We start from the raw sequence: 115,343 nt of genomic DNA, 5'->3' as shown, positions 1-115,343 counted from the left end.
CGCGCTGGTGGATCTGAGTGTTGCGCGTGATCTGCTGAACGATTAAGCGCTGCCTGTCACCATGACGTATCGCATTCGCACCGAGGCTGCCCGCTGGTTTACCCGCATGAAAGATGCGGAGGTGGACGACCCTGATCGTGCCCGGTTTGAGGCATGGCTTTTGTCCAGCCAGGCGCATGCGGATGCTTATCTTGCCATTGCCGATACCTGGCAGGACTTTGATACCCCGCATAAAGTCAAGGCGCTGGCCGATGCCGTCGAGCGCAAGAAAACCCAGGAGCTGCAGAATAGCGGGCGCCGCACGCAATTGGTGGGGCGGGTTGCAGCGGCCATCGCCACCCTGGCGATCAGTTGTGTACTTTATTTTGGGGTGCGCGACTGGTATGAGCAGCCGGTGGAGCAACTGGTGCGTACCACGGCCATTGGCCAAATCATGACGCAAAAAACCACCGATGGCAGCGAGATCGTATTGAATGCGGATACCTCGCTCGACATTACGTACTATCGTGATCGCCGGCTTGTCCGGCTGGATCGCGGGCATGCGATTTTCACGGTGTCGCGGGATGAAAAACGCCCCTTTGTGGTGGACTCGGGCATTGCCCGCATCACCGTGCTGGGTACGCGCTTCTCTGTGAATCGCATCCAGGGCAAAGTCATCGTCAGTGTCGATCATGGTCGGGTCAAGGTGGAGGAGCTGAACCCTGGCACGGACATGGCGCTTGATGCGGTCATACTGGTCAATGGTGAGGTGGCACAAGTTCAGACAGAGCAAAAACCGCAGCGTCTGGCGGTGAATGCCATGGATGCATTTGCCTTTACGCGCGGCCAGCTCGTGTTTGAAAAAGCCTCGCTCGATGAAATTGCAGAAACCTTTACCCGGTATCGCCGAACGCCCGTGCATGTGGCGCATGGCGCCGGGGCATCCCCCAAAATCACGGCGGTGGTCAAAATCAATGACATCGAGTCCTTTTTGAACGCCATGCCGAAAATAGCCCCTGTCACGGTCAAGCATCTTGCTGGTGAAACCGTGCTGGGCGCGAAATAAAAACCGCCCCCTACATCAGGGTTTTTGCATGTCACCGGTCAAGTCAGTATGAAGGTACTGATACGAAATAGCATGGGTGTGCAAAGACGCTGGTGGATAGCCATGGCATGGGGGGCCTTGAGCCTGCCCGCATGGGCAGAGCCGGTAAAGCTTAATCTGCCCGCACAGCCGCTCGAATCATCGCTCAAGCAATTTGCCGGTCAGGCTGGGCTGACGCTGGCGTTTGACAGTGCCTTGCTGAACGGCCTGAATGCACAGCCACTGCAGGGCAGCTATGAAGCCGATGCCGCTCTCAAACGCATGCTGAGCGGCACGGGGCTGGTGGCTTCCCGCGAAGGCAACATTCTCTATATCAAGCGCAGTAGCGACTTCCCCTCGCCGGACAATGTAAAAAAAAAGTCGTCACTGCCAGACCTTGAGCTCAATCTCAACACCATCAACGTCACCGCCAAGCGCTTCAAGGACATCGGCCCATTGCCCGGGCTCAACCTGACCAAGGAGCAGATCCCTGGCAACGTGCAGAGCGTGACCGCCGAAGAAATCAAGGCCACCAACTCGCTCAGCATTACCGATCTCTTGAACAGCAAGCTGCAGTCGGTCAACGTCAACGACTACCAGGGCAACCCCTTCCAGATGGACCTGACCTACCGCGGCTTTACCGCCGGTCCGCAGATCGGTTCACAGCAGGGCTTGTCGGTGTTCTTTGACGGCATCCGCGTCAATGAACCGTTTGGTGACGTGGTGAACTGGGACATGATCCCCATGAATGCGATCGCCGGGCTGGATGTTTTCCCCGGTTCCAATCCATTGTTCGGACTGAACACCCTGGGCGGTGCCATTTCCATCAAGACCAAGAGCGGTTTTGATTCGCCCGGCATGTCCGCGCAGATACTCAAAGGCTCCTACGGCCGCGAGCAGCTGCAAGCCTCGGCCGGCTGGAACAACGGCAGCAGCGTGGCCGCCTTTGCCGCCGTGAACCTCTTCATGGAAGACGGCTGGCGTGACAACTCGCCGAGCAAGGTCAACCAGGCCTTTGGCAAGATCGAATGGCAGGGCGAGCGTGCCTCGCTGGCCTTCTCCACGCTGGCGGTGGTGAACAAACTGGTGGGCAATGGCACCGTCCCCACCGAACTCTACAAGCAAGACCCCACTGCGGTGTTTACCTCACCCGACGTCACGCGCAACCGCCTGCTGCAGATGCAGATCAGCGGTGCCTTTGAGATCAACGACACCATGAACCTGACCGGCATGGTGTATGACCGCAGCAGCAAGCGCACCTCCAACACGGGCGACATTATTGATATTGATACTTTTCGTGAACTGGGCTATGCCACGCGGCGCGCCAATGCCGGGGAGCAGATCAGCTGTGCCTATCTGGATGCCGATGGGGATGGGTTCCCGAATTATTACCTGGACAAATTGACCGAGGATGCCAATGGCAATCTGACCAGTGCGTTTATTCAGGATATACGGGCGCATTATCAGGAAGTTGCTACAGGGACTTATAGTCCAGATTATTCACTGATTGGAGCGATGAATAGTGGAACCATTCCTCAGAGTTTTTTGCAGAAAGCCATAGCACTTATTAAGACCGGCGATGCTGCATCTTTTGATGTTACGGATAGTCTTGGTCAAACCCAGCGGTTCTCGGCTGGATCCTATGCTTATTTTACTGATGAAGTGAGCACCGTTCTGGAGGCAGCAAATGGTGCGAGTTATAGTTTTGCTGCATTTACGGTAAAAAATGTGGACGGGAGCTATACCCACTACAACATCATACCGGCTCCTGCAGCAGATCAGGGTTGTTATAGCGTAGCAAGGAGCGGCGATGGCACAAAGCTCTATGCACTGGATGCTAATGGCGATCGTGTAGGTTATCGTGACGGGGCTATCAGTGGCCGTGCTGGGGCAGAGGGAACCGGAACAGGCTATATACAGGGCACGCCGACGGCCGTGATTACCAACTCGGTCATTGACCAGACTGGCCAGGGCTTCAGTGGCCAATTCAACTGGAATCTGGATACGCATAAATTCATGGTGGGTGTCTCACTGGACAAGGCCGGTGCCAAGTATTTTGCCTCGCAGCGCTTTGGCTTGCTGGATAGCCAGCGCAATGTCTACAGCGACCCCGCCAATATTGGGGAAGAATATTATGCTGCCAGCCATGATGTGCCGGTGAATGATTTTGATGGCGACAAGACCACCAAAAGCATTTACTTCAGCGAAACCTGGTCGCCCACACAAACCTTCAACCTGGCGTTCTCCGCACGCTACAACGCCACTCATATCCGGAATACCCTGGCGCCCAAGGCCAAATATACGGACCTGACGGATCCCAGGTTGATGAATCATTTTCTGGAGTACGTCGTCTGCAGTGGCACCAGCGTCAGCGATTGCAGTTACGACCCCAGCAAGATGGTACCCGCCGATGAGTGGTTACGTTTGCAGGGCAGAGGATATTCGTATCTGGGTGATCCGATTACCGAGAAATTCAATTATTACTCCTTGAATCCGGCGATTGGTGCAACCTGGCAGGCCACGCCGCGACTCAATATGTATTTCAACTGGAACCAGGGCACACGTACGCCGTCGGTCATCGAGCTGGGCTGTGCCTACGATGCCACTATTGTGCCCCTGACCGATATCAACGGAAATCCTGTATCTAACATTACGGGTCCCCGCAGTCTGATTGATGGCCGCAGCTGCAGCCTGCCATCGGTGTTGTCAGGCGACCCCTATCTGCCGCAGGTGCGGGCGCAGACCTATGAAGTCGGGGTGCGTGGCAAATTCAAGGACCTGCTGGACTGGAATGTCACGGCCTACCGCACCATGCTGCGGGATGATCTCTACATGGTGGCCGCCAACTCGCAGCTGAGCTTTTTTCAAGACATAGGTGATACCCGACGTCAGGGCATCGAATTTGGCTTGCAGGGGGCGTATGGTCGCCATGAGTTCCGTGCCAATTATTCCCTCACCGAAGCTACCTTTCAATCGTTGTTCCGCATGCTGAGTGCCAACAATAGCGCGATTGTCGGGCGTGATAGCACGGATGGGAGCTCCTACAACATGATTCAGGTAGAGCCGGGGGATCGCATGCCGGGTGTTCCTCTCAATAATTTCAACTTCAGCTGGATGTACAAGCTGACACCTGAGTTCAAGGTTGGCCTCACCATGGTGGCGCATAGCGATGCCTTTGTGCGGGGCAATGAAAACAATGAACATACGCCCGGCCCCAATCCTGGCGTCTACAAATATGTCTATAACGAAGATTTGGGCACCAGTGCAAAAACTTGGGTGGCAGCCCCTGATTACACCAGCTCAGGCAAGACAGCGGGCTATGCCGTCTTCAACTTGCGGGCCAGCTATGACCTGGGTAAGGGCTGGACGGCAGGCATGCTGATCAACAACCTGCTGGACAAAACCTATTACAGCGCCGGGCGTCTGGGGTTGACACCTTTTGCGCCTTCCACCTATGGAGCGATTGGCAGCAGCGGCTTCAACTACAACTCTTCCGAATGGCTGTCGACGCAATTTATTTCGGCGGGTGCACCGCGCGGGGTGTGGTTCAGCATCAGCTACGATTTTGATGCCAGCAAGAAATTTGAACCGCCCAAATCCAGCAGCGACATCATGACCGACCCTGACCGTACGCTGGCACCCGTGCAAAAGCCGCTATCAGCGGAAGAGCAGGCCTTGTTGCAGGCGCTGGACAATGCAGAAACAGTGCCTGTATTGAAACGGGATCTGAAAAAATCCAGACAAATGCTGGCCAAAGTTAAGGAGGATGTGCGTGCGGCCCTGGATGCGTGGCAGCGGGCGATGAATCAGGGCAATGTTGAAGCGTATTTGAGTTACTACAGCGCGCGTTTCAAACCCCAGGATATGTCGCGGGAGGCATGGCTTGAGCAGCGCAAGCTGCAATTGCTGACGGGCCATCCCTCCCATTGGCAGATCGGGGATGTCGTTGTGGCTCCGCATAACAAGGGGGTGAGTGTGCTGATTACCAGGCAGGTGGCTGATGGCAGTGGTCTCAAGCCTGTACGCATCTCGCTTGATATGGCGCAGGAGGGCGGGCAGTGGCGCATTATGGATGAGCTTGAGTCCATGGCACCTATCGTGACTTCGCAAATACCCGCTCACGAAAACAGAGTGCCGGTACGGATTCTCAGCCTGAGCAAGGATGCCAAACCATGATATGTATGTCACCCAAGCATTGGCGTGCGCTGCTGGCCATCAGCTTTTTCAGTCTGCCCGCTGCCGGGTACGCGGCCTGCACCGACAATGGCGATGGGACGTTCAGCTGCAGCGGGACTTCAGAAAACACGGGCAATCAGGTCGGCCTGACCGTGCTGGACAATAGCACGGCCGATGTGGTGCTGAATAATACCAGCGTGGACAAGGCGGTGGAGACCTTGATCAGCAATGACCCAACTCTGGCGAATACCGGGCCCAGCCATACGGTGAGCCTGACGGGGGGCAGTGGGGAAGCCACCATCAACAATACCGGTGTCATCCAGAGCGCCCGCGGCTATTACACCACGACCGAAGACTTTGGCAGTTTTTCCGTGACCTACACGGAGCAAAACCCGACCAGTATCCTCTTCACCGCAGCGGCGGATGGAACCTTGCTTAACAACGGCAGTACAGCCGGCGTGGATGCCGCCATCTATGGGGATGCGGGCACCAGCAAACTCACTATCAATAACACCTATCTTTATGATGGCATGACCGGAGTAAACCCGCGCAGAGGCGTGATAGAGGGGCGCGGCGAGTTTTCTGCGGCCATTTACGGCAGCATGCAACAATTGGTCATCAATAATTACAACGATATCAGCAATGCCTCCTCCCCGATTTTTACCGGGGCCGCTGACGAAAGTTATACGGCGGGTCACTGGGCGATTGCCAGTTATGGGGGTGCCACCTATACCGCCCCTTCGGTGCTGGACGGCACGCAATATGCCACCGTGACTTCGGCGGGCATGACGGTAATCAATAACCACGGCATGATCACCGGCAGTCTGCTGGTGGTGGACAGCGACCCCTTGCTCAAGGCCGCGCAAGCGCTGGATAGCAGCCTGGTGCTGGCCTACAGCGCCAGTGATGTCGGGCCGCGCGATAGCGTGATCAATAATCTTGGGAGCATATACGGCAATATTTACCTGGGCTCAGGCAACCATGTGCTCAACAATGGACAAATCCTGGTTGAGGATGGTGCGGCCACAATGTACAGCAATATCTACGTGGACCAGAGCGCCACTGCAGTGACCAGTGTCAGCGGTGGGGTCTCCACTACTGAATATCTGATCGCTGGTGGCCGGACGTTTACCTTTAACCAGATGGGGCAGTTTGGAGGCAGCATCACCATCAACGATGTGGCCGAGTCGGTCAATACCATCAATGCTTATGCCGGATATACTACAGGCCCATCGAGCGGAACCAGTGACCCCAATTTCGACATCACGACTAACGGTCTGGGCAGCAATGTTTTCAATATCTATTGTGGTGCTAACGAATCAGGCTGCACGGCCAGCGGCAACTGGATCGGGCTGAGTGAACTTAACGCCTACGGCACGACCTGGAATTTTTCTGATTCTAGCCAGGTGATTGATGTCAGCGGCGGCACCATTACCCTGGCTTCCAATCGGGTGATTTTTGGTGGCAGCATGATCGCCGATGAGGTGATCGTGAATGGTGAGCTGAGGGGCATACTGGCTTCGGGCACGGACGTCGTTAACCAGGACAGCATAGGCACGATCACGGGTCACCTGGTGAACAACGGCAGTATTGTGATCAGGGATGCGACGCTGACCGTAAACGGCGATGCCACCTTCAACAGCGGCTCGGTGCTGAATCTGCGTATCAACAGCGCCGGTAACGGCGGGCTGAGTATCAGTGGTCAAGGCACCTTTGCCAGTGACAGCACCGTGGTGGTCTCTGCCAAGGACTATTACTTCCGCACTGGCGATACCTTCACCATTGCCACCAACAGCAGCGGTGACCCCATCATCATTGGCCCTGGCGCCATCGTCAACCTCAGCAGCAGCGACAGCACTGGTGACATTATCCTCACCGCCCGCGTCGGTATACCCGATTACCTCAATGTCACGACGGCCGGCAATAACGCCGTCAACGTGCTGATGAACTACAGCGGGAGTGATAGTGGTCTGGTGGCCTTGCAGCAGGAGATTCAGGCCTTGGGCGCAGAAGACCTCAAACGGGCTGCCGAACGGCTGCGCCCGGAGGTTAACAACAGCCTGGTGCGCATGACGCTGCAACATAGCGACCGCGTGCTGGGGCTAGTCGAAAGCCACCTGTTCGACACCTACCTTGCCCAGGTCAAGGGCGAACCCCGCGTGCCGGTCGACGGCAAGCTACCCAGCGGCGCGGGCATCTGGTTCCAGGGCTTTGGCGGTATTGGTACCCAGGACACCCGCAACAACGTCGATGGCTACACTGGCACCTCCACCGGCATGGCCGCCGGCATGGACCGCCTGGTCGGTAGCAGCGACACCCTGCGCGCAGGCTTCGCGGGTGCGTACGCCTACGGCAACATCGACAACCGCGGCTACACCGATGCGCACCGCACCAACGTCAACAGCTACATGGGCCTGGTCTACGGCGCCTGGAATGCCGATCCCTGGTATGTGAACGGTGCACTGGGCCTGGCCCGCAACACCTACGCCACCGAGCGTATTGCGCTGGGGCAGAGCGCTGAAGCCAACCACGAAAGCTGGCAGTTCAGCGCCAAGGTCGATGCCGGCTGGCCCTTGATGGTGAATGACCTCCTGACCGTCGTCCCCATTGGTATGCTCAGCTACAACCGGATCAATGAAGATGGCTATACCGAGAAAGGCCGCGATTACGATGTGAGTGGGGCGACTTATTACACTCCGGGGGAAATGACCAGTACCGACAGCGCCATCAACCTGCGCATAGGCCGCAAGACTTACGACTCTTACCGGGCAGGCTTTGGCGGCAAGGTCCTGCTCAATATCCAGCAGCCGGACTACAACGCCGGGGTGGAACTGCGTGCCCAGTTCGTGCGGGAATTTGGCGACCTCACCAACAACAGCGTGGCGCAGTTCACGCATGGCGGCCCGGTGTTCTACAGCCCCGGCATTCGCCCCGCCCGTGACACGCTGGTGCTGGGCAGCAGCGTGCGGCTCACCGGCAGTGATGCCAATGACCAGCTGACCCTGCTGGCGAGCCTGGATGCCGAGCTGCGTGAACAATACTTCGGACAGGCCATGACCCTGATGCTGCGCTACGACTTTGACCAGGGGCCCAGTTACGAGAAGAAAGCCAGCTACCGCAAGGCAGCTGCCCTGGTGCGGCAACAGGCCACCCGTGCGGTGCAGGCCACCGACCGTGACATTGCCCGACTCAGCCAGGCAATGACAGCGAAGAACACCGACCTGATGGACGAGCTGCTGGCAGCCGACCTCAAGAGCACGGACCCTGCGGTACGGGCGGATGCGGAGAAGCGGCAAGCGGTGAAGGTGGCGATTGATAACTGGATCAACGCCATGCTGAATGGCAACAGCCAGGTGTATTTCAACAGCTATGCGGCGGACTATGTGAACGAAGAGGGACTGACGCGCAGCCAGTGGGAGCAGAAGCGCCGCCGCGAGCTGAAGGAGGGCGCCAATACCGCCATGCATATTGCGGATTTGACCATCGAGGTAGAGAACAACAAGGTGTATGGAATTTTTACGCAGACGCAGATGGTGGCCAGCCAGCCGCAGACGGTGCGCAAGGCCGTTGCCTTGCAGGAGCGTAATGGACGCTGGCTGATAGTCAGCGAGGAGCGCATTGCCATGTCCCGCTAGCTGTTTTTTATTCCCGAAAATCTCTCCTTTTGCCGGGTATTTCACCCGGAATCATAAAAAACCTTGGTGGCGACATCAGGGTTTTTTTTCTGTAGCAGTCACGTAGGTATGGGGATGTTTTTTTGACCCTTTTGCAGAACGGGCTTGCCCATTTCATTTGAATGATTACCTCAGGCTCACCCGGGAATGACTGCGTGAACTGCTAACAGAAGAAGCCGCATGACGATGGCATGGTTACTTGGTTATCTCAGGAGCTTACCGGCCATTCTGGCAGGTGTGAAAAGCACTTTGCTGGGCGGACTTGTACGACTGGCTGTTTTGCTTTGGGTGCTGATATGTGTGATCGAGGTTATTCAGATGATTGTGCTTTGCATGAAATGGATTACGCCAGAAAGCTGACATTCTCGCTGCCAGCAGCCGAGCATGGCCGAATGGAAATTTTTCGCTTACCAGTATCAGGAGATTAACAATGGCAATAACCCGCACAGCGTTTAAAGACATCGTCGATACCATCTATGGAGGCACGGGAGCTGAAGCTGCCGTGTATGCCGAGCAAACCCTGCTCAGCTACCTGGAGGAAGGCGATGATCTGATCGACGATAGCGCCACGCTGGCGAATGCCGTGATCTACGACAACGGCACCCGCAAGGTGGCTGTATCCTCCAAGGCCATCGTGATGGATGGCAGCTACAACGATGCAGTGTTGAATGCGGCCGCCAAAACGGCCTCTATTACGGCAGATGCGCAGGACAACATTTTGCTGGGCAATCTGTTTGCCAACAAGATTGATGCAGGCGCGGGCAATGACACGGTATTCAGCGGTGGTGGCAACGACAGCATTCTGGGTGGTGCGGGTGCAGATAGCATCACTGCGCTGACCGGTAACAACACCATTGTTGGCGGCCTGGGTGATGACATCATCAGTGCAGGTAGCGGTAACAACACCATTTATGGTGGCGATAACAAGACGACCAGCCTGACGACGGATGAAGGTAACAACACCATCACGGTGGGCGATGGCAAGAACACCATTTACGGTGAAGCGGGTGTGGACACGGTAGTGATTGGTGCGGGTGCCAACAAGCTGTATCTGGGGGCGGGTGATGATAGTGTTTCTTTGGATTCATCGGCGGAAACGTTTGCCGGGAATTATGTTGATCTGGGCGATGGCGATGACACTATTTCACTTGGCAATGGTAATGATACGGTCTTGGGGGGGGCGGGGGATGACGAAATATATGCTGATGAAGGTAACAACTCTGTAGATGGCGGTGAAGGTAACGACACGATTTCTTCGGCGCGTAATAATGACCTTATCCGTGGGGGGGAGGGGGATGACTCGATATCTTCCGGCTTTGGTAGTGACACACTTTACGGCGGCGCAGGGGATGATTACCTCTATGCGCGGGGATATGAGACCAATTCAAACGGCGCCAATAATGCCAAGGTCACGGTATACGGCGGCGCAGGTTCAGACACGATAAAAGTTGGCATGACTGGCACGACAGGTAACAGTGCTTGGCGGGTAGCCTCAGCTGTCATTTATGCAGATGATGCTAAAGACACAACAACCTATGGCGATGATTATGTTCGCCTGGGTCGAAATGTGGATAGTATCCCGTCCGGGAGCTATACCGTTTACACCTACCGTGGCAACGACACCATTGTGGGTGTTCAAGGCACCTACAAGCTTTACACCGGGTATGGTGATGACTCCATAACAGCCACGGATGGTAACAATACCATCGTCACCGACGAGTCGAATGACACGCTCGGCGGCGCCGACACCGTTTCGGTGGGCTCGGGTAACAACACCATCACCACCTATCGCGGCAACGACAGCGTCACGGCGGGGGATGGTGCCAACAAGATTTACACGGGCTATGGCGACGACACCATCACCGTTGGCGCTGGCAACAACACCATTGTGACGGACGAAACCAAGGATACGGTTGGCGGTGCCGACCAGGTGACCACCGGTGATGGTAACAACACCATCACGCTGGGCGCAGGCAATGACACTGTAACGGCCGGGGCTGGTGCTGACACCATCAATGCCGGTACGGGCGATGACAGCGTCAGCGCCGGAGACGGCAATGACTCCATTTTGGGCGATGCCGGCAACGACACCATTGATGCGGGTGCTGGCAATGACAAGGTATTTGGCGGAGCTGGAGACGACTCCATCGTCGCGGGCGACGGCAACGACAGTGTCGATGGCGGCGTTGGCGCAGACTCCATCGCCGGTGGCAGTGGTAGCGATACCCTGCTCGGTGGTGACGGCAACGACACCATTCTGGGCGGCGCCGGTAACGACCAGCTGACGGGCGGCAAGGGCAATGACCTGTTCCTGATTGGCGATGACGGCGTTGGCTTTGACATCATCACCGACTTCTCCACCACCTCCACCAAAACCGCTGGCGTTGTCACGGTGACGAGTGATCGCCTGCAGATCACCGGGCATTTTGGGGAAGACGATGCGGATACCGCAGATGTGGATGAGTCGACCACCTTTGACACCAGTGATTTTGAAGTGGGCAGCTTCCCCGACAGCAGTCTGAAGGGGGTGCTGATCAGTTTTGCCGATGGTGGCAATGTGCTGCTCAAGAACATCAGCATTGATGACCTGGTGTTTGATAGTGACTCAGGCAGCTTCTCGATTCTGAAGGGGCAGGGCGGTGTTTACTCCGGTGGTACGTATGTCGATGGGGTATACACGGATGGCACCCGTGAGGGGGACTTTAGTTGAGCAGTTACCAGCGGAATTGCCTGGCAATTACCAACGCTGCGGACGCGACAACCAGACCCGCCGTGGTGACACGATAAAACGCACGAAAGGATGAGAGAGATGGCAATAACACGGCCCGAGTTTCAAGGGATTATAGATACGATTTATGGAGGTACAGGCGCTGAGGCCGCCGTGTATGCCGAGCAGACGCTGCTCAGCTATCTGGAGGATGGCGAAGATCTGATCGACGACAGCGCCTCGCTGGCGAATGCCGTGATCTATGACAACGGCACGCGCAAGGTGGCGGTGTCCTCCAAGGCGATTGTGATGGATAGCAGCTACAACGATGCGGTGTTGAATGCGGCCGCCAAAACGGCCTCCATCACGGCGGATGATGAGGCCAACATCCTGCTGGGCAATCTGTTTGCCAACAAGATTGATGCAGGCGGCGGTGACGATACGGTATTCAGCGGTGGTGGCAACGACAGCATTCTGGGTGGCGAAGGCGCGGATAGCATTACCGCACTCACCGGTAACAACACCATTGTTGGCGGTCTGGGTGATGACACCATCAGTGCAGGCAGTGGCAACAACACCATTTATGGTGGCGATAACAAAACCACCAGTCTGACGACGGATGAAGGTAACAACACGATTACCGTGGGCGATGGCAAGAACATCATTTACGGTGAGGCTGGCGTGGATACGGTAGTGGTCGGTGCGGGTGCCAACAAGCTGTATCTGGGGGCAGGCAATGACAGTGTTTCTCTGGATTCATCGGCAGAAACCTATTCCGGTAATTATGTGGATGCGGGAGATGGCGATGACACTATTTCACTTGGCAATGGGAATGATACGATTTTAGGTGGATTGGGTAGTGATAGGATTATTGCCGGTGCAGGAAACAACTCTGTCGATGGTGGTGATGGGAATGACACAATAACGTCCTCTAGTGGAAACGATTTGATCCGTGGCGGAGACGGGAATGACTCGATATCTTCTCATGCTGGAAGTGACACTCTATATGGTGGAGCTGGAGACGATTACCTTTATGCGCGTGGTTATGGAACTTACGGAAGTGGTCCGAATAATGCCAAGGTCACTGTATACGGCGGCTCAGGTTCAGATACCATCAAAGTGGGCATGTCCGGTACAAGTGGAACCTCTGTTTCGAACGTAGTTTCCGCTGTGATCTACGCCGACGACGCAAAAGATACAACAACCTATGGCGATGATTATGTTCGCCTGGGTCGAAATGTGGATAGTATCCCGTCCGGGAGCTATACCGTTTACACCTACCGCGGCAACGACACCATTGTGGGTAGTGACGGAACCTACAAGCTCTACACGGGCTATGGGGATGACTCGATCACTGCGGAAGATGGTAATAACACCATCGTCACCGACGAGGCAGGTGACACCCTGGGCGGCGCCGACACTGTCGAGGTGGGCGACGGTAACAACACCATCACCACCTACCGTGGCAACGACAGCGTCACGGCGGGGGATGGTGCCAACAAGATTTACACGGGCTATGGCGACGACACCATCACCGTTGGCGCTGGCAACAACACCATTGTGACGGACGAAACCAAGGATACGGTTGGCGGTGCCGACCAGGTGACCACAGGCGATGGCAATAACACCATCACGCTGGGCGCAGGCAATGACACTGTGACCGCCGGGGCTGGTGCTGACACCATCAATGCCGGTATGGGCGATGACAGCGTCAGCGCCGGAGACGGCAATGACTCCATTTTGGGCGATGCCGGCAACGACACCATTGATGCGGGTGCTGGCAACGACAAGGTATTTGGCGGAGCTGGAGACGACTCCATCGTCGCGGGCGACGGCAACGACAGTGTCGATGGCGGTGTTGGCGCAGACTCCATCGCTGGTGGCAGTGGCAGCGATACCCTGCTGGGTGGTGACGGCAACGACACCATTCTGGGCGGCGCCGGTAACGACCAGCTGACCGGCGGCAAGGGCAATGACCTGTTCCTGATTGGCGATGACGGCGTTGGCTTTGACATCATCACCGACTTCTCCACCACCTCCACCAAAACCGCTGGCGTTGTCACGGTGACGAGCGATCGTTTGCAGATCACAGGGCATTTTGGGGAAGACGATGCGGATACCGCGGATGTGGATGAGTCGACCACCTTTGACACCAGTGATTTTGAAGTGGGCAGCTTCCCCGACAGCAGCCTGAAGGGCGTGCTGATCAGCTTTGCCGATGGTGGCAATGTCTTGCTGAAGAACATCAGCCTGGATGATCTGGTGTTTGACAGTGACTCAGGCAGTTTCTCGATTCTGAAGGGGCAGGGCGGTGTTTACTCCGGTGGTACGTATGTCGATGGGGTATACACGGATGGCACCCGTGATGGGGACTTTGCCAGCTAGACGGCTATCTTGTTTCAGGGGTAGTATCCTGCGGTCAGTTATTGCGCGTTGCGCAATCGCTGGCCGTTTTTTTGCCTCTGGGCGACTGAATGAAAACATATAACGCCAAGCCATTTGCCAGGCATCGAATCAAAGGGGTGGTGATGAAAAAGAAGGCAAATTCAATAATGGCTTGCCTCCGCTGTGCATTATGGCTGGGGGTGTTTGTGCCGTCGCAGGTGGTGAGGGCTGAAGATGCGCCTGTGTCGCCAATGAAATTTCTGGAGACGCCCAATCTTGATCTTGATGATTTTCCAGAACTTAAGTTTGCCACGCTCCCTGGGAAAGTTGTCGTGCTTGTAACGGTGGATGCTGCTGGAAATGTGATTGCAGCAGAGGTGGAGAAATCATCACACCCGGTTTTTGAGCAATCTGCATTGAATGCAGTGAAGCGGTACCGCCTAAGTCCAGCAAATGAGGGTGACCCGGCAGAACGTAAGGCTCTGATGCCAATTGTGTTTAACAAAGGCTTTGATGAGATGGCAAAAAATGTGAAGCTCATCAAGCCTGCTTACCCGAAGGCGCTGAGCAAGTATGGAAATGTCGGGACGGTCAAGACTTCCTTTGTTATCAGGAAGGATGGCACCGTAAAGGATATCCAGGTACTTTCTTCTGCGCACCCTTTGCTTGAAGCGGCTGCGGTAAGCGCTATTCTCAAAAGTCTCTGGGAGCCCGCAAAACTCAGGGGTAAGCCTGTTGAAGTGCGAGCGGTCCAGCCTCTATCGTTTTCTCTCGAGAACCCCCCTGGCAGTTTGTTGGCGTTTGAGGGGGTATTGCCTTTCAAGATTCCTGCGAAGCCGAGTGAAAAACTTCAGCCTGCGTTTCAATATGACCAGCCGCCAGTGGTGAAGGTGGCGGGCGCATCGGTTTATCCCTATGAGCTGTTGAAACAGAGAGTAAAGGGCAAGGCGACCATTTTTTTTATGATTGATCCTGATGGGCGGGTCCGTCAAACCGAGGTAGTAAGTGCGACCCATGCGGACTTTGGCGCAGCAACACAGGCCATGATGCAATCGTGGAAATTTGAGCCAGCGATGCGTCAGGGGCAGCCGATTTACAGCGTTTTCAAGATGGAGCATGTGTTTGATGAGGATGAGCGGGATTCCTGGATAGATGATGATGCGCTGCGCCTGCTGCGCGCTAGTGAAAAGAATCCTTCGCTTCTGGTGAAGTTGTCGGACCTCGATGCCTTGCCAGTGCCGCTTTACAAGCCCATGCCTGCTTACCCGTTCAATCTCAAAAAAGAGAATAAATCGGGCTTGGCCATCATTGAGTTTGTGCTGGATGAGAAGGGGGCAGTGCATTTCCCTCGTATCGTAGAGGCGGACCAAGCCGAATTTGGCTGGGCAGCAGCCACGGCTGTTGTGCGCTGGCGTTTTACCCCGCCCTTGCAAAAGGGCAAGCCAGTGCAAGCCCGACTACGGTTGCCGATGCGATTTACTGCGCAAGACGAGCCTGCGCCTGTTCCCGGACAAGTGGAGTCCCAGATAACGGAAATGGCGCCTCTTTGAGCTGTGCATATCTGGCGGGCATCATGATTTTACTGAGTGCAGTTTCATGATCATTACCGCTGTGCAGTTCAGCGGATGGCCCTATGATGGGAACCGTGCAGTACCCAATCAATATTCAAGGAGAGCATCATGTGGACCAAACCAGAAGCTACTGAAATGCGTTTCGGCTTTGAAGTCACCATGTACGTTTGCAATCGCTAAACGCAGGTGACTGGCTGTCATCATCACGATGACGGCGATGCAATAAAAAACGGGAGCTTAGGCTCCCGTTTTTTATGTCCAGTTTGGCAGATGTTGCTATGCCGGGCGTGTTCCCATCAAATCTTAGGCAGTGTGACGCCTACCTGGCCTTGATACTTCCCACCACGATCCTTATACGAGGTCTCGCAGATTTCATCGGATTCAAAGAACAGCACCTGGGCGCAGCCTTCGCCAGCGTAAATCTTGGCGGGGAGCGGGGTGGTGTTGCTGAATTCCAGGGTCACGTAGCCTTCCCACTCAGGCTCAAAAGGCGTGACGTTGACGATGATGCCGCAACGGGCGTAGGTGGATTTGCCCAGGCAGACGGTGAGTACGCTGCGGGGGATGCGGAAGTACTCTACGGTGCGGGCGAGGGCGAAGGAGTTGGGGGGGATGACGCAGTAGCCTTTGCCGGAGACTTCGACGAAGGATTGCGGGTCGAAATTCTTGGGGTCGACGATGGTGCTGTTGATGTTGGTGAATACGCGGAATTCGTCGGCGCAGCGGATATCGTAGCCGTAGCTGGAGGTGCCGAAGGAGACGATTTTTTCACCGTTGAGTTCGCGGACCAGCTGGGGCTCGAAGGGCTCGATCATGCCGTGCTGTTCGGCCATGCGACGTATCCATTTATCGGATTTGATGCTCATAGGGTTCTCTTGAATATGTGAAAAGCGGAGCCGGGGCTCCGCTTTGTGCCGTTATAGGGATTAATGTGCGTCGCCGCCCAGCTGGATGGAGTAGCGCCAGAATTGGTCTTCGTGCTCGAAGATGAGCTTGGAGGCTTCTGGGTCGCGGCTGCCAGCCGGGTATTGGTGCACAGGCTTGCGGTCCTTGGCCCAGGCTTCGATCACGGGGTCTACCAGGCGCCATTGAGCTTCTACTTCGCTGATGTGCAGGTATTGCGAGTTGTCGCCTTCCATCAGGTTGAGCAGCAGGGCCTCGTAGGCGTCGACGGTTTCGTCGCCGTCCTGGCGGTTGGCGGCGTCGAGCTCAATGGTGCGGGTGTTGATGTCCAGGCCGGGAATCTTGGATTCGATTTCGAGCTTGATGCATTCGCGTGGCTGAATACCGATGATGAGCCAGTTTTGATGCTGGCCATTGCCGATTTGCAGTGGGGCTTTTTTGAAGCGGATGCAGATGCGGGTGTCGGCTTCGTGCAGGCGCTTGGCGGTGCGGATGTAGAACGGCACACCTTTCCAGCGTGGATTGTCGATAAACAGCTTGAGCGCGGCGTAGGTTTCGACCACGCTGCTGCTGTCGCCCAGCTCTTCCAGATAGCCGGGGACTTTTTCGCCGTTGATTTCGCCTGCGGCGTATTGGGCGCGGAAGGCGTGGTGCTCAATGTCATTGACCGGAATCGGGCGGATGGCTTCGAGTACCTTGATCTTCTCGGCGCGCACGGCGTCGGGGCTCAGGTCTTTGGGCTGCTCCATGGTGGTCAGCGCCAGGGTTTGCAGCACGTGGCTCTGAATCATGTCGCGCAGGGCGCCGGTGGCATCGTAAAACTGGGTGCGGTCGCCCACGCCCAGCATTTCGGTGTTGGTGATCTGCACGTGGTCGATGTATTCGCTGTTCCAGATTGGCTCGAGCACGGTGTTGGCAAAGCGCTGCAGCAGGATGTTTTGCAGGGCAGATTTGCCGAGGTAGTGGTCGATACGGTAGATCTGGCTTTCCTTGAGGTGCTTGCTGATGGAGGCTTGCAGCTCCTTGGCGGATGGCAGGTTGGTGCCAAATGGCTTCTCGATCACTACACGGCGCCAGTATTTGTCTTCATTGGTGAGGCCGACTTCGGCCAGCTGGTCTACCACTTGCGCAAAGTCAGATGGGCGCACCGACAGGAAGAACGCGAGGTTCTGCGGGAAGGTGGCTTCGTCCGACAGCTTGTCCTTCATTTTGGCGAAGGCATTGGGGTCGGTCGGTGGGTTGGCGTGGTAGAAGTTACGGGCGATGAAACGTTCGAAGACCTTCTGGTCATAGCCCTTTTTGAATTTGGCATCTAGCATGCCCTTGATGTCGGCACGCCAGGCTTCGAGGCTGACTTCGCTGCGGCCAACGGAGAGAATCGCCATTTTTTCAGGCAGGCGGCCGAGGGCGTCGAGGCGGAAAAGGCCGGGCATGAGTTTGACACGGGACAGATTGCCGCTGGCACCAAACAGAACCAGGGTACAAGGATCGATTTGTTTCATGTGTTCAAAGCTTCCGTTGATAGCAAATTAATGAATTAGCGTGATTTTACCGTGATTGAGGCGGATTTGTCCCGACTGCGAACGGGATGCTGCAAAAAAACGAAAAGGGCACCGCTTGTGGCGGATGCCCTTTTGTTCTGCTGGTTAAACCCGATTACTTGGTTTTAACAGCGTGGCCGCCAAATGCATTACGCATCAGGGACAGCAGTTTGTAGCTATAGCCCTTGGAGTCCTGGCTTCTGAAGCGTGCTTGCAGTGCCACGGTCAATACCGGGGCGGCTACGCCTTGCTCGACCGCTTCTACCACGGTCCAGCGGCCTTCGCCGGAGTCAGCCACGTAAGGGGCAATGTTTTCCAGGGTCTGGTCAACCTTCAGGGATTCAGCGGTCAGGTCCAAGAGCCAGCTGCGGACGACGGAACCATGACGCCACAGTTCGGTGATTTGTGCCAGGTCCAGGTTGAACTCTTCTTTGCCTTTCAGCAGGTCCAGGCCTTCAGCCATGGCTTGCATCATGCCGTATTCAATACCGTTGTGCAGCATCTTGGTGAAGTGGCCAGAGCCGACAGGGCCTACGTGTGCCCAGCCACGGTCTTCGTGCGCCAGGGCTTTCATCACAGGCTCCAGTACCTTGGCAACTTCAGGGGTGGCGCCGGTCATCAGGCAGTAGCCGTTTTCCAGGCCCCAGATGCCGCCGGAGGTACCACAGTCCATGAAGCCTATGCCTTGTTCAGCCAGCCAGGCACCGCGGCGCTGACTGTGCTTGTAATTCGAATTGCCGCCGTCGACGATGATGTCGCCTTTGTTCAGCAGGGGGACGAGGTCCTTGATCTGATTTTCAGTAGGGTCGCCGCTTGGCAGCATGAGCCATACGATTTTAGGGGATTCACCATCCAGTTTGGCAACGGCGTCTGCTACCGAGGTAGAAGGGATCATGCCATTGACTGAGGCAATCTGATTGACGGTTTCCTGGCTGAAGTCAAAGCCCACAACTTGAATACCGCTCTTCAGAAGACGACGTGTCATGTTGCCGCCCATTTTGCCCAAACCTAGCATTGCAATTTTCATTTGATTTTCCTTGATCGGGATGATGTGTCATCATCTCTTGTTGAGATATGTTACTTACATACGAGCGCTTTATGAGCTCTTGTATGTGGCCATTATTGTATAGCAAAGGTTTCAGGTATGACGAAAAACTCCACCCAAAGTTTAGTGTTAAATGGACAAATCAGTCGTTGGCACACATTTACATCACAACAGGCGATTAATGAAGCAACCCTGCAGCAGATTTTAGCGCTGGCAGAAGAATCAATAGCTGCACGCGGGGCGTTTACCATCGTGCTGGCGGGCGGTAATACTCCAAAACAAGTGTATGAGTTGCTGCGTCATGCCAAGGCTGACTGGAGCAAGTGGCATGTTTTTCATAATGATGACCGCTGCCTGCCTGTGGATCACCCGGAGCGCAACAGCCTGATGGCGCGCCAGGCATGGCTGGATCATGTGGCGATTCCTGCGGATCAGATACACGATATTCCCGCTGAGCGTGGCCCCGTGGAAGGTGCTGCTGAGTATGCCAACACCTTGCACGGCGTGGGCGAGTTTGACCTGGTGCTGCTGGGTCTGGGCGAAGATGGCCATACGGCGAGCCTGTTTCCCGGCCATGTGTGGGACGACAGCGTGGATGCGTTCCCCGTCTACAATTCGCCCAAGCCACCTGCGGAGCGCGTTTCCATCAGTGCGCGTCGCTTGAGTCATACACGGGCGGTGATTTTTCTGGTGACGGGCGCTGGCAAGCAGGAAGCCGTGAATAACTGGCGCAGTGGCGTGGCGATTCCTGCCACAGTGATCAAGCCAGCGAATGGCGTGGATGTGTATGTGTTTGGGGTTGCGCTGGATTAGCCGCGCTGAGCTGATGCAGCAGATAGGGGCGTAAGCCCGCAAGTAAAAAAAGCTCCTGAAACAGGAGCTTTTTTTTATGGCTTGCTACAGCTCACACGCTATTGCAATGGCATGGCCTGACGTGTCGCCAGAATCAGGTGTTCTGAATGACGATGCTGGGGAATTTGCTGCTGTGATCCAGCCCCAGCTGGGCGATCTTGATGGCCGTGGTGCGCGCGATACTGCGATAGGTGGCCGCAATCTTGCTGTCGGGGTCGGCCACCACGGTGGGTGTGCCGCCGTCTGCTTGTTCGCGGATGCGGATATCCAGCGGCAGGCTGCCGAGCAGGTCGACGTTGTAATCCTTGCCCATGGCCGCGCCACCGCCAGCGCCGAAAATATGCTCCTCGTGACCGCAGTTTGAGCAAATGTGCGTGCTCATGTTTTCTACAATGCCTAGGATAGGGATGCCGACTTTTTCAAACATCTTGAGTCCCTTGCGAGCATCCAGCAGGGCGATGTCTTGCGGGGTGGTCACGATAATAGCGCCGGTGACCGGGACTTTTTGCGAGAGCGTGAGCTGAATATCGCCCGTGCCAGGCGGCAGGTCGATGACCAGGTAATCCAGATCTTTCCAGCGGGTGTCGCGCAGCAGTTGCTCCAGTGCGCCCGTGACCATAGGGCCGCGCCAGACCATGGGCGTATCCACATCCACCAGAAAACCAATCGACATGGCTTGTATGCCATGGCTTTGCATGGGTTCTATGCTCTTGCCATCGGCGCTGTCCGGACGGCCGCTGATGCCCAGCATTTGCGGTTGCGATGGGCCGTAGATATCGGCATCCAGTATCCCCACGCTGGCACCTTCGGCAGCCAGTGCCAGAGCCAGATTGACGGCGGTGGTGGATTTGCCTACGCCGCCCTTGCCGGAGGCGACGGCGATGATGTTCTTGACGCCAGGCAGCAGTTGCACGCCGCGCTGAACACTATGCGAGACGATGCGGCTGCCCACATTGACGGTGACACTGCCGATGCCGGGGATATGCTCCAGCGCGCTTTTTACCTGGGTTTGAATCTCGCTGATCACGCTCTTGGCTGGGTAGCCCAGCACGATGTCCAGTGACAGGTCATTGCCCTTGAGCTGGATATTGCGTGCGGATTTGCTGCTGACGTAATCCTTGCCGGTATTGGGGTCGGTGATGGTTTTCAGGACATTCTGGATATCGGATTCGGTCAAGGCCATGGCGAAGCTTCCTGCGGGTGGGCATCTGAAAGAACAAATTTTAACGCATGCGCCAAGTTAACGCATGTGAAAGCCGGGCCGATTTGTTAAAATGCAGGTCTATTCAAGCATTCAGGCCGATTACAAAAACACTATGTCCGCATCATCCCGCAAAATCCTGGTTACTTCCGCCTTGCCGTATGCCAACGGCAGCATTCACCTCGGGCATCTGGTTGAGTATATCCAGACCGATATCTGGGTGCGTTTCCAGAAAATGCAGGGCCATACCGTGCATTATGTCTGTGCCGATGATACGCATGGCACCCCCATCATGCTGCGCGCTGAAAAAGAGGGCATTACGCCTGAGCAGCTGATTGCCAAGGTGCATACCGAACACTATGCGGATTTCTCGGGTTTTCTGGTGGAGTTTGATAACTACTACTCGACCAATGCCCCGGAAAACCGCGAGCTTGCCAGCAGTATCTACCTGGAGCTCAAGAAAAACGGCAAGATTGCCACCAAGACCATTGAGCAGTTTTTTGACCCGGTCAAACAGATGTTCTTGCCGGATCGCTTTATCAAGGGCGAATGTCCCAAATGCCATGCCAAGGATCAGTATGGCGATTCCTGCGAAGTCTGCGGCACGACGTACAGCCCGACTGAGCTGATCAATCCATACTCTGCCGTGTCTGGCGCGGCGCCGGTGCGCAAGGAAACCGAGCACTATTTCTTCAAGCTTTCTGAATGCGGCGAGTTTTTGCAGCAGTGGACCCGCTCTGGCACCTTGCAGGCTGAAGCCGCCAACAAAATGGGCGAGTGGTTCGCGTCGGGCTTGTCCGATTGGGATATTTCGCGCGATGCGCCATATTTCGGCTTTGAGATTCCCGATGCGCCTGGCAAGTATTTTTACGTCTGGCTGGATGCACCTATCGGCTACATGGCCAGCTTCAAGAATCTGTGCAGCCGCTTGGGGCTGGATTTTGACGAATACTGGAAAGCCGACAGCAAGACCGAGCTTTACCATTTCATCGGCAAGGACATCCTGTATTTCCATGCGTTGTTCTGGCCTGCGACCCTGAAGTATTCTGGTCATCGCCAGCCGACGCAGATTTTCGCGCACGGCTTTTTGACGGTGAATGGCGAGAAAATGTCCAAGTCACGCGGCACCTTCATCACTGCTGGCAGTTATCTGCAGCATGTGAAAAACCCGGAATACCTGCGCTATTACTACGCCGCCAAACTGAATGGCTCGATGGAAGATATCGATCTCAATCTGGATGATTTCACGGCACGTGTGAACAGCGATCTGGTCGGCAAATACATCAATATCGCGAGCCGCACCGCAGGCTTTATCAGCAAGCGCTTTGACGGCAAGCTGGCTGCGCTGGCGGATAATGCTGTCATCACGGAGTTGCGCCAGGCGGCAAGCAGTATTGCCGAATGCTATAACACACGCGATTATGGCCGTGCCTTGCGCGAAATCATGGCGCTGGCTGATAAAGCCAATGGCTATGTTGCCGAGCACGCGCCGTGGGATATGGCGAAGCAGGCTGGCCGTGAAGCGGAGCTGCATCAGGTCTGTACCGCTGCGCTGGAAATGTTCCGCCTGCTCACACTTTACCTCAAGCCCGTATTACCCAAGCTGGCAGGTCAGATTGAAGCCTTCCTGAATATTGCCGTGCTGGATTGGACACAAGTGGACAATGCCTTGCCAGCAGGCCATGCGATTGCCGCTTACCAGCATCTGATTACCCGTATTGACCCCAAACAGATAGAAGCCATGATAGAAGCCAATAAAGAATCCCTGCAGGCAACGCCTGCTGCTGCCCCTGCCGCCGCGGCCCCCGTTGCAGCCAGCGCGCCTGCTGAAGCTGAATACATCAGTATTGATGACTTTGCCAAGGTGGATCTGCGGATTGCCCGTATTGTGACGGCGGAGCATGTGGAAGGCGCTGAGAAACTGCTGCGTCTTGAGCTGGATATTGGCGAAGAAAAACCACGCCAAGTGTTTGCTGGCATCAAATCAGCTTATGACCCAGCCACCTTGCAAGGCCGCTTGACGGTGATGGTGGCCAATCTTGCGCCACGCAAGATGAAGTTCGGCATGTCGGAAGGCATGGTGCTGGCGGCGTCTGATGAGCGTGGCGGGCCTTATATTCTGAGTCCGGATAGTGGTGCCGCGCCAGGCATGCGCGTCAAGTAAGCCTGAGGTGAAACCGACGCTGCTTGGTTTTCAAACCGAAGGCTGATGTCTCGCACAATAAAAAAAGCCCCGCAAGTTCGGGGCTTTTTTATGGATGGGATGGATGTTTAAGGGCTGGTTTTTTCTTTGGTCGAAACAGTGCCAGCAGCAGATTTACCCACGACAGAGACTTGTCCCTTGAGTTTTGCCAGCGACTTGTCACCAAAGCCAGGCACATTGTTCAAATCTTCCACTGTCTTGAAGTTACCGTTTTTCTTGCGGTAATCAATGATGGCCTGGGCCTTTGAGGGGCCGATACCTTTGACGGTTTCAAGCTCTTCTTTGGTGGCAGTATTGATGTTGACCGCAGCATGCGCACTCAACGCAAAGCAAAGGGTGGCCAGTGCGATAAGCAAACTTTTTTTCATTACCTAACTCCCATGATGATGTTGAAAATCCGGTCACATGCTTTTGTGACCTCATGGGATATTACTCTGGCGCTGAAAAAAGCCTTTTTAAATCAAACTGATCTCGTGATTTATGTCACGAAGGGCTTGCAGCGGATCCGCCGCGCGCGTGATGGGGCGACCAATCACCAGGTAGCTTGAGCCTTGACGCAATGCATCGGCCGGAGTGACGACACGGGATTGATCATCCAGACTGGCGTTGCGTGGGCGTATGCCGGGGGTGACGAGGCAGAAGTTTTCGCCCAGGGCGTTACGTAAAACGGGCGCCTCCTGCGCTGAGCACACCACGCCATCCAGGCCTGCGGCTTGCGTGAGGTGGGTAAGACGTAATACCTGATCCTGCAACGTGCCTGGAATGCCCAGGCTCTGCATGACGCTCTGATCCATGCTGGTGAGGATGGTGACGGCGATCAGCAAAGGCTGATGTCCGCTTTTGGCCACTCCTTCTTTGGCAGCTTCCATCATGGGCTGTCCACCCGAGGCATGCACATTCAGCATCCACACGCCGAGTTTGGCAGCGGCCTCGCAAGCCTTGGCCACGGTGTTGGGGATATCGTGGAATTTCAGGTCAAGAAAGACGCCATAGCCTTTATCAACCAGCGTTTCCACCAGCTGAGGACCTGCCGCGGTAAAGAGCTCTTTGCCGACCTTGAGGCGGCATTGGCTCGGGTCAAGCTGGTTTGCCAGCGCGAGCGCACTTGGGGCGTCGGCGTAATCAAGGGCAACTACGATCTTGGGGTCGTGCGTGGTCATTTAGAGTGCTTCGGTCGGTTCGGAGGGGAGCGATTCCCAGGCATTGCATGCCGGGCATTGCCAGTGGTAGTTTTTGGCCTTGAAGCCGCACTGGTCGCAGCAATACACATTGCGATTGCCTATGGCGCGACGGATGGTCTGCTGCATCAACAGGGTCTCTTGCTGATCCTGAGGTTCCAGCGCGATTCTTGCCTGTAACAGCTGATCCAGTGTTTGCAGGCTGGGCTTTCTGGCCAATTCGGTGCGTGCCAGCTTGGCGGCAGGCTCCGGGCCTTTTTCTGCCATGGTGGCTTCATATACCACGGTTTGCAGGGTCGGCAGCTTGTAGCTTTCCAGGTAGCTCGCGAGCAGATTCAGGCCTTCCTCACTCTGGCCCAGGGCACGGTAGCTCTTCAGGAGTTTGGCTGCCACCAGGCTGATGCGCTCTGCATCCTGGTATTCAATGCGCTTCCAGATGGCAATGGCGGCTTTGTGATCTCCCGCGGCGGCTTCCATGTCGCCCAGCATGATGGTGGCTCGCACGCACGCCTTGTTGGCATCCAGTGCCATATCCAGCTCGTAGCGCGCAGTGTGGGCGTCGTTGTTGAGTATGGATTTAACCGCCATTTCACAGTAGTACTGGGCGATTTCCTTGCGGAAAGGGATGCCAGAGATGCGTTCCAGTTCGGTCGCGCATTTGATCGCACGTTCCCACTCGCGTTCGCGTACATAAATTTCCAGCAGTGAGCGCAAGGCTGGCTGTTTGTAGCGGCTGCCATCGAGGGATTTGAAGAGTTCTTCGGCACGATCCAGCAGACCTGCCTTGAGGTAGTCCTGAGCCAGCTCTGCCATCACGGCGAGTTTCTGCTGTTCGGGCAACTCTTTGCGATCCAGCAGATTGAGGTGCAAGTGAATCGCCCGATCCACTTCGCCACGTCGACGGAACAAGCTGCCCAACGCGAAATGCAGTTCCAGGGAGTCTGCATTGGCTTCCACCGCCTCGACAAAGGCTTCTATCGCTTTGTCGTGCTGGTCGGTGATCAGGAAGTTCAGACCCTTGAAATAGGCGGCCGGGAGGGTGGTTGATTCAGAAAGCAGCTGGTTGATATCGACTCGGGCGGCTACCCAGCCCAACGCAAAAAACAGGGGCAGGGCCAATAGCCACCAATATTCAAATTCCATCATTAATTCAAGGTTCCTGCTGAGTGCTTTTGTTAAGTGTTTTAAGTTCTTTACGCAGGCTCATGACCTGGCGCTTTTGTTTGATCATCACGCCGACGCAGGCAAGAATGCCGGCAAGCACACCTATTGAGAAAGTGATCAGCAGCATGAGGGAGAGTGGAGCCTGCCAAATCAGGCCGAGATAGTAGTGCAACTCGGCGGGCTGGGAATTCTTGAGGGCAAACCCCAGCAACATGATGAAGAGCAGGGTGCCTAAAGGGATGTATATATAGCGCATGATAATGATTTTACCTAAGCCGCTCTGATGTGGCGAATTTAAATCATATAACAGAGAGTAAGCCGATCATTAAGATTAACTACATAAAAAAAGCAGCATCCGAAGATGCTGCTTTTTGTACTGCTAGTGACGTCAAGTTTTACTCAACGAGGTCTACGCGTTCACGCAATTCCTTACCGGCCTTGAAGTGAGGTACGTATTTTTCAGGTACCTGCACTTTTGAGCCAGTCTTGGGGTTGCGTCCGAGACGAGGAGGGCGATAGTTCAGGCTGAAGCTACCGAACCCTCTAATCTCGATGCGCTCTCCACTGGCCAGGTTATCCGCCATGGAGTCAATGATGGCCTTCACAGAAAGCTCGGCATCTTTGACCACCAGTTGCGGAAAACGCGCAGCCAGATTGGCAATCAGCTCAGATTTGGTCATGGCGTGACTGCCTTACTCGTTGTTTTTGCCGTCAAGTTTCGCTTTAAGCAATGCGCCCAGGTTGGTGGTGCCTGCAGCGCCAGCATCGTTGCTGTACTTCTGCATGGCATCCGCTTCTTCAGCGATATCCTTAGCCTTGATAGACAGGTTGATGGAGCGGTTCTTGCGATCAATGTTCAGAATGCGAGCTTCCACTTCCTGGCCTTCTTTCAGTGCGGTGGTGGCGTCTTCGATCTTCTCGCGAGCAATTTCAGATGCACGCAGATAACCTTCAACTTCACCGTCCAGGGTAATAACAGCACCCTTGGCATCCACAGACTTCACGGTGCCGGTTACGATGGCGCCCTTGTCATTGGTGGTGGTGTAGGCGCTGAATGGATCGTTGTCCAGTTGCTTAACGCCGAGAGAGATACGCTCTTTTTCAACGTCGATAGCCAGAACAACAGCAGCGACTTCGTCACCCTTCTTGAAGTTGCGAATAGCTTCTTCGCCAGTTTGATTCCAGGACAGATCGGACAGGTGAACCAGGCCGTCGATGCCACCAGGCAAGCCGATGAATACGCCGAAGTCAGTGATGGACTTGATCTGACCGCTAACCTTGTCACCCTTCTTGTGGGTGGCAGCAAATTCATCCCATGGATTAACCTGGCATTGCTTCATGCCCAGGGACAGACGGCGACGGTCTTCGTCGATTTCCAGAATCATGACTTCTACTTCGTCACCCAGTTGGGCGATCTTGGCAGGATGTACGTTCTTGTTGGTCCAGTCCATTTCGGAAACGTGTACCAGACCTTCAATGCCTGGCTCGATTTCAACGAATGCGCCGTAGTCGGTCAGGTTGGTTACCTTGCCGAACAGGCGGGTGCCTACTGGGTAGCGGCGGGTCAGAGCAACCCATGGGTCGTCGCCCAGTTGCTTGATGCCCAGCGATACACGGTTCTTTTCTTGATCGAACTTCAGGATCTTGGCTTCAACTTCTTCGCCTACAGTCAGCACTTCGGATGGGTGCTTAACACGACGCCATGCCAGATCGGTGATGTGCAGCAGGCCGTCAATGCCGCCCAGGTCAACGAATGCGCCGTAATCGGTAATGTTCTTGACGATACCCTTAACAACTGCGCCTTCTTTCAGTGAACCCAGCAGCGCTTCGCGATCGGCACCCATGCTCTCTTCGAGAACAGCGCGGCGCGATACCACAACGTTGTTGCGCTTGCGATCCAGCTTGATAACCTTGAAGTCCCACTCTTTGCCTTCGAAAGGCGTGGTGTCTTTAACAGGGCGCAAATCAACCAGGGAGCCTGGCAGGAAGGCGCGGATGCTGTTAACCATAACAGTCAAACCACCCTTGACGCGACCATTGATCATGCCCTTGATGATGCGGGATTCGTTCATGGCGTTTTCCAGATCCAGCCATGCAGCAAGACGTTTCGCCTTTTCACGGGAGAGCTTGGTGGAACCGTAGCCGTCTTCCAGGGTTTCGATAGCAACTTGCACGAAGTCGCCAACAGCCACTTCGAGTTCGCCGCGGTCGTTACGGAATTCGCTGGTTGCGATGACGCTTTCCGACTTGAGGCCGGCGTTGACGATAACAAAGTCATCGTCGATGGAAACTACTTCTGCAGTAATCACTTCACCGGAGCGCATTTCCTGGCGAGCCAGGCTTTCTTCGAAAAGAGCTGCAAAGCTTTCGGTAAAGGTAGGGGTGGAAAGGTTAGCCATTAATAAAATTACCTGATTAAACCCGCCGGGCAGCGGGGTAAAGTTAAAAAAGCCATGAACCACGAGGCTCATAGCACGGGTGCTGCATAATTAAAGGTGTTGCTTTTACGCTTGTGGCGCCAGGTGTTGCGACGCCTGTCGATAATGCTGGAGAACTTTTTCAACCGCCTGGTCTATGGAGAGCTGATCAGTGACTAAAAGCATGGCATCATCTGTCTTTTGCAGGGGCGCTGTAGCGCGTTGCTGGTCGCGAGTGTCGCGGTTTTGCAAATCCTGTAAAATATCCTGCAGATTAGCATGGATTTCTTTTTCCATCAACTGCTTATACCTTCTCTCTGCACGTACCTCAGCACTGGCGGTTAAATAGACTTTGGCAATGGCATCGGGGAAAACCACGGTGGCCATGTCACGTCCATCCGCCACCAGGCCAGGGGCTTGCCGGAAGCTGTGCTGCAAGGCCAGCAGGGCCGTGCGCACAGCCGGATGCACGGCGACTTCAGACGCACCGCGACTGATTTCTTCAGACCTTACTTCTTCAGTAATGATGTTGCCATTCAGGTAAATCTGGCCGTCTTCAAAGCGGATTTCAAGTTTTGCTGCCATGTCGGCCAGTGTTTCACCTTGATTCCAGGCAATGTTGTATTGCCTGCCTGCGTAGGCCACGATGCGATACAGTGCGCCAGAGTCGAGATAATGGAAGCCTAGTTTATCTGCAACGCGCTGGGCTACGGTGCCTTTGCCAGAAGCGGAGGGCCCATCAATGGCAATTACGGGGATAGTCATATTTAATTAATTTATCAACGTGGTTTCTATAATCAATTGGATTGATTCAATACCTTGCGCGATGATGCCGTAACACCATTATCAGCCCAAGGGGATTGCATCATGACCAAAACATTTACCTTTGCCGTTATTCACTTCACGGTTGCTTTTTCCGTAGGTTACGCTTTGACCGGCAGCTGGGCGCTGGGCAGTGCGATTGCGCTTGTTGAGCCTGCCTGCAATACGGTGGCTTTCTTTTTCCATGAAAAAGTCTGGCAGCGTATTGAGCGTAACAATGGCCCCGAAATCGAGCTTTATAACGCTTATTAGTTTAAACGGCGCTGGCGGGATGTTCAGGCGCCGGCGCTCGTGATGTCGGCAAATCGTTCAAAGTAATCCGGGAATGTCTTGGCGACGCACCCGGGGTCATTGATCGTTACCGGGGTTTGGCCTAGGGCAACCAGCGAAAAGCACATCGCCATGCGGTGGTCATCATAGGTATCAATCGTCGCGTTTGGCGTCAGGCTGGCGGGCGGCGTAATGCAAATATAGTCCTGCCCTTCCTCCACGGTTGCGCCTACTTTGCGCAGTTCAGTCGCCATGGCATGCAAGCGATCCGTTTCCTTGACGCGCCAGCTGGCAATATTGCGCAAGCGGGTAGTGCCATCGGCAAACAGCGCGGCGGTTGCCAGCGTCATGGCGGCATCCGGAATATGGTTGCAATCCATATCCAGCGCCTTCAGCTTGCCCGAGGCCGGAGCGGAAGCACTGATCCAGTTATCCCCGTGTTCAATCACGGCCCCCATCTCACGCAAGGCATCAATAAAACGTACATCGCCCTGAATGCTGTCAAGGCCAATCCCATGCACCTTCACCGGGCCACCGGCAATCGCGCCAGCTGCCAGGAAGTAGGACGCCGATGAAGCATCGCCTTCCACATACAATTCGCCAGGGCTGCTGTACTGACTGGCCGCGGGCACGGTAAATGCCTGCCAGCCTTCGCGTTCAACCTTGACGCCAAATTTGGCCATCAGATTCAGCGTGATTTCGATATAAGGTTTTGAGATCAACTCCCCGACAACTTCAATTCGTGTTTGCTCGTTGAGCAGTGGCAAAGCCATCAGCAACGCAGTCAGGAACTGGCTGGAGACATTGCCGCGTATTTGCAGGGTGTGCTGTCCGGTGATGCGTGCGGGAAGAATGTGCAAGGGGGGAAAGCCCGTATTGCCTTCGTAGTGAATATCGGCCCCGGCTTGCCTGAGCGCATCCACCAGATCAGCAATCGGCCGCTCATGCATGCGGGGCACGCCTGACAGGCGGTATTCGCCTTGGGAGAATGCGAGCGCGGCCGTCAGGGGACGGAATGCCGTACCGGCATTGCCCAGGAAAAGATCGGCTTGTCGCACTGGCCATTGCCCACGACACCCCGTAATGCGCCAGTCATGCGCCGCCAGCTGATCCATTTCAACCCCTAGCGCTTGCAGGGCTTCCAGCATGCGAGCGGTGTCATCCGAGTCCAGCAGGTCACGAATGTCGGTGGTGCCATCGGCAAGGGCAGCCAGCAGCAGGCAACGGTTGGAAATACTTTTTGAGCCTGGCAATACGATGTCGCCATGGGCATGGTGGATGGGAGCAAGGTCCAGGGTGTGCATTACGATAGCCTCAATATTTTTTATGACGTGCCCAGGCATTGCGGGCTTGGCTGGCGCGCTCAAACAACCGCTGCAAGCCTGCGCCATCCTGCTGTTGCAACAGCTCGCGCACATGGCTGAGTTGCGCCTGGTAGGCATCAATTTCATCAAGCAGGGCAGTCTGGTTCGCGAGGCTGATGTCGCGCCACATTTCAGGGTGGCTACCCGCGATACGGCTGAAATCGCGGAATCCGCTGGCAGCAAAATCAAACAGCTGATCCGCATTGGGGCGGCTGGCCAGCTCATTGACCAGGGCAAATGCCAGCAGATGCGGCAGATGGCTCACCGCAGCGAAAATACGGTCATGCTCGGTGGCCGTCATCTGGATGACATGGGCGCCACAGGCTTCCCACATGGCTTGCACTTTGGCGATATTCGAGGCTGGCGTGGACTTGAATGGCGTGAGAACGACATTTTTTTGGCTGAAAAGATCGGCGCGCGCGGCGGTGACGCCACTTTTCTCAGCGCCGGCAATCGGGTGTCCGGGCACAAACTGATGGTGGCGATCGCCCAGCGCGGTTTCGGCGTAAGCGACGATATCGGACTTGGTGCTACCAGCGTCGGTGACGATAGTGTCAGGCGGCAAATGCGCTGCAATGGCCTGCAGGATGGGAAATGTCTGGGCGACAGGCGCTGCAATCAATACCACATCTGCCTGATCCAGCGCGTGCGCGAGGCTGGTTTGTGCCTCATCAATCACGCCAAGCTCCAGGGCGGTTTGCAGCTGATCGCCGTCGCGGCCGATACCCACAATGTGCTTGACGGCTTGTGCCTGTTTGAGGGCCAGCGCGACAGAGCCGCCGATCAGGCCAACACCGAAAATAACCAGCTTGTTCAAGGGGGAATGCCGAAGTTTATTAAAGCGCGCATTGTAACATGCGGCATGAAGCGGGGGCCTGAATGCAAAAACGACATCCCGACATAAGGCTCAATTCATGTGGGATGCCGCTTGCGATGGAGATGACATTGAATAAGAGCGAGGGCTATGCAAAAAGTTCAGAGGCCGCAGAATTTAAATGCATTACTCAAAATGCATGTCCTGCCATTCGCCATTGATCAGGGCTTGCTGCGGGGCAAAATTCTGTTTGTAGGCCATTTTCGGGCTTTGCTTGATCCAGTAACCAAGGTAGAGATACGGCAGTTCTAGCGAATGACACCAGGCACTGAGCCAGATCACATTGAAGGTACCGTAGCTGCTGCCTTTTTCGCTGGCATCATAAAAGGTATATACCGCAGAAATACCATCATGGACGATATCCACCACACTGACCATCTTGAGGACGCCATCTTGCCGAAACTCAATGAGTCGGCTGTTGACGTTGCTTTGTACCAGGAAATTACGGTACTGGTCCTGCGTTTCCGTCTCCGTTTCGCCATCCTGCTGGCCGCTGTGGCGGGCTATCTGATAGGCCTGGTATAGATGGAAATGCTCTTCGCTGAAATGCAGATCCTGGATGGTGACTTGCAGGGAAAAATGCTGTTTGAATGCGCGCTTCTGACTGCGGTTGGGCTTGAATTTCTCGACCAGCAGTCGTACTGGGATGCAGGCCTGACACTCGCCACATTGGGGGCGGTAGGCAAACTTGCCGCTACGCCTGAACCCCAGCTGGATGAGGCCGCTATAGATATTGGCATTAATCAGATGGTGCGGTGCCGCAATCAGCGATTGCGCCGATCTGTTTTCCAGATAACCACATGGATAGGGCGTGGTCGTGTAGAACTGGATGTTTTGCAGCGGAATGTCATTAGGCAAGGTCATGAGGCGATGAGTCCAGTCAAGCGTGACAAAAATTCCGCACGGGGAATCTCGCGGGCGCCTAGCGAGGCCAAATGGGCGGTTTTCATCTGGCAGTCTATCATCCTTACTCCCCGCCGTTGCAAGTCCCGTACCAGATGCACAAAGGCTATTTTGGAGGCATCTGTTCTGGCATGAAACATGGATTCGCCATAAAACATGGATCCCAGCCGCACGCCATATAATCCACCTACCAGCTCGCCCTCCATCCAGGTTTCCGCGCTCACGGCATGCCCCATCTGATGCAAGGCATGGTAGCCCGCCACAATTTGCTCGGTAATCCATGTGCCGTCCTGGTGCGCGCGCGGAATTTCTGCACAGCGGCGCATCACCTCCAGAAAGCGGGTGTTGTAGCGCACTTCATAGTCTGGCTTGCGCAAGCGTTTTTCCAGTGAACGCGATACTTTTAATTCCTCAGGGAAAAGCACCATGCGCGGATCCGGGCTCCACCACAGCACGGGTTCCCCTTCGCTGAACCACGGGAAAATGCCTTGCCGGTAAGCACTCAGCAGACGCTCTGGCGACAAGTCGCCGCCAATCGCCAGCAGCCCGTTGGGCTCGCTCAGCGCGAATTCAGGAGCAGGGAAGGGGGAATCAATATCCAGCGCCGCCACACGGCCACCGGGAAGCTGGTAATAAGCGTAACTCATGTTGATGGGTCAAGTGCCTGTGCTAAAACGGCGATGCCGGGTTCAGGTTCACGCATGTGGGCTCAGACGGGCCTCAATGGCTCCATGGTCGGGTCATAAACATAAAAATCCAGCTCTGCACTGGTTTTTGCCAGGTACATGCAATGGTCTGCGCGGCTCAATATGAAGTCGAGATCATGGTTGGGAGATGGATTCAGGAACATGCCTGCACTCGCACTGATGCACACTTCGTGATTTTTGACCTGAAAAGGGTGCTTGATGTTCTGCAAAATGCGATCCAGCGTTTCACGGGCTTCGGCGCCTGAGCGCAGGTTGCATAGCAGCAGGGCGAATTCATCGCCCCCCATGCGTGCAATGGTGTCGCCGGAGCGCAGGCTTTCCTTGACCCGCTCTGACAACTTGATCAAGAGCTCGTCACCTGCTTCGTGGCCAAGGGTGTCGTTGATCGGTTTGAATCCATCCAGATCCATATAGCACACCGCGATTGTTTCTTCAGTGCGGGAGGTGCGGGCCAACGCCTGTCGTAAGCGGTCGGCAAAAAGGGCCCGATTGGGCAGTTGCGTGAGCGTGTCGTGATACGCCATGTGCTGCAGGCTTTCCTGCTGGCGCTTCATGAGGGTTATGTCGGAAAAGGTGCCTACATAATGGCTGATGAGGCCGTCCTGATTGGAGACGCTGGAGACATCAATCGAAATCAGATAAGTTTCTCCGCGCTTGTTGATGTTTTGCAGTTCGCCGCGCCACTGCCCGTCTTTTTTCACGCAATAAATCATCTCCAGCAGGGACTGGGGGTCATGAACGGCAAACGAAAGCTCTTGCGGATTTTTGCCTTTGGCTTCTTCCGCGCTGAATCCGGTGATTTTCACGAAAGATGGGTTCACCTGCACAATGCACAAGCGCGCATCTGCAATGAAAATCCCATCACCAGCATGTTCGAATACACTGGCGGCAAGGCTCAGGTTCTCACTGTTGGAGCGCAGGGTATCCATCATCTTGCGCAAGCTGTTGCGCATGGTGATCATATGAGAAATCAGCGTATTGGGCTGTCCGGTCAGTCCATCATCCTGCAAGTTGCCGCTGGCAATCTTGCGTACCAGGGCTACCGCCAGCTCGGGGTCGCCGCCTATGGGCTTGATGACGAGTCGCGTCAGTTGCGATTGCACAATCAGCGCGAGCGCGCCCAGGCCAATCAAGCCGCTTAACAGAACATACAGGGCTTTGAGCAAGCCCTGGACGGCGGCTTCCTTCTTTGGGTAGGCGTATACCACCTTGAAGCGCCAGCTGGGCACATCCTGACTGATCAGTTGCCATGAAGCCGGGCGCTCGGCGATCAGACGTTCTGCTGCGGCGGTTTTGATATGGGCAGACAGAAAACGAATGTGATCATGGCTGTCCAGCATGGCGGCAAAGCCCGTTTCCAGAAAACGCGTATTTTCCATGGTGGTGCGCAGGGCATCCATGTCTGCCTGAAAGCCTACATACCAGATGCCGATCAGTTTTCCTTCGGCATCAAACATGGGTTCATATCCGGTGATATAGGGGTTGCCAAGAATGTCCACTACGCCATAGAAAGGTTTGCCTTCACGCAGCGCCTCAATAGCGCGGCCTTTGGGGTCGAGCACCGTGCCGATGGCCCGGCTGCCATCCAGCTGGTGCACATTGGTCGATATGCGGATGAAGTCATCGCCCGCCCGGACAAACAGGGTGGCGGTGCCACCATTAATGCGGGTCACTTCGTCCACTACGGTGAAATTGCCGGTTTGCGGGTGATTGCCGAAGACAAGATTGGGAATGCGTTTGCCGTTGAGCAAGGTGCTGCTGCTGATGGCAGGCAGACCCAGGCTGAGCGCATTCTGACGCAGCAACCGCATGGAGGCGAGAACTTGGGAGTGCACCAGATTTTCGGTGGTTTGAAGCAGCTGTATGCTGGCCCGGGTCTGGGCTTGTGCATCCTGCTCTACGGTAGCCAGTTTGCTGCGGTATTCAAAATAGGCCTGCAATACCGCCGCCAGAATGATCAGTATGGCGATCGGCAGCAGGAACCTCTGTACGGTACTGATTCTCTTCATAGGAGTGAATTTATATATTCAGATGTTGATTCACGCACAGTGTTGTACAAATCATATCACTGCTGACAAGCGCCATGGCAAGCAGTAACAAATAATATCGCCCCTGTCTGACAAGGCTGGGCAGCCTATACCCAGTGGTATAAATCGATGGGCGTTGTCAGATATGTTTTATGTATTATGATGTGGTTTAATGCCCCGGAGGTTCAGGGAGCTGAGGGGGAGTTTCAGCTTTGATTCAAGGTTTGTCAGGCTCAAGAAAATTGCATAAAACTAATATGACGTTTCGCACGGTTGTAAACCTCTGCTTATGCATCTGGCTGTTAGTGCTGGCAATGCCGGTATCGGCGACTCCGCTGGAGCTAAAGGGGGAGTGGTATCAGGCCGCTGAGGTTTGGGATTATCAGCTGCAATACGACATGTCGGAAACCGGCCTGCCCAAGGTGGCGCATACCAAAAACACCGGTGGTGTATTCCTGCATCAGGCCGATATCAATCTGGACGGCAAGAGCACGTATGTCGTCGATTTCAAGAACTCCAGCGTTATTGAGCGTTTTACCCATTATGTGTTTGATGACAATGGCGATTTGGTGCTCAAGCTGACGGGTGGCATCTCGTCAGCGACAGATAATCCCTTCATGCTGCGCCATGGGCGGGAAATCAAATTGCCGACCGGACACTACCGCATCATCAGTGAGCTTTACTCTTCCTTTTACCTGGCCCAGCCTCAGCCCTATATTGATACGCTGGATGACTATCGCCAGGCCATCAAGGCCGGCAATGCCATTGTGCTTATTTGCGTCGGGGCGATGTTGATCCTGATGGTCTATTACTCGGTGCTCGGCTATGTACGCGGTCAGCGCACCGACACCATGTACGCACTTTTTATTGCAGGCAACCTGGTCTACAACAGCATGGCCATGCTGGTGGCTCCCGATTTGTTCGGCGTTCACTGGTTTTACCTGGTCAGCATTCCCATCCTGTTTTCCAATTTTGCCTACATTCTGTTTGTCTCCAGCTTGCTGGGCATCAAACGGCATGTCTATCGCAAACTGCATGCTTTCAGGCGCTGGGCGCTGGGCTTCCTGGGAATCTTCCTTCTTGTTGCCTTGCTGTTCCCCAACTGGTCCATGGAAATGGACCGCTATGGCGTTGGTGTGATCATGACTTACGGCCTGCTGGCAGGGGTGATTTGCTCATATCGCGGCAACCGTACGGCGCGCATGTACTTGGTGGCCGTGGTGGCTTTTTTTGCGATCGGCGCTTATGCCATCACCAATTCCGGGCTGGAAGGGATTTATACCATTTACATCGAGCACATCGGCTTGCTCGCAGTGACCGTGGAAATGATCTTGCTGGCCCTGGTGCTGGCACGGCAGTTTGCCCAACTGCATTATGAAAAAGAGTATGCCCTCAACCAGTCCGAACATAACCTGCAGATCGCGTATACGGATGCCCTGACCGGTTTGCCCAACCGCTATGCACTGGACAAAGAGCTGGAGCATCTGCCGCAGAGTGGTCTGCTTGTGTTTGTGGATATGGATGGTCTCAAGTTTTACAACGACAATTTTGGTCATAAGCGTGGCGATGAACTGCTTTGCGCCTTTGCATCGGCTGTTCGCAGTGAGCTCATGAAATATGGGGCCCTGCATCGCATAGGTGGCGACGAGTTTGCAATTACTTTCCCCAGCGGGGATCTGACGTCCATCGAGACCAAGCTGCATGCGGCCATGCAGGCGGTACATGCCCAGGGATTTGATTTTTCCGGTATCAGCTATGGCGTGGCGATGGTGAGTGAAAGTGCGGACAGGAATGTGCTCAAACACCTGGCAGATACACGCATGTATGAGCACAAGCGCCAACGCAAGAAGCGCAGCCTGTCGTCCTGACCGCGCGTCGCAATGACGCACATGCGGCCAACAAAAATACAAATAAAAAATGTTGTTCCATCAACCAAAGGGGGGGAAGTACGCAATGTCCAAGAAATGGAGTTTTATCTGGCCTATCCTGTTGTGCCTGGCCTTGCCGTTAATCGCGGCGTGGTTTGCCTATCCTGATCACCTGCCGCCTGGCTTTGGTGTCTTTCCACCGCAATACGTTCAGCCGGATCCCGGCTTCAATCTGCTCGTGTTTCTGGCCGTGCTGGCTGTTGAATTGGTATTTCTGGCGTTTCTGCTGTTTCCACAATGGTTCGGGTTCAAGCCTGTTGCTCCGCCGCCCCCTGTGCCCAAAGCAGCCTTGCCGGTCTGGTTCTGGATTGGTCTGGCCTTTGCTGTCGTGTTCCTGGGCTTGATGTGGGGCCGGGTAGTGCCATGGGCTTACTATGCGTTTTCACCTTTGTGGTGGGGCTTTATCCTCGCACTGGATGGTCTGGTATACAGTCGCAATAACGGGGTGTCCCTGCTGTCTTCCAAACCCAAGACGCTGGCGATCAGCGCCTTCGTCTCCGTTTTCGGCTGGTTGTTCTTCGAGTATTACGATTATTTTGTGCTGGGCAATTGGTATTACCCCAATGGCACCATGCCCGAACTCAGCCATGCAATGATCGTAGCGCTGTTCCTGATTGCCTATACCACGGTGTGGCCGGCCATTTTTGAGTGGTATACCCTGCTCAAGACCTGCCCCAAGCTGGCAAACCGCTACAGCAATGGTCCCAAGCTGCCCTTGCCCGGCAACCTCATGATGCTGGCAGGCTATATCTCGATTTTTGCCATGGTGTTTCTGCCTTACCCCTTGTTCTGGGTGGTGTGGATAGGCCCGCTGGTGATACTGAGCGGCCAGCTGATACGCAAGCAGGTGAGCAGCCCATTCACTGCGCTGGCACAAGGCAACTGGAACCCATTGCTGCTGGTGGCCCTGGCATCGCTGTTCAATGGCTTTTTCTGGGAAATCTGGAATTACGGCAGTGCGCATCCCATGCCGGAATTGCAAACCAATCCAAATTACTGGATCTATGAAATTCCCTACGTGAATGTCATTCACATTTTTGCCGAAATGCCACTGCTGGGTTACTTTGGCTATCTGCCATTTGGCGTGCTGGTGTGGGTGGTGTTTATCTGGGCGGGGCAGTTGTTTGGCTTCAATACGGATATCGAATTGACGCCGAATACCAGGAAATAGCCATGGTTCCAAATTAAAAAAGGGCTCCCGCGGGAGCCCTTTTTGTTAGCACAGGTTTATCACCACTTGCGCGTGAGCATGAAGTGGAAAAATACCGCCTCATTACTGAGGGCAGAGTTACCAAAAGGCAATTCATCGTTGTTGTATTTGACGCGGATGCGGGCGTCATATTCGATGCCGCCCATCACCGTCCATTTCTCGTTCCATTTGTAAGCGGCACCCATGGTGTAATGATGCTCCAGAATACCTGCGATGAATGGGGTGGTATTGCCGCGTGGGATAGGGTTACGTCCATAGTTGTAACCAGCGTAAAGGGTAGTGCGGTCGTTCAGCGTGTAAGCGGCACCCGTAGCAATCACCCACTGGTTTTTCCAGTCCAGGCTGTTGGTTTGGGTAATGGTGGGCGCAAGCGGATTATCCGGATTGCTGGCACGCAAGGTACTGGAGGTCAGGGCGTCCGACCATTCCAGCCAGTTCAGCTTTACCGAGAGCAGCCATGCATCATTTGGCCGAAAGGCCGCGCCTATGGCAATTTCCCGTGGCAAGGCAAAGCCTTTGAAGCTGACATCGTGATAGGTGATGTAGCCGGAACCCGTATTGAACTTCATCTCGCCATCGGTCATTGGCAATTCGGTTTTGCCGGTATACGCCGCCGCCAGCACAATGCGCGGCGTCAGCTTGTATTGCATGCCCAGCTTGAAGGTCGGGCGTATGGTGCTGACGTCTTCTATCTTGATGCCATTGGTGGTATTGCCATAAAGATTCTGCTCCAGGCTCGCATATACCAGACCAAAGCTGCCGCCCAGCGCCAGGTTATCTGTCACCTGGCAGCCGAGGCCGCCCGTAAACTTGGCGATGCCAAACAGCGCAGAAAACTTGTCTTCGTTGCCTGCCGGGGTGGTGATGTTCTTGAACACGCCGCCGGCGCCGCCCTGGGCAAACATGCCCGCGCCAGCTGTACATGGCAGGCTGTCCAGCGATTGGGCATAGCCGCCGCCGCCCAGGCCGGTGTAGCGATTGGCGGCATGTTCGTCATTGCCCCATTGGTCCTCATGTCGCAGGTCCGTGGTGCGCAGCAGTGACGCAAAGCCGTTGAACATGCGCCCTTGAATCTGGGCAAGACCAGCTGGGTTGGTGTTGAGTGCCGATGGGTCGCGGGCGACTGCGACATCGGCTCCCCCCATCAGCGTGGATTCGGCGCCAAAGCCAATCAGATTGAATCCATTGGTGGCATGCGCTGGCAGGCTGCAGGTCGCCAGAATCACCATGGTCGCCAGGCGACCCCCTGCAAATTGCGATACTCCCATTTGTCTGTCCCGTTGTTCCCGGTTTGTCCGGTGTTTGTGTTCTTGATAGTTTGGCCGAAAACAGTGGCATATAGTTATACAGTCGCGACGATTTTTTGTTTCCAGAGTAAAATAGTCAACTATGGAAACACCACGCTCAATCAACGCTTATCGCCCGTACTGGGCAAAACGCTTCGGTACTGCCCCTGTACTTCCCATGACCCGTGCTGAAATGGATGCCCGCGGCTGGGATAGTTGCGACATTATTCTGGTGACGGGTGATGCCTACATTGATCACCCGAGTTTCGGTATGGCATTGGTAGGACGTCTGCTGGAGGCTCAAGGCTTCCGTGTGGGCATTATCGCCCAGCCTGACTGGTTATCGGCCGATGCCTTCAAAACTTTAGGCAAGCCCAATCTGTATTTCGGTGTGACCGCTGGCAATATGGACTCCATGGTCAATCGCTACACGGCGGACCGCAAGATACGTTCAGATGATGCTTATACGCCCAATGCCGAGGCCGGCAAGCGCCCGGACCGCGCAGTGCTGGTGTACTCGCAGCGCTGCCGCGAGGCGTATCCCGATGTGCCGCTGGTCATTGGCAGCATCGAGGCCAGCTTGCGCCGCATCGCCCATTATGATTACTGGTCCGACAAAGTTCGTCGCTCCATTCTGGTCGATTCCAAGGCCGATATCCTGCTTTATGGCAATGCCGAACGTGCGCTGGTTGAGCTGAGTCACCGCATCGCCCGTGGCGACAACATTGCAGACATCACGGATATTCGCGGCACAGCTTTCCTGCGCAAGCGTATCCCCGAAGGATGGGATGAAATTGCATCAACCAATCTGGATCGTCCCGGCAAGGTCGATGTGCATGTGGACCCCTATGAAATGAAAATGGGCGCGGGTTCCAGTTGCGAAACCGACGACAAGATTGATGCCAAGCCCGCCTTGCCTGAAGGCGTAAGTGCCATTCAGATCGTGCGCAAACCCAAGGCCGACCGCAGCAAGCAGGTGGTGCGTTTGCCCGCCTATGAAGACGTGATCAAGGATCCGGTGCTGTATGCCCATGCATCGCGCGTGCTGCATCTGGAAGCCAACCCTGGCAATGCCCGTGCGCTGGTGCAGCGCCATGGCGATCGCGAAGTCTGGCTTAATCCACCGCCCATTCCGCTCACGACCAAGGAAATGGATTACGTTTACGACTTGCCCTACGCGCGCAAGCCGCACCCGGTGTATCAGGATGCCCGCATCCCGGCCTGGGAGATGATCCGCTTTTCGGTCAACATCATGCGTGGCTGCTTTGGCGGCTGTACCTTCTGTTCGATTACCGAGCATGAAGGCCGCATCATTCAAAGCCGCTCTGAGGAATCCATCCTCAACGAGATTGTGGAAATCCGGGACAAGGTCGAAGGCTTTACCGGCATTATTTCCGACCTGGGTGGGCCGACCGCCAATATGTACCGCATGGCCTGCAAGAGCGAAAAGATCGAGCAGTCCTGCCGCAAGCTGTCCTGCGTGTATCCCGGCATCTGCGAAAACCTCAATACCGACCATTCGGCCCTGATTCAGCTTTACCGCAAGGCGCGCGATATCAAGGGCGTGAAGAAGATACTGGTCGGCTCTGGCCTGCGCTACGACCTGGCGGTGACATCCCCTGAGTATGTCAAGGAACTGGTGCAGCATCACGTGGGCGGTTATCTCAAGATTGCGCCTGAGCATAGCGAAGAAAACGTGCTGTCCAAGATGATGAAGCCGGGCATGGGCGCCTATGACAAGTTCAAGGAAATGTTTGAGCGCTTCTCCAAGGAAGCGGGCAAACAGCAATACCTGATCCCGTATTTCATTGCGGCCCATCCTGGTACCACGGATGAAGACATGCTGAATCTGGCCCTATGGCTCAAGAAGTACGACTTCAAGCTCGACCAGGTCCAGACCTTCACCCCCACGCCCATGGCGATGGCCACTGCCATGTATCACTCCGGCAAAAACCCGCTGCGCAAGGTGACGGCGGACAGTGAAGCCGTGCCTATCCCCAAGGCCGGTGGCGTGCGGCGCCTGCACAAGGCGTTCATTCGCTACCACGACCCCAACAACTGGCCGATGCTGCGGGAAGCCTTGAAGAAAATGGGCCGGGCAGACCTGATAGGCAATGGCAAGAAACACCTGGTGCCTGCGTTCCAGCCTATCGTGCCCGCAGTCAATAAATCCCGTCGACCCGAGATGAAAGGCCGTGCCTTGCCCGCCAAGAAAACGCCTTTCAAGCAAAAGCAGACCGCGCGTTAATTCCGCAGTGATTCAGGCATGCGCCTGAATCCTGTCGATCTCTTAGTCTCTTGGTCTTTATAAGCACCCTGCAAATGTTCAAAGCAATGCAGGCTGCTTCCCAGATCATATCAATGCGAGAATGGATACCTGTTTACCTCTGGTTCTGGTGTTTCATTATGTCGCTCACATCGTATTCCATTTCCCTCACTGCCAGGTTGCTGCTCGGGCTAAGCCTGCTGGCTGGCGTGTCAGCCCAGGCGGCTGATCGCCCCTTGCTGTGGCAACTGCAGGCGCCAGGCGGCAAGGTGAGCTATCTGTTTGGTACTGTTCATACGGATGATGCCAGGGTGAATGATTTTGCCCCTGCCGTGTTAAAGGCGCTGGGCGAGGTGGATGTATTCATGATGGAAACCCTGCCGTCCAAGGATCAAGGCGTCTATCTCAATCCCGACCAACAGTTGCAGGACATGTTGACTGCCAGCGAACTGGAGCAAGTGAGGGCGCTGGCGGAGGTGCATGCCATAGGCAGTATCGCCATGCAGATGAAGCCGTGGCTGCTGGCGGTGGTGTTTGATCTGCCACGGCCGCAGGGGCCCTATACCCAGGACATTCAGCTCTATGCCAAAGCTCGTGATCTGGGGCGGGATGTCAAAGGACTGGAAACGTCGGAGGAGCACTTCGGCCTGCTGGACAGCCTGAGCCAGGACGAGCAGCTGGGCATGTTGCGAGCGGTATTAAAGCGCAGTCAGCGTGACAAGGAGCGGGATTACGAGATGCTGGTGAAAGCCTATCTGAAAGGCGATCCGGCCAGGATTGCTGACATTGATACGCGCATGACCGGCAATCTGCTGCCTCCGGCGCTGTGGGCCAAGCTGCGCGCCAAACTATTGGATGATAGAAATGATCTCATGGCGCCGCGCATTGATGCAGAAGCGCGGGAAAAGTCGGTGTTTGTCGCAGTCGGTGCAGCCCACCTGGCAGGCAAGCGCGGTTTGCTGGCCCAACTGCAACAGGCTGGTTACAAACTGAAGCGGCTGAAGTAGGAAATACTTAAGTAGACACAGTGGTTTCCGGCAGGCGCGTGGTTTCCTGCAAGGCAAGGTTGCGGATATACGCGGCAAAATCCGGGTCTTCCCCATGCAGCAGACGGGGCAGGGTGTTACGGAAGTCATCGCGTCGGCACCATTCACGCATGTAGTCATCCCACGAGCGCCAGCGCCGCAATTGCTTGCCGACCATCTTTTCCTCATATGCCAGCAGGTAGGCACGTTCAAACAGCGATACCAGGATTTCAAACAGGACCAGCTTGCGCTCGCGCTGCTCTTCGCTCAGTTCCTGGCTGGCACTCTGTGAGCGCAGCTTGAGGTCCGGGTTCGCCATCACCAGCTTGAGAAAGTCGGTATACGCGTCAGACAGCTCCTGGTAAACCTCTTCCTCTTCGTTTTCGCGTTCCTTGCGCTGTTCCAGCACAAAGGAAAAGATTGCCAGCGGCAAGCCGAATACGGTAACAACGTAGCTCAATAACTCCCAGGTTTCCAGTGACATGTTGTTCTATCCAGCTCTAGCGAAGGGTTGATCAAGGAATGCGGCGGCGCGCCAGAGCCGTCTCAAGAGACGGCTTTGAGGCCGATGATCGCGCCAATCAATAATACTAGAAACAACAGGCGCAGGGGGCTTAACGGATCGTTGAACATGACGATGCCAATAATGACGGTGCCAAGCACGCCAATGCCCGTCCACACTGCATAAGCGGTACCCAGTGGAATATCGCGCGTGGCTTGCATCAGCAGCCAGAAGCTGATGCCGGCACATACGATAAACCCTAGTGTAGGCCAAGGTTTGCTGAAGGTATCAGAGAGCTTGAGGCAGGTAGTAAAGCCGATTTCAAACAGCCCTGCCATTATGAGTAATATCCAGGACATAGAACCCTTTGCCGGGTCGTCCCGATAATAAAATGCATGCTCAGGGTCGTCCCTGCGCTGGATGATGGAATGTGGATTATATAACGAGACTTACTGAGGGCTTGACGCTGAATCCTGAGCGCCAGCCTAGTCGTTTTTAGGAAAAAATTTCCTGACTTCCGTTTCCAGCGTATCAATGGCTTTATCAAAATCCATTGATTTATCGAAGAAATAGTCTACGCCAAGCGCCTTGGCCTCCTGACGATAATGCCCATGAGCATGATTGGTAAGGATCATGTATTTGGGACGCGGGTAGGGGAAGTCTTCGCGCTGGGTCATGCGAATAACTTCAAATCCATTGCCCTCCGCCAGTTCGATATCGACCAGCAAAAAGTCGAATGGACGGTCTCGCAGGATTTTAAAGGCTTCGGACTGGGTGGCGGCGACTCCATCAAACACCAGGCCATCACAAGATGACAAGGTCTCCATAATGGTTTCCCGCAACAACGCCGAATCTTCAATGAGCAAGACTCTCATGTAGGGCTGCTGTGTAGAAAGTTGTGCATTGGCTACAGACATTGTTAATCCATGCTGCTGGAAGGATTGTTTTCCTTGGTTAAACTCGTGGCATGATAATGAAATTCGGGAATCGCTCCTATCCGCGCTTGTCCTACAAGCGCTGACAAAGCTTCGAAGTCATCGTGATTCCGTTTCATGTGATCAAGCCGTTCTTGATAGCGTAATACGTTAAATCCGCATTGGTTTTCAAACTCATCTTTTCCAGAATGCGCGTCCGGTATGTGCTGACGGTTTTTACACTGATGCAAAGTTCATCTGCAATCTCGGTGGCACTCAGGCCGCCGGCCAGTTTGAAAAACACCTGGAACTCGCGGTCTGACAAGGTTTCATGCAAGAGCTTTTCGGTCGGATGGCTGAGCTCGTTGGTCATCAGCTCGGCCAGTTCGGAGGAGATGTAGCGTTTGCCATTGGCAATGGCGCGTATCGCCGAAATGATTTCCTCAGGCTCTGCATCTTTGGATAAATAGCCCTTGCAACCGTTCCGCATCAGGTTGAGTGCATATTGTTCTTCCGCATAACCACTTAGTATCAACACGGGCAGATCCGCATTGACATGCTTCAGGTCGTGCAAGGTGTCCACCCCGTTTTTATCCGGCATGGAGATATCCATCACGACCACATCATAGGTGTTGTTACGTACCAGTTTGATCGCTTCGACGCCGGAAGCGGCTTCGCCAGCCACCTCCAGGTCGGACTCCAGTTCGATCAGATTGCGCAGGCCTTGCCGCACAATGCTGTGATCGTCCACCAATAATATTTTTTTCATGATTTTTATATGTCTGCTCTTAAGGGTAAGTTAACACTGTCAGGAGCGAGCCAGCCAGTCGGATAACTCATCGGCATGCTCTTCTTCGGTCGCCAGAATGCCTTCAAGCAAGCGGCGGGTTGTTGGGTCTTTGTCGCCAATATAATGGATGAGTTCATGATAGGTGTCGATAGCGATGCGTTCTGCCACCAGATTTTCCTTGATCATTTCGCGCAGGTTCAGGCATGGCACATAATCGGCATGACTGCGGCCTGCGAGACCTTCTGGGGAAAAATCCGGCTCGCCCCCCAACTGTACGATACGTGCGGCAATCTGATCCGCATGCTCCAGTTCCTCCTGGGCATGAACATTGAACTCCCTGGCGATACCTTCGGAATTCAAGCCCTTGGCAGTGAAGTAGTGGCGCTTGTAGCGCAAGCTGCATACCAGCTCGGTGGCGAGCGCCGAGTTAAGATGCATGATCACTTCTTTGCGATTGGCTTCATAACCAGGTGCTTCGGTTCCTTCCTCTACGCTTTGACGGGCGTTTTTCCGTATGGCTGCCATATCCAGTTTAAATAACGGGTTTGCAGTGGCAGGATTCGTTACTTCATCCATGATCATGTTCCTTATCGTTGGCTGGCAAATTCATCGCTGGCAATGCGGCGCTTACTCTTCCTCGCTGTGATGACTGCCAAGCAGATAGCCCAGCGCGGCACCTGTACCAAAGACCACCGACAGGCTCAGCAGGGTGCGTTTGCGCACAATCTGCCTGGAGCGCGTTTCGCCGACTTTAATGGCCTGTTGGACCTCACCGCGCAATGTCGCGCTCCAATCACTCAGTTGCGTGCTCAACGTATCCTTCAGCGTTTCCAGTTTTTCACCAGGGTCCTTGGACTCCAGTAGCGCTTTTACATTTTCGAGCAAGGCCAGAATTTCATCCTTGGACGCATTGGATTTGTCCTGCAGCTTGTCTTTTAATTTTTCGGTGGCAACTTTTGCATCTTGTGCAATGTCGGTTACATTGTCTTTGACGTCTTCGGCGGTAGATTCCAGTTTTTGTTTCAGATCTTGCGTTTTGGATGTACTGAACATGGTGGCTGTCCTGTTTTAAAAAATTAATTGAAATAATTGATTACTTTGAGAAAAATCCTGTCAATAATGAGATGACAAAGATCACCAGAAAGATATAGAACAGGATTTTTGCAATTTCGGCCGCACCGGCAGCTATTCCACTAAACCCAAATAAGGCTGCAATCAGGGCGATAACCAAAAACACGATAGAATAGTTAAGCATTGCGTTTTCCTTGCTTGGCTAAAAAGTGATCCCAGCTTAAATGCTTGGGGCGTTCCCCATGAGAGGGGATACTCTGAAACGCTTGTAAGAGAGCGCTTACAAAATTCATATATGACCTTAATGAAAAAAATCTGGACCCAGACGGAACGTGTGATTGAAAAGCTGGGTGGTCGCGTTGTTGCCACCCTCATCGCCGCCATGACACTGACCTTGCTGGCTGTCGTAATTGCCGATGGCTGGATCGTCTCGATCAACCGCCTGGCGGAGGATATCTTTGTCGTCCGCAACAATATCTCGACCCTGTCTGACTTGCGTTATCGCGTGACGGAGGCGGAGAGTGCCCAGCGTGGCTATCTGCTGACCAAGAAGGACATGTATGCCACGTCCTTCAATAATGCGGTCGCCGCCGCGCGGGTGGATATACGCAAATTGCGTGGCCTCGTAACGGAAGACAGCGATCGCATGTCAGTCAACAACGAAAAAGACTGGTTGATGACGGTGAGCGGGACGCTGGAGGCAAAGGCTGCCGAAATGAAGCTCACCATGGCGCTGGCCCATGCCGATCGGACACTGGAAGCCAATAGCGTGGTTGATCTGGATCAGGGCGTACAGGAGATGATGAAGCTGAATGGCTACATCATGACATTGCTGAACCAGCAAAACGATGCCTTGAGCAAACTGATAAGCAAGCGCCGCAACAGTGTGCTCTATACCCGCATTGCCATTGTCGGTACTTCGCTGGTGCTGCTGGTGTTGGTGATTCTGGTTATCCGCCAGTTATTGAACGAAATGTCCATGCGCGACAAATTGCGTCAGCGTCTGGAAGAAGAAGTGCATATCTATGAAACCCAACTGAACTCGCGCACGCAGTTGCTGCGTACGCTGGCCTTGGGTTATCAGTCGGATGTGGAGCGAGAGCGCGAGAAGCTCGCACGTGAGCTGCATGATGAGCTGGGGTCGATTCTGACGGCAACCAAGATGGATATTTCCTGGGTGACGCGCAAAACGCGCGATACTTTCCCGGATGTGGCAGACAAGCTGGTTAAAACCATGCGCTACATTGATCAGGGCATCCAGTTCAAGCGGCAAGTGGTGCAGGATCTGCATCCCTCCATGCTGGCGACATTTGGTTTCTGGGCAGCCTTGCGCTCGCTGATTTCGGATATGGCCGAGCGTAACCAGTGGGAGCTTAATCTTGTATTGCCGGATGAGAGCGTCAAGTTCGGCGATACCATAGGCCTGATTGTCTACCGCGTGGTGCAGGAAACCCTGAACAACGCCAGTAAATACGCCAAGGCAACCAAAGTATCGGTACACCTGATGACCGAGCTGGCCTTCGTCAAGCTTGAAATCGAGGACAATGGGGTGGGGGCGGATCTTAGTGTCAGCGGTGGTACCACCCATGGTCTATCTGGCATGCGCCATCGCGTCATGGCGATTGGCGGCAATCTCGAAATTCAGTCCTCTCCTGGACATGGCATGCTTACCCGGGCCTTGATTCCGCTGGAAATCAATCAAACATAGTTGACTCTGTCGCTATCTCCTCCACACTGGCGCGTCCTGTTCGCATGCCCGCAGACAGGGCGTTTTCAGGTGTAGTCTTCATCTGACATCAATTAAAGAAGAGCGCTGACTGTCTGTCGCTCAGGTATCCCGTAGCATGCCTCCAATGCCAGTAGAGCTTCTGCTGGCAAATTTGTCCCCGGCGTCTTTCGATGCCGAACAAAAACAAGGAGAAATCATGAAAAAAATTCGTACATCCTCTATCGCCACGCTGACGTTACTTGCTGGCATCGGGTTCAGCTCAAGTTCCGTGCTGGCTTTCGGCACCGCCGATACCGTTGATCAGAGTCCTCTGGCGACCGAATTTCGCAATCTGGATACCAACAGCAATGATCTTTTGACGCCCGCCGAAGCCTCCAAGGACAAGCTCTTCACCAAAAAACACTTCAAGGCAGCAGATGTGGACGGTGACGGAACACTGGATCAGAAGGAATACTCTGAATACAAGTCGAAAGACCAGCAAAAGAATGCCAAGCGCGTGATCAACGACAGCGTGATTACCAGCAAGATCAAAGCCAACATCCTGAAGGATGAAGGGTTCAAGGGCCTGGAAATTTCCGTTGAAACACACAACGGCGTCGTGCAATTAAGTGGTTTTGTTGAAAATAAGGCCCAGATTGAGCGCGCCAAGGAAATTGCCGCTGGTACCGAAGGTGTGAAATCCGTCCATAACAGTCTGATAGTAAAGGGCTAGACCATGAATCTCTCGAGCATGCTGGAAGATACAATGACGACATTACGCGTTAAAACCAGCCTGCTACGAGAGGTTGGCTTTCTGGGCATTACCATGGGCGTGGCGACACATCATGGTGTGGTGTATCTGAGCGGAAAGATTGCTTCCTATGGCGATATCGCCGAGGCGATGGCAATCGCGCGTGGCGTGGCAGGCGTGCGCTCGGTACAAAACGGCTGCCAACTCCGGCATGCGTGACCCGCATTGCCATGCATCATGAATAGCATGCGATTCGACATGAAGCAGGTAAGAAAACACGAGCGGCTCATTAACATGGCCGCCCTCAGTGTCATTATTTTTGCTTTCAGTTCCAGCGTGATCATGGTGGGATGGTTTATCAAACAACCGCACCTCAATTCGGAAGCTGCATCCCCTAAAACACATCATTCCGTCGAGCTGCCTACCGAGCATACGCCTCAGGAAGCTCCGGCAGAATTGCCACCCACTACGGGTGTGATCCTCATCTGATAGTACATCGTCTGCAATGGTTGCTTGCAGCTGCCATATCCCTTAGCTGTTCTCTATTCACCTTTTCATTTCCCTCAAACCATCTGGATTTCGCCTGTTAACGCAGCTGAATTCCGCTTGTGAGTTTCTCCCATATCCGCGTCGGAACTGACTGACACGACAATCAGCATGCTACCGACTGCTGCTTGCATAAGCCTTGATTATCATGCCCTTACTTCGTTAACCCTCTGCGAAGGTCGCCCCGGCAAGACCAGCGTCCTTCCTCAAGTTTGAACAGAAAGAGAGCTCATCATGGATGACTTGTCCGCCGAATTCACGATGTCAGATTACATTGCTGATAGTTTCACCCTCTCGCCTCCAGCCCGCATGCCTGACAACATCGCCAAAGCCCGTAAGCTTGAGCCTCCTGTGGTGTTGACGCAGGATGAGCAGATTCGCAACACCGTCTTGCAGCGCTTGTCTGCCGATCCGTATTTCAAGGGTTTTGATATTGAGGTGGAATCCAAGCGCTGCATCGTCGTATTGAAAGGCCAACTCGGCAACTACGACCAAATCGCCTGCGCTTACCGCCATGCGGTGACCGTACCAGGCGTCAAGGCAGTGTATAACGGGCTGGTATGCAACTATCACTAAAAACTATGAGGAGAGCGTTGTAGGTGTTTTCCTACGCTAATTCAGGAACCCGGCGGACGGACAGCAAGGGAACCAACTCCTACAATGCCATTACTGGTTTATCACTTGCACGGGCCAACAATCGCAACTTAACAATGGTTACTAAAGCGAGAGCCCGGCAAGCCATATTCACCACATGATTTCAGGGAGACGCATCATGCACAAACATCAGAATTTTCATCAGGGCCAATACCACTGGCTAGTAAACCTCGCCGCATCCAGCCTGATTCTTTTTGCCGTCGTGGGCAGCGTGTCCTTGTTTGCTCCCGAGATCAGGCAATCTGCTACCACGCATAGCCAGGCCAATATCATCAGACAGGATGACTTCGATCGCAGCTATCTGCATCAAGCGAGTCCGGACAAGGAAATTCTCAACCTCAAGCCCAAGGCTGAAAACAATGCGTTTACGCGCGTGCGAAAAGTCACTGCCTGACAGGTCTGATGTTGAATACGCTATTACCCATCTGATGCCATTAACCCTGGCGGTCACGAGTGATAATCTTTCACATGAATCGCCCCCACTTTCCTAGACAGCTCAAGAGCCTCAAACTAGAGAAGTTGAGGAGGATTCATGAGCAAGCAACAACGTTATAGCGAAGAGTTCAAACAAGCAGCCGTCAAGCAAGTCACTGAGCGACAGTTTTCTGTGGCAGAGGTCGCTGAGCGGTTGGGTGTTTCAAGCCATAGCATTTATGCCTGGATCAAGCGATTCAGCGCCCCTGAAGACGAACTACAGCATTCTTCCAACCAGCAAGCAGAAATCCGTCGCCTTAAGGCGGAGCTGCGCCGCGTCACTGATGAGCGAGACATCCTAAAAAAGGCCGCCGCGTACTTTGCCAAGCTGTCCGGGTAAAGTACGCATTTATTCAAGAGCACGCATGCTCTCACCCTATCCGACGTCTCTGTCGCATGATGAATGTGCATCCCACTGGCTATTACGCTTGGCAACAGGCACCTCAGTCTGCAAGAGCGCAAGAAGACCCGCGATTGTTAGGCCACATCAAGCAATCCTGGCTGGAGAGTAGCGGGGTCTATGGCTATCGCAAGATCAAAGATGATCTTCGAGCCCTAGGGAGATCTGCGGCAAGCACCGTGTTGCGCGATTAATGCGTCAAGAAGGGTTACGTTCTCAAACTGGCTATCGGCGTCGCTCTGGTCGGCTTGGAGGGCGGCCAGCTGTGGTTGCCCCAAATCATCTGCAGCGCCAATTCGACGTGACCACCCCCCAACACAGTATGGGTGTTATACCTGGCTGCTGTACTGGATATCTTCTCTCGGCAAGTTGTAGGATGGTCAATGGGACCCAGGATGGATCGTGACTTAGCGATCAGCGCACTACTGATGGTCGTGTGGAGGCGGAGACCAGAAGGTGAGGTGCTGGTCCACTCGGATCAAGGTAGTCAGTTCAGCAGTTATGATTGGCAAGCATTTTTAAAAGCGCATCGTCTCAAACCGAGCATAAGCAGGCGAGGCAATTGCCACGATAATGCGGTCGCAGAAAGCTTCTTTCAATTGCTGAAGCGGGAAAGGATACGTCGCAAGATTTACGAGCATCGAGAAGCTGCCCGCCAGGATGTATTTGATTACATCGAGATGTTTTATAACCCTAGGCGTCGGCACAGTTTCAATAATGGCTTATCGCCAGTAGAGTATGAGAGGCGTTATTTCGAGGGGCTGGCGACTGTCTAGCATAGTAGGGGCGATTCATATCAAACTATCCTCACTATAGGTGGCCAGTATCTAAGTCTGTACTTTATAATGCAACTAGCATTCACATTCCAGAATAATATGAACAGCGTAAATCTAAACAAAAATCAGCGGAAAGTTTTAATCGAGGTGTTTGAGAACGAAAGAAGCGGAAGTCCCTTAAATGCTAAAAGATTTAGGGTGGCTTTGTTCGAGCATCTTCAGACATTGGATTTTCTGGAAAACAATAATTACATTGTTAAAAACGATAATCTTTACGAGTTAAAAATTGAATCGTTGGATTTGATTTCTAATTATGACCCTTTGGTCGATTTTTTTCTGCATGAAATTAACAACATTTTTTTACTCTTACAAAAGACATATCGTAATGATCCAGACTCATCACTGCTTTTAAGCGAACTGGAAATTGAGCTTGAGACACCTCGCGATGAGTTGGTTCGCTTAGTAAGGTACTTACTCAATTTACCTATTTTTGGTGGTTGCTCCACTGATTTAAATGAGGTGAACGCTTCTATAACACCTAGCGAGTCAGTTTTAAAATATGAGTCTGTATATGATGTAATTGATACTGTTAAATCGTGGAGAAATCCACCTCAGCCACCTAAGCCTTTTCAACATAGCGATGTGCAACAGGAAAATTTAGCTGATTTCACTTTCTTGTTACATCCAAGAATTCTTCAGTCGTCTTTGAAGCTTTTTGAAAGTGGCCATTTAAGAGAGGCTGTACTTAACTCTATGACAGCTGTTTTCGACGTAATTAGGCAAAGAACTGAAATTGCCGATGAAGATGGTGATCGGCTTATTGGAAAGGTTTTTTCCTTAGAGTCACCGTATTTAATTTTCAGTGAAATTGATACTGAATCAGGACGGAGCGATCAAAAAGGATTCATTCAGATTTTTAAAGGCGCTTATCAGGGCATTCGAAATCCAAACGCACACACTCTAGATCATGCCTTAACAAACAAAAGAGCGGCTCAGTATCTAATTCTTGCAAGCTTGATGATTCAACGCGTTGAAGATGCAAAGCAGCCTAATCAGTAGGGCCAAAGTTAGATAAATGCTGATTTATTAATTTGCATGCTCTCAATGAAAAAACCTGAAATAATTGAAGCCATACGAGAGCGATTTCAAAGATTGTAAGACTGATTCATTTATACGTAAGCGCAGATTCCCGGTGCATTTAAAAGCGGACTAAGAATCTCAATAAATTAATAATGTGCTGGATTACTCATTATGGAAAATGAAAATAATAATTTTGCTAAAAGATACTGGGTCCGCAGAGGCAGCGAGGATTTATCTACGGGTTTTTATGACCCTGACACAAGCAAAAATCCCTTTAGCTTAGTTGATAGCGTCAACAGTCAAATTCCTTGCATAGTTCTATTGGGACCTCCAGGGATAGGAAAGTCTACTGAATTCAATAATGCTCATTTAGAAGCAATTAGAAAAGGATACTCAACTGAATTTATTTCTTTAGCTTCAACATACAGCGAAGAAGAGCTAATTAATGCTGTTAACGAACACTCTAATGAAGATCAAACCACCTTAATATTCCTTGACGCCTTGGACGAGTCACCAGTATCGATTCCAGTTACTCAAAATTGGATAATTAAGCTGGCTCGAAAAATCAATGCAAAGACAGAAGGTTCCAATAAAAAAACGTATCTCCGCATAAGTAGCAGGACCGCAGACTGGTCCGAACAGTTTGAAAAACAATTAAAACAGATATTGGGTGAAAACTCTGTACTTGTCTTTGAGTTGGCGCCACTTAGCAAGCCACAAGTCTTGGATTTCTTTGTAGCACAGTCTCCCGACGCTATTGAACCCATAAAAACAGTTCTTGATAGTGATGAAAGTGTGCTTTTAAGCCGGCCAGTAACTCTAAGAATGTATTTGAATATTCTACAAACACCAAACCCAGCTCAACTTAGTGATAGATCCTCAACTTATCGACAAGGCATACTTGCTTTATTGGAAGAGTCCAACCAAGCTAGGCGCTTGAGTGGGGCAGTCGGCACTTTAGAGGCTGATGCAAGATTTGTAGTTGCTGGGCGAATTGCTGCTGCAACTGAACTATCCACAAAGATGGTAATTTGGGATGGATTGTATTCTGAGACTGTACCCGAACATGCAATTCCTATTCATGAACTTGCAGGTGGCTTTGAGCTAGTTCGTAAAGAAGAGTTGAAAGTTGGCGTAAAAGAAGTAAGAGAAACTCTGAGGACAGGTCTATTTGTTCAAATAAGCTCAAACTCATATAAGTGGAGCCATAAAACGCTTTCAGAATATTTGGCAGCGTATTACATAAAACAGCGTGCTCCATCTTCTGGCAGCATTCTTTCTTTAATCCGATCTCATGTTCCCGGAAATACCTATGTAGTCCCTCAGTTACGTGAGGTCGCTGCATGGCTAAGTATTTTCGATAAAAGTATTTGGAATGAATTGGTAGTGCACGAGCCTGGACTACTTATGTCCAGCGATATTACGTTGAACTCTGATAATGAAAAGGAGTTGTTAGTCTCAGCGCTGTTGCAAAAACTAGACACTCTTGAAACTTACGATAAGGTTGAATGGCGACGCTTATATAAGAGACTAAATCATAAAAATTTAGCCAATCAGCTTAGGCCAATAATAGAAGACCACTCCAAACATAAAGTTGTTAGAAGAGCGGCAATTGATATTACGGAAACTTGCTCTTTAATTGAGCTTACAAAGGATTTAAAAGCGCTAGCATTTGACGCTAACGAAGATAGCCACATAAGGGCGGAAGCAACGCATGCATTAACTTTGCTGCTTCCGGAAGATCAACTTACTGAGCTATTGCCGCTTGCGCTAACTCCAAAGAATGACGTAGATGATGAAATCAAAGGGTTGGCGCTGATTGCACTATGGCCAAATCATCTGACGTTTGAACAGCTTTTATCAACACTGAACGAACCAAATAATCATTCATTGATCGGTTCATACGCTTTTTTTATTTATGATTTGAAATTTACGGCGTTGACTCCTAATGAAGCCTTAGCAGCAATCAGATGGGTTAAATCAAGAGCAGCTGATAATGATGACAGTCGTTCATTCACTAGGTTAACAGGTAGGCTCCTTACAGAAATTTGGAATTCAGCCACTGATGAGAAGGTTTTAAATGAGTTAGCTAGCTTTGTTCTTGAAGTTAATGCCATATTCTTCGAACTTCGAAATGAACCAGAAATAGAACAATTTCAAAAGCACTACTTAAGCGACTCGCCTTCTAAAAGACAAGCCTTATTACATACTATTTTTAAAGTAGCTCCCTCCGATTGGGCTATGCCACGATCACTACTTTTTAAACCATGGAGTTTACTAAAGGCTGAGGACCTGAAATGGTTAGTAGATGACTTGATTAGTAAAACCTGCATCAAAGCTGAAGGTTGGTTAATTCAGTTAATAATCAGTCTAATAAATTGGGAGTATTCTCCCGAAAATGAATACGTTTTAAATCAGGCAGAAAAACATCTTGCATTAAAAGAAGCGTTAAAAGAAGTCTCCGAAGTCAATCTAGACTCGGAATTTGCAAAATGGAATTTAAAACAAGCACAGACAAAAAAATTAGAAGACTCACAACCTCTTAAACCCTCTCTAAAATCGATCATTGTTGATCTATTGAATCAATGTCATAACAATAATCTGGATGCATTTTGGAGGCTAAACTTAGCGTTACTTGAGACCTCAGGAAACCGAATCGATGAGTTTACAGGTGTTCTAGCGCCTAGTCCTGGCTGGGACTTATTGTCAGATCAGGAAAGATCAGTTGTAGTTAAAGAGGCCAAACACTACCTATATGAGTTCTTATTAGATCAGAACTTTCTTCAACCAGACATTCATCATAGACCTTCTGCCGCAGGATACAGGGCTTTCAGATTGATATTCGCTGAGAGTCCAGATACATATGCCCAAATACCCTCGAATGTATGGGCGTCCTGGAGCTTATCAATTATATCGTTCAGTAGTAATGATAGTGAGATTGAAAGAGAAAAGCACCGTCAAATTACCAAAGATTGTGCTCGTAATGCTAAAGATGAATTTTTGACCGCTTTCAAAAAGTATCTAGAGATAACAAGTAATGCTTATCATGCAGTCGGCTTAATTAAAGACTTCATTGATGAAAGTTTTTTAGAAATAATATGGAATTGGGTTGTAAGTTACAAACCGACTGGTCAAAATGAAAGGGTTGCATTTCAAGAGTTAATTAACAATAACTTTCCTCCAGCGTTAGATCAAGCATATAAGTCATTGAAGTCTATTGAGTTCAATTTAGATCCAGAGAATATAGACGGTGATTTAGAAAAAGCGTCCACACTCATTGCTTTAAAACCTCAAGAAACATGGGAATTTTTAACTCATCTTTTTGATACGAATAAAGAAGTCGCCCGTGAGTTAATCAAACACTTAACAAATAAACTATATGATGCGCCATCTTCAGTTCTCACTCAAATGCATCTAGCTCAGTTATATGTTTGGATAGAGTCTTTGTTTGAAAGACGAGAATCTATTCGTGGCCCGCGGGTATTGAATTCTGTTGATCATGCGTTTTCCTTTCAGGAAAATATTCTTAGAAGATTAGTTGCGCAAGGAACATCAGAGAGCGTTGATGCAATTGCTTGGTTACTCACTCAACTTCCCGAAATTGATTGGTTGAAATACTCATTAACCGATGCGAAAGAAAATCAAAGACGAGTGGAATGGAAGCCACTAGCACCTAGAGACGCTATTGAACAGATTAATGCAGTCCAAATTAGTTTGCCAATAATTAGCGACAAGGAAACAATACTAGACAGTGCTGTGCAGCCTTCTGAAAGTTTGCTGATTGAAGTTGGGCTGAGTGAAGCTGTCTCCGAATATACCCCTCTGAAGGAGCAGGAAGCAGTTGTCAGCAGACCGGAACTAGAAAAGCTTAGTTTTTTATTGATAGGGACCGAATGGGGGTCTGAACATGGTGGGGTGTCTACTTTTAATCGCAATCTATGCATAGCATTAGCGGCTTATGGTCATAAAGTATTTTGCTTTATTCCGAATGCAACAGAAAAAGATATTGCGCAAGCAGCACAGCAAAATGTAGAAATATTAACTGCCAACTCTTACCCTGGCTTAGATCTGCAATCCCAGTTAGCTAGAGGCCCCAAAACAATCATCAAACCTGATGTGGTCATTGGACACGACCATATAACAGGTTCCCCTGCCTTGGCTTTGGCAAGAGAACAATATCAATGCCCTTATATTCACTTAATTCACACCAGTCCTGAAGAAATTGAGCCTCACAAAACTAGACCTGAACAGGCGACCAGTGGCCTTATTACCTATTCTGTAGGCAATGATAAAGGAGAAACTCAGGCAGAACTTTGTTTAGCTGCTGATATTGTATTGACTGTCGGACCAAAGCTTGAGAAATCTATAAGAAGAAGGTTGGTGGATGAGAAGGAGCAGGATTTAATTGTTTCAATTCTTCCTGGGCTAAGTATCGACTTATTAGATTACAACCGCAGTGCATATCAGTACGAGGCATGCTGCCTTATCACAGGGCGAATGATAGATGCTTCATTAAAAGGCGCAGATCTATTTATGCAAGTGGCAGGTGATTTCTACTCGAATCCATCCACAAAACATCTCAATGGCACTCTATTTGTTATGCGGGGATTTAAAGTTGAAACAATGGATCTCGAAATAGAAAGACTTAAAAAGTTAAATAATGTGTCTTCACCTTATATTCATCCCAAACCATTCACAGCAGACGAAAAAGCTCTAATGCGTGATATTAAGTCGGCTTCATTATTTTTGATGCCTTCCCGAACAGAGGGTTTTGGACTAGCTGGTTTAGAGGCCATATCAGCTGGAATACCAGTGATTATCAGTGCCCAGAGTGGTCTTGGAGAAACAATTCTCAATTTGTCTAATGAGTTTCAGAGCAGCGATTTAAGGCGGATAGCCAAGGATTGTGTAATTGACACTCATCCAAACGGTCCTGAAATTCTACAAAATTGGAGTCAAGAGTGTGCTAAACGCCTTGGTGATACTCAAAAGTCATTTGCAGATGCTAATGATCTTCGACGGGAGCTCAGCTCGAAACTTACATGGGAATCAACTGCGTATAGCGCAACGAAAGCTGCACTTCGGGTCATAAAATAAAATGTTGTCACAACTCAATATGTCGTTATGAGTTACTAAAAAGACATGGGGGAGTAGGGCTAAAAGCCTCTATAACGAACTTTAGATGCTTTTGCCACTGCTGGACGTATAAGGAACATGCTTTCCTGAGTGCGAATACCATCCTTTACTAGCTGGCGTGACCGTGCCTGACCCTCGCGCTTCATGCGAAGAATCTCCGCTTCATTGATCTTCACTGTCTGAACGGTTTTCATAACTGGAATAATAGCCTGTTGATTTAAAAATATCCAATCTTACTCTTCGCGTTGGGCAGCTGATGGGTAACAGCGGTTGAATAGCAAAAAGCGCCCCTGGGGCGCTTTTTTTATGGCTGGCATCAAACATGCATGGTGTTAACAAAGCTGTTGTAGGTTGAAGCCGACATCAAAAAGTGGCGCTTGCCGACGGCTGAGCTCGCGTGGCACTTGTAGACTGAATGCATATTCATCAGCAATGGAAGGGAGTTTGTATGAACACAGCGTTTATGAAACATCTTCTCATGGCGGTGGCGCTCACAGGCATGGCCGCCAGTTCGTCTGCCATGGCCAGACCCGACGATGTCACGGAAAATCCCCAGATTGAGGCATTCAAAAAGCTGGACGTGAACAAGGATGGCGTGCTCAGTGTAAAAGAAGCAGGCAAGGATTCCCTGTTCAATACCACGCATTTTGCCAAGGCAGACCTCAACAAAAGCGGCACGCTGGATCAGCAGGAGTACATGAATTACAAATCTGCCGAACAAAACAAAGAGGTGGAACGTATTGCGGATGATAGCGTGATTACTGCCAGCATCAAGGCAGCGATCCTGAAAGAAGATGGGTTCAAGGGCCTGCAGGTCAGTGTGGAAACGCATCGTGGAGTGGTGCTGCTGAGTGGATTTGTTGATGCGCAGACACAAGTCAGCACGGCCGAGCGCCTTGCCAGGGAAACCACAGGCGTCATCTCCGTGAAGAATAGCCTGATCGTAAAACGCTAGCGCTCAAGCGCAATGCATAAAAAAAGCCGGAGGGCATGCTCCGGCTTTTTTTATGCAGGCATGGCATGCTGCTTATGGCTTTTCAGGCTGAGGCGGGTAGATCAGCTTGTCGGTGGCAAAGCCCAGGCTTTCCGCTTTTGCGAGCAGGGGCTCCAGCGTTTTTTGCGGGAGTTGCGGGGTGCGGGACAATACCCAGAGATAAGACGTATCCGGCCCGCTGACCAGTACGTGCTGATAGTCGGGATCCAGCACCAGAATGTTATAAGCCCCATAAAATGGCCCGAAAAAAGACACTTTCAACATGCCGGGGTAGCGCCCATCGGCATCGGCCGGCTTCAGGAAATAGGCTTTGCCTTCGGCTTCCTGCCATTTGGCTTTTTCCGGATCATAGCCACGGTTGATGACCTTGATGCCGCCATCTTCACGAGGAGAATAGGTCGCAGATACCTGCTCCAGTCCACGTTCGAAGCTGTGGTCCAGGCGAGCGATTTCATACCATTTCCCCAGATAACGCTGCGCGTCTACCTTGGTGACAGGTTCGGCGCCGGGTGGCACGCCCATACAGGCGGTCAGCAGGCTGAGCAGTGCAATTACGAACAGTCTATGAAGCATGTCATGATTCCTTGGATGAAGTTCAGGAACGCGGCAGGCGCGCCAGGAAGCGATCCAGCGATGCGGCAAAGGCTTGCCTGTCCTGCTGGTTGAGTGTGGCCGGCCCCGAGAGTTCCACACCGCTGCTACGCAGGGTTTCCATGAGATTGCGCATGCTGAGCCGCTCGTGGATATTGGCTTTGTCGTACATTTCACCGCGCGGGTTGAGCGCATGCCCATCCTTGGCGATCACGGCGGCGGCCAGCGGAATATCGGCGGTGATGACCAGATCGCCCGCTTCCAGCTTGTCTACAATTTCATTGTCCGCGACATCAAACCCGCCCGGCACCTGCATGGCTTGCAGATAGGGGGAGGGCGGCAGGCGCAACAGCTTGTTGGCAACAAACACCGTAGGCAGACGGCAGCGCTCCGCCGCACGGTAGAGTATTTCCTTGATGACGACCGGGCAGGCGTCGGCGTCTACCCATATCTTCATCGGCCGCGGCCACCTCCGCCACCACTGCCGTTACGTGGACCCTTGGGCATGTGGCGTGGTCCGGGCTTGGGGGCAAATATCGGTGTCTGCGGCAGGGCCTGATGACGGGCTGCTTCAGATAATGGCTTGCCTGCATCAGCAGTTGCCTGCGGTTTGCGGTTGCCTTGCGAGGCGCCATTGGCGCCGCCAGCCTTGCCAGCCTTGCCAGCCTGTGGGCGGCGTTGGCCTTGCGGCTGGGCGCCGTTGCGTGAGCCGTTGGCGTTGGCGCCCCCCGGCTTGCCCTGACGTGGCTGACCACCGGGGCGGGCTGCATTTTCTCTTGGCTGGCGCGGTTGCGATGGTGCTGCTTGCGAATCACGCGGCTGGCTTTGGCGGGCTTGATTCTGGCGTGGTTGGCCTTGACGCGGCTGACCTTGACGTGGGCGCGGAGCACGTGGCTCGCGTTCTTCGCTGGCGGCAGATTTGTCTACCGGCGATGGTACAAAGCCTTCGACTTCTACACGTGGAATTTCGCGCTTGATCAGGCGCTCAATGCCTTTCAGCAGCTTGATTTCTTCTTCATCGACCAGCGATACGGCAGCGCCTGTTGCGCCTGCACGGCCGGTCCGGCCTATACGATGCACATAATCTTCTGCCACATTCGGCAGCTCAAAGTTGACCACTTGCGGCAACTGGTCAATATCCAGCCCGCGCGCGGCGATGTCGGTGGCGACCAGTACTGGCAGGCTGCCATCCTTGAATTGCGCCAGTGCCTTGGTACGGGCAGACTGGCTCTTGTTGCCGTGAATGGCGGCAGCGGGAATGCCATCCTTGACCAGTTTGTCGGCCAGGCGGTTGGCACCGTGCTTGGTGCGGGTAAAAATCAGCACTTGCTGCCAGTTGTTCTGCTTGATCAGGTGGCTGACCATGTCGCGCTTGTGGCTCTGGCGCACCAGATGCACGGTTTGCTCCACCAGTTCAGACGCGGTATTGCGGCGTGCCACTTCCACAAAGCCCGGGTTATGCAGCAGGCCATCGGCCAGTGCCTTGATTTCATCGGAAAAGGTAGCCGAGAACAGCAGGTTCTGCCGCTGCTTTGGCAACAATGCCAGCACGCGCTTGATGTCGCGGATAAAACCCATGTCCAGCATGCGGTCGGCTTCGTCCAGCACCAGGATTTCCACCGCGGAAAGGTCCACGGTTTTCTGGTTGGCGTGATCCAGCAAGCGGCCAGGGGTTGCCACCAGAATATCCAGTGGCTTTTTCAGTTGGGCGACCTGTGGGTTGATCCCCACGCCGCCAAACATCACCATGGATTTCAGCGGCAGGTATTTGCCATAGGTTTGTACGGATTCTTCTACCTGGGCAGCCAGCTCGCGCGTGGGCGTCAGGATCAGGCAGCGTGGCTGTCCGGCCTTGTTCTTGCCGGGACGGCTTTGCAGCAGATGCAGCAGCGGCAGGGTGAAACCGGCGGTTTTGCCGGTGCCGGTCTGGGCGCCAGCCAGCAGGTCTCCCCCGGTTAATACCTGGGGGATGGCCTGCAATTGAATGGGGGTGGGCGTGGTGTAGCCAGCATCGGCAATCGCACGCAAAATGGGTTCGGCAAGGCCGAGCTGGGCAAAGCCAGCGGCGTTTTCAACTACGGTAGACAAGATTAAAACTCCTGCAGCTGCCTATTGCTTTGTGAGCATACCAATTCAGGCAACGAGATGGGGTGGTGTGAGGGACGCTGCGGTCATTGGTGAAGCGCAGGAACCCGCATTATACGGTATATGGCTGGGACTTGCGGCATGAGATTCGGTTCCCTGCCCAAACTTGCCAGTCTGCTGTTGATATCTGGCTGCAGCGGACGCCGCCGGGGATGATGTTTGCACCCGCAGCGGCGCGATTTTGTCGGCTGTTTTTTGAGTTCGCCAAGATAATTTCGCCAAGTTAATCAGGCGCGTGCAGCACCGTTCAGCGAGGCGAGTTCGCTCTCCGTGAGCCAGCGCCATTGGCCTTCTGCCAGGTCGTCTGGCAATACCAGCTCGCCGATACGGATGCGCTTCAGGCTCTCCACGCGATTGCCTACGGCAGCCAGCATGCGCTTCACCTGATGGTATTTGCCTTCGGCCAATGTCAGATGCAGCACCTGATCGCTGATCTGTTCGCAAGCCAGGGCGGCGATAGGGGCGGGCTCATCCACCAGTTGCACGCCTTCCTGCAATTGGCGGATCTGATCGGCATCCACGGCATGTTTGGCGCCGACTTCGTAAATTTTGGGCACTTTCCACTTGGGCGAGCTCATGCGGTGGATGAACTGACCATCGTCTGACAGCAGGATCAAGCCGGTGGTATCTTCATCGAGCCGCCCTATGCATTGCACGCCGCGCTCCAGCAGCGGGTGCGGCAGCAGGGCAAACACGCTGGGATGATGCTGCGGCTTGTGCGAACACTCGTAATTGGCAGGCTTGTTCAGCATCAGGTAAGCCTTTTCACGATATTCCCATGGCTCATCGTTCACGGTGAATGCGAGCTTGTCCGTGTCAAAGTCGGCAAAGGGGTTATCGCAAGGCTCGCCATTGACGGTCACCGCATGGTGGCGGATCAGGATGCGGCAGTTTTTGCGGGAGCCGAAGCCCTGCGCGTGAAGGATGCGTTCAAGATGCATGAAATGAAGACTCGTTGATTAGCGGGTTAAAGGCCAGGGTTAAGGATGTCAGATGCCGGATGGGCGGTTATGCACCGACATCATGGAAACGTGGGGGTGTCTGCATTGCAGGCCGCTTGTACCCAGCGGCCACTGAAGTCGGTGGTCTGGTCGATAGGCCCCAGCTCATTGCTGGTGCCCTGCGCCGTCAATTGCCCTGTGAATGCCGTATCGCTCTGCACCTGCATGCTGAACTTGCCGGTTCCCTGCAAGCTGCCGGAGCATACCACATCCCCATTGACCTGTTTGCCCGCGTGGCGGTAATTGCGGATGACGCAGCCCTGATCATTGGCCGGTACGATGGGTTTGTCCAGCCTGGCTTGCTCGGGCGTCAGGCATTGCAGCACGGTCATGGGCTGGTTGCCGACAGGCAGCTGGATGCCGAGCATCTCCAGTTGTTGCAGCTGCTCATCGGGAATCTGCGGCATATTGTGCAGTTTGAGCTTGATGCTGGTTTCCCATAATCCCGGGCGCAGGGCATCGGCGGCATGCGCGGGGTGGCTGGCGAGCAGACTCAGGCCAAGTATCAGTCCTGCTCCCAACTGCCAACCAACAGTTAGCGGAAGGGCCTTGATTGAACATCGAATGTTTGGCACATGTATCCTTAGCAACGTTATTCCAGAAAAAATCAGCCTTAAACTCCAGCCTCAACCCTATGCCTCACTCAGCGCATGGCGCCTTCAAGCCTGCACCACATCCACCTGCCCCTGGTCGGCAATCAGGACCAGGCTGGCGAGGCCACGAAATACGCCATGCTCAACCACGCCAGGGGTGTTGTTGAGCAGAATGTCCAGCTCGGCATCGTCCAGCCAATCGGGGAAGCGTACATCCAGCACATAGCTGCCGTGCGCGGTAACCGCGACGTTATCCTTGCTGGCGTTGAGACGTAGTTCGGCTTCGCCATTGGCTTTTTCCAGCGCGTGGCGGACGATTTTCCAGGCCGCGGGCATCACCTCAACCGGAATCACGAATTTCTCGCCTATGCGGCTGACCTGCTTGCTTTTGTCCGCCACCACCACAAAACGCTCGGCGGCGCGGGCCAGCAGTTTTTCCATGACCAGATCCTGCCCCCGGCCTTTCAGCAGAGTCAGCCCCGGTGTGATTTCATCGGCGCCATCCACATAAAGATCGAGATGCCCCAGCTGCGAGATATCGAGCAGGGGCAAGCCATGTTCGGCTGCCTTGATGGCGCTGATGGTGGAACTCGCCACCGTGGTGATGCGCAGACCTTCGTCGCGCTGGCGACGGCTGAGCGCTTCGATAAAATAATTGGCGGTGGAGCCGGTGCCCAGGCCGACGATCATGCTGTCTTCCACCAGGCTGGCGGCATGCTCGGCTACCAGTTGTTTGTCGTTCATGATGCTGCTCCTTTTCGTGTGAGCGTGATGAGGCGTTTATTGGGAAGTGAGCACAGCGTTACATACCCCAGCGCAGGGCGGCGGTATGTACCGGGCTATCCCAGTGCTGCTTGATCTCATCGTCAAGCAGGCACACGGTGATCGACGCGCCGGCCATATCCAGCGCGGTGGTGTAGTTGCCGACCAGTGAGCGACTGATGATGAGACCATGCGATTGCAGCAAACGTGCGGCGCTGTTGTACAAGAGATAAAGCTCCATCAGCGGTGTACCGGCAAAACCGTTGACCAGCAGTAGGATTTCACTGCCGGAGGCGGGCGCCAGATCATGCAGAATCGCCTTGACCAGGTCAGCCACAATCTCATCTGCCGGGCGCATGGCTTCGCGGCGACGGCCGGGTTCGCCATGGATGCCGACGCCCATTTCCAGCTCCTGCTCGCCCAGCTGAAATGTGGGTTTGCCCGCCGCCGGTACCGTGCAGCTGGTAAGGGCCACGCCCATGGAGGCCGTGCGCCGGTTGACCCTGTCGCCCAGCGCCTTGCAGGTGGCCAAGTCGGCACCGGTTTCTGCCAGGCTGCCAACCACTTTTTCCACGATCACGGTGCCTGCGACGCCGCGACGGCCCGTGGTGTAGGTGGAGTTTTCCACCGCCACATCATCGCTGGTCAGCACAGTGGCGCTTTCACAGGACAGCATTTCTGCTGCCATTTCAAAGTTCATGACATCGCCCGCGTAATTCTTGACGATGAAGAGCACGCCCTTGCCGCATTCCACCGCCTCAGCGGCGGCCAGCATCTGATCCGGGCTGGGCGAGGTAAACACAAAGCCGGGGCACACCGCATCCAGCATGCCATAGCCCAGCAGACCGCTATGCAGCGGCTCGTGGCCGGAGCCGCCGCCCGAAATCACGGCGACCTTGTTCTGGGCTTGTTTGGCACGTACCAGGTAATTGGGGTCGAGATGCAGTGTCACCAGATCCGCATGCGCGGCGGCAAACCCTTGCAGGCTCTCGGTGAGCATGGTGTCGGGCTGGTTCATGAATTTTTTCATGGGGTCTCCTCCTGCTTTTTGTGATGGCTATTATTTGAATCAGGGCAATGCTTGGGCAATGCCTTAATGAGCCTGGCCCAGCAGCATGTCGCACACGGCATGGATCATCACCTGGCAGCTTTTTGCACCCGGGTCGATATGGCCAATGGCGCGTTCTCCCAGCCCGGCCGCCCGGCCTTTGGTCGCCAGCATGTCGCGCGTGGCCAGCATGCCTTTTTCCGCTTCGGCCTTGATGGCATGGATAGCATCTGCATCCAGCTCGCTATGCGTGCTGGCAAGCTGGGTGAGCAGGGTCGACACCGGTATCAGAACATCCATCATGGTCTTTTCGCCCACCTGGGCTTTGCCACGATGCTGTATGCCAGCAACGCCAGTCGCAAACAGCGCCGCATGATCAGCCAGCGAAATCGGCTCCTTGAGCTTGATGGCTTTTGCCATCTCCAGAAAAAAGCTCGCGACCAGCGGGCCGGAAGCGCCGCCTATGCTGGATAGCACTTTCATGCCGATTTTCTGCAGCGCGGCATCCGGAGTCAGGTTCTCCAGCTCTGGCCGCATGGCGGCGGCTGCCGCACAACCGCGCTTGATGTTGATGTAGTGATCGCCATCGCCAATGTCGCGGTCCAGACCCTCGATATCGGCCTCATGACTGAGGATGGCGGAATTGACGGCATCAATCGCCGCCAGAATGAAATCAGTCTTCACGTATTGGATACTCCTTAGGCTGGTGCTGGCGTAGCCGGATGGCTGATGGTGTCGATCGGTGATGATCAAGCGCCATGCCGGCGACAGGTCCGGGTGCAAAAGTATTACCCCGAACGCCATCTTTTGCAAACCTCGTCTCTGGCTTGCCTACGGCCTGTTGGCGTAATCGGGTAAAATGCCGGCATTCCCCTATGGAACCTGCCATGAGCTTCAAACATATTACCTCGCGCGACAACCCTGTCTTCAAGCAACTGAAAAAACTGGCGGAGTCTTCCCGCGAGCGCCGTCGGCTGGGTCAAACCCTGCTGGATGGCCCGCATCTGCTGCGGGATTACATGGCGGTATTCGGTACGCCGCGCCAGCTCATTATTGCCGAAGGGCAGTCCACCAATGAGGTGAATGGCCTGATACAAGAGCTGGCGGATATTCCCACACTGATGGTCACCACGCTGATGTTTGCCGAGTTATCGCCGGTGACAACGCCGACCGGTATCCTGGCGCTGGTGGATACCCCCCAGCTGCCTTTGCCCGAGACGTTGGAGTTTGTGCTGATGCTGGAAGATATCCAGGACCCGGGCAATCTGGGCAGCATGTTGCGCTCCGCCGCCGCCGCGGGCGTGCAGGTGGTTTATTTGTCGGAAGGCTGTGCCGAGGCGTGGTCGCCCAAGGCGCTGCGCGGTGGGCAGGGCGCGCAGTTTGTGTTGCCCGTGGTGGAGCGTTCGGACTTGCTGGCATTGACCGGGAATTTCCCAGGGGAGACGCTGGCGACGGTCATGCAGGGAGAGTCCTTGTACGAACAAGATCTGCGTCAGCCCGTGGCATTCCTCATCGGCAATGAAGGCGCCGGCCTCAGCCTGAAACTGCAAGCAGCGGCCAGCCGCAAGATTCATATTCCCATGCAGGGGCAGGTGGAGTCACTCAATGCCGCCGCCGCAACGTCGATCTGCGTATTTGAGCGCTTGCGGCAAAATCTGAACTAGGCTTGCCTGGTCAAGCCTCTCAGGTCTGGCTGGGGAAACTGGCGGGATTAAACCCGCGTATCAGGCTGCGGGTTTGCGTCGTTTGGCACGCCGCTGATCCTGCCGCCACTTCCAGATCACCAGCGTGCCCACATAGGTCACGGTGGAGCCGACCACGGCCAGCGTGGCCAATCCCGTCACCAGTGGCAAACCTGCGCTTTTCAGCCAGGCCAGGCTACTGTCTATCCAATGCATGTCCACCATCATGGGTTCAGCTTCGATGGCATGCTCCAGCAACGGCGCAATCTCCTGCTGGCCGATCAATAGCGAGCCTATGCTGTAAGCCAGCCAGTACACCGGTGGAAAAGTAAACGGGTTGGTCACCAGCGTCGCCAGCATGGCAATGCTGATGTTGGCGCGCATGAACAGCGCCGTGAGCGCGGCAGCGAAAAACTGCCCGAAAGGAATGATGAAGGCAAAGAAAATACCGATGGCCGCGCCGCGCGCTACGGCCTTGCGCTCAAGGCGCCACAGGCGCCGGTCCTGCAATTGCGTGCGGAATGGGCTCAGCCAGCGCCAGGCCAGGATGGTATCGCGGCAGGGAATGTGCTGCTGGAACCGCTTGAATGAGAAGGCCATGCTTATGCCTGAGCTGAGAGGGCGTGCAGATTAGCACGGCCCTCGTGACAGTTTGATGATCCGCTCGGGCTCAGGCCACGCCGCCTAGTGGCGGCTTTGCGTGGCAGGCATGACAATATCCGGGCTGAACAGCTGCTCGGTGTCGACCTTGTCAAAGGTGTATTCGGCGTTACAGAAATCACAATGTATTTCAATGGTGCTTTGTTCCTCCAGTATCTCGGCCACTTCCTGCGGGCCCAGCATTTTGAGCATGTTGCCCACGCTGGTGCGCGAGCAGCTGCAGTGGAAATTCACTGCCTGTGGCTCAAACAGCCGTACATCTTCCTGATGAAACAGCCGCTGCAACATTTGTTCGGCGGATAATCCCAGCAGCTCTTCAGGCTTGACCGTGTCGGCCAGAAAACCCATGCGGTCCCAGGCATCCAGGTCTTGCTCAGGCTGGTCTGGCAGCTTTTGCAGCAGCATACCGGCAGCACTGTTTTCATTGGCCGACAGCCAGATGCGCGTGGCAATCTGCTCCGAGCGCTGCATGTAGTTCTGCAGGATTTCGCTGATGTTGTCGCCTTCCAGCGGCACAATGCCCTGATAGGTCTGGCCGCCATCCTTGGGGTCCAGGGTAATGACAAAATGGCCATTGCCGACCAGTTCGGTAAAGCTCATGCCATCGAGGTCGCCTGTCCATTTGGCCGTGGCACGCAGCCCAAGTTCCGCAGTGCACTCCACGACAAGCAGATTGACCGGGCCTTGCCCCTGAATCTGCAGTACCAGTGCGCCACCTTGCATCTTGAGCGTGGCGGAGAGCAGGGCGCTGGCGGCCATCAACTCGCCCAGGGCGCTTCTCAGCACAGGTGGGCAGTGCTGGTGTTGCAGCGCGCTTTGCAGGGTACGGTCGAGATGCACGGTATTGCCACGTATCGGCGTGTTGTCGAAAACGAAGCGGTGCAGGAGATCTTGGTGCTGGAGAGATAAGGTATTCATGGTGTCATTTTAACATGGAGGCTCAGCCGGTGCTTTGCAAGCAGGCTCGCGCAAACTGCTGCAAGAGGCTATATCAGGTGGGGATATGCCGGGTGCGCGGGATGGCCTGCCATTGCCAGTGTTCACGGGCCCAGGCCCATAGCTCCGCAAGCGATGCCTGCCGCAAGGCATCCGGCGGCGATTGCTGCAGAAACCGCAATACCTGCCAGAGCTGTTCGCTGGCATGCTGCCATTCCAGCGCGGGGGCCAATGTCTGTTTGCTGAGTTTTTCGCCTGCGGCATTGGTGGCAACCGGTACATGGGCATAGTCGGGCTGCGGCAGCTGCAGTGCTTGCTGCAAAAAAATCTGCCTGGGGGTGGAGTCCAGCAGGTCAGCGCCGCGCAGCACATGCGTGATGCCTTGCCAGCCATCATCCACTACCACGGCGAGCTGGTAGGCAAACAGGCCATCAGCGCGTTTCAGCACAAAGTCGCCGATGTCATCTGCCAGACGTTGCTGCTGCGGCCCCTGTATTTCATCTTCAAAACGGATAGTCAGATCACCCACCCGGATGCGCCATGCCCGGGCGGATTTTCCCGGCGCCAGTCCATTGCGGCAGGTGCCGGGGTAGACGACGCCATCAATACCGTGGTGGCCAGAATCGGCAATTTCCTTGCGTGAGCAGCCGCAGCCATAGATGGCACCCTGATCTTTCAACTGGGCCAGCGCGGCTTCATATGCCGCTTGGCGCTGGCTTTGGTAGATCACCGGGCCGTGCCATTCAAAGCCATAGTGCTCCAGCGTGCGCAGGATATGATCAGCGGCACCGGGCACGGTGCGGGGCGTATCAAGGTCTTCCATGCGCACCAGCCATTCGCCTTGCATGGCATGCGCTTGCAGGTAGCTCGCCGTGGCGGCAATCAAGGAGCCGAAATGCAAGGGCCCGGTAGGGGATGGGGCAAAGCGGCCGCGATAGGGCATGCGGATGGAGACCTAATGCACGGCCTGCAGATAGGGCGGAATATGCCAGGCATGCAACTGGCGCCCCAGCATCTGCAGCTGGCAGGCCATGCGGTCGCTGCCATGGGCGCTGACATCAAACTCATAGGTGCGCAGCAATTGCACACGGCCGCGACTGTTGCGGCCAACGCGTATGCGTGTGCACGCCACGGTCTCATCCAGCAGTTGCAGGTTGGTGCGCGCCACCAGGGCGCTGCCATGCTGGATGGCGGCCTCGCGGCTGCCAATGCTGTCCAGCCAGAACCAGGCGCTGGCGAACAGAATAACGATCAATAAAATTTCCACGGTCAGGACTTTTAGGTTGGTTACTTTTTAAGTTGACTATTTTTATAGTGAACAAGGTTTAATGCCCATCAGGAACATGGTGATATGCATGTCCATGGCGGCCTTGCCCATTTTTGCACGGAGACCATGCCCTGAAAAGCAAATTAGAGGTGGGGCTGACAGCCCGCTTTTAAAGAGCCGTCGTGACTAAGCGTGTGGATGTGTGGCTCACGTGCATACACTTTCATTCTGCAGCGCTTATCAGTTATAGTGATTCGTCAGAATTCAGGCTTTCCATTGTCAAGTGCATGTATGAGCAATAGTCGTGAGCAAGAGGCCCGTCAGGCCTACCTCAATTTATTGAAAGCCAAAGGTGTGGATGCCGCTACCCTGCAGCATCGCGAACGGTTTTTACAGGCGCTGGCAGTAGATCTGGCGAACCAGCCAGCCGATAGCAGTGTTTATCGCGATGTCGTTGAAAAGCATCTGGAGCAGCTGCCGCGGGCCGAGTGGCCTGTGCTGCTGGCGGTGGCACGCGAATACTTCCCTTTCTGGATCCAGGATATCAAGGCGGTGGCTGCCATGAACGCCGATGCCGGTTTTACCCCGCCTTCCATTTCCTGGCAGCCGCTGGCACAGAGCCTGCAAGCCTTGTGGGATAGCCTCGATCAAACCCAGTTCAGCACTGCTGAAAACTGGCCACTGAAAGCCTACCGCCATGCGCTGCGTCAGGAAGGCGCCGAACTGGACGTGGTGGAAACCCGCATCAAACTGGTGAAGTTGCTGCTGGTGAGGCTGCGCGATGCACCCACGCAGGATGCCAAGCTGTATCGTCTGGCGGTGGACAACACCTTGCCCCTGTTTGACATGAAAGAAACCCGGCGTCTGTTTCTGGTGGTGGTGCGGGAGTTTTATTACTTCTGGATAGGCGATCCCGACGCACTTAACCACATTGTGCTGGGTTAGCCCTTGCCTGCAGACGATACTGGCCAGTAAATAATGGCCGGTATCGCCAGATTCCGCGTTTACTTCTTGTTGCCGTTCGTCTTTTCCTGCTCTTCCAGGGCTTCTTCCAGTCGCGTGCATAGCGTTTTCAGTATCTTGATGCGCGCAAAGTATTTGTCATTCGCTTCAATCAGCGTCCAGGGTGACTGACCGGTGCTGGTGCGGTCTATCATGTCGCACACAGCATCCTGGTAGGCATCCCATTTGCTGCGGTTGCGCCAGTCTTCTTCGGTGATCTTGAAGCGCTTGAAGGCGGTTTTTTCGCGTGCTTCAAACCGCGCCAGCTGTTCCTCCGGGCTGATTTGCAGCCAGAATTTCACTACCAGCGTTTTATGGTCGGCAATCTGCTCTTCAAAGTCATTGATCTCGGCATAGGCGCGTTGCCAGTCGGCGTCGGCACACAAGCCTTCCACACGTTCCACCAATACCCGTCCATACCAGCTGCGATCAAAAATGGTAATGCGGCCACGGCGGGGCAGATGCCGCCAGAAACGCCACAGGTAGGGATGCTGGCGTTCTTCTTCCGTGGGGGCGGCAATCGACACTACGTTGTAGCTGCGGGCGTCCAGCGCCTGCGTAATGCGTCGTATGCTGCCGCCTTTGCCCGCGGCATCCACGCCCTCAAACACAACCACGACCGAGATTTTCCTGAAGGCAGGATGACGCGTCAGCTGGTTCAGTTTGCCCTGGGTTTTTTCCAGTTGCAGGCTGTACTCTTCCTTGCCCAGCGACTGATCCAGATTCAGGGTGTCCACCACCCGCAGTTGATCCAGGGGTGGCATGAAGGGCGCAGCCAGTGCGCTGGGTGGACGCGGCTTGTTATCCAGCCGGTTGCGTATGGCTTCCAGTATCACCTGGCCCGCCGTCAGGTTGCGGTAATTGGCGTCATAGCCTTCCACGATTACCCATGGCGCAAACGCGGTGCTGGTTTCGCGGATGACATGGCCGCTCACATTCTTGATCTTGTCGTAGAGTTTCAGCTCGGCCATGTCCTGGTCGGTAACGCGCCAGCGCGTGGCGGGATCTTTCTGCAGGCTTTTGATGCGGGTTTTCTGTTGATCCTTGCTCAAGTGAAACCATAGCTTGATCAGCAGGGTGCCTTCATCAGTCAGCATGCGTTCCAGCCGCACGATGTCTTCAATCGCTTTATCCAGCGTATTTTTCTTGATCTTGCTAAGCGATTTGTCGCTGATGGGGTCGGTGTACCAGGAGCCAAACAGAATGCCGATTTCCCCTTTGGGCGGCAGCGATTGCCAGAAACGCCACATGGGCGGGCGCTGGCCTTCTTCACTGGTCGCCGGGCCAAAGGCAACGGTGTTGATATGCCGCGGGTCAAACCATTCATTCAGGATGTTGGCGGTATCTCCTTTGCCAGCGCCATTGACGCCCCCGATCAGCACGATCACCGGAAATTTGCTCGTCTGTAGCAGATCGTATTGCGCATCGAGCAAGGCCTCGCGCAGAACGGGCAGACGTTTTTTATATTCCTCGCGTTCTATCTTGTGGCCGATTTCGGCTGATTCAAACATGGCTAAGAGACTCCGATGATAAGGTCATGGCGCTGGCAGCCATGGCACTGTATTTAAGAATGAGGACTCCAGTGTATACCCGCGAAGTCGACAGGCATGTGACACGGTTATCTCTTCATTGACTGGCTTCGCGCTTCAATAATTCCTGCTTGCGTGCAATTCCCCATCGATAGCCGGTTAAACGCCCATCGCTGCCCACCACCCGGTGACATGGAATCGCCATTGCCAGCATATTGGCTGCACAGGCGCTTGCCACGGCCCGGATGGCCTTGGGCGCGCCTATGCGCTCGGCGAGCTGGCGGTAACTGATGGTGCTGCCACGAGGAATGTTCCGCAATGCTTGCCACACTCGCTGCTGAAATGCCGTGCCCTGAATATCCAGCGGTAAATCCAGGCCAAGCGCAGGCGTCTCGATAAAGCGCAATACCGATGCCAGCTGCTGTTCCAGCGTAGCATCTTGTTCCACGACATTGGCATGAGGGAATCGGGCATGTAATTCGTGCAGCAGCGTGGCGGCATTATCGCCCATGGCAATGGCACACACACCACGCTCGCTGGCGGCGACCAGCAACATGCCCAGACTGCATGGCGCTATTCCTGCGCGTATCAGCATGCCGCGCCCGCCTTGCTGGTAGCGCGTAGGCGTCATGCCCAGCAGGTGATCAGATTGCGCATAAAAGCGGCCGCTGCTGTTAAAGCCAGCCTCCAGCATGGCGTCAGTCACGCTCTGGCTGGCTTGCAGATGTTCGCGTAACCGCTGACTACGGTGTGCCATGGCATAGGCCCTGGGAGTCAAGCCTGTAGCTGCCTTGAACAGGCGATGAAAGTGGGAAACGCTGAGCCCGGCGGTCTCCGCCAACGCCTGCAGGCTGGGTACATGCTCGGCATGTTGAATATGGCGGCAGGCTTGGGCAATGCTTTCAACATGAGGTGCTTGCGCATCTGCCTTTGTCAGGCCTGGCTTGCAGCGTTTGCATGCGCGAAACCCCGCCAGCTCGGCCTCCGCCGCCGAGCTGAAATACTGCACATTCTCCGGCTTGGGCGTACGCGCGCCACAGGTCGGGCGGCAATAGATGCCTGTGGTCCGTACGCCATACAAAAAGCGGCCTTCGGCCGCCGGGTCGCGTTGCTGAATCTGTTGCCAACGGGGATCAATCAAGGGCATGAGGTAGGGCGCACTTGTTAGGGAACTGCACATGATTTTACGCTCAATGAATCTGGGGAGTACCAATCTAGCGCGTTGGCTCCTTGCCTGCACTCCGCTTCTTATTATTGAATTTTTTGATGTATTGGTGCGCGGCTGCATGGCGTGTGGCGGCAAGTGCAAGTTTGATGACTCAGGCTCACCATATCGGATTCAGCATATAAAAAGTAAGGGTTGACCATTTCCATATTTCGACTATTATTGAAATATGGAAACTACCTCAGCAGTCAAAGCACTCGCCGCATTGGCCCAGGAATCGCGCCTGGGGATATTTCGTCTACTGGTTCAGGCCGGGCCGCAGGGGCTGGCGGCTGGCAAGATCAGCGAGCTGGCTTCTATCCCGCCTTCATCGTTGTCTTTCCATCTCAAGGAGCTGGCGCATGCCGAGCTGGTGAGCGCCAAGACAGAAGGGCGTTTTGTCATTTACTCCGCTAACTTTGATCGCATGAATGATCTCTTGGCATTCCTCACTGAAAACTGTTGCGGCGGAACCGCCTGCATCTCCCTCGATTGCTCAAGCAAAGGAGCTCAACCATGAAACGCATGCATATCCATATCGCGGTGGACGACCTTGATGCCAATGTCCAGTTTTACTCGGCGCTGTTCAATGTGGCCCCCGCGGTGCTCAAGCCCGATTATGCCAAGTGGATGCTGGATGATCCTCGCATCAACTTTGCTATCTCCATGCGCAACGCGCCTGCTGGCCTGAATCACCTGGGCATACAAGTCGAAAACGAAGGCGAGCTGGCGGAGATGCACACGCGCCTGCAGGCGATAGAGCAGCAAACAGCAGCGCAGATCAAGCCTGAGCTGGGCGCGGCCTGTTGTTATGCCAAGTCAGACAAATACTGGGTGACGGATCCCCAGGGCGTGCCCTGGGAAACCTACCATACGTTGGAAGCTATCCCCGTATTTGGCGCGCCAGCGGCGGAACCTGCCACGCAGGGCGAATGCTGTGTGCCGATCACCATGATAGGCAAAGCAACGAAACCTGCAGACGCCAAACCCGGCTGTTGCTGATTATCTGGACGGCACGAACATGAGTGAAAACATGGTTAAGGTATTGATTTTATGCACGGGAAACTCCGCCCGCAGCATCATGGCGGAAGCCTTGTTCAATATACTGGGGCAGGGGCGTTTCAAGGCGTACAGCGCAGGCAGCCATCCCAATGGCAAGGTGAATCCGTATGCCGTTGAGCAGGTGGCGGCGATAGGCTATGACACCAGCGCCTTGCGCAGCAAGAGCTGGGATGAGTTTGCCCGGGCGGATGCGCCGCAAATGGACTTCATCATCACGGTGTGCGACAACGCCGCAGGCGAGTTTTGCCCGGTATGGCCCGGGCAGCCCATCGCCGCGCACTGGGGATTCGAAGATCCGGCGGCCGTGCAGGGCACGGATGTTGAAAAGCGGGCCGCGTTTAAGCGCATTTTTCAGCAGATAGAAAGCTGCGTTGCTCAACTGGTGGCGTTGCCCCTGAGCCAGCTTACCCCCGATGCCATTCGGCACCACATGCAAGCGATAGGGCAAAAACAACAGGAGCAGACCTCGTGAATATATTCGAGCGCTATCTCTCGTTATGGGTGGCCTTGTGCATTGTGGTCGGCGTCATGCTGGGGCAATGGCTGCCCGCGTGGTTTGAAGCCGTTGCTGGCCTGGAGTGGGCGGGAATCAATCTGCTGGTGGGCCTGCTGATCTGGGTCATGATCATTCCCATGCTCATGAAAGTGGATTTTCGGTCCTTAAACGAAGTGAAATCGCACTGGAAAGGCATCTCCGTCACGCTCTTCATCAACTGGGCGATCAAGCCTTTTTCCATGGCGTTTCTGGCCTGGCTGTTCATCCATCAGGTGTTTGCCTCGTGTTTACCGGCAGAGCAGCTGGATAGTTATGTCGCCGGGCTGATTCTGCTGGCCGCTGCACCCTGTACCGCCATGGTGTTTGTCTGGAGCCGACTGGTGAATGGCAATCCGCTGTTTACGCTCTCGCAGGTGGCGCTCAATGACAGCATCATGGTGATTGCCTTTGCGCCTATTGTGGCGCTGTTGCTGGGGTTATCGTCCATCCATGTGCCATGGACGACCCTGATGGTGTCGGTGCTGTTTTACATCGTGATCCCCGTGATCATCGCCCAGGGCTGGCGCAAATACCTGCTGCAACAAGGCACGCCCCGGCTCAATGCCGTGCTGGAGAAAACCGGGCCATGGTCCATGCTGTCCTTGCTGCTCATGCTGGTGCTGCTGTTTGCCTTTCAGGGGCAGGCGATCATGGCGCAGCCGCTGGTGATCCTGCTGCTCGCGGTGCCGATTCTGGTGCAGGTCTTCTTCAATTTTGGCTTGGCGTACTGGATGAATCGTCAGGTGGGCGAGTCGCATGCGATTGCCGGCCCTTCTTCTCTTATTGGGGCCAGCAATTTTTTCGAGCTGGCCGTGGCCACCGCCATCAGTCTGTTCGGCTTTCATTCCGGCGCGGCACTGGCCACCGTGGTCGGTGTGCTGATCGAGGTGCCCGTCATGCTGCTCATCGTGCAACTGGTGAATCGCAGTCAGCATTGGTATGAGGCAAAGTGTTGATGCTCCATTTTCAGGCGCGATATCGCGGCCGGAAGCCATATTCTTAAGCTTAAATCCTCTTAATGCACAGTAAACGTGCAATGCACTTATAAATGCACTTTAATCGTGCAAAATTAAAAATGTCCCAAAACTGAAATCCTGAATAAACAATAACTTGCTGTATTGGCTTGAATTTTGCTCTTCTGAGCCAAACAAAAATTTCACAGGAGAGTAAGTAATGGAGACAGTGCAGTCAGCAAATGATGTAGTTTTTATATTGCTCGGGGCGATTATGGTGCTCGCCATGCATGCCGGGTTTGCCTTTCTGGAAGTGGGCACGGTGCGCAGCAAAAACCAGGTGAATGCGCTGGTCAAGATCATGGTGGATTTTTCAGTATCCACCATTGCCTATTTTTTCATCGGCTATGGCATTGCCTATGGCGTGGATTTCATGCACGGCGCCGATGTGCTGTCCGCCAAAAATGGTTATGAGCTGGTCAAGTTTTTCTTCCTGCTCACTTTCGCTGCGGCTATTCCCGCCATCATCTCCGGCGGCATTGCCGAGCGTGCCAAATTCAATCCGCAAATCGCCGCCACCTTTGCCCTGGTCGGGCTGGTGTATCCCTTCTTTGAAGGCATCGCCTGGAACGGCCATTACGGTATTCAGGCCTGGCTCACCCAGCAATTCGGCTTTGCCTTCCATGACTTTGCCGGATCAGTCGTGGTCCACGCCATGGGCGGCTGGATCGCCCTCGGCGCCGTCATCATGCTAGGCGCCCGCCATGGCCGCTACAGCAAAGATGGCCGTCTGCATGCATTTCCGCCATCCAATATCCCATTCCTGGCACTGGGTGCATGGATACTCACTGTCGGCTGGTTTGGCTTCAATGTGATGTCAGCCCAAACCCTTAACGCCGTCAGCGGCCTGGTCGCGCTGAACTCCCTCATGGCACTGGTTGGTGGCACCATCGCCGCCGTCATCCTCGGCCGCAACGACCCCGGCTTTGTACACAACGGCCCGCTCGCTGGCCTGGTCGCCGTGTGCGCAGGCTCCGACGTCATGCATCCCCTGGGCGCCCTGGTCACCGGTGGCGTTGCCGGCGTGTTGTTCGTCTGGACCTTCACCCTGGTGCAAAACCGCTGGAAAATCGACGACGTCCTCGGCGTATGGCCACTGCATGGCCTGTGTGGCGCCTGGGGTGGTATCGCCGCTGGCATCTTCGGATCACACGCCCTGGGCGGCATGGGCGGCGTCAACATCGTTTCGCAGTTGATCGGCACTGCGCTGGGTGTGGTGATCGCCTTGGCGGGCGGATTGGTGGTTTATGGCCTGCTCAAGGCGGTGGTTGGTATCCGCCTCACGCAGGAGGAGGAGTATATGGGCGCTGATCTAAGCATTCACAAGATTCCGGCGACTTCGCAGCTCAGTGCGTTGGGGGATGATTGAGCTTACTAGGATAATGGCTAACCTCTTATTTCAAGTGACACAGATTCCAGTCGTCCTTCAATTCAAAAAATTAGGCATATATGGCTCTGATTGATACCTTTAACGGTTCTGTTGCAGTAAGTTGCTTGGGTGGGGTTTTAATATATGTAGGCAGGTTAGCCATAAGAAATGCGGTTGAGCTTTATCGTGAACTATTCAATAAAGATCCAATGCGCACTATTACCTTTGATCTATTACTTGCTTTTCTCCAGCACCCTAGAGCCAATCCCGTAGTGGGAGCCATAATGATTTGGCTATTTGGTTGGTTCTTGGCTTTGTTGGGATTTGTATGCGCAATAGCTAGATTAGGCTCATCGTAATACTATTGCTGTGCATAAACCTATGCATCAGGCGGGACGGGCTGAAGTGCGTATTTCATGTAAACGTTTATATCAAGGATGTTATGCCGAGACTATTAACCCTTCTGTTGGTAACTATTTCATTTTTATGCTCAACACTCCAGGCACTCGCGCAGGAATATCCCTATCACCCCGCGAATAAAGACGAAATTGTAGGTTTTTGGCGATTGATACCAGTGGCCGAGTACAGAAAACCACATCAGATTACGCCGGACCCTTGGCCATCAATGTGTCAGTGGTTTGCTTATTACGATGATGGCAGCTTAAAAACTATCGAAAAGCTTCGTGAGCCATGTGGCAATTTATCCAATGCCAGCCTTAGCGAAGCCATGAAAAACACCCCAGCCATCATTTCATGGAAGCACAGTGCAGCTGCAAAGCTTACCCAACAGCCATCATTGATCTCTGTAACACGAAGTGATGTAAAGAATTACTTGGAATTATGGGATGTTCTCTACGTCACAGAGGCTTTTCCAAAAGAGAAGCCGGAGTTTTTGCCTGGCGACCTTATCCTCAATTTGGTAGATATGAAAACAGGGAAGGCGCTCTATATTCGGCATCTTCGAAGGTTGAACACTGAATGAGTTTTTAAACCCTGTATTTCATTAAGTGGAATTCCTGAAGGTGCTACATATGATAAACGTTAGGGTTGTTATGAAAACTACCGCTGTGCTCATGATGTCTGCGTTAATGCTTGTTTCATGTGCCAATCCAATCAATCTCAACACCGCTCAACGCTATGCTCAAGGGTGCCTGGAGTTTCAGCATCAGGGAGAGTGGTGGAAGGCCAGGCAAGCTTGCGGTAGAGCTGCGGTTAATGCCGAGCTTGGCGGTGCAAATCCGCAGGCGATTGCTGTTTTGTGGTATGAATATGGTCGTGCATCAGGAGTGATATGTGACTATCCGGAAGCCAACAAAGCCTTGGAAAAATCCCTGGAACTGGATAAGGCAAATAACGGCGCCGTTATCATGGATTACTTTGAGTTGGCTCGACTGCATTTTGACCAAAAGTTATTTAAAGAAGCCTCCATTTATTATCGGTCTGGGGTTGCTGCAACGCCTAAAGAATTAATGGCGCAAGACCCCATTGGGTATGCGGATGTTTTAGGCGAGTACAGTGAAGCACTCAAGCAAATTGGGGATGTCGAAAGCAGTGAAAAAGTTATCTCGGAGGCGCGCGAGTTACGCTCATCCAATCCGAATGCTAACTCGCTCACCAAGCGGACCCCTTATGGAAAGTTTTGTGATCAGAAATCTTAATCCACCCAACTACGGCATTTAAACGTCAGACTTTTCGATGCACTCACCCAATTTCGAATCGATATCCATACCATCGGACTCTCCGCGAGGTCTGAGATTCTTTACAACTATTTACTCCAGTTAACATACTTTGATTCAAACGCCTTTAACCTTTTGCTCCACGCGGCGTCTTACTCTGCGTAACACTTAATACTGAGTGAGTTAAAGGAGCGAGAACATGAAAATCAATAAACACATTATTCTGCCAGGCCTGTTGCTGGTGGGTTCACTTGCGGCATTTGGTACGGCACTGAGTTATGCGGGGGATGATGAGGCGTGCGCGGGCCCACATGGCAAACATGCACGTGCGGGCGGCCCAGATGCAGAGGATGGATTTCATCGCGGGTTGCGTGGGCTGGATCTGACGGCGGATCAGAAGGCGCAGGTGAAGCAGATTATGGATAAGCAGAAGGCAGTGCGTGAGCAGAAGATGCAGGCCTTGCATGATGGCATGAAGAATCTGCAAACGCTGGCGAAGGCTGAGCCCTATGACCCTGCCAAGGTGCAGGCGGCGGCGAGCGAGCAGGCGAAGATTCAGGCGGACCTGATTGTATTGCGCACGGATACGGCGCATCAGATATACGCCTTGCTGACGCCAGAGCAAAAGCAGAAGTGGAATGACAGGCCAGAACGTGGGCCTAAAAAACCGGAAGATCGTGGGTAAATAGCATCCACTTCCCATCTCTCTAACTACCCCTCCTGTTATCCTTAGCGCTGGAGTAGTGCCCGTCATGATGGGCTTGTCGCCTGATAGCCGTTGCCACAAGCATGCGTGCTCCTTGGGCGCGAGATAAAGCAGGGCGCAGTGAAAAGACTGCGTCCTGTTTTTATGTGTATCTGCACATGACGTTGAATAATGCCAATGTTATGCTTGTGCGCTGCCCGGTTTCTTCCGTGCTTGAATGCCAGTCTTGGCTGAATTTCCGTCCCATGTTTGAATGCAGAGCCTGCCCAGCATGCCTTTCGTATGGAATTTGATGATTGAATTGATCCTGTACGTATTTCCCGACACACAAGAACGGGAAAGCGGAGAATAAATGAAAACAACTTCTCATCAGCACATGGCATCCATCGCCGTGCTTGCTTTTATTTCTGTGTTAACTGTGGCTTGTCAGTCTGGCGATAAATCCCCCAAGGACAAGCCTGCGCCTGAAGTCGGTGTGATGACCATCCAACTGCAATCGCAGCCGATGGAAACGGAGCTGCCAGGCCGTACTGCCGCCCACATGGTGGCGGAGATAAGGCCGCAGGTCGGCGGGATTATCCTCAAGCGCGCTTTTACCGAAGGCGCCAATGTGAAGGCGGGAGATTTGTTGTACCAGATTGACCCTGCGCCTTATCAGGCGACCTATGCCAGTGCAGAGGCTGCGCTGCAGAAAACGGATGCCAGCCTCGCATCCGTGAAACTCAAGGCGGAACGGTACGCACAACTCGTGAAGATCAACGCCGTCAGCAGCCAGGATAATGATGATATTCAGGCTTCGTTGCGCCAGGGGGAGGCGGATTTGGCATCTGCCAAGGCAGCATTGGAAACGGCGCGCATCAATCTCGCCTATACCCGTATTGTGTCGCCGATTGCCGGGCGGGTGGAGACGTCCACTGTCACGCCAGGTGCGCTGGTCACGGCAAATCAGGAGACCGCGCTGACCACAGTGCAACAGCTGGATCCCATCTATGTCGATATCACCCAGCCCAGCAGCGCCTTGCTGCAACTCAAAAGGCAGCTGGCGAGTGGCGCGCTCAAAAAGGTCGGTGAAAACGCGACCCGCATGCGAGTCGTGTTGGAAGACGGCAGTCTATATGCCCACGATGGCGTGCTGAGCGTGACGGGGGTAACCGTTAACCAGAGTTCGGGCGCGGTGACGTTGCGCGCTGTGGTGCCTAATCCTGAGGGGCTGTTGCTGCCGGGCATGTATGTTCGAGGAATCTTGCAGGAGGCGGTGAATACCCATGCCATCCTGATTCCGCAACAATCCATGAGCCGCAATAATCGCGGCGAGGGTACTGTGCTGGTGGTGGATGCCGAGAACAAAGTGGAGCTGCGTACTCTGACTGCCGAGCGTGCGATTGGCAATCAATGGCTGATCAGCAAAGGCTTGAGCGCGGGTGAAAAAGTGATTGTGGAAGGCCTGCAAAAAGTGAAGGTTGGCGATACGGTAAAGGCGGTGGAAGTGGCTGCCCCAGGTGCCACTAGCACTACGCAGGCGCCAGCTGTGGCCGCTGGAAAGTAGAGGCAAGCATGGCTCGCTTTTTTATCAACCGCCCTATCTTTGCCTGGGTTATTGCCATTGTCATCATGCTGGCAGGTCTCGCTGCCATTGAGACCCTGCCACTGGAGCAATACCCGGACATTGCGCCGCCCCGAGTTTCCATCAATGCCACCTATACCGGCGCCTCGGCCAAAACCATTGAAGACTCGGTGACCCAGATTGTCGAGCAGTACATGAAGGGCATTGATAACCTCACCTACATGTCTTCCACCAGCAGTGCCGGTAGCGCCAGCATTTCGCTGACCTTTGATGCGGGCACCGACCCCGATGTGGCGCAGATGCAGGTGCAGAACAAGCTGCAGCAGGCCTTGCCGCGCTTGCCCCAGATTGTGCAGAGCCTGGGGGTGACGGTGAACAAGACCGGCACCGATTTCCTCATGGTGATGTCGATCTACTCCGACGACCCCAAGGTCACTACTACCGATATTGGTGACTACGTCAGCAGCAGCCTGCTGGATCAGGTGAGCCGGGTAGATGGCGTGGGTGATGTGCAGACCATGGGTAGTGGCTATGCCATGCGCATCTGGCTTAACCCGGAAAAACTGCAGAAATACGCGCTGATCCCGTCTGATATCACTGCAGCTGTGGAAGCGCAGAATACCGAAGTCTCCGCAGGCCAACTGGGCACGTTACCTGCCGTGGGGGAACAGCAGCTCAATGCCACCATCACGGCACGCAGCAAGATGCAGACCGTCGAGCAATTCCGCAGGATCGTGGTGAAGTCTTCGGCCGACGGTGCGGTGGTGCATCTGGGCGATGTTGCCAGAGTGGAGCTGGGCAGTGATAACTATGCGATTGCCGGGCGCTACAACGGCAAACCCGCGGCTGGTATGGGGGTGAAGCTGGCATCTGGGGCCAATGCGCTCAAGACATCCGAGGCCGTGCTGGCGAAAGTGAAAGAGTTGGAGCCTTATTTCCCGCCCAGCCTCAAGCTCAAGACGGCGGTCACTTACGACACCACGCCATTCGTCCGCATTTCCATCCGGGAGGTGGTCAAGTCGTTGTTTGAGGCGATCCTGCTGGTGGTGCTGATCATGTACATCTTCCTGCAGAGCTGGCGAGCGACCATTATCCCGGCGGTGGCCGTGCCGGTCGTGCTGCTGGGGACGTTTGGGATTCTGGCGGCCTTTGGTTACTCCATCAATACGCTCACCATGTTTGGCCTGGTGCTGGCCATTGGCCTGCTGGTGGACGATGCGATTGTGGTGGTAGAAAACGTGGAGCGGGTGATGCGCGAGCAGGGGCTGTCGGCGCGTGAGGCCACCCGGAAATCGATGGATGAGATTACCGGCGCCCTGATCGGCATTGCCCTGGTGCTCTCTGCGGTGTTTATCCCCATGGCCTTTTTTGGTGGGTCTACCGGCGTGATCTACCGCCAGTTCTCCATTACCATCGTCTCGGCCATGCTGCTGTCGGTGCTGGTGGCGCTTACCCTTACGCCTGCGCTATGCGCCACGGTGCTCAAGGCGGGCGACCATGCCCCCCGTGGTGGCTTTTTTGGCTGGTTTAACCGCAATTTTGAGCGTGGTTCGCGCCGTTACCATGGCGGCGTGCAGAGTATCCTCAAGCGTAAAGCACTTGCCATGCTGGTATACGGCGCGATTGTGGCGGTGATGGTCACCCTGTACATGCGCTTGCCAACCTCGTTTATCCCTACCGAGGATCAGGGCGTGCTGATGGCGCAGGTGCAGTTGCCCGTCGGCGCTACCGATCAGCGTCTGCAAAAGGTGATGGATCAGGTGCAGGACTACCTGCTCAAGGAGCCAGATATTGTGGCGATCAATATTTTCACCGGCCTGGGGGTGAGTGGAAACAGCCAGAACACCGGCCGTATTTTCATCCGCCTGAAGGATTGGGATGAGCGCAAAGGGCCCGGGCAGAGTGCCGCAGAAATCGCCGACAAGGCAACACGCGAGCTGGGCAAGATCCGCGATGCCATGATCTTTGTGACCCAGCCACCCAGCGTGCGTGGTCTGGGTGCCAGTGCCGGGTTTACTGTAGAGCTGAAAGATCTGGCTGGTCTGGGGCATGAGGCGCTGGTGGCGGCACGAGATCAATTTCTCAAGCTGGCGCGACAGGATACCCGCATGACGCGGGTGCGCAGCAACGACCTCGACGACACCCCGCAGTACAACGTGCAGATAGACGACCAGAAAACTGGTGCTTACAGCCTGAGCACCAGCAATATCAATTCCACGCTGTCGCTCGCCATGGGTGGCAGTTATATCAATGACTTTATTGATCGTGGCCGCGTCAAGCGCGTGTATGTGCTGGCCGATGCGCCATACCGCATGCAGCCGGAGAATATTGGGCAATGGTATGTGCGCAACAGCAATAACGACATGGTCCCATTCAGCTCATTTTCGCAGGGCGGCTGGACCTATGGCGCACCGCAATTATCGCGCTTCAATGGCATCTCCTCCATTGAACTGGTGGGGGAGTCTGCGCCAGGCGCCAGCTCTGGCGACGTGATGAATAGCGTGGAAAACATGATGAAGGAAATGCCGACCGGCATCGGCTATGAATGGGCAGCGCAGTCTTATCAGGAGCGCTTGTCGGGTGCGCAGGCGCCTATGCTGTATGCGGTCTCGGTAGTGTTTGTGTTTTTGTGTCTGGCTGCGCTCTATGAGAGCTGGGCAGTGCCGTTCTCGGTGATGATGGTGGTACCGCTGGGTATCTTGGGTGCCTTGCTGGCAACCACGTTGCGCGGACTTTCTGGTGATGTTTACTTCCAGGTGGGCTTGCTGACCACGGTGGGGCTGGCGGCAAAAAATGCCATTCTGATCGTGGAATTTGCCAAGCATTTGCAAGAGCAGGGCCTGAGCCTGATGGAGGCCACCCTGCAAGCAGTGCAGCAGCGCCTGCGGCCTATTCTGATGACATCCCTCGCCTTTATTTTCGGGGTGCTGCCGCTGGCCGCTAGTAGTGGCGCGGGTGCCGCCAGCCGCCAGGCGATTGGCACCGGGGTATTGGGCGGCATGCTGACCGCCACCTTGTTGGGCATCTTTTTTGTTCCGCTGTTCTTTGTGCTGGTCAGGGGCTGGTTCCCTTATAAAGCACCCGAGGCGGAAGCGACGGAGCAGACATCATGAAGTATTCCCTGATTACCCAGGCGGTACTGGCGGCCATGCTGGCAGGCTGCGCCAGCATGGCGCCGGATTATCAGCGTCCGGCAGCGCCGGTTGCCGAGCAATGGCCCGCGCAGGCATCGAACCAAGGCACGCCAGCGGCGGATATCGGCTGGCGCGAGTTTCTGCTGGATAAGCGCTTGCAGCAGCTGGTTGAGCTGGCCTTGCAAAACAACCGCGATTTGCGCGTAGCCGCCCTCAATATCGAGCAGGCGAGGGCGGAGTATCAGGTGCAGCGTGCTGACTTGTTCCCCACGGTGAATGTGATTGCCAGCCGTACTGCGCAACTAGGCAGTGCCAGCAGTAGCAGCAGTACAAGTGCCACGACAGGGGCTGTGACATCAAGCTCAAGCGGTTCTGTCTCGCAGAGCTATCGCGCCACTGTGGGCTTCAGCGCCTATGAGCTGGATTTCTGGGGCCGTATACGCAGTCTGAATGAGCAGGCCCTGCAGAGCTTTTTTGCCACCGAAGAGGCGCGACGCAGCACGCATATTTCGCTGGTGTCTGAAGTTGCGTCGGCCTGGCTGACATTGGCCGCCGACATGCAGCGCCTGCAGCTGGCACAGGCGACACTGCAGAGCCAGCAGTCTTCTTACGATCTCACCAAAAAGGGCTTTGATATTGGTGTGTATTCCGCGCTGGAGCTACGCCAGATTCAAATCAGCGTGGATACGGCGCGCGCCGATGTTGCCAATTATCGCAGCCAGGTGAAGCAGGACCAGAATGCGCTGGTGTTGCTGGTAGGGCAGCCCGTGCCGGAGGATCTGCTGCCGCAATCGCAGCCTGACCAGCTCCAGGTCACCAGTGTGGCGGATCTGCCAGCAGGCATTCCCTCGGAAGTTTTGCAACGCAGGCCGGATATTCTGCAGGCCGAACACAGCCTGCAAGCAGCCAATGCCAATATTGGCGCAGCACGGGCGGCGTTTTTCCCTACCATTACCTTGACCACCACGCTGGGTAGCGCCAGCAACCAGCTTTCCGGGCTGTTTGCCTCGGGCTCCAAGGTCTGGTCATTTGCCCCACAGCTGACATTGCCGATATTTGATGCCGGACGTAACCGCTCAAAACTCAAGAGTGCCGAGGTGGCGCAGCAGATTACCGTGGCCCAGTATGAAAAAGCCATCCAGAGTGCCTTCAATGAAGTCGCCGATGCACTGGCAATCCGCGAGAACCTGACCGAGCGGCTGCAAGCCCAGCAATCGCTGGTAGAAGCCTCGCAAGAAAGCTACAAGCTGTCCGATGCCCGCTTCCGTGGCGGGATTGATAGCTACCTGGCGGTGCTGGATGCCCAGCGGACGCTGTATTCCGCGCAGCAAACCCTGATCACCGTAAACCTGACGGCGCAAACCAATCAGGTGACGCTGTATAAGGTGCTAGGGGGCGGCTGGAACGAATCGACCAAGACCAATCCGCAAGAGTGAGCTAATGCTTGTGGGGACGGGAAGTCAAATGGGCGGGGCAGGCATGCGGTATAAGCCAGAGGCAGTTGCATGCTACTATCGCAGGCAATAGCGCCGTTTGTTTGCCCTCGCACGAGATTTACCGCCGGATAACGCATGAAACTACCAGACCATCCATTAGAGCCCGAAATCAGCCCGATTGCGCGCGATGAGTTCGCCATTATCTGCCAGTCCAATCTGCTCTCGTATGTCGCGGGGTTTGTGGATGTACTGGGGTTTGTCGCGCTGTTTGGGCTGTTTACCAATCACGTGACGGGCAATATCGTGATGATAGGGGGCCTGCTGACCACCCATGCCGATGGCCTGATCCCCAAGCTGCTGGCGATCCCTGTGTTTGTGATGTGCGTGGCGCTGTGCCGCCTGGTGGTGCTGTATTACCAGCGCCGCGGTCAGCAATGCTGGCGTTTGCTGTTTTGCACGCAAATGCTGTTTTTGCTGCTGTTCATGGTGGTCGGCCTTTCTGCGCTGCCGATCACGGATCCAGATGCCCCCATGGCGATTCTCGCGGGCATGATGGGAGTAGCCGCCATGAGCATACAGAATGCGCAGGCGCGCCTCATCAACCCGGGTCAGGTGCCCACCACCATCATGACCGGCAATATCACCCAGGCCGTGATTGATATGGTCGATATCCTCAGTCGTGATGTCACGCATCGCGATACCGCCCTCAAGCGCCTCAAGATCATCGGCCCCGCCATCTTTGCCTTTATGGCGGGCGTGGTCACAGGCGCGTATGCGTTTCTCTATGTCTCGTTTTACGCGCTGGTGGTGCCCTTGGTATTGCTGGCTGGCTTGGTGTTGCACGCCTCTTTGCGCCGGGCATAAAAATACCTGGCAACGTTACCGCTGCCAGGTATAACCCCTTGCGGAGTATTTCGACATGAAGTGAGAGAGGTCATGTCGCGTGATTCATACTACTCAGCCTCATCCGGAAACAGTATCGGGAGTTGTCCGAGATGCTTGTCAGTGTTTCGCCTAGGCTTGGGTATTGCCGCCGGGCGAACGGCCGGCTCTACTACTGGCGGCAGATTGCCAGCCGCTTGCTCCAGCCATCGCACCAAAACGCGCACAATATACGCCTGCTGATCCGTCGTTAACGCACGTCCCTGGGCAATGCCATGCCACTCCGCCAGACAACCGCGGCAACAACACGCCGTGGCATGCTGCGCAATAAACACCGGGTGGCCACGGAACGGCGTTTGCTTGCCATCACGCGCAGGCAGTGCCGCCGCCAACCGGTTCGTCACGATCTCCCCCGCGTGCTGCATCACCAGTGGCAAGCCCTTGTCACGCAAATACGCCTGCTCCTTAAGCCCAAGCTTGAACTGACGGCGAAAAGCCGACTGTTGCAAACGGTCAAACAGGGCATCCAGTGAGGGCATTCATGTACTCCGGTAAGTGAAGCGAGGCTTGAGGCCAAGCCGATATTCAGCTTGTGCTGCGGGATTCATCGATTAACGCGTATAATTGCACTCTTGCAAACCGAATGACAATCCCCATTGTCATAGTGTTGCAGATGCAAAACCAACAGGGGCCGACCAGGTTTCGACGTGGGTTGCAAAGCAGTGCAGGGCATACCGAGGCCTAGTCACCTCGTAAATAAACTAGAAAAAAGTATAGTCGCAAACGACGAAACTTACGCTTTAGCCGCTTAATCCCGGCTGAACGCTGCACCGAAGAGCCTCTCGGTCGGGCGGGGTAAAACCCGCAGCAGCGTCATATAGAGAGGATCGTGCGCTATTGGGTTACTTAATAACGCATTAAATCCAAGGTAACTCGCTTGATATTTGCTTGCTCGTTGGTGTGTATCAAGTTAAATCAAACAACACAGCTAAGTATGTAGAACTGTCTGTGGAGGGCTTGCGGACGGGGGTTCGATTCCCCCCGGCTCCACCATTTAAGGTTGTATAGTAGTCTAAAGCAATGTAAAGCAAGATGACGTAAGATAAAAAGCCCAATGGTTACAGCCACTTGGGCTTTTTTATTGCCTAATGATTTCCAATGTTCAGCATTGACAGTCCATAATTTTTTACAGTATTTTGAGCAGCATCTTCGAATCTCTGATTTCAGATACTGTATTGAGATACTGTAAATGCCACTTACTGAACTACAAATAAAACAAGCAAAGCCCCAGCCTAAGCCCTACCGCATGACAGATGGTCACGGGCTTTACCTTCTCGTAAACGAGAAGGGCAAATACTGGCGATATGATTATGCTTACTTCGGTACCCGTAAGACCCTAGCCATAGGCATCTATCCGGTTATTACGCTGGCTATGGCCCGAGAAAAGCACCTAGAAGCAAGAAGACTGCTGGCTCAGGAACCCCCAATCGATCCCTCCGCCCATAAAAAACAGCAAAGGACCGCACAAAAAGCAATTGTGCAAAACGCCTTCGAAAATATCGCCCGCGAATGGCTGACCTATTACCGCCCAGCGGTAAACTCAACTCACCATCAGAGAACCATGCGCCGCCTTGAGGTGTATCTGTTCCCATGGATCGGCAAAGCGGAAATATCAACGCTTACGCCTCCAGATATCCTAAAACCTCTCAAACTCATACAAGACCAAAACAAACTGGAAACTGCGCACCGAGTCTTACAGGTGACTAGCCAGATATTCCGCTACGCTGTCAGAACAGGCAGGGCGGGGCGTGACATCACCGCCGATTTGAGAGGGGCCATACCATCAGCCAGAACACGCCATATGGCGTCAATGACAGAGCCGGAAGACGTCGCCCAACTCATGAAAGCAATAAACGGCTTCAAAGGCTCTCTTACTGTCCAGATCGCCCTAAAGCTGGCTCCCCTCGTTTTCGTTCGTCCAGGTGAACTAAGGCGAGCAAGATGGGCTGACATTGACCTGGAAGCGAGAGAGTGGCGCTACATGGTTACGAAAACAAAAACAGAACACCTTGTCCCGCTCTCAACGCAGGCCGTAGAACTGCTTAAAACGATTCACCCTATATCTGGGCATGGGGAATGGGTTTTTAGGGGCGGACACGACCCCAGAAAGCCAATGAGTGAAGCGGCAATCAATGCCGCATTAAAGAGAATGGGCTACAACACCCAAACGGAGATAACAGGCCACGGCTTCCGCGCCATGGCCCGAACGATACTGCACGAACGCCTAAACTTTGATCCTTACGTTATCGAGCATCAGCTAGCCCACAAAGTACCTGACGCTCTAGGCGCTGCCTACAATCGTACAAAGTTCATTGAGCAAAGAAAGGATATGATGCAAAAATGGGCTGACTACATAGATAATTCTTACTTAAAAGCAAATGCATCGTAATGATCATATTCTGTCAATTTATTATTTATTAAGGAGGGGTCGTAATTTTTAAATAAACCATATTTATTTATAAAATAAGCGAAATGAAACCCTTCCTCACATTGTCCATAGTAGAATAAAAAGGCAACTTCCCATGAAGTTAGTTGAGACTTTACTATATCTATATATTTATTCTTATCAACAAAATCAAGTTCGTTATTTTTATCAATCATATCAATGATCAAATATAAGTTTGATAAGTATGGTCCAGCCGAAACTTTAATCGTCTTAATTGAATTGAGAAATCCTTTAATTACAGATTCGTTATCTCGAGCTTCTAAATTAATTAATGGATGTAATACCAAATAAAGTGTTTGAACTCCGTTTCCATTGGTGCTTGTACTGAATGCAATATTATTTAGCAACTCAGTATTTCTTTTTAATAACTGAAAAAAAACTCCCTCAATATTCTGTATCTCCAAAGCCCTTGTTGTTTTTTTCATTTCCTCTCGGGTGAGAGAAAGCTCATCTTTCTGGATTTGTATACTTTGCTGTTGCAAAGCCAAAGTTCTAACTAAAAAGACAAACGCAAAAAAACTTAGAATAGGATTTAACGTCCCTCCCATATAATCTCCAAATTGGCCCCATGTTGCCGTAAGGTCTGTGGACATGGAAGGGTTCAACCGGGAAAAGTAAATGTATAGATCGAGTAACATTATCACTACTGCCGTACATGCCCATCCGATCCATCCGTATTTTTTAATTAAATTTTCCATTTATCTCCCCTTATCTATCCAACCAGTTTTTTCTTATTCTTCGAGCGATTAACTCGCTTTTCTCTGACCTTGTAAGTCCTCAGCCAGGCCTTCCCGCTCAGGGTTCCTCTGCTTAATATCTGTTTGATCCGTAAGAAGATAGGCCGCAAACTCAGGCCAGAGCTCAGCAATTCTCAATAAGACACTTACCTGTGGGGAGTTTTGCCCCTGCTCGGTACGTATTAATGTTCCTTTGGCAATTCCTGTCTTATCCGCAAACTCTTGTCGGCCCATACCTAAGCCTTCTCGAATCAATCTTATTTTCTCTCCAACTGTTGACACGGTATGTCCATTCGTGGTTATATTTGCTTATGGTATGTCCAAGTATGGACATAGTAATGTAATGTAGCCTAAAGGAGCCTAACGCATTATGGACACTCCCTTCGACGCAAGTCAATTGACCGTCGTCCCCGTCATGTCACGCTCAAAATTCGCCCAACACGTCGGCGTCACCGAAGACACCGTGACAGGCTGGATAAATAAGGGCTATCTCCCCGTGGTCGAGATCGGCAAATACCGCCTGGTCAACCTCGCGCTCGTCACCAAAAACGCGTTAGAGCAATCCTTTTATGAATAAGACTCCCCTCGGCCACGCCCGCACCGTAGGGGCTTAACACCCAAGCAGCGGGTACATAAGCACTCAATCACTAAAGGAAACACACCATGGAACTCAAAATTCAAGTACTGGCAATCAACTCACGCACTGGCAAAAGCGAACGCGGGGAATACGTCCGCCACGATCTGCAATGCTTCGTCGATCAGGTAGTAGGCGTCATCCCAAGTTATGACCCGGATTTCAAGCCAGAGGCTGGCTTTTATATGGCATCCATCGGCTGGAGTAACTACCAAGGGCGGCTACAACCCCGCATTGAAAAACTCACCCCCGTTATCCAGGCAAAAGAGCAAGCACGGGAACAGGTAAAGGCATAAAACAAAAGCCCTGAAAGGCGGCAACCAATCAGGGCTCTCTATTTTTAACCATAGTGAGGATGGCTAAAACATGGGTTCAAGCTTAGCACTAGATCAGGATCATGTATATACGGAACTCCCCGATTATCACTTAACAATCAGGGAGTTCGCCTCAGGAATGGTGGAAATGATACAAAGGCGTGTCAACTTTATGGAAGAGCTACGGAAATCCCGCTCACACGGGATCAGGGGCCTGCCACGCCAAAAAACCGAAGAGGAAATCGAAGCCTCTCAAGAAGAAAACCTCCGCCGTGCCGAACGCCGCGCCCGGCAAAAAGTCCGCTTTCTGATCCAGTCCATCGGGGCCGATCACCTCCTGACGCTGGTCTATCGCGAGAACATGACCGACAGCGACAAGCTCAACGAAGACTTCACCCGCTTCGTGCGCCTCGTTCGCGAAAAATACCCTGATTGGCTCTATGTCGCCGTCAAGGAATACCAGGAACGCGGCGCATTGCACATGCACATTGCCTGCGTCGGCAAACAGGATGTCCACCACCTCCGCAAGTGCTGGTATATCGCCATCGGTGGCAACGCCAATGACACTGGAGAAAACACCAAAGGTCAGATAGACGTGCGCTACCGTAAAAAGCGCTTCTCCGGCCAATCGCCGATTTTCACATGCTTGCAGCTCGCCGCGTACTTGAGCAAATACATCAGCAAGACCTTCGCCCATAGCCGCGAATTGGGCGAACGCCGCTATAAATCGAGCCGTGGCATACCAGCCCCCAAGGTCATGCGCCAATACCTGGGCGCATTCGCCGCCATTCATAAAGAGCAGACCTTCCCCGTTGCCACCAAACATACCCTGGGCATCGCTGACTTGATGGGCGTCTTTGATTACCAGATATGGGCCACCAAAGACCTCGATTTGCTCATATTGAGAGGGACAATCAATGCCAGTGTGTGACTCAGCATATAACGCCCTCGAAACCTGCAACCAATCGCTATTTTCTGTGATTGGGACAACTTCCTCACTACGCGCTTCGGCACATGATTTCGCTTTTTACCAAGCGAAAGGAAGTGCCATGAGTCAAGATTTTGTGCCTATGCGCACGTGTATACAGCGGGCCAATTTTGGCTTCTTTCTGAATCTCCGAAATAACCCGCGATATGCCGAATCCGCCTCATATCTATGCTCATTAACGCTGGATAAACTCGGCGGCATGGCCGGGGTTTGGTAAAAAACACTGAAATGGAAAAGCATCTTTTATTCCTCACGCTACTGCTTTTATCCGGCCTTGCTAGGGCCGAAGGCTATTTGGCAGCTGGCGTTTGCTGGTCCTCATCGCAGGAAGCGATTGATGCTTTTTACAGTGCGCAGCATATTCTGGTGGTGGGTAACTCGGGCACTAACTCCTACCGCATGGCCTACATCAAGGATTCCGGGATATGGAAATTAACTATCTATAACCCTGTAACTGCCTCCAACCCGACGACTACACTAAATGCGCCATTGAATGTATACGGCACATGCACGTATGTGGCCGGGAGTGGGACAAGCTCCGGTAATGGGTCTGGTTCTACCACTGAATACGACTACACCGAGGCCGCCGCTTTTTGGGCCTTCGCATTTACAAACGTGTTACTGCTCTGGCTAGTCGCCAAAAACGCCGGGGCCATCATCAGCGCTGTGCGCCGATGGTAAAAAAGAATTAGGGGTACTGTTCCCTAGTGCCGCGTGGGGCAAGCCACGCTTTAAATTGGGAGTTTTAAACATGAAATTGATGAACCAAGCAAAGCGCTTCGGCGCAAAACTGCAACTGGCTGCCGTATCTGGTGTAGCGGGTATTGCTTCAAGCAATGTCCATGCGGCAACTTCGCCCGTTGACTTTAGCACCCTCACTGCCTCGGTAGACTTCAGCACCGTCATCACCGCCATTCTGGCCGTTGCCGCCATCATGGTTGGTGTATACGTCGCCTGGAAGGGCGCCCGTATGGTGATCTCCGCCGTTCGCGGTCTGTAATCTGCAACCGGGCTAGTCTTTCGGGGCTAGCCCATCCACCCCAATGCTTGCAACACTCTCACCAGGTGACCTCCTCAATTTCCTCATGTTTGAAATGGGGCTGCTATGCGCCTGGGCCGTCATAAAAGGGCTAAGCGATGATTAAATTCAAGCGCCTTTTACTGTGTCTAACGCTCCTGTTGAGCGCAACCCTCGCGTATGCATACAAAGTCACCGTCGAAAGCTGTGGCGCTGGCCCCAATGTTGTCCTATGCGGCGAAGACGGCACCCCCGTCGCCGAAATTCCCCAGGGCAATACCACCACACCAACGGAATTAAACCTATCCAAAGGCGGCACCACCTTGCGCATCCCGCTGACAACGGATCCGTCCAAACAGCCCAAGGCTCCTGACGCTCCATCCGTGATTGATCCTGAATTGCAAGTAAAGTATGAGTGCTACTTTGCGACATACGGATTTGGTGAGTTTTCGCCCAAGGCAACGGGCGATACGATGGCCGAGGCGTGCGCTGCCGCCTGCCCAGGCAATTACGATGCATCTGCCGAATATTGTTCTGGGGGGAGCTGGTATTACCAGCGCGGTGGCGCGGTTACAAGCACCAAATGCCCGGAGGGTTATGAATCCAATGACGCAAAGTGCTATTTACAGGATGCCCGCCTTGCTAAAACCGACGGCAATATGGATTTTTCATTATCCAATGCCAATGGCACCCCCGTTTATACGCCTCTTTCTGACGCTGATTTTATGGACTCTCTTTATAATCAGCCTTCGTCCAATCAGGTCGTATTCGGAGGCGGTTCTACCTCTAATCCATACCAGGTAATTACCTCAGCGACTTCCAGCGGCACCAACATCCAGATTCAAACAAATACAACCGATGGCAACGGCAACTCCTACATAAAAACCACCAATTACAGCTTTTCATCTTCTGGCGCTTATCAGGGCTCCTCCAATTCAAGCTCCGCTGGCTCACTCACAGGCGGCGGTGCTGGCGGCACATATACCAATGGCTCCAGTTCTTCAGGCTCTGGCACCAACAATAATCAAGTCCAATTCCCCAATGATTACGCCCGATCTGGTGAGGCTCTTGAAGCCGCAAATACGATCAATTCCCGCCTGGATCAGATAAGGCTTGATTTGCTTAATCCAGGCGATAGTTCGGATATGGCATCCACCATGCCAACATCCAGCCCGTTAACGGATATGTTTTCTTCGCTGTCAGCCTTTCAGGTGCCCGCATACACCGGGGTATGTCCTTTTGATGCTCAATTTGAACTGTTCAACCACGTGTATTCCTTCCATGTGGCATGCGTTCTCATAGAAAACAATTTCGCCATTATTCGCGCCGCCTTTACCGTGCTGTTCACGCTCGCGGCCCTGTTTATCGTATTGGGGGCTTAAATGCTGCGTTGGCTTCTTCTTGCTCTCCGCTGGTTGATTGGCGTAGCTCAGATTAAGGCCGTCATTGCAACCGTCCTCACGGTGCTCCTGAGTTTCGCTGTTTCTGAACTGTCGCCCTTGTTGGCTGGCTTCTTATCGTCAAGCTCCCTAATTGCAGCCTTTTCAGGCTTGCATCCCTCTATCTGGTATTTCCTCAATCTGCTCAATATTGCCTATGGCGTGCCCGTCGTCATCGGTGCCTATATCTCCCGGTTTCTTATTCGTCGCATTCCCTTCATTGGTTAACGTATGGCAATCAAAGCGTATGTCGGCATCATGGGGAGCGGTAAAACCTATGAGGTGGTCACGGTTGTCATCCTGAATGCCATCCGGCAGGGCAGGCGTGTAGTGTCCAACATTGCAGGCCTGAACTATGACGAAATGCAAAAACTCCTCGTGGCCGAAGGGCTGGAGGAATCAGCGCTTGGTCAGCTGGTCAATGTCACGCATGACCAGGTGAAAGACCCTGCTTTCTGGCGTACGGATAAAGATGAAGAGCAGGGCATACAGGCATTCATTCAACCCGGTGATTTGCTAGCCCTCGATGAAATCTGGCGGTTCTGGGATGGCTTCGCCCTCAAGGATGAAAACGGCCTGCCACGTCCGGCCCGCGTCATGAATTTTTTCCGGATGCATCGCCACTTCCCACATCCTGAAACCGGAGTCACTTGCGACGTCGCGATCATTACCCAAGATGTCATGGACATTCACCGTTCGGTGCGGGCCGTCATCGAGGAAACATACCGTATGGAAAAGCTGACGGCCGTCGGTCTATCCAGTCGCTACCGTGTCGATATTTTCAAGCGAGCCCGCATCGTCAAAACGCCGCTACGCTCTTTGCAACGTGCATACGAGCCTAAATACTTTCCCCTCTACACCTCCAACAGCCAGCAAAAGGAAGGCGACGCCAGCGCCAGGGAAACCAATATCGACAAACGCGGCAATATCCTCTCTGGAAAACTGTTCCTGTTCTTCATCCCACTGCTGCTCGCCATTGCATTATTCAGCCTGTTTTTCGTCTGGAAATTTCTTCACCCTGCATCAAACGCCCAACCTAAAGCCGATACTGAACAGACCTCCAATCAACCGCCTGCCGTAAACAATCCGGCGCCCGCTGCAAGCAATCCACCTGCACCGACGGATAAATGGCGTATCGCAGGCTTTTATAAATACCGCGATACACTCACCCTTGTATTGCGTAACGATGCCGGCACGCACCGGTATGTAGTCAGCCCTCCCAATATCCGCATGGTGGGTCTTGATGTTGGTGCCGTCCTGGGCGATGAAGTCTTTTCCAACTGGTCAGGCGCTGAAAACGCCGATCGCGCAAAAATGCCTCAGCCATGAGAATCTTTCTTCTTATTTTCTTGGCATTCTCAATGTCAGCTGTTGCAGCCGATGAAGAAAAAATCAACGTCCAGCTGGATGCGGTCCGATTAAGCGAGCTGATAAAAATCGGCTACACCGAAGTGCTGAATACGGGCTACATTGCCGATGACGCATTTATCAATGATTCCCGTGCCGTCACCTTCCGCATTGCCAGCATGTCGAAAGAAGAGCTCAAGCAATCCGTTAACCTGCTGCTGGATGTTTATGGCTACAAACTGGAGCATATCGGCAAAACCCTATTTATCAGCAAGAAGTCAGACGGCCCGGAAAGAGTAGGGGACAAGCGCCCCTTTTATTATCAGCCTCGCTACAGGTCAGTGCGCTACATATCCGATCTGGTCGCCAGTATTTTTACCAATGGCCGCTTCACCTTTCAGCGCCAGGTGCAAAGCACTTCAAATACAGCTTCAACCAATGTATCGAGTGGATCTGTTCCCGGTTCTTCAGTGACGCAAGGAAATACAAACACCCTTGATACAGGCACCAACGCTTACTCGCAGATTGCAAAGGATTCTGACGCCTTCATTTTTTATGGCACAGAAAAGGAAATAGACCAGCTCCAGGCGCTGCTAGTCCAGATTGATAAGCCACAAGGTGAAGTCGTCGTTAAAGCCATCATTTACGAAGTAACCAACACCGAGAACAAACAAACGGCCTGTCATCCCTCTCCATGCGGGTAACGGTCATTTTGTTACTGGGTGTTCTGGTTGTTCTGTTTTTGATGGAATGGCCCAAGACCTTGGTTGGTATTGCTGCATTATCGTTGCTGATTTGGCACGCGGGGCCTTTTTTTTCCTTTGGCCTTGTGCATCCTCTTAGTCCTGTCTGGGTGCGGGCTACCGTCATTTCGTTCATTTTTCTTTTGTATGTCGCTTGGGGCTTGTACAAACTATGGCCGCTAGTGCTTAGCGACGAGGTATTCGCTATAAAGATGCGACGAGATGATGGCGCGCAAATGGCCGCTAAGAATGAAGTAAAGGCTATAGGCCAGCTTGCACGCAAAGCTGTTTCTCAATTGAAGCAGATGCATATGACCATGGCTGGGGGGACTGGCTCGTTTTGGCGGATGTTGCGCAGGGTGGTTGAGGGCAAGCGATACCTCTATGAGTTGCCCTGGTACATGATCATTGGCAATCCAGGCGCTGGTAAAACCACGGTGCTATTGAATTCTGGCCTCAAATTTCCGGTTTCCGAGCAACCGGAGGCGACCAGCGCCAAACAGACATTGGCAAAAAATCCGGGTAGCCGCTGCTTCACACGCCCCATTTATTGCTGGTGCTGCTCCCTCCAATTTGCAAATGGATTCTTGGCAGGAGCTTGCTAATCCAAGGGACCTCGCAAAAATTACGGGTAACCTCGAGCATGCCGCATGGAGCTCCCTTCGCGAGACTGAGGATGCAAGGTATATAGGCCTCGCAATGCCTCGCTTCCTGGCGCGACTGCCATATGGCGCCAAAACCAATCCAGTTGATGCGTTTGATTTTGAAGAGGAAACCGAAGGCGCAGATCACCGCAATTATGTCTGGAATAACGCGGCTTATGCGATGGCGGTTAATATCAATCGCAGTTTCAAACTCTATGGCTGGTGCACCATGATTCGTGGTGTGGAGTCTGGGGGCACAGTAGAAAACCTTCCTTGCCATACATTCCCAACGGATGACGGTGGTTTCGACATGAAATGTCCTACCGAAATTGCCATTTCTGATCGCCGTGAGGCTGAGCTGGCTAAAGCGGGTTTTATTCCATTGGTACACCGCAAAGGCACTGATCATGCAACATTTATTGGTGCTCAATCTCTGCAAAAACCGCAGGAGTATGTTGATCCTGATGCAACTGCAAATGCCAATCTGTCAGCACGCCTGCCTTACCTGTTTGCCAGTACTCGTTTTGCTCATTATCTGAAGTCTATCGTGCGCGACAAAATCGGCGCATTTAAAGAACGCGAAGACATGCAGCGCTGGCTCAATGAATGGATCATGAATTACGTGGATGCTGATCCTGCCAATTCCAGTCAGGAAACCAAGGCGCGTCGCCCATTAGCTGCTGCTGAGGTCGTGGTAGAGGATATTGAAGGTAATCCTGGGTACTACAGCGCGAAATTTTTCCTGCGTCCGCATTTTCAACTAGAAGGTTTGACGGTCAGCTTGAGGCTGGTTGCTAAATTGCCTTCTGTGAAAGCAGCCGCGTAATTACCTCCCTCAACGCAATTTTTTTAAGGAAAACATCATGGCACAAGACATATTTTTGAAAATCAACGGTATTGATGGTGAAAGTCAGGATTCGTCTCATAAAAACGAAATTGAAGTGTTGACATGGGATTGGCAAATATTACAAGAATCCAACATGCATGCTGGCTCTGGTGGGGGCGCTGGCAAGGCAACAGTCAAGGATCTCAATTTTTCGCACTATGTTGATCGTTCCAGTCCTAATCTCATGAAATTCTGCCTGACTGGAAAACATATTCAAGAGGCTGTTCTTGTAGTTCGCAAGGCTGGCGGTAGTCCTCTCGAATATCTCAAGATCACCATGTCTGACGTGGTTATTACCAATGTGATGCCGTCAGGCTCAAGCTCAGATGAGCGTATCGTCGAGGATGTCAGTTTGTCTTTCGCAAAAGTGAAGCAGGAGTACACCGTTCAGAACCAACAAGGTGGCTCTGGTGGCGCAGTGACGGCAGGCTATGACATCAAGCTGAATAAAGAAGCTTGATTGCTAAACAAGACAGGGAATGGCGATTTGTCATTCTTTTGATCTGCTCGAGTTGTTGACGATAGTAAAACCGATGTTTTATGTGTCGTCAGCAACTTCTGTTGCAACTCCTAATGAGTCACGGGTCTCATGAGCAAAATATTTTTCAACAGTTTTTTATTGGTTTTTGCTGCGATTGTATTAATGCTGCCTTTCTATGGGCAGGCAGACCAAGTCAAAGAGCCTACTCGACTGATACTTAAGCTAGAGGCTTCTGGTGATGTGAATCCAGATCAGACCGGACGAGCCTCACCCATAAAAGTAAGAATATACGAATTAAAAGACTCAGCAGTCTTCGCCGATGCTGATTATTTTAGTATTGATAATACAGATAAAACTCTTTTGGCCGCTGACATGCTTACGGTACATTCAAACCATTGGTCGAAGACGTGCGAGAACTACTAAATAATCTGCTTGTTCGCAGTGCGCAAAGTATTCAATTAATTCAAAAGCCACACGGCATGTACCTTGCCAGCCTTGACCCTGCCGAGATCGCAAGCTTTAGCAGTATGGTTTTGGCAGTAACCGCTAATATGCCCGGGGAGCTACTAGCTCAGCAATTTCCCGCCCATGGCAAGCTGGCTCCTGCGGATAGACTGCCCGAGCTCGTCCATTTGCATCTTCCGGGCATTGCATTACGAATGCTTCCTGTGCCACCACGTCAAATTCCATTTAATGCAGGATACATATATTTCCAAGTCGATCAGCAAGGGCCGCTCTGGGAACATATGCTACAACATGGCGGTATTGGTTTGCATGTTGCAACCCGTTTCCCGGGGTTGCAGATGGAGTTGTGGGGGATACGCTAATGGCACGCAAATTTATCGTTGTCGGGGATCCTACAGATCATGCAGGCAAGGTAGTTAGTGGTTCGCCTACACATACCATTAATGGCAAGCCTGTTGCCAGATTGGGGGATAAGGTTGATTGCCCTAAGAGGTATCCTGATGGTTCACCGCACGGAGTAAACCTTATTGTTGAAGGGGAAGCCAATTGCTTGATTGATGGTATTCCAGCAGCCCTTGAAGGCCATAAAACTGAATGTGGTTGTTGTCTGGTGGGAACAGTGAATGCCAGTTATGGTTAGTCTGATATTCGTGAACAGTTTTTTATTTATAATTATTTAACTATCCATTCGATAATCAAATATCGCTCAGTTACTCAAACTATCGCGTCACCACCGACGCCCACTGATCACGCATCAGTTGGCTATCCAGCCGACCATCGAGCCAGCTTTGGTAGGCGTTGTTGTCAAACAGTACTAACTCAATCACGGGAAATTCTTCAGCGAGGGCGGCCATGGCCATGCAGTGGGGTTTCCATTGCACGGCGGTGGCGTCTTGTTGTGTGAGCCAGTCGGTTTCGGTGCCGTAGTAGGTGAGTGAGAGCGACTCTGGCATGCCTTGCACATTGCAGATGTGGAGAAGCTGGCCGCGGGCTACTTCGATCAGCTGGCGTTTGTAGCTGACGAGGTTGCGCAGGGTGTTTTCTATTTCGTCGGGAATGGGTTGGGCGTTGCTTTCCCAGTTTTTCCAGGTGGCGAGGGGGACGGCGGCGACCATGTAGGCAGCTTCTTGCGGGGTGTAGCCTAGCGACAGGCGAAGTGCTTGTAGGGTGGTTCCATTCATGAGGAGATTTTACCGTGTTGTGTGAGCTATTCAGGCTTTTTTGTTGGCGATATATTTTGCCCTGTCATCAATTTGACGCAAAACTGTAACGCATGCCTGTAGCACCTTGCTATAGACTTGAGCCCGTGAATTTCTGATGTAAATGGGAGCGATTATGAAGATGAGTAGTCCGGAGTATTTGGAGCAGGCTAAAAAGCTGAGTGCGGAAGAGCAGGAGCGATTGCTTTCCAGAATGGCAGGTAAATTGCCGCGCCGTCTGCAAAAAGACAAGCTCAGTAAGGAAGAGGCCCTTGCGATTCAGCTGGAAATCGAGGATGAGCAGCTGCATGAGTGGCGTGCCCGCATGCATGCGATCAAGGCTAAAAGCAAGGCAGAAGCCGAGCCCAAGGTGAAGGCTAAATCAGCCAAGCAAGCGGTGGAAGAAGCGCCTGCTGCCGTCAAAGCAGCAGTCAAGAAGGCTGTGGCTGAGAAAGAGCCGGTAACGTCTGCGGTACAAAAAACAGACTCGCCAGCGAAGAAGGTTGCCAGCAAGAAGAAAACATTAAGTTAAGTCCGGACTGCTTGAGTATCACTTTGCGATCCGATGCAGCGTGCAGATCAAGCGCTGAGGTAATGCATCGCTGATTACACTCAGGAGTATTCCAATAAAAAAGCCCCATGCTTGCATGGGGCTTTTTTATTGACTAACTGCAGGCCAAGGCTATTGACGCCAGGGATTAGCCTTTGATTTTTAGCAGGATTCTTCTGAAGACCTGGGTCAGGGCGTTGCCGTCGAGTTTGTAGTGTTTGTAGAGGGGCTGTTTTACTTCCCACTGAATTTTGAGGCCAGCGGGGAAGGTGACGAGATCGCCTTTGCCGAATTTCACGGTTTCGCCATTCTCCAGGGTGGCGATGCATTCGCCTTCCAGCAGGTAGGCAACTTCTTGTTCAGGAAATACCCATGGGAATACGGAGACTTCTTTTTTCCAGGTGGCCCATTTGGTGACCCCTAGCTTTTCCAGATGATCTTTTGAGGGGTTATGTTCAACGATGATCTTGCTCATGTGTTTGTGATGTCCTGTCTGGTTGGTGGTTCGGATATGCAATGTTTGCTTATGGTAGTGCAATTGGGCTTTCCCGTGTGCTTATGCAAACCATGTTGTGCAGATTTACATGCCGGAGCAATCTCGTGCTGCATTGGCTATAGAGGAGTAGCATGTGCTTGTCCGCATGAGGAAAATTAAAGAAAAAGGTGCATGCGACGATACCTTAATAAAGGGTAAAAATAATAAGAGCAGTACGGAGAGGATATGTCAGGGAATGGATATCAGCCGTCGCCAGAGGATTTTCTGTATTCGGGCAAGCATGCAGATCTGACGCTGGAAATTGTGGAGATGCTCTACGCCAGTAGCACACGGTCATTCGTGTTTGCGACTATCGTGGCGATTTTGTTGGTGTATGTACAGTCGGACGTGATTCCATTGTCCGTCAGCCTTGCCTGGATCACTTTTTTTCTGATTGCCTACATCCTGCGCAAGGCTTTGGTCTGGGTTTACCTGCACACGCCTGCGCATTCTTATCATCCTGTTTTCTGGCTTAACTGGTTCCGTGCTTTGTCCGGGCTATGCGGGGTTGCCTGGGGCTTGTCCGGCATTTTTCTGTTCTATCCTGACGATACGGCGCATCAGGCATTTTTGACGCTTGCCTTGGCGGGCGTGTGTGGCGGAGCGGTCATGGCCTATGCGACTGATAAGCCTACCGCGTTTGCGTTTGCTGGCGGACTGGTGCTGCTGGGGCTGCCGCGGTTTTTCTGGGATGGCAATCACTTCTCCATGCTGATGGCAGTGAATCTGCTGCTTTTCATTTTATATGTTTCGATTGCCAGCTTTAAATTGGCCAACCGTTTACGCGAAAACATTGCGTTGCGCATTACGGCGCATCAGAGCCAAGAGGCAATCAATGCCATGGCACAGCGGCAAAAGTTGCATATCGACCATACGCCGCTTGCTGTCATTGAGTGGGATGTAGGCTTCAGGGTGACTTCCTGGAATGCAGCTGCGGAGCATATTTTCGGTTATCCGCCTTCGGAAGCCATCGGGCAGCACATCAACTTTATTGTGCCGCCGGATGGCCGTACCATGGCCCAGGACATCATCAACAAGCTGGCGCATGAGGCTGGCGGCCAGCATTGGCAGCATGACAATGTGCGGCGGGATGGCCGGGTGATTCATTGCGAATGGTTTAATACCGCGATCAAGAACGACCAGAATCGCATTATCGGATTTGCGTCCTTGATTCAGGATGAGACGGCCTACAAGAAGGCACAGGATGAGATTGAGCGCCTGGCGTATTTTGATGCCTTGACCAATCTGCCGAATCGACGGCTGTTGATGGAGCGGCTTTCGCAGGCGCTTCACAATAGCAGAAGCTCCCTCCGCATTGGCGGTCTGATGTTTATTGATCTGGATAACTTCAAGACACTGAACGATAGTCGCGGCCATGCGTTTGGTGATTTGCTGCTGAAAGAGGTGGCGACGCGGCTGCAGCGCGCAGTCAGAAACCACGATACCGTAGCCCGCATTGGTGGGGATGAGTTTGTTCTGCTGCTGGAGGATATTGGGCGGGATGAGCAAGCGGCTATCCAGACGGCCAGCCATATCGCGGAAAAAATTCTTGGAGATATCGCCCTGCCGGTTGACTTGGGAAACTATAAGCATCAATGCTCCGCCAGTATTGGAATCTGCCTGTTCCAGCGCCAAGGCATGCATGTGGAAGAGGTGCTTAAGCGGGCAGATGCTGCCATGTATGAAACCAAGCGGGCGGGACGCAACAATTACCGCTTCTTTGATGAAAGCATGCTGCCGGTGATCGATTTGCGTGCCAGTCTCAAAAATGATCTGCGTTTTGCACTTTCGCTGGGGCAGTTTGAGCTGTATTACCAGCGGCAAGTAAATCGCCAGATAGAGACGACGGGGGCTGAGGTGTTGCTGCGCTGGCATCATCCGGAACGTGGCATGGTGCCGCCCGGGGAATTTATTCCGTTGGCGGAAGAGTCGGGATTGATTATCCCCATCGGCAATTGGGTGTTGCAGCAGGCCTGTATGCAGCTGGGGAAGTGGAGCCAGTATCCTAAAACCCACCACTTGCGGCTGTCGGTCAACGTGAGTGCCATGCAGTTTGGTCAGGCTGACTTTGTCGAGCAGGTGCGCCATGCCTTGCTTGAAAGCGGGTGCGATCCAAAGTTGCTGGTGCTCGAGCTGACAGAAAGTCTGGTGATTCAAAATATTGATGACATCGTCAGCAAGATGCAGGCGCTTAAAAATATTGGCGTTTCGCTTTCAATGGATGATTTTGGGCTTGGCTATTCTTCGCTCTCGCTACTGCGACGCTTGCCGCTGGATTCGTTGAAAATAGACCAGAGCTTTGTGCGCGAGATTGAGGATAACGCGCCTGAAAACGACAGCGCCGTGATCGTGCAAACCATTGTCGCCATGAGCAAAAATCTGGGGTTGGACGTGATTGCAGAGGGCATAGAAGAGCCTTATCAACAGGCTTTTCTTGAGCAGGTGGGGTGTTATGCCTATCAGGGCTATTTATACGGCAGGCCGACTGAATTATCAGTATTTGAGCATGCCCTTTAAACAATGAGCAATTCAATAAAATAAAAATAAAGGGGGGATTATGCGGAATGACCATGTTGCGATACATCTTCTGTTCAGGGCGCTCTTGTTGGTCGCTATTCCCATCACCTTGCCCGCGACGGCCCATGGCGCGGGGTTTTCTCTTATCGAGCAAAGCGTCAGTGCCATGGGCAATGCTTATGCAGGCGCCGCTGCCAGTGCGGAGGATGCCTCCACGGTATATTTCAATCCGGCTGGGATGGTGTACTTGTCCCAATCGCAACTGGTGGTGGGGGCCCATGCCATTCGCCCATCAGGGCATTTCAACAACGAGGGCTCGGTAAATGCCCTGGGCCGTCCCGGTAATGGGGAGGGCGGCGACCTCGGCAGTTGGGCGGTGGTGCCCAATCTGTATTACTCGCATGTGGTAACGCCGGATATACGGCTGGGTATTTCTGTGAACGCACCTTTTGGCCTGAAGACAGAATATGACAAGGATTGGATAGGCCGCTTTCAGGCCGTGAAGTCGGAACTCAAGACCTACAACATCAACCCCGCTATGGCATTTCGAGTGAATGATCGCCTGTCGCTGGGGTTGGGTGTGTCGGTGATGTATGCGGATGCCGAACTCACGCGCGCGGTCAACCTGGTCTCGAGTGAGAGCACGGCGCATATTTCGGGCGATGATTGGGGCTATGGGTTTAACCTTGGCGCCATCTATCAGCCAGCCAGCGATACGCGCATTGGCCTCGCTTACCGCTCCCGTGTCGTTCAGCATCTGGAGGGGACGGTGAAGTTTGGGCAGGCGCTGGCGGCCAATAACGGCAGGATCAGCGCCAATCTGGATCTGCCGGAATCCTTGTCCTTAAGCGCCATTCATCAGTTGAATCCGCAATGGGAGCTGCTGGGCGACATCAGCTGGACGCGCTGGAGCCAGTTCAATGAATTGCGGATTCTCAATAGCAACGGAACTGTGCTTAGCCTGACCCCGGAAAACTGGCACAACACCATGCGCTATTCGCTGGGCATCAGTTATCGTTACAACCCGCAATGGAAGCTCAGGGCTGGCGTAGCCTATGATGAGGAAGCCATGAGTGAGCAGTACCGCACAACGCGTATTCCCGGCAATGACCGGCTTTGGCTGACGCTGGGAGCAGGCTGGGACTTCTCAGAAAAGGATCGTCTGGATGTCGGCTACGCACATTTGTTTTTAAGGGATGCGCGTATAGATGACAACCAGAGTAGTGCATCTGCCGGCTTTAATGGCCGTATTACCGGAAGTTATGACAGCGACGTCAATATTGTTTCCGTGCAATGGAGCAGGCGGTTTTAATAAAAAATGAGACGAGCTAGTGGAGAGCGCCGGGATTTTAAAACTTTTACAAACTGTTACATTTATAGAATTAGCTATCAAACCCTATGTGGATAGTAAGCATTACTTATTAAGTAATTGATAATCCATAAAAAAATAAATGCTCTCAAACGGCGTTTTATTGGCAGTCAACGCTTGTAGGACTAATCCTACAAGCCCGACAGACAAACTCGTCTGAGAGCATGAGCGGGAAATATATACCATTGGTTCTGCAATATTTTCATTCCCTAATAGAAGTATTGCACAACCCTTCGTTATATACCCGTCGTTTCCCCAACGGCGGGTATTTTTTTGTCTATTGATTCTACTGGCTTTTCACGCGTATGCGCTAGCGGACAGAGCGATAAACCTGCCTCTTTTCACGTTTGCTCAATACCAGCTGCCATAGCTGGCCTTGCCGCGAGCGGAAGTAGCCAGCGCAACACATCAGGTAATAGCGCCACATGCGGTAAAAACGCTCGCCATACTGCGCTGAAAGGGTAGGCCATGCCTCGTTGAAGTTCTGCCACCAACTCATCAACGTGCGGTCGTAATCCTGACCAAAGTTGTGCCAGTCTTCGAGAATGAATTTGTCCTCGATGGCTTGTGCAATTTCGGCCGCGGACGGAATTTTTCCATTAGGGAAAATGTAATTATCTATCCATGCATCCGTGTTGGGCGCTGTGACATAGTTTCCTATGGTATGTAGCAAAAACAGTCCATCTTTCTTGAGAAGATCGTGTGCTTTCTGGAAGTAAACCGGATAGTTTTTGGGCCCCACATGCTCAAACATGCCGACTGAAACAATTTTGTCGTACTGCCCGCGCAGATCACGATAATCCATGAGCCTGATCTCAACGGGTAAGTGCGCGCAGCGTTGCTGGGCCAATGCTTGTTGTTCTTTGGAAACAGTAATGCCGGTGACATTCACGCCATAATGCTCCGCCGCATAGCGCGCGAGGCCGCCCCAGCCGCAGCCGATTTCCAATAGATGTTCGCCTGGCTTTAGCGCCAGTTTGCGGCAGATCATGTCCAGTTTGTGCTGCTGGGCCTGTTCCAGATTGTCGGCACGCTCCCAGTAGGCGCAGGAGTAACTCATGGAGGAGTCCAGCATGGCCTCGAAGACATCGTTGCCAATGTCGTAGTGCTTGTGCGCCACGGTAAATGCACGTTCTTGCGATTGCAAATTGAAGATGCGATGACGCACGGCTTCAGCCAATAAGCGAACACGGGCCCAGCCTTTCAATTTGCGATCGAGATCTGCGCTCAGCAGACGATGAAAGGTTTCATCCAGCTGCTCGGCTTCCCACAAGCCCTCCATATAGGCCACGCCAAATCCCAGCGAGCCTTTATACAGAATCATCCGGTAGACTTTTTCATCGTAGATCTGGATATCCCATGGCTGATTTCCATTGATGGAAAGCCCGACATCGGCCAGAAGATCGCGTATCACTTGCGGCGGCTCAGGCTGCGGGCGCGATGGTTGATGAAAAAACGGCGTTGTTTCTGTTAGCTTGTGCACAACCATTCACTCCCATGACTAAGGTGGCGCAGCAGGGCGCCACGGTTAAGCATCGATAAGAACTGGATGAACGCGTATCCCCTGAATGACAGCAAACGAGCAGGGGCGATACAGAATTCAGCATGCCATTGATCTTGCTCAGTTAATCCTAGCAATACCAATGCCAGCAAAGGCCTGAAGGCGGCTGATGCCGGACGAGGATATTCATTCTGTGTTTTTTGAAAGGGTATGCCGAGCGAATGAGGAATTCAAGGGTTTGCTCTGCTCCATGCGGGTAGGCCGTATGTCTGACATGCATATCAGACAAATGCCGACAGATCGAAAACCGGAAGACCTTGTATTATGAATTCACAACATTTCCTGACTCTTAATGTTGTGACTCTCTCTGATGAGTGAGCCTGTTATACCCGCTGTTATCCCCGATGGCGGGTATTTTTTTGCCCATTTTTTGCGATGCTTGCATTTGGCTGCAAGTGTACGGGTTACGAAACCTGCAGGATAAAGACCGTTCTCAGCATCACTTCCTGATCGGTGTTGGCGCTTTAAGGTTTGATGTAGGCCTCAAATGCCGGGGCTGGCAGGGGCGGGGAGAAAAGATAACCCTGTCCAAAATCGCAGCCTATCTGCTGAAGCAATTCACGTTGTTCTTCTGTTTCAATACCTTCAGCCACTACCTTGATATCCAGTTTGTGCGCCATGATGACTATCGCTTCGCACAAGGCCATGTCGCTGGAGTTGCGGCTGAGGTTGCGCACAAAAATCCGGTCTATCTTGAGGTAATCAATGTCAAACTTCTTCAGGTAAGACAAGGACGAATAGCCCGTGCCAAAATCATCCAGTGCCACTTGCACGCCGGCATCGCGAAACCCCAGCAGCTGGGCAGATACACTTTCATCGGTATGCATCAGCAGACCTTCGGTAATTTCCACCACGATGCTTTGCCGAGGCAGACCGTTCATCAGCAAAAACTCTATCCAGGCCTGATGTCCATTGGTCTCGTTATGGAATTGCACGGGAGATTTGTTGATGCTGATCTGAAAGCCCGGGTGATGCAGCGATTGCAAACGCTTGGCCTGGCGGGCTGCTTCGTAAAATACCCAATTGCCAATGTCAACAATCAGCCCGGTTTCTTCTGCCAAAGGGATGAAACTATCTGGAGGAATCATGCCGCGCGTGGGATGTTGCCAGCGTAACAGGGCTTCGGCCTTGTGTACCTGTCCAGAGGCAAGGTCGACTATCGGTTGGTAGTACAGCTCAAATTGCTGCCCAGGCAGCGCCAGATGCAAGTCATTGCTGAGACGCATGCGGTTTTGAGCATGCGCCTGCATGGAGGCGGTGAAGTAGGAGTAGCGGTTGCGCCCATTACTTTTTGCCACATACATGGCCTGATCCGCATTTTTGAAAAGGATATCACCGACGCTGCCATCTTCCGGGTAAATTGTGATGCCAATGCTGACCGAGACATGCGTCAGGTCATTATCCAGCTGGAAGGGCGCCTCAAATTTTTTCAGGATAGCCTGGGCGATATCCTGCACCACATCTTTATCGTCAAGGCTGGACAGGATGACCACAAACTCATCACCGCCCAAGCGCGCCACCGTGTCGCATTCGCGCACCGAGTGCTGCAGCCGTTGTGCAGACTCCTGCAAGAGCTGGTCGCCCATCAGGTGACCATAGGTGTCGTTCACCTCCTTGAATCGGTCCAGATCCAGGAACAGCACCGCCAGCCTTTGCTTGTTACGATCCGCCTTGAGGATTTCCTGATTCAGCCTGTCGTGCAGCATGCGCCGGTTAGGCAGGCCAGTTAATTGGTCAAAGTTGGCTTGTCGCCAGATCACTTCCTGATTCTGCTTGTTTTTTGTGATGTCTGAGAATAAAGCCACCCGGCGGATGACTTCGCCACTCTTGTCATAAATGGTGTCTATGGTCAGCCATTCAGCATAGCTCTCACCATTCTTGCGGCGGTTCCAGACCTCGCCTTGCCATTTGCCATTGCTATCCAGTAAATGCCACATCTCTTCGTAAAATTTTCTGTCCTGCTTGCCGGAAGCGAGGATTTTAGGGGTTTTGCCGACCACTTCCTGTGCGGTGTACCCGGTCATGTCGGTGAATGCGGGATTCACTGACAATATCTGACTATTACCATCTACTACCATGATGGCTTCGCTGCTGTTTTCAAACACCAGGGTGGCCAAACGCATCTTGTCTTCGGCTACCTTGCGATCGCTGATGTCCTGAAAAGAGCCTTGCAGCTTGACCACGCGGCCAGCGGTAATTTGAGGCGTACACACACTGCGTACCCATTTGCGGATACCGCGCGCGGTGACCAGCTCTAATTCCAGATCGTAAGGTGTTCCATGTTCGATGGCATTCTTGATGGCAGCCTCAATCTTTTCCCGGGACTCTGCTTCATAAAATCCAAGACCGAACTCAATAGAAATATTGTCCTTGAATTGCACGCCATGAATATGGGCAACTTCCCGCGTCCAGCTTCCAAAGCCTGTTTCAACGTTAAATTCCCAGCCACCAATATGCGCGATCGCGGACATATCCGTCAGCAATTGTTCGCTTTCGCGTAATTTTTCGAGCACGCGGAGACGTTCGGTAATATCGCGGACGATGGCCTGGATGTAAGTGTTGCCACCAATGTTCAGCGGGCAAGCGCTGACCTCGACCGAAAAGGTGGTTCCATCAGCGCGTTTATGTTCTGTTTCGAAAATAATGCCGTCATGCTCAGCTTCTGCCAGGAAGCAGCCACGCCAATCACTTGCCCCGTCGGGCAAAAGCTGGCGAGCATGTATTTGCTGCATGGTCTCGCGTGCGTATCCATACATGCGCAATGCCCTGTCATTGGCATCTACCAGCTTACCCTGGTGATCGAACAGCAAAATGCTGTCGTTGGCATGCACGGTGAGGCTGTTGTAACGCGAGGCGAGTAATTGCTGGCGGTTGATGAGGAGATAAAGCAGGCCTGCCGTGAGCAGGATGAACAGCAGTCCTTTGATCGTCTGGAAATGCGTTATCTGGGTGGCTTCGGGAAGAAATAATGCCAGTATCTGGTCGGAAGCCATGATCCACAGGACCGCAAATGCGCAATAAATCAAGGGGATGCGAATGGCTGCATAGCGCAATTGTCGGTTAAAGAGTTTCATCGGTTTCCATAGGCTTGGCTGCTTAAATCACACTAAACAAAGGAAGCTGAGCCGTGTTTAATTAAGACCGTATGCGATTGAATAGTCGAAATTAAGCAGTTGCTATTGTGCTGTCATTGATTAAAAACGATATGTATGGGTAGGGTAACGGTTAAACCTTGCTGTGGCTAACTACAGGTCTCAATCGGGGCAAGCTGGTGCCATTCTTCGTCAGTAAAGAGCCGGGAGCGAATAATGAAATGTTTGCCGGTTGCCTGTTCCAGCGAAAACATGCCGCCATGGCCGGCAATCACATCCAGCGTCATGTGCGTGTGCTCCCAATACTGAAACTGGAATTTCGCCATGTAAAAAGGTACACCATGCACATCGCCCAGTTTGACATCCGAGCCGCCTATCATGAATTCACCTTCCTGCAGGCACATCGGTGCGCTGCCTTCGCAGCAACCGCCGGACTGATGGAACATGAGCTTGCCGTGTCTGGCTTTCAGCTCGTCGATGAGCGCTTCTGCTGCGGGGGTGGCCACAATGCGTGCTGCTGTCATAGGTAACTCCTGTTCAAGCGCCACTGAGCGTAGCATAAATAAAAAATGAAAAGGCGAGAGGACGGGGAATGCTCCGTCGCTCTCGCCTTAAGACCGCTTAAAACAGCAGGGGTTTAGAAAAAGCCCAAGGCGTTCGGACTATAGCTGACCAAGAGGTTTTTGGTTTGCTGATAGTGATCGAGCATCATCTTGTGGTTTTCACGACCAATGCCGGATTGCTTGTAACCACCGAAGGCGGCATGCGCAGGGTAGAGGTGGTAGCAGTTGGTCCAGACGCGACCAGCCTGAATGCCACGGCCCATGCGGAAGGCACGGCTGCCATCACGCGTCCACACACCGGCACCCAGGCCGTACATGGTGTCATTGGCAATTGCCAATGCCTCGGCTTCATCCTTGAAGGTTGTCACCGACAGCACGGGGCCGAAGATTTCTTCCTGGAAAATGCGCATCTTGTTGTGGCCCTTGAACACGGTAGGCTCGATGTAATAGCCTTCGCCTAGTTCGCCAGCCAGCTTGGTGACATTGCCGCCGGTCAGTACTTCCGCGCCTTCTTCCTTGCCCAACTTGATGTAGGACATGATGATCTCGACCTGCTCGCTCGATGCTTGCGCACCGATCATGGTCGAAGCATCCAGCGGGTTGCCCTGCTTGATGGCCTTGACGCGTTTCAGTGCACGTTCCATGAATTTTTCGTAGATGGATTCCTGAATCAATGCGCGGGAAGGGCAGGTGCAGACTTCGCCCTGGTTCAGTGCAAACAAGGCAAAGCCTTCCAGACACTTGTCGAAGTAAGCATCGTCAGCATCCATGATGTCTTCAAAGAAGATGTTCGGGGATTTGCCACCCAGTTCCAGCGTCACGGGAATCAGGTTTTGCGATGCGTATTGCATGATCAGGCGACCCACAGAAGTGGAGCCGGTAAAGGCGATCTTGGCGATGCGTGGGCTGGTTGCAAGGGCTTTGCCTGCTTCCACGCCAAAGCCGTTGACCACATTCAGCACGCCAGGCGGCAGGAGGTGACCGATGATCTCCATGACGATCAGAATGGAAGCCGGGGTTTGTTCGGCAGGCTTCATGACGATACAGTTGCCAGCAGCCAGGGCTGGCGCCAGTTTCCATGCCGCCATCAGGATAGGGAAGTTCCAAGGAATGATCTGGCCGACCACACCTAATGGCTCATGGAAGTGATAGGCCACGGTGTCGTGGTCGATTTCGCTGATGCCGCCTTCCTGGGCACGCACCGCGCCGGCAAAGTAACGGAAGTGATCGAGGGCGAGGGGAATATCCGCCGCCATGGTTTCGCGGATAGGCTTGCCGTTGTCGATGGTTTCGGCAATGGCGATTTTTTCGAGGTTGGCTTCCATCGCGTCGGCGATTTTCAGCAGGATATTGGAGCGAGCTGTTGTCGAGGTTTTACCCCAGGCTTCTTTGGCTGCATGTGCAGCATCCAGTGCCAGATTGACATCTTTATCAGTGGAACGGGCGATCTTGCAGAACACTTTGCCAGTGACCGGGCTGATGTTGTCGAAATACTCGCCATCCACTGGAGCTACCCACTTGCCGCCAATGTAATTGTCATATTTGGCCTGATATGGAATCTCAACACCCAGGCCCTTCAAGCTTTCCAGACTCATAGCAACTCCTCCAAGAGTTATTGAAAAATATTACAAAACAACCACATGAAACATATTTTTATAACGACTTAAAAAACACTGTACAGCCCAACCCATTTGCATCAGCATGTGCTATTAACCTGATTTTTTGTGGGGTTAATTGACTAGTGTAGGCACAATCCATGGCTTCTGGCTAGGCCTATCCCACATAAATCATTTTTAAATGAAGCTGAACTGATGCAACTCCGACTCTGATGGCGCGACTTAATTCACAGGTCTGATTCACAAGCTTGACATTCCACTTGTCAGCACATGAAAAATTAATGAACTTGTGATTTGACACGCTTTCTAAAATTGTATCAAAATGTAAACAGGCAGTCTCAACGAACTCGAATAATAAAAACCAAGTTGTTTTGTAGTAGAGGAGATGTTGTGTTACCTGAGCAAGCAGCGCGTATAGACGCGCACATTACTGCACACAAGGCGCTGCCTGGCGGGTTGTTGCCTTTACTGCATGCCATACAGGACGACGTGGGATATGTGCCGGAGGAGAGCTATGGCAGCATATCCAAAGCCTTGAATCTTTCAGTGGCCGAAATTCACGGCGTCGTCACCTTTTACCACCACTTCCGCACCCATCCACCGGGCCGTCACATCATTCAGATATGCCGCGCCGAATCCTGTCAGTCCATGGGCTCCACCGAACTCGAAGCGCATGCGAAAGCATCGCTGGGCATTGATTACCATCAGACTACTTCTGACGGCAGCATCACGCTGGAGCCGGTGTACTGTCTGGGCAATTGCGCCTGTTCACCGGCGATTACCGTGGACGAAGAAGTATATGGCCGCGTAAGCCCCAAGCGGCTGGATGCGATTATTGCCGAAGCGAAGGGAGTGGCGTGATGACCCGTATCTATATTCCCCGCGACTCCAGTGCCTTGTCACTGGGGGCGGAAAAAGTCGCCAAGGCGATTGCCGAGCACGCAGCACGCCATAATGTGGCGGTTGAAATCATCCGCAATGGCTCGCGCGGCATGTTCTGGCTTGAGCCGCTGGTAGAGGTTGAAACGCCTGCTGGCAGGATTGCGTATGGCCCGGTCGATGTCGCCGATGTGCCATCGCTATTTGCTGCGGACTTTGTCAATGGCGGTGCCCATGCCCTGAAGCTGGGCGCGACCGAGGAATTGCCCTGGCTCAAGCAGCAGGAGCGACTGACCTTTGCCCGCGTAGGCATTACCGATCCTGTATCACTCACCGATTATCTTGCGCACGATGGCTATCGCGGTTTGCAAAACGCCCTGGCTCTGCAGTCTGCCGAGATCGTGCAGCAGGTGACGGATTCTGGCCTGCGCGGCCGCGGTGGCGCGGCTTTCCCGACTGGCATCAAGTGGAAAACCGTGCACGACTGCAAGGCCGACCAGAAATACATTGTCTGCAATGCCGATGAAGGCGATTCGGGTACCTATTCAGATCGCATGATCATGGAAGGAGATCCGTTTGTCCTGATTGAAGGCATGACGATTGCGGCGCTGGCAGTAGGCGCCACGCAAGGCTATATCTACCTGCGCTCCGAATATCCGCATGCGCTGGCTGTACTCAACGAAGCCATTCAGCACGCTCGCGAAAAACATTACCTGGGCCCGAATATACTCGGCAGCGGCCATGCCTTTGAACTCGAAGTGCGTCGTGCCGCTGGGGCATATGTCTGCGGTGAAGAAACCTCGCTGCTGGAGAGCCTGGAAGGCAAGCGTGGCCTGGTGCGCTTCAAACCACCATTGCCCGCGATTGAAGGCTTGTTCGGCAAGCCGACCGTGGTCAACAACGTGATTTCCTTTGCCAGCGTGCCGATTATTCTGGATAAAGGCGGCGCCTTTTACCGTGACTACGGTATGGGCCGTTCTCGCGGCACGTTGCCTATTCAGCTGGCAGGCAATATCAAACATGGTGGCCTGGTGGAAAAAGCCTTCGGCGTCACCTTGCGTCAGTTGCTGTATGACTTTGGTGGTGGTTCCGCTACAGGGCGCCCTATCCGGGCGGTGCAGGTTGGCGGCCCACTGGGGGCCTATCTGCCGGAGTCACAGTTTGATACGCCACTGGATTACGAAGAGTTTTCCAAATTGTGGGCGGTGCTTGGTCATGGAGGCATTGTGGCGTTTGATGATACCGTGGACATGGCCAAAATGGCTCGCTATGCCTTTGAGTTCTGCGCCATTGAGTCCTGTGGCAAATGCACGCCATGCCGCATCGGTTCAACCCGGGGCGTGGAAGTCATGGACAAGATCATGCAGGGGCGTGACCTCGCGCAGAACATTGCCCTGGTGCGCGATCTCAGCGACACCATGCTGAATGGTTCCCTCTGCGCGCTGGGCGGCATGACGCCATACCCGGTCTTGAGCGCGATCAACCATTTTCCAGAAGATTTCGGCCTTAATAAAAAAGCACAAGCGGCCTGAGCAGTATTTAGGAGATAGCCATGGAACACCAAAAAGATTACGGTACCCCAGCCAGCCATTCCGATCAGCAAGTGACCCTCAATATTGATGGCACCGACGTCACGGTACCTGCTGGCACCTCCATCATGCATGCGGCCATGGTCGCTGGCGTGAGCGTCCCCAAACTCTGTGCGACCGACAGCCTAGACCCATTCGGCTCCTGCCGTTTGTGCCTGGTGGAAATCGAAGGCCGCCGCGGATATCCTGCTTCGTGCACCACGCCGGTCGATAACGGGCTGAAAGTCCGTACGCAAAGCCCCAAGCTGGCGGATATTCGCCGTGGCGTCATGGAGCTTTACATCTCTGACCACCCACTGGATTGCCTGACCTGTGCCGCCAATGGTGATTGCGAACTGCAGGACATGGCAGGTGCCGTGGGCCTGCGCGAAGTGCGCTATGGCTACGAAGGTGAAAACCACCTGCGTGCTGAAAAAGACACCTCCAATCCGTATTTCACGTTTGATCCTTCCAAGTGCATCGTCTGCTCACGTTGTGTGCGGGCATGTGAAGAAACCCAGGGCACGTTTGCGCTTACCATTCAGGGCCGCGGCTTTGAATCCAAAGTCGCTTCCGGCGTGAACAATTTCCTGGAATCCGAATGTGTGTCCTGTGGTGCCTGTGTACAGGCTTGCCCGACCGCCACCCTGATGGAAAAGTCCGTCATACAGCATGGTCAGCCCGAGCATAGCGTGACCACTACCTGCGCTTACTGCGGCGTTGGCTGCTCGTTTAACGCCGAAATGAAAGGCGAAGAGCTGATTCGCATGGTGCCGAACAAGGATGGCGGCGCCAATCATGGACACTCCTGTGTGAAAGGGCGCTTTGCCTGGGGCTATGCTACACACAAGGACCGCATTACCAAGCCCATGATCCGCAAGAGCATTAGCGATCCATGGACGGAAGTGTCCTGGGACGAGGCTATTTCGTATGCCGCCAGTGAGATTCAGCGTATTCAGGGCAAGTATGGCAAGGAGTCGGTGGGTGCCATTACCTCTTCACGTTGCACTAATGAAGAAGTCTATGTGGTGCAAAAGCTGGTGCGTGCTGTGTTCGGTAGCAATAACGTCGATACCTGCGCTCGCGTGTGCCATTCGCCAACCGGTTATGGCCTCAAGCAAACCCTGGGTGAATCTGCTGGTACCCAGACGTTTGATTCGGTGATGAAGTCGGATGTCATCATGGTGATCGGCGCCAACCCCACCGATGGTCACCCGGTATTCGGTTCGCAAATGAAGCGTCGCCTGCGTGAGGGCGCCAAGCTGATCGTGGCCGACCCACGTGCGATTGATCTGGTATCTTCACCACACGTCAAGGCAGATCACCACCTCAAGCTG

The 115,343-nt window shown here is 53.4% G+C and carries 108 protein-coding genes, 1 other RNA gene and 1 pseudogene (2 of these 110 cut by a window edge); 63 read left to right on the top strand and 47 right to left on the bottom strand.

Annotation, left to right across the window (positions count from 1 at the left end; all coding sequences use genetic code 11):
* From LG203_RS05255 to pqqA, 9 genes are all read left to right on the top strand, one after another.
* Positions 1 to 46, top strand: partial view of an RNA polymerase sigma factor gene (locus tag LG203_RS05255; protein ID WP_230344806.1) — the 3' end only. Its footprint begins 482 nt before the window's first position; 46 of the gene's 528 nt are visible here — the last part of the coding sequence; the start codon falls outside the window, past its left edge; its stop codon occupies positions 44 to 46.
* Between the two features lie 15 nt (positions 47 to 61).
* Positions 62 to 1,045 carry a FecR family protein gene (locus LG203_RS05250; protein WP_230344805.1) on the top strand — a complete coding sequence of 328 codons (984 nt, stop codon included), beginning with the start codon at positions 62 to 64 and terminating at the stop codon, positions 1,043 to 1,045.
* Between the two features lie 72 nt (positions 1,046 to 1,117).
* Entirely contained in the window at positions 1,118 to 5,239 is a 4,122-nt protein-coding gene (locus LG203_RS05245) for a TonB-dependent receptor domain-containing protein (protein WP_230344804.1), read from the top strand.
* Positions 5,240 to 5,244: 5 nt separating this feature from the next.
* Positions 5,245 to 8,874 carry an autotransporter outer membrane beta-barrel domain-containing protein gene (locus tag LG203_RS05240; protein WP_230344803.1) on the top strand — a complete coding sequence of 1,210 codons (3,630 nt, stop codon included), beginning with the start codon at positions 5,245 to 5,247 and terminating at the stop codon, positions 8,872 to 8,874.
* A gap of 219 nt (positions 8,875 to 9,093) precedes the next feature.
* On the top strand, positions 9,094 to 9,273 hold the full coding sequence (locus LG203_RS05235; protein ID WP_230344802.1) for a hypothetical protein: 180 nt from the start codon (positions 9,094 to 9,096) through the stop codon (positions 9,271 to 9,273).
* A 70-nt stretch (positions 9,274 to 9,343) separates the two neighbouring features.
* Entirely contained in the window at positions 9,344 to 11,623 is a 2,280-nt protein-coding gene (locus tag LG203_RS05230; protein WP_230344801.1) for a calcium-binding protein, read from the top strand.
* A 99-nt stretch (positions 11,624 to 11,722) separates the two neighbouring features.
* Positions 11,723 to 14,005, top strand: coding sequence for a calcium-binding protein (locus LG203_RS05225; RefSeq protein WP_230344800.1), 2,283 nt, complete (start codon positions 11,723 to 11,725; stop codon positions 14,003 to 14,005).
* Between the two features lie 89 nt (positions 14,006 to 14,094).
* Positions 14,095 to 15,555: an energy transducer TonB gene (locus LG203_RS05220; RefSeq protein ID WP_230344799.1), complete on the top strand. Its 1,461-nt coding sequence runs from the start codon at positions 14,095 to 14,097 to the stop codon at positions 15,553 to 15,555.
* 129 nt (positions 15,556 to 15,684) lie between these two features.
* Positions 15,685 to 15,756: a pyrroloquinoline quinone precursor peptide PqqA gene (pqqA, locus tag LG203_RS14335; RefSeq protein WP_013440845.1), complete on the top strand. Its 72-nt coding sequence runs from the start codon at positions 15,685 to 15,687 to the stop codon at positions 15,754 to 15,756.
* A gap of 116 nt (positions 15,757 to 15,872) precedes the next feature.
* Here the strand turns inward: pqqA and dcd are convergent, their stop codons facing one another.
* The 3 genes from dcd to gnd all read right to left on the bottom strand — a co-directional run bounded on the left by dcd (position 15,873) and on the right by gnd (position 19,047).
* On the bottom strand, positions 15,873 to 16,442 hold the full coding sequence (gene dcd / locus LG203_RS05215) for a dCTP deaminase (RefSeq protein ID WP_013441934.1): 570 nt from the start codon (positions 16,440 to 16,442) through the stop codon (positions 15,873 to 15,875).
* Between the two features lie 60 nt (positions 16,443 to 16,502).
* Positions 16,503 to 17,981: a glucose-6-phosphate dehydrogenase gene (zwf, locus tag LG203_RS05210; protein ID WP_230344798.1), complete on the bottom strand. Its 1,479-nt coding sequence runs from the start codon at positions 17,979 to 17,981 to the stop codon at positions 16,503 to 16,505.
* 154 nt (positions 17,982 to 18,135) lie between these two features.
* Positions 18,136 to 19,047, bottom strand: coding sequence for a phosphogluconate dehydrogenase (NAD(+)-dependent, decarboxylating) (gene gnd, locus LG203_RS05205; protein WP_230344797.1), 912 nt, complete (start codon positions 19,045 to 19,047; stop codon positions 18,136 to 18,138).
* A 117-nt stretch (positions 19,048 to 19,164) separates the two neighbouring features.
* Here gnd and pgl point away from each other — a divergent pair, with 117 nt between their 5' ends.
* Positions 19,165 to 19,878, top strand: a complete 714-nt coding sequence (gene pgl, locus LG203_RS05200; RefSeq protein WP_230344796.1) for a 6-phosphogluconolactonase — start codon at positions 19,165 to 19,167, stop codon at positions 19,876 to 19,878.
* A 133-nt stretch (positions 19,879 to 20,011) separates the two neighbouring features.
* On the opposite strand, the gene apbC is transcribed toward pgl, so the two are convergent.
* The gene (gene apbC / locus LG203_RS05195) at positions 20,012 to 21,100 is read right to left on the bottom strand and encodes an iron-sulfur cluster carrier protein ApbC (protein ID WP_230344795.1); all 1,089 of its coding nucleotides are present in this window, start codon (positions 21,098 to 21,100) and stop codon (positions 20,012 to 20,014) included.
* Between the two features lie 133 nt (positions 21,101 to 21,233).
* On the opposite strand from apbC, the gene metG reads away from it, so the two are divergent.
* Positions 21,234 to 23,282 (top strand): methionine--tRNA ligase, encoded by a 2,049-nt coding sequence (metG, locus tag LG203_RS05190; RefSeq protein ID WP_230344794.1) that lies wholly within the window; start codon positions 21,234 to 21,236, stop codon positions 23,280 to 23,282.
* A 107-nt stretch (positions 23,283 to 23,389) separates the two neighbouring features.
* Here the strand turns inward: metG and LG203_RS05185 are convergent, their stop codons facing one another.
* From LG203_RS05185 to cmk, 7 genes are all read right to left on the bottom strand, one after another.
* Positions 23,390 to 23,689, bottom strand: a complete 300-nt coding sequence (locus LG203_RS05185; RefSeq protein ID WP_230344793.1) for a ComEA family DNA-binding protein — start codon at positions 23,687 to 23,689, stop codon at positions 23,390 to 23,392.
* Positions 23,690 to 23,776: 87 nt separating this feature from the next.
* Positions 23,777 to 24,481, bottom strand: a complete 705-nt coding sequence (gene pyrF, locus LG203_RS05180) for an orotidine-5'-phosphate decarboxylase (RefSeq protein WP_230344792.1) — start codon at positions 24,479 to 24,481, stop codon at positions 23,777 to 23,779.
* Entirely contained in the window at positions 24,482 to 25,645 is a 1,164-nt protein-coding gene (gene lapB, locus LG203_RS05175) for a lipopolysaccharide assembly protein LapB (protein WP_013441944.1), read from the bottom strand.
* 4 nt (positions 25,646 to 25,649) lie between these two features.
* A complete protein-coding gene (locus LG203_RS05170) occupies positions 25,650 to 25,919 on the bottom strand; it encodes a LapA family protein (RefSeq protein WP_013441945.1) in 270 nt (89 codons plus the stop codon).
* A gap of 139 nt (positions 25,920 to 26,058) precedes the next feature.
* A complete protein-coding gene (locus LG203_RS05165) occupies positions 26,059 to 26,343 on the bottom strand; it encodes an integration host factor subunit beta (RefSeq protein ID WP_013441946.1) in 285 nt (94 codons plus the stop codon).
* 12 nt (positions 26,344 to 26,355) lie between these two features.
* Complete coding sequence (rpsA, locus tag LG203_RS05160; RefSeq protein ID WP_041362646.1) at positions 26,356 to 28,062, bottom strand: 30S ribosomal protein S1; 1,707 nt, start codon at positions 28,060 to 28,062, stop codon at positions 26,356 to 26,358.
* 105 nt (positions 28,063 to 28,167) lie between these two features.
* Positions 28,168 to 28,845, bottom strand: coding sequence for a (d)CMP kinase (gene cmk / locus LG203_RS05155; protein WP_230344791.1), 678 nt, complete (start codon positions 28,843 to 28,845; stop codon positions 28,168 to 28,170).
* A 102-nt stretch (positions 28,846 to 28,947) separates the two neighbouring features.
* Between cmk and LG203_RS05150 the strand changes: the two genes are divergently transcribed.
* Positions 28,948 to 29,154 carry a DUF2061 domain-containing protein gene (locus LG203_RS05150; protein WP_230344790.1) on the top strand — a complete coding sequence of 69 codons (207 nt, stop codon included), beginning with the start codon at positions 28,948 to 28,950 and terminating at the stop codon, positions 29,152 to 29,154.
* 23 nt (positions 29,155 to 29,177) lie between these two features.
* Here the strand turns inward: LG203_RS05150 and aroA are convergent, their stop codons facing one another.
* From aroA to LG203_RS05125, 5 genes are all read right to left on the bottom strand, one after another.
* Positions 29,178 to 30,476, bottom strand: coding sequence for a 3-phosphoshikimate 1-carboxyvinyltransferase (gene aroA / locus LG203_RS05145; protein WP_230344789.1), 1,299 nt, complete (start codon positions 30,474 to 30,476; stop codon positions 29,178 to 29,180).
* A gap of 10 nt (positions 30,477 to 30,486) precedes the next feature.
* Complete coding sequence (locus tag LG203_RS05140) at positions 30,487 to 31,353, bottom strand: prephenate dehydrogenase (protein ID WP_230344788.1); 867 nt, start codon at positions 31,351 to 31,353, stop codon at positions 30,487 to 30,489.
* 183 nt (positions 31,354 to 31,536) lie between these two features.
* Positions 31,537 to 32,274 carry an arginyltransferase gene (locus LG203_RS05135; protein WP_230344787.1) on the bottom strand — a complete coding sequence of 246 codons (738 nt, stop codon included), beginning with the start codon at positions 32,272 to 32,274 and terminating at the stop codon, positions 31,537 to 31,539.
* Entirely contained in the window at positions 32,271 to 32,960 is a 690-nt protein-coding gene (gene aat, locus LG203_RS05130; RefSeq protein WP_230344786.1) for a leucyl/phenylalanyl-tRNA--protein transferase, read from the bottom strand. The genes LG203_RS05135 and aat overlap by 4 nt, the downstream gene beginning before the upstream one ends.
* Before the next feature lie 62 nt (positions 32,961 to 33,022).
* Positions 33,023 to 35,029: a Cache 3/Cache 2 fusion domain-containing protein gene (locus tag LG203_RS05125; protein ID WP_230344785.1), complete on the bottom strand. Its 2,007-nt coding sequence runs from the start codon at positions 35,027 to 35,029 to the stop codon at positions 33,023 to 33,025.
* Positions 35,030 to 35,361: 332 nt separating this feature from the next.
* Between LG203_RS05125 and LG203_RS05120 the strand changes: the two genes are divergently transcribed.
* A complete protein-coding gene (locus LG203_RS05120; RefSeq protein WP_230344784.1) occupies positions 35,362 to 36,915 on the top strand; it encodes a sensor domain-containing diguanylate cyclase in 1,554 nt (517 codons plus the stop codon).
* A gap of 85 nt (positions 36,916 to 37,000) precedes the next feature.
* Entirely contained in the window at positions 37,001 to 38,146 is a 1,146-nt protein-coding gene (locus LG203_RS05115; RefSeq protein WP_230344783.1) for a mechanosensitive ion channel protein MscS, read from the top strand.
* Between the two features lie 59 nt (positions 38,147 to 38,205).
* Here LG203_RS05115 and LG203_RS05110 read toward each other — a convergent pair whose 3' ends face one another.
* On the bottom strand, positions 38,206 to 39,453 hold the full coding sequence (locus tag LG203_RS05110) for an OmpP1/FadL family transporter (protein ID WP_230344782.1): 1,248 nt from the start codon (positions 39,451 to 39,453) through the stop codon (positions 38,206 to 38,208).
* A 121-nt stretch (positions 39,454 to 39,574) separates the two neighbouring features.
* Here LG203_RS05110 and LG203_RS05105 point away from each other — a divergent pair, with 121 nt between their 5' ends.
* Positions 39,575 to 41,719 (top strand): YgiQ family radical SAM protein, encoded by a 2,145-nt coding sequence (locus LG203_RS05105; protein WP_230344781.1) that lies wholly within the window; start codon positions 39,575 to 39,577, stop codon positions 41,717 to 41,719.
* 158 nt (positions 41,720 to 41,877) lie between these two features.
* On the top strand, positions 41,878 to 42,744 hold the full coding sequence (locus LG203_RS05100) for a TraB/GumN family protein (protein WP_230344780.1): 867 nt from the start codon (positions 41,878 to 41,880) through the stop codon (positions 42,742 to 42,744).
* Positions 42,745 to 42,751: 7 nt separating this feature from the next.
* Here the strand turns inward: LG203_RS05100 and LG203_RS05095 are convergent, their stop codons facing one another.
* From LG203_RS05095 to LG203_RS05065, 7 genes are all read right to left on the bottom strand, one after another.
* A complete protein-coding gene (locus LG203_RS05095; protein ID WP_230344779.1) occupies positions 42,752 to 43,246 on the bottom strand; it encodes a hypothetical protein in 495 nt (164 codons plus the stop codon).
* 62 nt (positions 43,247 to 43,308) lie between these two features.
* Positions 43,309 to 43,623 (bottom strand): DMT family transporter, encoded by a 315-nt coding sequence (locus LG203_RS05090; protein ID WP_268867334.1) that lies wholly within the window; start codon positions 43,621 to 43,623, stop codon positions 43,309 to 43,311.
* A gap of 126 nt (positions 43,624 to 43,749) precedes the next feature.
* Positions 43,750 to 44,181: a response regulator gene (locus LG203_RS05085; protein ID WP_230344777.1), complete on the bottom strand. Its 432-nt coding sequence runs from the start codon at positions 44,179 to 44,181 to the stop codon at positions 43,750 to 43,752.
* 133 nt (positions 44,182 to 44,314) lie between these two features.
* Positions 44,315 to 44,947 (bottom strand): response regulator, encoded by a 633-nt coding sequence (locus LG203_RS05080; protein WP_230337443.1) that lies wholly within the window; start codon positions 44,945 to 44,947, stop codon positions 44,315 to 44,317.
* A gap of 39 nt (positions 44,948 to 44,986) precedes the next feature.
* On the bottom strand, positions 44,987 to 45,544 hold the full coding sequence (locus LG203_RS05075; RefSeq protein WP_230344776.1) for a ferritin-like domain-containing protein: 558 nt from the start codon (positions 45,542 to 45,544) through the stop codon (positions 44,987 to 44,989).
* A gap of 51 nt (positions 45,545 to 45,595) precedes the next feature.
* A complete protein-coding gene (locus tag LG203_RS05070) occupies positions 45,596 to 46,021 on the bottom strand; it encodes a hypothetical protein (RefSeq protein ID WP_230344775.1) in 426 nt (141 codons plus the stop codon).
* Positions 46,022 to 46,061: 40 nt separating this feature from the next.
* A complete protein-coding gene (locus LG203_RS05065; RefSeq protein WP_013441969.1) occupies positions 46,062 to 46,223 on the bottom strand; it encodes a DUF1328 domain-containing protein in 162 nt (53 codons plus the stop codon).
* 120 nt (positions 46,224 to 46,343) lie between these two features.
* On the opposite strand from LG203_RS05065, the gene LG203_RS05060 reads away from it, so the two are divergent.
* The 10 genes and pseudogenes from LG203_RS05060 (at position 46,344) to LG203_RS05015 (ending at position 58,519) form a co-directional block, all read left to right on the top strand.
* Complete coding sequence (locus LG203_RS05060) at positions 46,344 to 47,747, top strand: sensor histidine kinase (RefSeq protein WP_230344774.1); 1,404 nt, start codon at positions 46,344 to 46,346, stop codon at positions 47,745 to 47,747.
* A 217-nt stretch (positions 47,748 to 47,964) separates the two neighbouring features.
* Positions 47,965 to 48,480, top strand: coding sequence for a BON domain-containing protein (locus LG203_RS05055; protein WP_230344773.1), 516 nt, complete (start codon positions 47,965 to 47,967; stop codon positions 48,478 to 48,480).
* A 3-nt stretch (positions 48,481 to 48,483) separates the two neighbouring features.
* Positions 48,484 to 48,717 carry a BON domain-containing protein gene (locus LG203_RS05050; protein WP_230344772.1) on the top strand — a complete coding sequence of 78 codons (234 nt, stop codon included), beginning with the start codon at positions 48,484 to 48,486 and terminating at the stop codon, positions 48,715 to 48,717.
* A gap of 18 nt (positions 48,718 to 48,735) precedes the next feature.
* A complete protein-coding gene (locus tag LG203_RS05045; RefSeq protein ID WP_230344771.1) occupies positions 48,736 to 48,987 on the top strand; it encodes a hypothetical protein in 252 nt (83 codons plus the stop codon).
* A gap of 291 nt (positions 48,988 to 49,278) precedes the next feature.
* Positions 49,279 to 49,620: a BON domain-containing protein gene (locus LG203_RS05040; protein WP_230344770.1), complete on the top strand. Its 342-nt coding sequence runs from the start codon at positions 49,279 to 49,281 to the stop codon at positions 49,618 to 49,620.
* A gap of 196 nt (positions 49,621 to 49,816) precedes the next feature.
* Positions 49,817 to 50,092, top strand: coding sequence for a hypothetical protein (locus LG203_RS05035; RefSeq protein WP_230344769.1), 276 nt, complete (start codon positions 49,817 to 49,819; stop codon positions 50,090 to 50,092).
* A 138-nt stretch (positions 50,093 to 50,230) separates the two neighbouring features.
* Positions 50,231 to 51,348, top strand: a pseudogene (locus LG203_RS05030) (IS3 family transposase).
* Between the two features lie 99 nt (positions 51,349 to 51,447).
* Complete coding sequence (locus LG203_RS05025; RefSeq protein ID WP_230344768.1) at positions 51,448 to 52,407, top strand: TIGR02391 family protein; 960 nt, start codon at positions 51,448 to 51,450, stop codon at positions 52,405 to 52,407.
* A 192-nt stretch (positions 52,408 to 52,599) separates the two neighbouring features.
* Positions 52,600 to 57,525 (top strand): glycosyltransferase, encoded by a 4,926-nt coding sequence (locus LG203_RS05020; RefSeq protein ID WP_230344767.1) that lies wholly within the window; start codon positions 52,600 to 52,602, stop codon positions 57,523 to 57,525.
* Positions 57,526 to 58,012: 487 nt separating this feature from the next.
* Positions 58,013 to 58,519 (top strand): BON domain-containing protein, encoded by a 507-nt coding sequence (locus tag LG203_RS05015; RefSeq protein WP_230344766.1) that lies wholly within the window; start codon positions 58,013 to 58,015, stop codon positions 58,517 to 58,519.
* Positions 58,520 to 58,591: 72 nt separating this feature from the next.
* Here LG203_RS05015 and LG203_RS05010 read toward each other — a convergent pair whose 3' ends face one another.
* From LG203_RS05010 to dhaL, 8 genes are all read right to left on the bottom strand, one after another.
* Positions 58,592 to 59,131, bottom strand: coding sequence for a lipocalin family protein (locus LG203_RS05010; RefSeq protein WP_328486520.1), 540 nt, complete (start codon positions 59,129 to 59,131; stop codon positions 58,592 to 58,594).
* Positions 59,132 to 59,153: 22 nt separating this feature from the next.
* Positions 59,154 to 59,606, bottom strand: a complete 453-nt coding sequence (locus LG203_RS05005) for a YaiI/YqxD family protein (protein WP_230344765.1) — start codon at positions 59,604 to 59,606, stop codon at positions 59,154 to 59,156.
* Positions 59,603 to 61,237, bottom strand: coding sequence for a DEAD/DEAH box helicase (locus LG203_RS05000; RefSeq protein WP_230344764.1), 1,635 nt, complete (start codon positions 61,235 to 61,237; stop codon positions 59,603 to 59,605). The genes LG203_RS05005 and LG203_RS05000 overlap by 4 nt, the downstream gene beginning before the upstream one ends.
* A 284-nt stretch (positions 61,238 to 61,521) precedes the next feature.
* Positions 61,522 to 62,235 (bottom strand): pseudouridine synthase, encoded by a 714-nt coding sequence (locus LG203_RS04995; protein WP_013441986.1) that lies wholly within the window; start codon positions 62,233 to 62,235, stop codon positions 61,522 to 61,524.
* Between the two features lie 80 nt (positions 62,236 to 62,315).
* Entirely contained in the window at positions 62,316 to 62,816 is a 501-nt protein-coding gene (locus tag LG203_RS04990) for a DUF3617 domain-containing protein (protein ID WP_230344763.1), read from the bottom strand.
* Positions 62,817 to 62,954: 138 nt separating this feature from the next.
* Positions 62,955 to 63,632 carry a ribose-5-phosphate isomerase RpiA gene (rpiA, locus tag LG203_RS04985; RefSeq protein ID WP_230344762.1) on the bottom strand — a complete coding sequence of 226 codons (678 nt, stop codon included), beginning with the start codon at positions 63,630 to 63,632 and terminating at the stop codon, positions 62,955 to 62,957.
* Positions 63,633 to 63,690: 58 nt separating this feature from the next.
* Positions 63,691 to 64,680, bottom strand: a complete 990-nt coding sequence (gene dhaK / locus LG203_RS04980) for a dihydroxyacetone kinase subunit DhaK (RefSeq protein WP_230344761.1) — start codon at positions 64,678 to 64,680, stop codon at positions 63,691 to 63,693.
* 63 nt (positions 64,681 to 64,743) lie between these two features.
* The gene (gene dhaL / locus LG203_RS04975) at positions 64,744 to 65,382 is read right to left on the bottom strand and encodes a dihydroxyacetone kinase subunit DhaL (RefSeq protein ID WP_230344760.1); all 639 of its coding nucleotides are present in this window, start codon (positions 65,380 to 65,382) and stop codon (positions 64,744 to 64,746) included.
* A 203-nt stretch (positions 65,383 to 65,585) separates the two neighbouring features.
* Here dhaL and LG203_RS04970 point away from each other — a divergent pair, with 203 nt between their 5' ends.
* Positions 65,586 to 66,362: a TrmH family RNA methyltransferase gene (locus tag LG203_RS04970; protein WP_230344759.1), complete on the top strand. Its 777-nt coding sequence runs from the start codon at positions 65,586 to 65,588 to the stop codon at positions 66,360 to 66,362.
* A gap of 60 nt (positions 66,363 to 66,422) precedes the next feature.
* Here LG203_RS04970 and LG203_RS04965 read toward each other — a convergent pair whose 3' ends face one another.
* The 4 genes from LG203_RS04965 to LG203_RS04950 all read right to left on the bottom strand — a co-directional run bounded on the left by LG203_RS04965 (position 66,423) and on the right by LG203_RS04950 (position 69,243).
* A complete protein-coding gene (locus LG203_RS04965) occupies positions 66,423 to 66,980 on the bottom strand; it encodes a DUF2062 domain-containing protein (RefSeq protein WP_230344758.1) in 558 nt (185 codons plus the stop codon).
* 84 nt (positions 66,981 to 67,064) lie between these two features.
* Complete coding sequence (gene hslO / locus LG203_RS04960; protein ID WP_013441993.1) at positions 67,065 to 67,958, bottom strand: Hsp33 family molecular chaperone HslO; 894 nt, start codon at positions 67,956 to 67,958, stop codon at positions 67,065 to 67,067.
* A 73-nt stretch (positions 67,959 to 68,031) separates the two neighbouring features.
* The gene (gluQRS, locus tag LG203_RS04955; protein WP_230344757.1) at positions 68,032 to 68,919 is read right to left on the bottom strand and encodes a tRNA glutamyl-Q(34) synthetase GluQRS; all 888 of its coding nucleotides are present in this window, start codon (positions 68,917 to 68,919) and stop codon (positions 68,032 to 68,034) included.
* A 12-nt stretch (positions 68,920 to 68,931) separates the two neighbouring features.
* Positions 68,932 to 69,243 carry a DUF3301 domain-containing protein gene (locus LG203_RS04950; RefSeq protein WP_230344756.1) on the bottom strand — a complete coding sequence of 104 codons (312 nt, stop codon included), beginning with the start codon at positions 69,241 to 69,243 and terminating at the stop codon, positions 68,932 to 68,934.
* Positions 69,244 to 69,534: 291 nt separating this feature from the next.
* Here LG203_RS04950 and LG203_RS04945 point away from each other — a divergent pair, with 291 nt between their 5' ends.
* A complete protein-coding gene (locus tag LG203_RS04945; protein ID WP_230344755.1) occupies positions 69,535 to 70,188 on the top strand; it encodes a hypothetical protein in 654 nt (217 codons plus the stop codon).
* Between the two features lie 59 nt (positions 70,189 to 70,247).
* On the opposite strand, the gene pap is transcribed toward LG203_RS04945, so the two are convergent.
* Both pap and ada read right to left on the bottom strand, forming a co-directional pair.
* Complete coding sequence (pap, locus tag LG203_RS04940; RefSeq protein ID WP_230344754.1) at positions 70,248 to 71,756, bottom strand: polyphosphate:AMP phosphotransferase; 1,509 nt, start codon at positions 71,754 to 71,756, stop codon at positions 70,248 to 70,250.
* 115 nt (positions 71,757 to 71,871) lie between these two features.
* A complete protein-coding gene (ada, locus tag LG203_RS04935) occupies positions 71,872 to 72,954 on the bottom strand; it encodes a bifunctional DNA-binding transcriptional regulator/O6-methylguanine-DNA methyltransferase Ada (protein WP_230344753.1) in 1,083 nt (360 codons plus the stop codon).
* Positions 72,955 to 73,168: 214 nt separating this feature from the next.
* Here ada and LG203_RS04930 point away from each other — a divergent pair, with 214 nt between their 5' ends.
* The 12 genes from LG203_RS04930 (at position 73,169) to LG203_RS04875 (ending at position 86,337) form a co-directional block, all read left to right on the top strand.
* Entirely contained in the window at positions 73,169 to 73,498 is a 330-nt protein-coding gene (locus tag LG203_RS04930; protein WP_230344752.1) for an ArsR/SmtB family transcription factor, read from the top strand.
* On the top strand, positions 73,495 to 73,980 hold the full coding sequence (locus tag LG203_RS04925; RefSeq protein ID WP_230344751.1) for an ArsI/CadI family heavy metal resistance metalloenzyme: 486 nt from the start codon (positions 73,495 to 73,497) through the stop codon (positions 73,978 to 73,980). Before LG203_RS04930 ends, LG203_RS04925 begins: the two co-directional genes overlap by 4 nt.
* Positions 73,981 to 73,999: 19 nt before the next feature.
* Positions 74,000 to 74,512, top strand: a complete 513-nt coding sequence (locus LG203_RS04920) for an arsenate reductase ArsC (protein ID WP_230344750.1) — start codon at positions 74,000 to 74,002, stop codon at positions 74,510 to 74,512.
* The gene (arsB, locus tag LG203_RS04915) at positions 74,509 to 75,531 is read left to right on the top strand and encodes an ACR3 family arsenite efflux transporter (RefSeq protein ID WP_328486512.1); all 1,023 of its coding nucleotides are present in this window, start codon (positions 74,509 to 74,511) and stop codon (positions 75,529 to 75,531) included. Before LG203_RS04920 ends, arsB begins: the two co-directional genes overlap by 4 nt.
* Positions 75,532 to 75,748: 217 nt before the next feature.
* Positions 75,749 to 76,957 carry an ammonium transporter gene (locus LG203_RS04910; RefSeq protein ID WP_230344749.1) on the top strand — a complete coding sequence of 403 codons (1,209 nt, stop codon included), beginning with the start codon at positions 75,749 to 75,751 and terminating at the stop codon, positions 76,955 to 76,957.
* Between the two features lie 442 nt (positions 76,958 to 77,399).
* Positions 77,400 to 77,939: a hypothetical protein gene (locus tag LG203_RS04905; protein ID WP_230344748.1), complete on the top strand. Its 540-nt coding sequence runs from the start codon at positions 77,400 to 77,402 to the stop codon at positions 77,937 to 77,939.
* Positions 77,940 to 78,009: 70 nt separating this feature from the next.
* Positions 78,010 to 78,615 (top strand): tetratricopeptide repeat protein, encoded by a 606-nt coding sequence (locus LG203_RS04900; RefSeq protein ID WP_230344747.1) that lies wholly within the window; start codon positions 78,010 to 78,012, stop codon positions 78,613 to 78,615.
* Positions 78,616 to 78,832: 217 nt separating this feature from the next.
* The gene (locus tag LG203_RS04895; RefSeq protein ID WP_230344746.1) at positions 78,833 to 79,318 is read left to right on the top strand and encodes a Spy/CpxP family protein refolding chaperone; all 486 of its coding nucleotides are present in this window, start codon (positions 78,833 to 78,835) and stop codon (positions 79,316 to 79,318) included.
* Positions 79,319 to 79,691: 373 nt separating this feature from the next.
* Positions 79,692 to 80,885, top strand: coding sequence for an efflux RND transporter periplasmic adaptor subunit (locus tag LG203_RS04890; RefSeq protein ID WP_230344745.1), 1,194 nt, complete (start codon positions 79,692 to 79,694; stop codon positions 80,883 to 80,885).
* 8 nt (positions 80,886 to 80,893) lie between these two features.
* Positions 80,894 to 84,016 (top strand): efflux RND transporter permease subunit, encoded by a 3,123-nt coding sequence (locus tag LG203_RS04885; RefSeq protein WP_230344744.1) that lies wholly within the window; start codon positions 80,894 to 80,896, stop codon positions 84,014 to 84,016.
* Positions 84,013 to 85,473, top strand: coding sequence for an AdeC/AdeK/OprM family multidrug efflux complex outer membrane factor (gene adeC, locus LG203_RS04880; RefSeq protein ID WP_230344743.1), 1,461 nt, complete (start codon positions 84,013 to 84,015; stop codon positions 85,471 to 85,473). Before LG203_RS04885 ends, adeC begins: the two co-directional genes overlap by 4 nt.
* A gap of 135 nt (positions 85,474 to 85,608) precedes the next feature.
* The gene (locus tag LG203_RS04875; protein WP_230344742.1) at positions 85,609 to 86,337 is read left to right on the top strand and encodes a YoaK family protein; all 729 of its coding nucleotides are present in this window, start codon (positions 85,609 to 85,611) and stop codon (positions 86,335 to 86,337) included.
* 89 nt (positions 86,338 to 86,426) lie between these two features.
* On the opposite strand, the gene LG203_RS04870 is transcribed toward LG203_RS04875, so the two are convergent.
* Positions 86,427 to 86,894: a DUF4186 domain-containing protein gene (locus tag LG203_RS04870; protein ID WP_230344741.1), complete on the bottom strand. Its 468-nt coding sequence runs from the start codon at positions 86,892 to 86,894 to the stop codon at positions 86,427 to 86,429.
* Between the two features lie 148 nt (positions 86,895 to 87,042).
* Between LG203_RS04870 and ssrA the strand changes: the two genes are divergently transcribed.
* Positions 87,043 to 87,408: a transfer-messenger RNA gene (gene ssrA / locus LG203_RS04865) on the top strand.
* A gap of 196 nt (positions 87,409 to 87,604) precedes the next feature.
* Positions 87,605 to 88,804 (top strand): tyrosine-type recombinase/integrase, encoded by a 1,200-nt coding sequence (locus LG203_RS04860; RefSeq protein ID WP_230344740.1) that lies wholly within the window; start codon positions 87,605 to 87,607, stop codon positions 88,802 to 88,804.
* On the opposite strand, the gene LG203_RS04855 is transcribed toward LG203_RS04860, so the two are convergent.
* Entirely contained in the window at positions 88,780 to 89,454 is a 675-nt protein-coding gene (locus tag LG203_RS04855) for a putative phage abortive infection protein (RefSeq protein WP_230344739.1), read from the bottom strand. The two genes, LG203_RS04860 and LG203_RS04855, sit on opposite strands and share 25 nt — an antisense overlap.
* A gap of 153 nt (positions 89,455 to 89,607) precedes the next feature.
* Positions 89,608 to 89,880, bottom strand: coding sequence for a helix-turn-helix domain-containing protein (locus tag LG203_RS04850; protein WP_230344738.1), 273 nt, complete (start codon positions 89,878 to 89,880; stop codon positions 89,608 to 89,610).
* 88 nt (positions 89,881 to 89,968) lie between these two features.
* Here LG203_RS04850 and LG203_RS04845 point away from each other — a divergent pair, with 88 nt between their 5' ends.
* From LG203_RS04845 to LG203_RS04775, 15 genes are all read left to right on the top strand, one after another.
* On the top strand, positions 89,969 to 90,175 hold the full coding sequence (locus tag LG203_RS04845) for a hypothetical protein (protein WP_230344737.1): 207 nt from the start codon (positions 89,969 to 89,971) through the stop codon (positions 90,173 to 90,175).
* Between the two features lie 86 nt (positions 90,176 to 90,261).
* Positions 90,262 to 90,528 carry a hypothetical protein gene (locus LG203_RS04840; protein WP_230344736.1) on the top strand — a complete coding sequence of 89 codons (267 nt, stop codon included), beginning with the start codon at positions 90,262 to 90,264 and terminating at the stop codon, positions 90,526 to 90,528.
* Between the two features lie 166 nt (positions 90,529 to 90,694).
* Entirely contained in the window at positions 90,695 to 91,477 is a 783-nt protein-coding gene (locus LG203_RS04835; protein WP_230344735.1) for a rolling circle replication-associated protein, read from the top strand.
* A gap of 285 nt (positions 91,478 to 91,762) precedes the next feature.
* Complete coding sequence (locus LG203_RS04830; protein WP_230344734.1) at positions 91,763 to 92,215, top strand: hypothetical protein; 453 nt, start codon at positions 91,763 to 91,765, stop codon at positions 92,213 to 92,215.
* A 70-nt stretch (positions 92,216 to 92,285) separates the two neighbouring features.
* The gene (locus tag LG203_RS04825) at positions 92,286 to 92,534 is read left to right on the top strand and encodes a hypothetical protein (RefSeq protein ID WP_230344733.1); all 249 of its coding nucleotides are present in this window, start codon (positions 92,286 to 92,288) and stop codon (positions 92,532 to 92,534) included.
* A 137-nt stretch (positions 92,535 to 92,671) separates the two neighbouring features.
* Entirely contained in the window at positions 92,672 to 93,934 is a 1,263-nt protein-coding gene (locus LG203_RS04820; protein ID WP_230344732.1) for a hypothetical protein, read from the top strand.
* On the top strand, positions 93,935 to 94,219 hold the full coding sequence (locus LG203_RS04815; RefSeq protein WP_230344731.1) for a hypothetical protein: 285 nt from the start codon (positions 93,935 to 93,937) through the stop codon (positions 94,217 to 94,219).
* A gap of 3 nt (positions 94,220 to 94,222) precedes the next feature.
* Entirely contained in the window at positions 94,223 to 95,320 is a 1,098-nt protein-coding gene (locus LG203_RS04810) for a zonular occludens toxin domain-containing protein (protein ID WP_230344730.1), read from the top strand.
* Complete coding sequence (locus LG203_RS04805) at positions 95,317 to 96,042, top strand: hypothetical protein (RefSeq protein WP_230344729.1); 726 nt, start codon at positions 95,317 to 95,319, stop codon at positions 96,040 to 96,042. Before LG203_RS04810 ends, LG203_RS04805 begins: the two co-directional genes overlap by 4 nt.
* Entirely contained in the window at positions 96,033 to 96,686 is a 654-nt protein-coding gene (locus tag LG203_RS04800) for a hypothetical protein (protein WP_230344728.1), read from the top strand. Before LG203_RS04805 ends, LG203_RS04800 begins: the two co-directional genes overlap by 10 nt.
* Positions 96,661 to 97,551 (top strand): type VI secretion system contractile sheath large subunit, encoded by an 891-nt coding sequence (gene tssC / locus LG203_RS04795; protein ID WP_230344727.1) that lies wholly within the window; start codon positions 96,661 to 96,663, stop codon positions 97,549 to 97,551. The genes LG203_RS04800 and tssC overlap by 26 nt, the downstream gene beginning before the upstream one ends.
* A gap of 37 nt (positions 97,552 to 97,588) precedes the next feature.
* A complete protein-coding gene (locus LG203_RS04790; RefSeq protein ID WP_230344726.1) occupies positions 97,589 to 98,071 on the top strand; it encodes an Hcp family type VI secretion system effector in 483 nt (160 codons plus the stop codon).
* 129 nt (positions 98,072 to 98,200) lie between these two features.
* Entirely contained in the window at positions 98,201 to 98,515 is a 315-nt protein-coding gene (tssJ, locus tag LG203_RS04785) for a type VI secretion system lipoprotein TssJ (RefSeq protein WP_230344725.1), read from the top strand.
* The gene (gene tssK / locus LG203_RS04780; protein WP_230344724.1) at positions 98,500 to 98,919 is read left to right on the top strand and encodes a type VI secretion system baseplate subunit TssK; all 420 of its coding nucleotides are present in this window, start codon (positions 98,500 to 98,502) and stop codon (positions 98,917 to 98,919) included. Before tssJ ends, tssK begins: the two co-directional genes overlap by 16 nt.
* A complete protein-coding gene (locus tag LG203_RS04775) occupies positions 98,919 to 99,197 on the top strand; it encodes a PAAR domain-containing protein (protein ID WP_230344723.1) in 279 nt (92 codons plus the stop codon). The genes tssK and LG203_RS04775 overlap by 1 nt, the downstream gene beginning before the upstream one ends.
* A 79-nt stretch (positions 99,198 to 99,276) precedes the next feature.
* Here LG203_RS04775 and LG203_RS04770 read toward each other — a convergent pair whose 3' ends face one another.
* Positions 99,277 to 99,738 (bottom strand): Aca2/YdiL-like domain-containing protein, encoded by a 462-nt coding sequence (locus LG203_RS04770; protein ID WP_230344722.1) that lies wholly within the window; start codon positions 99,736 to 99,738, stop codon positions 99,277 to 99,279.
* Between the two features lie 154 nt (positions 99,739 to 99,892).
* Between LG203_RS04770 and LG203_RS14415 the strand changes: the two genes are divergently transcribed.
* A complete protein-coding gene (locus LG203_RS14415) occupies positions 99,893 to 100,288 on the top strand; it encodes a hypothetical protein (RefSeq protein ID WP_328486504.1) in 396 nt (131 codons plus the stop codon).
* A 166-nt stretch (positions 100,289 to 100,454) separates the two neighbouring features.
* On the opposite strand, the gene LG203_RS04760 is transcribed toward LG203_RS14415, so the two are convergent.
* Positions 100,455 to 100,781, bottom strand: a complete 327-nt coding sequence (locus LG203_RS04760; RefSeq protein WP_230344721.1) for a cupin domain-containing protein — start codon at positions 100,779 to 100,781, stop codon at positions 100,455 to 100,457.
* A gap of 246 nt (positions 100,782 to 101,027) precedes the next feature.
* Between LG203_RS04760 and LG203_RS04755 the strand changes: the two genes are divergently transcribed.
* A complete protein-coding gene (locus LG203_RS04755; RefSeq protein WP_230344720.1) occupies positions 101,028 to 103,358 on the top strand; it encodes a putative bifunctional diguanylate cyclase/phosphodiesterase in 2,331 nt (776 codons plus the stop codon).
* Between the two features lie 40 nt (positions 103,359 to 103,398).
* Positions 103,399 to 104,670: an OmpP1/FadL family transporter gene (locus LG203_RS04750; RefSeq protein WP_230344719.1), complete on the top strand. Its 1,272-nt coding sequence runs from the start codon at positions 103,399 to 103,401 to the stop codon at positions 104,668 to 104,670.
* Between the two features lie 367 nt (positions 104,671 to 105,037).
* Here the strand turns inward: LG203_RS04750 and cfa are convergent, their stop codons facing one another.
* The 4 genes from cfa to adh all read right to left on the bottom strand — a co-directional run bounded on the left by cfa (position 105,038) and on the right by adh (position 111,538).
* Positions 105,038 to 106,216 (bottom strand): cyclopropane fatty acyl phospholipid synthase, encoded by a 1,179-nt coding sequence (cfa, locus tag LG203_RS04745; protein WP_230344718.1) that lies wholly within the window; start codon positions 106,214 to 106,216, stop codon positions 105,038 to 105,040.
* A 536-nt stretch (positions 106,217 to 106,752) separates the two neighbouring features.
* Positions 106,753 to 109,362 carry a sensor domain-containing protein gene (locus LG203_RS04740; protein WP_230344717.1) on the bottom strand — a complete coding sequence of 870 codons (2,610 nt, stop codon included), beginning with the start codon at positions 109,360 to 109,362 and terminating at the stop codon, positions 106,753 to 106,755.
* Positions 109,363 to 109,529: 167 nt separating this feature from the next.
* Positions 109,530 to 109,904 (bottom strand): DUF779 domain-containing protein, encoded by a 375-nt coding sequence (locus tag LG203_RS04735; RefSeq protein ID WP_230344716.1) that lies wholly within the window; start codon positions 109,902 to 109,904, stop codon positions 109,530 to 109,532.
* A 113-nt stretch (positions 109,905 to 110,017) separates the two neighbouring features.
* Positions 110,018 to 111,538 (bottom strand): aldehyde dehydrogenase, encoded by a 1,521-nt coding sequence (gene adh, locus LG203_RS04730; RefSeq protein ID WP_230344715.1) that lies wholly within the window; start codon positions 111,536 to 111,538, stop codon positions 110,018 to 110,020.
* Positions 111,539 to 111,949: 411 nt separating this feature from the next.
* On the opposite strand from adh, the gene LG203_RS04725 reads away from it, so the two are divergent.
* The 3 genes in view from LG203_RS04725 to fdhF are tightly spaced (at most 20 nt apart) and all read left to right on the top strand, a layout consistent with a single transcriptional unit that may run on beyond the window.
* A complete protein-coding gene (locus LG203_RS04725) occupies positions 111,950 to 112,420 on the top strand; it encodes a formate dehydrogenase subunit gamma (protein ID WP_230344714.1) in 471 nt (156 codons plus the stop codon).
* A complete protein-coding gene (locus tag LG203_RS04720; protein ID WP_230344713.1) occupies positions 112,420 to 113,970 on the top strand; it encodes a formate dehydrogenase beta subunit in 1,551 nt (516 codons plus the stop codon). The genes LG203_RS04725 and LG203_RS04720 overlap by 1 nt, the downstream gene beginning before the upstream one ends.
* Before the next feature lie 20 nt (positions 113,971 to 113,990).
* Positions 113,991 to 115,343, top strand: partial view of a formate dehydrogenase subunit alpha gene (fdhF, locus tag LG203_RS04715; RefSeq protein ID WP_230344712.1) — the 5' end (the start) only. The gene runs 1,494 nt beyond the window's last position; the window shows 1,353 of its 2,847 coding nt (coding positions 1–1,353); it begins with the start codon at positions 113,991 to 113,993; its stop codon lies off the right edge, out of view.

The sequence above is a fragment of the Methylovorus mays genome (genome assembly GCF_020531915.1).
Taxonomy (GTDB): domain Bacteria; phylum Pseudomonadota; class Gammaproteobacteria; order Burkholderiales; family Methylophilaceae; genus Methylovorus; species Methylovorus mays.
This window is presented reverse-complemented; position numbering and strand designations above follow the sequence as displayed.

Bases quoted from the DNA above. Each gene is read 5' to 3' on its own strand.
- LG203_RS05250 (WP_230344805.1), top strand. From the start codon at position 62: ATGACGTATCGCATTCGCACCGAGGCTGCCCGCTGGTTTACCCGCATG.
- LG203_RS05245 (WP_230344804.1), top strand. From the start codon at position 1,118: ATGGGTGTGCAAAGACGCTGGTGGATAGCCATGGCATGGGGGGCCTTG.
- LG203_RS05240 (WP_230344803.1), top strand. From the start codon at position 5,245: ATGTCACCCAAGCATTGGCGTGCGCTGCTGGCCATCAGCTTTTTCAGT.
- LG203_RS05235 (WP_230344802.1), top strand. From the start codon at position 9,094: ATGACGATGGCATGGTTACTTGGTTATCTCAGGAGCTTACCGGCCATT.
- LG203_RS05230 (WP_230344801.1), top strand. From the start codon at position 9,344: ATGGCAATAACCCGCACAGCGTTTAAAGACATCGTCGATACCATCTAT.
- LG203_RS05225 (WP_230344800.1), top strand. From the start codon at position 11,723: ATGGCAATAACACGGCCCGAGTTTCAAGGGATTATAGATACGATTTAT.
- LG203_RS05220 (WP_230344799.1), top strand. From the start codon at position 14,095: ATGAAAACATATAACGCCAAGCCATTTGCCAGGCATCGAATCAAAGGG.
- dcd (WP_013441934.1), bottom strand. From the start codon at position 16,442: ATGAGCATCAAATCCGATAAATGGATACGTCGCATGGCCGAACAGCAC.
- zwf (WP_230344798.1), bottom strand. From the start codon at position 17,981: ATGAAACAAATCGATCCTTGTACCCTGGTTCTGTTTGGTGCCAGCGGC.
- gnd (WP_230344797.1), bottom strand. From the start codon at position 19,047: ATGAAAATTGCAATGCTAGGTTTGGGCAAAATGGGCGGCAACATGACA.
- pgl (WP_230344796.1), top strand. From the start codon at position 19,165: ATGACGAAAAACTCCACCCAAAGTTTAGTGTTAAATGGACAAATCAGT.
- apbC (WP_230344795.1), bottom strand. From the start codon at position 21,100: ATGGCCTTGACCGAATCCGATATCCAGAATGTCCTGAAAACCATCACC.
- metG (WP_230344794.1), top strand. From the start codon at position 21,234: ATGTCCGCATCATCCCGCAAAATCCTGGTTACTTCCGCCTTGCCGTAT.
- LG203_RS05185 (WP_230344793.1), bottom strand. From the start codon at position 23,689: ATGAAAAAAAGTTTGCTTATCGCACTGGCCACCCTTTGCTTTGCGTTG.
- pyrF (WP_230344792.1), bottom strand. From the start codon at position 24,481: ATGACCACGCACGACCCCAAGATCGTAGTTGCCCTTGATTACGCCGAC.
- lapB (WP_013441944.1), bottom strand. From the start codon at position 25,645: ATGATGGAATTTGAATATTGGTGGCTATTGGCCCTGCCCCTGTTTTTT.
- LG203_RS05170 (WP_013441945.1), bottom strand. From the start codon at position 25,919: ATGCGCTATATATACATCCCTTTAGGCACCCTGCTCTTCATCATGTTG.
- LG203_RS05165 (WP_013441946.1), bottom strand. From the start codon at position 26,343: ATGACCAAATCTGAGCTGATTGCCAATCTGGCTGCGCGTTTTCCGCAA.
- rpsA (WP_041362646.1), bottom strand. From the start codon at position 28,062: ATGGCTAACCTTTCCACCCCTACCTTTACCGAAAGCTTTGCAGCTCTT.
- cmk (WP_230344791.1), bottom strand. From the start codon at position 28,845: ATGACTATCCCCGTAATTGCCATTGATGGGCCCTCCGCTTCTGGCAAA.
- LG203_RS05150 (WP_230344790.1), top strand. From the start codon at position 28,948: ATGACCAAAACATTTACCTTTGCCGTTATTCACTTCACGGTTGCTTTT.
- aroA (WP_230344789.1), bottom strand. From the start codon at position 30,476: ATGCACACCCTGGACCTTGCTCCCATCCACCATGCCCATGGCGACATC.
- LG203_RS05135 (WP_230344787.1), bottom strand. From the start codon at position 32,274: ATGACCTTGCCTAATGACATTCCGCTGCAAAACATCCAGTTCTACACG.
- aat (WP_230344786.1), bottom strand. From the start codon at position 32,960: ATGAGTTACGCTTATTACCAGCTTCCCGGTGGCCGTGTGGCGGCGCTG.
- LG203_RS05125 (WP_230344785.1), bottom strand. From the start codon at position 35,029: ATGAAGAGAATCAGTACCGTACAGAGGTTCCTGCTGCCGATCGCCATA.
- LG203_RS05120 (WP_230344784.1), top strand. From the start codon at position 35,362: ATGCCGGTATCGGCGACTCCGCTGGAGCTAAAGGGGGAGTGGTATCAG.
- LG203_RS05115 (WP_230344783.1), top strand. From the start codon at position 37,001: ATGTCCAAGAAATGGAGTTTTATCTGGCCTATCCTGTTGTGCCTGGCC.
- LG203_RS05110 (WP_230344782.1), bottom strand. From the start codon at position 39,453: ATGGGAGTATCGCAATTTGCAGGGGGTCGCCTGGCGACCATGGTGATT.
- LG203_RS05105 (WP_230344781.1), top strand. From the start codon at position 39,575: ATGGAAACACCACGCTCAATCAACGCTTATCGCCCGTACTGGGCAAAA.
- LG203_RS05100 (WP_230344780.1), top strand. From the start codon at position 41,878: ATGTCGCTCACATCGTATTCCATTTCCCTCACTGCCAGGTTGCTGCTC.
- LG203_RS05095 (WP_230344779.1), bottom strand. From the start codon at position 43,246: ATGTCACTGGAAACCTGGGAGTTATTGAGCTACGTTGTTACCGTATTC.
- LG203_RS05090 (WP_268867334.1), bottom strand. From the start codon at position 43,623: ATGTCCTGGATATTACTCATAATGGCAGGGCTGTTTGAAATCGGCTTT.
- LG203_RS05085 (WP_230344777.1), bottom strand. From the start codon at position 44,181: ATGTCTGTAGCCAATGCACAACTTTCTACACAGCAGCCCTACATGAGA.
- LG203_RS05080 (WP_230337443.1), bottom strand. From the start codon at position 44,947: ATGAAAAAAATATTATTGGTGGACGATCACAGCATTGTGCGGCAAGGC.
- LG203_RS05075 (WP_230344776.1), bottom strand. From the start codon at position 45,544: ATGGATGAAGTAACGAATCCTGCCACTGCAAACCCGTTATTTAAACTG.
- LG203_RS05070 (WP_230344775.1), bottom strand. From the start codon at position 46,021: ATGTTCAGTACATCCAAAACGCAAGATCTGAAACAAAAACTGGAATCT.
- LG203_RS05065 (WP_013441969.1), bottom strand. From the start codon at position 46,223: ATGCTTAACTATTCTATCGTGTTTTTGGTTATCGCCCTGATTGCAGCC.
- LG203_RS05060 (WP_230344774.1), top strand. From the start codon at position 46,344: ATGAAAAAAATCTGGACCCAGACGGAACGTGTGATTGAAAAGCTGGGT.
- LG203_RS05055 (WP_230344773.1), top strand. From the start codon at position 47,965: ATGAAAAAAATTCGTACATCCTCTATCGCCACGCTGACGTTACTTGCT.
- LG203_RS05050 (WP_230344772.1), top strand. From the start codon at position 48,484: ATGAATCTCTCGAGCATGCTGGAAGATACAATGACGACATTACGCGTT.
- LG203_RS05045 (WP_230344771.1), top strand. From the start codon at position 48,736: ATGAATAGCATGCGATTCGACATGAAGCAGGTAAGAAAACACGAGCGG.
- LG203_RS05040 (WP_230344770.1), top strand. From the start codon at position 49,279: ATGGATGACTTGTCCGCCGAATTCACGATGTCAGATTACATTGCTGAT.
- LG203_RS05035 (WP_230344769.1), top strand. From the start codon at position 49,817: ATGCACAAACATCAGAATTTTCATCAGGGCCAATACCACTGGCTAGTA.
- LG203_RS05025 (WP_230344768.1), top strand. From the start codon at position 51,448: ATGAACAGCGTAAATCTAAACAAAAATCAGCGGAAAGTTTTAATCGAG.
- LG203_RS05020 (WP_230344767.1), top strand. From the start codon at position 52,600: ATGGAAAATGAAAATAATAATTTTGCTAAAAGATACTGGGTCCGCAGA.
- LG203_RS05015 (WP_230344766.1), top strand. From the start codon at position 58,013: ATGAACACAGCGTTTATGAAACATCTTCTCATGGCGGTGGCGCTCACA.
- LG203_RS05010 (WP_328486520.1), bottom strand. From the start codon at position 59,131: ATGCTTCATAGACTGTTCGTAATTGCACTGCTCAGCCTGCTGACCGCC.
- LG203_RS05005 (WP_230344765.1), bottom strand. From the start codon at position 59,606: ATGAAGATATGGGTAGACGCCGACGCCTGCCCGGTCGTCATCAAGGAA.
- LG203_RS04995 (WP_013441986.1), bottom strand. From the start codon at position 62,235: ATGCATCTTGAACGCATCCTTCACGCGCAGGGCTTCGGCTCCCGCAAA.
- rpiA (WP_230344762.1), bottom strand. From the start codon at position 63,632: ATGAACGACAAACAACTGGTAGCCGAGCATGCCGCCAGCCTGGTGGAA.
- dhaK (WP_230344761.1), bottom strand. From the start codon at position 64,680: ATGAAAAAATTCATGAACCAGCCCGACACCATGCTCACCGAGAGCCTG.
- LG203_RS04970 (WP_230344759.1), top strand. From the start codon at position 65,586: ATGAGCTTCAAACATATTACCTCGCGCGACAACCCTGTCTTCAAGCAA.
- LG203_RS04965 (WP_230344758.1), bottom strand. From the start codon at position 66,980: ATGGCCTTCTCATTCAAGCGGTTCCAGCAGCACATTCCCTGCCGCGAT.
- hslO (WP_013441993.1), bottom strand. From the start codon at position 67,958: ATGAATACCTTATCTCTCCAGCACCAAGATCTCCTGCACCGCTTCGTT.
- gluQRS (WP_230344757.1), bottom strand. From the start codon at position 68,919: ATGCCCTATCGCGGCCGCTTTGCCCCATCCCCTACCGGGCCCTTGCAT.
- LG203_RS04945 (WP_230344755.1), top strand. From the start codon at position 69,535: ATGAGCAATAGTCGTGAGCAAGAGGCCCGTCAGGCCTACCTCAATTTA.
- pap (WP_230344754.1), bottom strand. From the start codon at position 71,756: ATGTTTGAATCAGCCGAAATCGGCCACAAGATAGAACGCGAGGAATAT.
- ada (WP_230344753.1), bottom strand. From the start codon at position 72,954: ATGTGCAGTTCCCTAACAAGTGCGCCCTACCTCATGCCCTTGATTGAT.
- LG203_RS04930 (WP_230344752.1), top strand. From the start codon at position 73,169: ATGGAAACTACCTCAGCAGTCAAAGCACTCGCCGCATTGGCCCAGGAA.
- LG203_RS04925 (WP_230344751.1), top strand. From the start codon at position 73,495: ATGAAACGCATGCATATCCATATCGCGGTGGACGACCTTGATGCCAAT.
- LG203_RS04920 (WP_230344750.1), top strand. From the start codon at position 74,000: ATGAGTGAAAACATGGTTAAGGTATTGATTTTATGCACGGGAAACTCC.
- LG203_RS04910 (WP_230344749.1), top strand. From the start codon at position 75,749: ATGGAGACAGTGCAGTCAGCAAATGATGTAGTTTTTATATTGCTCGGG.
- LG203_RS04905 (WP_230344748.1), top strand. From the start codon at position 77,400: ATGCCGAGACTATTAACCCTTCTGTTGGTAACTATTTCATTTTTATGC.
- LG203_RS04900 (WP_230344747.1), top strand. From the start codon at position 78,010: ATGAAAACTACCGCTGTGCTCATGATGTCTGCGTTAATGCTTGTTTCA.
- LG203_RS04895 (WP_230344746.1), top strand. From the start codon at position 78,833: ATGAAAATCAATAAACACATTATTCTGCCAGGCCTGTTGCTGGTGGGT.
- LG203_RS04890 (WP_230344745.1), top strand. From the start codon at position 79,692: ATGAAAACAACTTCTCATCAGCACATGGCATCCATCGCCGTGCTTGCT.
- LG203_RS04885 (WP_230344744.1), top strand. From the start codon at position 80,894: ATGGCTCGCTTTTTTATCAACCGCCCTATCTTTGCCTGGGTTATTGCC.
- adeC (WP_230344743.1), top strand. From the start codon at position 84,013: ATGAAGTATTCCCTGATTACCCAGGCGGTACTGGCGGCCATGCTGGCA.
- LG203_RS04875 (WP_230344742.1), top strand. From the start codon at position 85,609: ATGAAACTACCAGACCATCCATTAGAGCCCGAAATCAGCCCGATTGCG.
- LG203_RS04870 (WP_230344741.1), bottom strand. From the start codon at position 86,894: ATGCCCTCACTGGATGCCCTGTTTGACCGTTTGCAACAGTCGGCTTTT.
- LG203_RS04860 (WP_230344740.1), top strand. From the start codon at position 87,605: ATGCCACTTACTGAACTACAAATAAAACAAGCAAAGCCCCAGCCTAAG.
- LG203_RS04855 (WP_230344739.1), bottom strand. From the start codon at position 89,454: ATGTCCACAGACCTTACGGCAACATGGGGCCAATTTGGAGATTATATG.
- LG203_RS04845 (WP_230344737.1), top strand. From the start codon at position 89,969: ATGGACACTCCCTTCGACGCAAGTCAATTGACCGTCGTCCCCGTCATG.
- LG203_RS04840 (WP_230344736.1), top strand. From the start codon at position 90,262: ATGGAACTCAAAATTCAAGTACTGGCAATCAACTCACGCACTGGCAAA.
- LG203_RS04835 (WP_230344735.1), top strand. From the start codon at position 90,695: ATGATACAAAGGCGTGTCAACTTTATGGAAGAGCTACGGAAATCCCGC.
- LG203_RS04830 (WP_230344734.1), top strand. From the start codon at position 91,763: ATGGAAAAGCATCTTTTATTCCTCACGCTACTGCTTTTATCCGGCCTT.
- LG203_RS04825 (WP_230344733.1), top strand. From the start codon at position 92,286: ATGAAATTGATGAACCAAGCAAAGCGCTTCGGCGCAAAACTGCAACTG.
- LG203_RS04820 (WP_230344732.1), top strand. From the start codon at position 92,672: ATGATTAAATTCAAGCGCCTTTTACTGTGTCTAACGCTCCTGTTGAGC.
- LG203_RS04815 (WP_230344731.1), top strand. From the start codon at position 93,935: ATGCTGCGTTGGCTTCTTCTTGCTCTCCGCTGGTTGATTGGCGTAGCT.
- LG203_RS04810 (WP_230344730.1), top strand. From the start codon at position 94,223: ATGGCAATCAAAGCGTATGTCGGCATCATGGGGAGCGGTAAAACCTAT.
- LG203_RS04805 (WP_230344729.1), top strand. From the start codon at position 95,317: ATGAGAATCTTTCTTCTTATTTTCTTGGCATTCTCAATGTCAGCTGTT.
- LG203_RS04800 (WP_230344728.1), top strand. From the start codon at position 96,033: ATGCGGGTAACGGTCATTTTGTTACTGGGTGTTCTGGTTGTTCTGTTT.
- tssC (WP_230344727.1), top strand. From the start codon at position 96,661: ATGGATTCTTGGCAGGAGCTTGCTAATCCAAGGGACCTCGCAAAAATT.
- LG203_RS04790 (WP_230344726.1), top strand. From the start codon at position 97,589: ATGGCACAAGACATATTTTTGAAAATCAACGGTATTGATGGTGAAAGT.
- tssJ (WP_230344725.1), top strand. From the start codon at position 98,201: ATGAGCAAAATATTTTTCAACAGTTTTTTATTGGTTTTTGCTGCGATT.
- LG203_RS04775 (WP_230344723.1), top strand. From the start codon at position 98,919: ATGGCACGCAAATTTATCGTTGTCGGGGATCCTACAGATCATGCAGGC.
- LG203_RS04770 (WP_230344722.1), bottom strand. From the start codon at position 99,738: ATGAATGGAACCACCCTACAAGCACTTCGCCTGTCGCTAGGCTACACC.
- LG203_RS14415 (WP_328486504.1), top strand. From the start codon at position 99,893: ATGAAGATGAGTAGTCCGGAGTATTTGGAGCAGGCTAAAAAGCTGAGT.
- LG203_RS04760 (WP_230344721.1), bottom strand. From the start codon at position 100,781: ATGAGCAAGATCATCGTTGAACATAACCCCTCAAAAGATCATCTGGAA.
- LG203_RS04755 (WP_230344720.1), top strand. From the start codon at position 101,028: ATGTCAGGGAATGGATATCAGCCGTCGCCAGAGGATTTTCTGTATTCG.
- LG203_RS04750 (WP_230344719.1), top strand. From the start codon at position 103,399: ATGCGGAATGACCATGTTGCGATACATCTTCTGTTCAGGGCGCTCTTG.
- cfa (WP_230344718.1), bottom strand. From the start codon at position 106,216: ATGGTTGTGCACAAGCTAACAGAAACAACGCCGTTTTTTCATCAACCA.
- LG203_RS04740 (WP_230344717.1), bottom strand. From the start codon at position 109,362: ATGAAACTCTTTAACCGACAATTGCGCTATGCAGCCATTCGCATCCCC.
- LG203_RS04735 (WP_230344716.1), bottom strand. From the start codon at position 109,904: ATGACAGCAGCACGCATTGTGGCCACCCCCGCAGCAGAAGCGCTCATC.
- adh (WP_230344715.1), bottom strand. From the start codon at position 111,538: ATGAGTCTGGAAAGCTTGAAGGGCCTGGGTGTTGAGATTCCATATCAG.
- LG203_RS04720 (WP_230344713.1), top strand. From the start codon at position 112,420: ATGACCCGTATCTATATTCCCCGCGACTCCAGTGCCTTGTCACTGGGG.